Here is an 88,329-nt window from a genome sequence, read left to right on the forward strand (position 1 = left end):
TGATGTTACAGGTGGTCGTGTATTGATTGACGGGCATGATGTGCGTGATCTGTCCCTAGCTACTCTGCGTTCTAAAATAAGTATCGTTTTGCAGGATACATTTATCTTCTCCGGGACAATTTTAGAGAACATTCGCTTTGGTCGACCAGACGCTACTGACGAAGAGGTCAGAGAAGCGGCAAAAGCAGTAGGAGCTGATCAATTTATTTATCGTCTTCCTAATGGTTACGAAACAGAGGTTGAGGAACGAGGAAATGTCCTTTCTATGGGAGAGAGACAATTGCTTTCCTTTGCTAGAGCGCTTTTAGCGGATCCGCAAATTTTGATTCTAGATGAAGCAACAGCAAGTATTGATACCGAATCAGAGTTAAAGATTCAAGCTGCACTAAAGAAGCTATTAGCAGGACGTACAGCTATTATTATTGCTCACAGACTTTCAACAATTCGTGATGCGGAAAACATTATTGTGCTAGAGCATGGGAATATTCTAGAACAGGGAAGTCATGATGAGTTGATGAAGCATCGCGGAGAATACTACGGCTTGGTAAAAGCACAATTTAAAGTATTACAGGATGAATCATAGATTAGAGGATCATAGGTTAGAGGAACAAATATATAGAAAATAAAGAAGAGATCCAAGAATAATTGGGAGGGAAGCTACGGCTTCTCTCTTTAAGTTTTATTGCCTGTATGAAGTTAAGCAATAAATCCTGTATATAAACAAATTCTTTGTAGCAATTTGATGAAATATGGTGAAAATCGTAGGGAATGTTTCTGTTTCCTAACGTTTTTCATAGGCAAATGGAACGGGCTATGATAACATAGGTAACGTATACGATGTGCGGTAGCGCACGCAGATAAGATCAAAAATCTTACGTAAATTTATTGCTTGAAGGGTTGGGGATAGCGAATGTCTATTGACTCTATTTTAGATAAAGCGTTAAAAGGTGAACGGATTTCGGTAGAGGAAGCTGTTCGTTTGTATGAGAGTAATGAGATTGAAAAAATGGGACATGTAGCCGATCAAATTATGAAAAAGTGGCACCCAGATCCTGTCACTACGTTTGTTATAGGTCGTAATGTGAACTATACAAACTTTTGTGATACGTACTGCAAGTTCTGTGCTTTTTACCGTCCACCAGGACATGAGGAAGGCTATGTATTACCTGATGAGGTTATTTATCAAAAAATCCAAGAAACTCTAGACGTAGGGGGAACTGAGATTTTAATGCAGGGTGGTACAAACCCTGATTTACCTCTGTCTTATTATACGGATTTATTACGAGGGATTAAAAAACGCTTTAATATTCATATGCACTCTTTTTCACCAGCTGAGATCTGGAAGATTGTCGAGGTATCAGGTCTATCTCTAGAGCAGGTATTGACTGAGCTGAAGGAGGCAGGGCTAGATTCCATTCCGGGTGGTGGAGCTGAGATATTGGATGACAGAATTCGCAAGAAAATCAGTCGTCTGAAAGGCTCCTGGAAGGATTGGATGGAATGTATGACTACAGCAAACAAAGTGGGTCTTCACACCACAGCTACCATGGTTATAGGCTTTGGTGAAACTCTAGAAGAGCGTGCCATGCATATGCTTAGAGTGCGTGAGGCACAGGATGAGACGAATGGCTTCTTAGCGTTTATTTCTTGGACGTATCAGCCTGACTTCACGAATTTAGGTGGAGAAAAAACCTCTCCTGAGGAGTATCTAAAGAACGTAGCCATCTCTAGAATCTTCCTAGACAATATTCCTAATTTCCAATCGTCTTGGGTAACAATGGGAGGAGAAATTGGTAAGCAATCCTTATCTTATGGCTGTAATGACTTTGGTTCAACAATGATTGAAGAGAATGTCGTTTCGGCTGCCGGGACAACACATAAAGTTAACACAAACCAAATCTTAGACTTGATTCGTGGGGCGGGTAAAACACCAGCCCAGCGAAACACAAAATACGAAATCCTACGTGTTTTCAATGAGGGAGACACGATTGAGAAGGATTTTGTCATGCAGAATTAGACTAATCTCATTCTACTAACGTAGCCATTGCTACGGCTTAAACGTCTATCTTGCTTTTTCTAATTTAGAACAAGCAAGGTTGGCGTTTTTTGGTTAGCGCACCTTTTGTGTTCTAAAGCAGAATCCTACCAGCTACTCTTTTCTTGAGTGTTTTTCCATGTATACTCCACCATTCCAAACCATAAACTAATATAAATCTCTTTAGAATGGTGAGGTACATGCAATGATAAAAATGGTTCCTTTAACAACTATAAAGTGGGAGCATTTTACTCCTTACTTACTTCTACAGCTTACAGGGCTGGAGGATCGTTACATAGGCTTTGAAGTGAAAGATAACTATAAATGTATTCATATCCAGGGCTATTCCCTAGATCAAAAGCTAGATCCACCTTTATCCCATACACAGGTTGATGAACAGATTAAGAATGCCTTTTGTCAGGCTATCTCAGAGTTTTACGTTGAAGAATTAGAAGAAGAATACATTAAAATGATGATTAAAAAGGTCTTCGGTTTTGTCCAGCCTGAGCAGATTGAACGTATTTATCATTTTTGCTTCGATATGCTGTTTCTTCATGAGGATTCTGTTTTTCGGGATGAGGCTAAAATCTCAGAAAGAAAAAGACAAATCTTTGATTGTGCATATGATTACATTCAGGAAGAAAAAGAGTTCCATTTAGATGGATTTATCCGTTTTAGGCTGTCAGAGTATCGTTATGAGCTTGAGGAGCTTATTGAATTTGCTGTTGATGAATATATTGTAGATCAGGAATACCAACGCTTTATTCAGCTTCTACAGCAATATGTAGCTCAGCAAATCCCTCAAATTCCAATCTTACATGTTCATCATAGACAGGGAAGGCGCTTTGTATTGTTTAATCAGGATGGAGAACAGTTAACGGAACAACAAATTGAGCAATATTTGAATAAGTTTGCTATTGAATCAGTGACTCATGAGGATATCATTGTAAGCACGTTGATTGCTATGGCTCCTAAAATCATAATCCTGCATACTACTGATCCAAATGTAACGATTATACGAACGCTACAAACCATTTTTCAAACACGATTAGAGCTTTGTTTAAACTGTCAGAAGTGTAAGCAATGGCAGGAAAGGAAGCTTGTTCAACAATAAAAAAGTCCAAAAGCCTTGCATTAACCCATCGATGATATAAGAGAGCTCGTTGAAGAGATGAAAGTAGAAACGGAATAAAAACAAGCCTCTTAAACTGACTAGACTAATATCTAGTCAGTTTTTTCTATTTGGATTTGAACGGATAAGCAAATTTTTTTAGAAAAGGGGTTGCATAATTTAGATTAGGTGTTTATACTGTGTATATAGATATAAACACATACACACATATACACTAAAAAGTTGAGGAGAGATTATCATGAATGAAATTTTAAATTTATTATGGGCTTATGTACTTGTCTTTATTTTATCAGCAGTTCCGATGTTTGAGGTTTTGGCTGTAGTCCCGCTTGCTATTCTAGGAGGTTTAGCTCCGGTTCCTGTTCTTGTCTTATCGATATTAGGTAACTTAATTGCCGTTCTTCTAATTATCCTATTTGCGAATAAAATTAGAAGCTGGAGAAGAAAACGTAAAGCTGAGAATGCAAGAGGATTAGAAGGAGAACTAGAAGAGGAAGGGAAACGTTCTGCTAGAGCGAGAAAGTTATTCAACAAGTATGGTTTACCGGGGCTTTCTTTAATCGGTGGTCCTTTTGTTACAAGTCACTTAGCTGCCTTCCTAGCTATATCCTTTGGAGGAACAAAAAAAGCAACGACTGTTTGGATGACAATTAGTATCGTTCTTTGGGCTATTGTTATGGCTATCGTAGCTATCTTTGCAGCAGATTTACTTGCTGACAGATTAGAAGGCTTAGGCTTCCTAAGAAGGATGTTTGATAATGAGTAACAAGATGCCAGAAGTTAGAGAAGAACACACTCACCTACCGAAAAAAAAAGAAAAAGAACGCCCTAGTGGAATTAGAAGCTGGGGCATTCTCCTAGGGGCTTTCGTCTTATCACAAATTATCTTTTTCTTTGTAGACGGGACCTCATGGGAACCAAATATGAATGATTCTGGTAACATCTTAGGCAGAATTTTAGAATCGCAGCTTTTTACTGAATGGATCACGATCTATAGCTTTCCATTTTTTAATCTAGCCACGACTGTATTTGCGATTGTTATCCTGTCAACGGCTGTAAAAGAATTCCTTTTTAAATAAACGAATCAGTGATAGACTATGCCTTATGCTGTACGAATTGGAATGGAGTACTGACGCTGTACTATTAAAAACCCCACTTTTCAAGTGGGGTATACAGCATTTTAACTAGGAAACTGGATTTATTCATAAATCTATTATATTTTTTAGTAAAAGAATATTCGTTGTTCTAAGGAGGCTTCTTATGGAGTGGAAATCGGCGTGGTCCCTATCAAAAAGTGAATTGAAGCATAATAAGGTTCCATTATTTTTTACGTTTTTATTTGTTGCACTAATGTCATGGCTTGCTGGTAAAGAGATCCAACAGTTTGCTTTATATTCATTAGGAAAATACAATTTTTATAATCATTACTTAGTTGATATGTTATTTGTTGTCTACAGCTTTGCGTTTGGCACGATATTTATGTCTTCTCCGTATCTAAGCCTAAGTGCGATGAAAAATGATCAATTAGGAAAAAGAATAGCTATGTATCGTACTTTGCCTATTTCTATAGAGTCTATTGTTTTAAGTAGAATGTTGATCATGCTTTGTATTCTCTTGTTTATGACGATCTTCTTTTTTAGCTTTATTTTCTTTTCGCTAACCGATTCTTTTTTTCAGACTCTGCCTAAGAGCTTATATTTTGCTTTTGTTCTTTTTTGGCTGGGAGTTGCCTTGTTTTTTAACGGGGTAAATCCGATTGCGGAGTTTGGAGTTAATACAAAATTCCTATATCTCTACTCCTTTTTGTTGCTTATCCTGCTAATCGCGGTAAAGATATTGGTAACATGGCTAACGGAAAAAGGGTTTGTTGAGTGGTCTATCTACTTGTTGCTAAAGTATGAGTGGGCTGCTGCACTGATCTCTTTATTCATTGGGTTGCTTTCTACCTTTGCGTGGTACGCTTTGCTCAAAAAACGTCTGCTTAAGCGCGACTATGTGTAGGGGGGATCATTGATGAAATTGCCGATTCGCGTTTCAGAGGAAAGCAGGGAGCCGATCTATCATCAAATTGAGTCACAGATTAAAGCACTAATTATGGGAGGACAGCTTCCTTCTGGTACACCATTACCCTCTATCCGAGCGTTAGCGAATGATCTATCCTGTAGTGTTATCACAACAAGACGAGCCTACCAGAATCTAGAAAGCCAGAAATTCATTAAGACCCTTCAAGGCAAAGGGACGTTCGTTAGTGAGGTAGACGCTCAGCATAAGGAAGAGGAAATCGAGAAAATCCTGTATGAAGCCCTCCATAAGTCCATTGAGCAAGGAATACAAATGGGGATAGATATTAACAGAATGCGCGTGCTATTTGAAAATATTTTAGAAGATATCCATTCGGAGCATAAGGAGTGATAAACCATGACATCTTCCGCATTAACGCTTGTAGGGTTGAGCAAAGAATATAAGTCTTTCACACTAGGCCCTGTTGATTTTGAAGTTCAACGTGGGACGGTTGTCTCCTTAATAGGAACCAACGGATCAGGAAAAAGCACTTTATTTCATACGATTATGGGTATTGTTCAGCCTGAAAAAGGAACGGTTCAGGTATTTGGCGAGGACTATAAAAAAAATGAAGTAGCATGGAAGCAAAAAGTGGGCTATGTCGGTGAGCAATACGGAACATTAGCGTACCTTACTGTTAAGGAAATAGCTGCTTTTGTATCACGCTGGTACCCTTCGTGGGACCAACATAAATACTTAGGACTTCTGAAACGCTATCAGATTGATGAAAATAAGAAATTTAATAAGAGTTCTAAAGGAACAAGAAGAAAAATCGAATTTATTCTTGCTATGTCACATTCACCTGAGCTATTGCTTCTTGATGAGCCTTCTGAGGGTGTAGATATCGTTTCACAGAGAAAGATGAAAGAGGACCTTTTAGAGTACATGAATAACGAAAATCACACGATTGTGATTGCCACTCATATTCTTGATGAAGTAAGGCAAATAAGTGATTACATTTGTGTACTAGATCAAGGTAAAATCGTTACAGCCTTTGAAAAGGATGAGATCTATGAGAAGTGGGCAAGACTATGGGTATCTGATTTGACGGACACTGTAAGAAATCACCAGCATACTTTGGACGTGACACATCCTCCTTTACAGCTTGTAACAGACAATGTGGAGTCCACTGAGGCTCTGTTAGAGCAAGAAGGAATTCAAGTGACACACAGGCAATCCTTGAGCCTAGATGAAGTTATAACGTTTATTTTGGAAGCAGCTAGTCACTCTAAAGAATAGTAGAATTTAATAATTTATTGAAGGTAATTGATTTGGTTAAAAGTGTAGGATTCCGTTAACGTAATCGATGAAAAATAAAGTTTAACTTGACGTGTGGCTGAATCATTCTTATAATACGTAGTAACATAATTTCACAATTGTTTGCGATGAAAAGGACATGAACGACTTTCTTCCTTCTTCCAGAGAATAGGGTCTAAGGCTGTGAGCCCTTAAGAATAGAAAAGAGTTTACCACCTTGAGCTGTTATGGGGAACAGATGCGTTTGCATGTCAGTATCTATAACCGGTGCTGAGCCGTTATCTAATGAAGCATAGGACAGGAGTGTTTTCCTTTTAGTTAACGCTTTTGTCATATGGAAGTAGGGTGGAACCACGATGAGTATAACTCGTCCCTAGGATAGGGACGGGTTTTTTTTGATGCCCAAAAATCTGATCAATGAAACAATGATGTAATTTGTAGTACACAGGGAATGTTGAGCAGTACCACAAAAAAAATGAACAACAAGTATAGGAGTGTGAACGAAAATGTCAATGATTAACGTACAGCTACCAGATGGAGCAAAACGTGAAATTGAACAAGGGTCAGATGTAGCAGCAGTAGCATTTTCCATCAGTCCAGGTCTAAAGAAAAAAGCAGTAGCAGGTAAAATTAACGGTAAGCTAGTGGATCTTTCTGCTGCCGTGCAGGATGGAGATATCGTTGAAATTGTTACTCAGGATTCTGCTGAGGCTTTGGAGGTTATGCGTCATAGTACAGCGCACTTAATGGCACAAGCTGTTAAGAGAATATACGGAGATGTGAAGCTTGGTGTAGGACCAGTGATTGAATCAGGCTTTTATTATGATATGGATCTTGCTGAATCTATTACAGCTGAGGATCTTCCCAAGATTGAGAAGGAAATGAACAAAATTATTAATGAGAACATTCCTGTTGAACGTATTGTGGTCAGCAGAGAGGAAGCTCTTAAAATGTATGAGGATATCGGCGATGAGTTTAAGCTCGAGCTTATTCAGGAGCTCCCTGAAGGAGAGGAAATTACGATCTACAAGCAAGGTGAATTCTTTGACCTTTGCCGAGGTCCACATGTTCCTTCAACAGGAAAAATCAAAGCGATTAAGCTGTTAAGCGTAGCTGGAGCTTACTGGCGTGGGGATAGCGATAATAAAATGCTTCAGCGTGTTTACGGTACAGCTTTTGCTAAGCAAAATGAACTTGATGAGTATCTTCATTTCATTGAGGAAGCGAAAAAGCGTGACCATCGTAAATTGGGTAAGGAGCTAGAGCTGTTTATGTTTTCGGACGAAGCACCAGGCATGCCATTTTATTTACCTAATGGACAAATCATTCGTACAGAGCTAGAAAACTTTTCGCGTAGCTTACAAAGACAAGCAGGGTATGATGAGGTTCGTACTCCATTTATGATGAATCAGCGTTTATGGGAGCAATCAGGGCATTGGGATCACTATCATGAAAATATGTATTTTTCAGAGGTTGATAATACCAAGTTTGCTATGAAGCCAATGAACTGTCCGGGTCATATGCTTATCTTTAAAAATGCGTTGCATTCTTATCGTGATCTGCCTATTCGTATGGCTGAGTTCGGTCAGGTACACCGTCATGAGCTAAGTGGAGCATTAAACGGCATGCTGCGCGTCCGTACTTTCTGTCAGGATGATGCCCATATTTTTGTTACTCCAGCCCAAATTGAAAGTGAAATCAAAGAAGTTTTTTCTCTTATCGATACGATTTATCGTACCTTTGGTTTTGAGTATTCCGTTGAATTATCAACTCGTCCAGAGGATTCAATGGGTGACGATCAGCTATGGGAGCAAGCAGAAGGAGCACTGCGTAATGTGCTAACTGAGTTAGAGATTGATTATCATTTGAATGAAGGAGACGGAGCATTTTATGGTCCAAAAATTGATTTCCACATCAAGGACGCCTTAAAAAGAAGCCATCAATGTGCAACGATCCAATTAGATTTCCAAATGCCTGAGAAATTTGACTTAACCTACATTGATGAGCATAATCAAAAGGTACGCCCAGTGGTTATTCATCGTGCTGTGTTTGGTTCAATAGATCGTTTCTTTGGTATATTAGTGGAACATTTTGCGGGTGCTTTCCCTACATGGTTAGCTCCTGTTCAAGCAAAGGTTCTTCCTATCGCTGAGGTACATGCTGAGTATGCTAACAAGGTGGCAGATGAGCTGAGAATCAAAGGGATTCGTGTAGAGGTAGACGCTAGAAATGAGAAGATTGGCTATAAAATACGTGAAGCTCAAATGCAAAAGGTTCCTTACATGCTCGTCATAGGGGACAAGGAAATTGAAAATAATGCTTTAGCTGTTCGCAAACGCGGTGAAGGAGACATCGGTGCCAAGCCTGTAGCAGAGGTTATTGATCTGCTAGTAGAGGAAATTACTGAAAAGAAATAAGGTTGAAATCAGTAAAGAAGCTATTTGAAAGTTGACAGATAGGCTTAGCACATGATATATTATGAAATGGATTAAATAGGATAGGACATAAGCAGAAGCGACCCGCTTCTCACCTGATTGACGTATTGTTGACAGGTTGCTACTTGTGAGAAGTATTTATGCGGGCGTTTTGCGTCCGCTTTTTTATTTTGCTACGTGTACCATCCTTAGTCTTAAGATTTTGGCCAAAATCTTGTTGGAGGTGTCAACATATTAGCAAGGAACTTTTAGTCAATGAAGGCATTCGTGCGAAGGAAGTTCGTGTCATTGGAGTCGATGGAGAGCAGTTAGGAATTTTGCCGATCCGTCAAGCGTTACAATTAGCTTTTGATGCTAACTTAGATCTTGTCAATGTAGCTCCTACAGCTAAACCACCAGTATGTCGAATTATGGACTACGGAAAGTTTAAGTTTGAGCAGCAAAAGAAAGATAAAGAAGCACGTAAAAAGCAGAAAATCATTAGTCTTAAAGAAGTTCGGTTTAGCCCTACGATTGAGGACCATGATTATCAAACAAAGATGCGTAATGTCGTCAAGTTTCTCAAAAATGGTGATAAAGTAAAATGCTCCATTCGATTTAAAGGACGCCAAATTACTCACTCTGAGATTGGTAGACAGGTATTAGATCGCTTAGCAAAAGATATTGCCGAAGTAGGAGAGATTGAATCCAAGCCTAAGATGGAAGGCCGTAGTATGTTAATGATTCTTTCTCCTAAAACGACAGATAAATAAGAACGGAGGAAATCGTTATGCCAAAAATGAAAACACATAAAGGTGCAGCAAAACGCTTTAAAAAGACCGGAAGTGGCAAACTTAAGCGTGCTCGTGCTTTTACAAGCCATATGTTCTCTAACAAAACTCAAAAGCAAAAGCGTAAGCTTCGTAAAGCTGCTATAGTGAGCAGTGGAGATTTCAAACGTATTAAAGAAATGTTAACTTACAAGTAATAGGAGGGACTTTTTATGCCAAGAGTTAAGGGTGGTATTGTTTCACGCCGTCGTCGTAAAAAAGTATTAAAGCTAGCTAAAGGTTATTTCGGTTCCAAACACCGTTTATTTAAATCAGCTAATGCTCAGGTTTTAAAATCATTACTATATGCTTACCGTGACCGTCGTCAAAGAAAGCGTGATTTCCGTAAGCTATGGATTACACGTATCAATGCGGCAGCTCGTATTCACGGGTTATCTTACAGCAAATTCATGCACGGATTAAAGACTGCTGGTGTGGACATTAACCGTAAAATGCTAGCAGACCTTGCTGTAAACGACAAAGATACATTTGCTCAATTAGTATCAAAAGCAAAAGGTCAATAATTTCGATCTCATGTAGATGAGCATCTACATGGAACATAAAAATGCTTCTCATTCTGTACTTCGGGTGATATCCGAAAGGAGACAGAATGAGAAGCTTTTTTGCATATAACTAATTTCTCTAAGATAAAAATTTTATTTATTTCCTTTGAGAAGCTCCTTCACAGGACCACTCCATTCAATTGAAGCGTAAGGGTAGTGCTTAAATAGGAGGTTTTCAATTTCTTCAAAGTCCGCCGTTCTGAGACCGTGTAGGTCATTCCTAGATTTGGTCCAAAGCTTAATATGAACAACACGAAACGCTTCATCTGCTGTTCCAAGATACTTTTCTCCTTCAAAAAGCACCCCTTTTTGCGTAACCAAGAGATTTTTTCTTACCTGCTTAAAATCGTCTAAAAGATATAATTCCTTTTTATCATGAGCAAGCTCAAGCTTCCGCTTAGGATGGAACAAGTATTTAAAAATCATGTATGTTAATACGATGATAGAGAAAAAGATCAATATTCTTATAAAAACAGCCATATGCTACCCCCTATTGTCTCCAAAAAAATTTAAAAAAGATGAAATCGCCCCATATGTCATGAACAATGCTTAGAGCAACTTAGGTTAAGAACCCGTTGCACCATATTTTCGGTCTATGTACAACGATTACGTATATATATTGTACGTAACAAGTAATCATTTGGTTTCGGTATAGTTGATTCCTTCTAAAAAAACACCTAAGCTCTATCGCAACCCAGCGAGCATGTTCATCCTTACATCTATATAGTATAATAGCATAGTGTTACATAATAAAGTGTACATTTAGGAGGGATTATAGATGTCTGGTCAAGATACTACCTTACAAATGTTTAAGGAGCTAACGGAATGTCCCGGTGTTCCTGGAAATGAACATGCTGTAAAAAAGGTGATGGAAAAGTGGATTGAGCCACATGCTACAGAGCTTCAGCAGGATCACCTTGGCAGCTTAATTGCTAAAAAGACAGGTCAGGCTGACGGGCCTAAAATCATGGTTGCCGGTCACCTAGATGAAATAGGCTTCATGATTACTCAAATCACAGAAAGTGGATTCCTTAAGTTTCAAACATTAGGCGGCTGGTGGGAGCAGGTTATGCTAGCCCAGCGTGTTTTAGTATTAACTAGAAAAGGTGAGGTTGAAGGGGTTATTGGCTCGAAGCCACCACATATTCTACCTCCAGAAGCACGTAAAAAATCAGTAAATGTGAAGGAAATGTTTATTGACATTGGAGCAGCAAGTCGTGAGGAAGCGGAAGAGTTTGGTGTTCGTCCTGGAGATACGGTAGTTCCTATTTGTCCTTTTACAGTCATGAAGAATCCTAAGCTATTGATGGCTAAAGCATGGGATAATCGAATTGGCTGCGCCATCGCTATTGATGTGATGAAGCGCTTAAAGGAGGAGGATCATCCGAATACGTTCTATGGTGTAGGAACCGTTCAAGAGGAGGTTGGACTACGCGGAGCACAAACGGCTGGTCATTTTGTTCAACCAGATATCTCCTTTGCTGTTGATGTGGGGATTGCTGGAGATACACCAGGGATTAAGCCAGAGGAAGCAAACTCGAAGATCGGAAAAGGGCCTCAAATTATTCTATATGATGCATCGATGATTGCTCATAAAAACCTTACGGATTTTGTTGTCAAGGTAGCAGAGGAAAATCAGATTCCGTATCAATTTGATTTCATTAATGGCGGAGGTACGGATGCTGGGCGTATTCAGCTTACGGGGAATGGTGTGCCTTCCTTAGCGATCACAATTGCTACTCGCTATATCCATAGCCATGCAGGAATTTTACACCGTGATGATTATGATAACGCCGTGAATCTACTTGTTGCTGTAATTAAGAAGCTAGATGCAGAAACTGTGGAGAAAATTAAATTAGGGTAGAGCGTGCTAGTTAAGATTCACTGCTTATTGTATAAGTAAAGAGCGAAGTGGAATACGAAGAGAAGTGTATAAGAATAGACGGCAAGGAAGATTAATAGAAGTAAAAAGGGGTGTTTCAAGGTCTAAAAAGACTTTTGAGACACCACCACTTCTACATACATAACGAAAGCAAATAGACAAAAGGGGCTAGTTACTGAAGCCCCGCTTTAATATGAGAAATGACTAGTTCCTTTTCCTCATTTGAGCTTTTATCCCACATCAGCTCAAATAATACGCCTAAACCAGGTAGCATTTTTTCCTCTCCACTTTCAATAGCATCTAAAATTGTTGCCCGAATATGCTCCTCATCACTTCCATTAAGGTTTTCAACTATCGCATGACGCAGGTTAAGATTCATCTGTTCTTTATCTCCTTTTCTTGAAAAGTTATATCGTTTGCTAGCTGCGTTATTAGTATGAGCAATTTTTTGGTATAGTATGAATGAGAGAAGTGAAAGGGAGCAAACACTCCTTAAGCGAAATAAAAAGAGAATTGAAATAGATAAATGAAATGATTGAAATTATGATTGAAGGAGCACGTTCATGTATATTGAATCCAGCCAGAATCCCCGCTTTAAGGAGTGGAAAAAGCTTTTAACTAAAAAGGGGAGAACCAAGCAACGGAGCTTTCTAGTAGAAGGGTTTCATCTTGCAGAGGAAGCATTTATGTCTAAGTGGGATATTGATGCTGTCTTGCTGATGCAGGATACTGTAGTTACACCTTCATTGGAACAGTACTTAGCCCCATATAAGTCAATAACGTTCGAACTAAGTAGTAAGCTGTTTTTAGAGCTAAGCGAGACAGAAGCACCTCAGGGAATCATAGTGATTGTAAAGCAACGAGAGTTAAAGATTGATGAGAAGAGTGCTTTATTTGAAGCAGGACAAACCATCCTAGTTGTTGATCAGGTTCAAGATCCAGGAAATATGGGTACTATCATTAGGACAGCTGATGCTGCTGGTGTGGATGCCATTGTTATAAGTAAGGGAAGCGCAGATATCTATTCCGGAAAAACGCTGCGTTCTACACAGGGCTCCATTTTTCACCTACCTATTATTCAGGAGGAGCTAGAGGAGGTCTTACCAGATCTAGAGAAGGAAGGCTGGACCATATTAGCTTCTGCTTTAACGGACAGTGTAGATGTTCAGCAGCTTGCCCTACAAAACAAGCCAAAAATAGCTTTGATTGTAGGAAATGAAGGTCAAGGTGTGTCTGAATACGCCTTAGCTCAAGCTCATCAGCGTGTGAAGATCCCTATTTGGGGTCAGGCTGAGTCCTTGAACGTTGGAGTAGCAACAGGGATTCTACTTTACTCCATCAGGTCACAATTTCATTTTATGTAGAAAGAGAGTCATAATAAAGATGTGGAAAAGACCCTATGTAAGAAGCTATGCCTTAATCGGAGCTTGTTTAGCTCTAACCATTTCCTTCACTGCCTACACACTTCGTGAGAATCATTCTGCTATGGAACAATCAGAAGTAGTGCAGGATATGGAGCTACAACATCAAAGCCTAGAACGTGTTGCTGAAATCGAACCTCTAGAGCTAAACGTTGGTATTATACGTTCACCTATTCAAAATGAAGCAGAAATGGCAGAGCAACCCTTGCGTCAATTAGAAACACTATTGGCTGAAGCTACATCTCTTGAGGTTGAAGCGATAACCTTTGATCACTATCATTCTTTACTTGAGGCCTTAGAATATGGGCAAATCCAATTAGCCTTCCTAGGACCAGCTAGCTATGTGGCGGCTCATGAGCGTTCTTCCGCTCAGGCTATTGCTGCAATGATGGTAGATGAACAAGCTTATCATTATTCATATATTATCAGTCTAAACGAACAGCCATGGGATACCCTAGAGGAGTTTATGGATGGAGCACAGCAGCGCAGCTTTGCTTTTAGTGGACCTTTCTCAACCAGTGGAACACTGGTCCCGAGGCTTGCCCTAAGTCAGTTTGAGGCTGGTAGAGTAAGTACAGCACATACAGCACAGACAGAAAATCAACCATTAGCCCTTATAGATTTAGGTTCCAACGAAGCTACAGCTATAGCGATAAAAAACAAAGAAGTAGACGCTGGAGCATTAAACAGTCTGTTCTTTGAGCTGTTTGTGGAACAGGGCTTGCTGGATGAGGATAGAGTGAAGATCATATGGAGCTCAGACCCTCTTTATTTTAGTCCATGGGTGGTATCTTACCAAATTGGTGAGGAATTAAAGGGACAGCTTCGCTCAGCTTTAGTTGGAATTGAAGAACATGAGATTCTAAACTACTTTGGAGCAACTGGATTTTCTTCCGTAACGGACAGGAACTATGATTTAATTAGAAGGGCAGTAGAGGAAACAGGGGAATTTAGTGATGAATGATAAATGACGTTTGCAAACCCTGTTATTTTTTCATATAATAAGACATAGATTTGACAATTCTATAAGCAAATAGCTAAGAATGAGAAGAGTAGGTAGATCGTAGCCTTTCAGGGAGGAGCTGTCGTGACTGTAAGCAGCTCTAAGGAAAACCCTATTGAATTCCCTCAGGAGCTGTCCTGTGAGCCTAAATAGCATGCACTTGGTGTTTTGTTGTTTAGAGGTAGCAGGTACCGGGAAAGAAATCCCGTTATTTGAATGAAGTGGAACGATGATAACCTCCTTTATGGAGCTTCCTGTCGTTTAACAAGGGTGGTAACGCGAGCCTTCGTCCCTTTTATGGGAGAGGTTTTTTTTGTGTCTAAAATCCGTGGAGAGCTTGAAGGGTGAGATGCAATAGGGAAGGCTACTGACCATTCATGCAGAATTCCAAAATATGAATGAGTAAGCAATGAAGCATAAAGAAGGAGTGTAAAAGGAATGAAGGATAAGCTATTGGCTTTGAAAGAGGAAGCTATTCAAAAGGCAACGAAGGCTCAGGATATGAGAGCTGTACAAGATGTGAAGGTCGAGTACTTAGGGAAAAAAGGACCCATCACTGAGGTATTAAGAGGTATGGGCCAATTGTCAGCAGAGGAACGACCATTGATGGGGCAGCTAGTTAATGAGGTGCGTAATGAGATCGAGGAAGCATTAACCTCCAAAGTGAATGAGCTTGAAGCTAAGCTATTAGAGGACAAGTTAGCAACTGAAACGATTGATGTGACTCTTCCAGGTCGTCCTGTAAAGGCAGGAAGTACACATCCGCTAACACAAGTGGTCGAACAGATTGAAGATATCTTTTTGGGTATGGGCTTTAAAATTGCTGAAGGTCCAGAGGTAGAGACAGATTACTTTAACTTTGAGCTTTTGAACCTACCGAAGAACCACCCGGCAAGGGATATGCAGGATTCCTTTTACATCACGGAGGATATTTTGTTGAGAACTCAAACATCTCCCGTTCAAGCAAGAGCCATGCAGGAGATGAAAGGTGAAGTGCCTGTTAAGATTATTTGTCCGGGGAAGGTATTCCGCCGTGATGATGACGATGCGACACACTCCCATCAATTTATGCAAATTGAAGGACTTTATATCGATAGAGACATCAGTATGAGCGATCTAAAGGGTACGCTTTTGACCTTTGCTAAAGAAATGTTCAGTGATGACCAAAACATTCGCTTACGCCCAAGCTTCTTCCCATTTACCGAGCCAAGCGTTGAAGTGGATATCTCCTGTATCCTTTGTAGTGGAAAAGGATGTAGAGTATGTAAGCATACGGGCTGGATTGAGATTTTAGGTGCTGGAATGGTTCATCCAAACGTGCTTGAAATGTCTGGATATGATTCTAAAACATACACTGGATTTGCTTTTGGGATGGGTGTGGAACGAATTGCTATGCTGAAATATGGAATTGATGATATCCGTCATTTCTATACGAACGATGCTCGTTTCCTTAAGCAGTTTCAAAGAATGTAGCGCCAAGTCAAATCTAAAACGTATCCGAAAGGGGTTAACATATGTTAGTGTCATATAAATGGTTAAGTAAATACGTAGATGTAAGTGGCGTAACGCCAGAGGAATTAGCAGAGAAAATCACAAGAGCTGGTATTGAAGTCGATATGATTCATTATCGTAATAAAGGAATCCAGCATGTTGTTGTTGGCTATGTGAAGGAAAGGGTAAAGCATCCAGATGCAGATAAGCTGAGTGTATGTCAGGTGGATGTTGGAGAGGAAGAGCCGGTTCAAATCGTTTGTGGAGCTGCTAATGTGGATCAAGGGCAAAAGGTAGCTGTAGCTAAGGTTGGAGCCGTTTTGCCAGGAGATTTCAAAATCAAAAAGGCAAAGCTACGTGGTCAAAAGTCGGAGGGCATGATCTGCTCGGCTCAGGAGCTAGGGATTGAGGAGCGTTTAATTGCTCCTGAATTTAAAAGTGGGATTATGGTACTACCAGAAGATTTAGAGGTAGGGAGCTCTGTTTTAGAGCAGCTAGACCTTGATGATGTAGTGCTTGAGCTAGACGTTTTAGCTAATCGTTCGGATTGTCTTAGTATGCTTGGAGTAGCGTATGAGGTGGCTGCTATTCTTGGTCAGGAGGTTACTCTACCTTCAGAGGATGTTGTTGAATTAGAAGGCCGGGCTATTTCAGAGGAAGTAAAAGTATCCATCCAAGTGCCCGAGCTTTGTCCTCATTATGTGGCTAGGAAGGTGACAGGTGTTAGCATCGGTCCTTCCCCTTTATGGCTACAAAATCGTTTAATAAGCTCGGGGATTCGTCCTATTAATAACGTGGTCGATGTAACGAACTATGTCATGCTAGAGTATGGTCAGCCTCTTCATGCCTTTGATGCACAGCATGTTAAGGATGGGCACATTGTGATTCGAGAAGCAGTAGCTAATGAAAAAGTAGTGACATTAGATGATCAAGAGAGAGGGCTTACAGAGGGCATGCTTCTTATCACTGATCCAGAGAAAGTCATTGCCGTAGCTGGTGTAATGGGCGCAGCAAACTCTGAAGTAACTGAGCAAACAAAGGATGTCATTCTAGAGTCTGCGTATTTCTCAGGTCTTTCTGTTAGGGTAACGTCTAAGGCGTTAGGGCTACGTTCAGAGGCAAGTGCTCGTTTTGAAAAAGGAGTAGACCCTGAAAGAGTGTATCAGGCAATTCACCGAGCAGCAGCTCTTTTGCAGGAGGTAGCTGGTGCTCAAATATTGCTTGGAATCGCTGAGGAGCGTACAGAGCAGCTAGAGAATTTTAATCGTGTACAGATTCCTGTTCATGTGGCAAAATTAAACAAAGTGTTAGGTACGGTGCTAAACACTGGAGAAGTCACGAATATTTTAGATCGACTGGGCTTTGAGTATGAAAACAAAGGGCATGAGATTAAAGTTGAAATACCAACTAGACGACCAGATTTACGTATCCAAGAGGATATGATGGAGGAAGTAGCAAGACTTTACGGCTACGATCGAATACCAATTACTCTTCCAGCAGGTCGAACAACGCCTGGCTCAAGATCAGTGAGACAGCAACTAAGACACAACATTAAAAGATTTTTACAAGGAACAGGCTTGAACCAAGTGACCACATATTCTTTAACTAGTGCTACACAAGCCTCCTGGGGTAAGGAGATGCTTGAACGTGAGGAGCTTCAGCCGATTGCTTTAAGTATGCCGATGAGTGAGGAAAGAAGTCATTTACGCACGTCCTTAATTCCAAGCTTAATTGATGTTGCCCTATATAATAAAAATCGTACAGAAGCGAATACGCATATTTTTGAAATCGGTCATGTCTTTTTATCAGAAGAAAAGGAGCTAACTCAGCTACCTACAGAAGAAGAGAAAATGGCTGGTTTATTGACTGGGATATGGCAGCTTCATCCGTGGCAGCAGGTTAAAACACCTTTAGACTTTTTTGTCGCCAAGGGGATCATTGAGGGATTATTTGAAAAGCTAGATTTACCGCACATTCAATTTGAAGCAGCAAAAATCGCGGGACTTCACCCTGGAAGAAGTGCAAAGTTAATGCATGACGGAACTTATATTGGCTATGTAGGTCAGCTTCATCCTAAAAAGCAGCTAGATTTAGACCTTGAGGAAACGTATGTGTTTGAAATAAGCTTAGAGCTTTTATTACAGAAGCAGCCAGAACAAATTGCCTATCAAGCACTACCTAAATATCCAAGTATGCAAAGAGATATAGCTGTTGTAGTTGATCAAGATATCCCTGCAGGGAAAATGATGCAGACGATAGAAGAGGCTGGAGTACCGTTGCTTAAAGCCGTTCGTTTGTTTGATGTGTATGAGGGAGAGAAAGTACTAGAAGGTAAGAAGAGCATCGCCTTTTCACTACAGTACTTTGATCCAGCTAAAACGTTAACGGATGAAGAGGTTAAGCAGGTACATGATAAGGTTGTAGCACAGCTAGAAGTAGCCTGGGGGGCAGCCCTACGTAAGTAATAAAAAGCACCAAGGGGGCTTTTTGATGAGGGAAGAGCACAAAAATACGGTTAATGTTACGATTCTTGGCCAACAATATAAAATAAAAGGTTATGAAAGTCCGTTTCATATTCAGCAGATTGCCCATCAGGTTGATCAAAAAATGAAGGGCATAGCTGAGCTGAATCCAACTCTAGATACAGCTAAAACAGCTGTTCTATCAGCGGTCAATATTGCTGATGAATATGCTAAGCTGCTAGAGGAGAACAACCAGTTGCTAGAGGAAAGCAAGCATGTTCAGCTGGATAACCAGAAGCTTCAGACGGAGCATGAGAAGCTTCTGGAAGAAAACAATCAGCTCCAGACGGAAAAAAATTCGCTGCAAAAGAGAAGTGATGGCTTGCAGGCTGAACTCAAGCAATCCCAAGAGCAGCTTGATAAAGAGCGACAAGGATTTCGTCAATTGCTTGATGAATATGAGCTATTGAAGGCTCAATACACGGAGTTAGAGCAAAAGCACCAAAGTCTTCAGGATTCTTCCACTCAGCTTCCGCAAGAGCTACAAAGGCAGAGGGAAGTGAATGAGCAATTGGAGGAAGCATGTAAGGAGCTCCAGCAAGGGAAACAGCAGCTTCAACAGGAGTATGTAGAGCTAGAGCAAGAGTATGTTGAATCCCAGCGTATGTATGAAGAGATTAAGAAGGAGCATAGCGAGCTGAGAATAGAGTATGAGGATTTTCTAAAGCTTTTAGATGACCAAACAAAGGAGTAGCTATGAGTACATTTGATATTGTCATCTTATGCTTATTGGTAGCAGGCTTTATTATGGGCTATAAAAGAGGATTAATTAAACAGGCTATTCACATGGTCGGGTTTATAGTAGCTATTATTGTGGCTTTCCTCTTTAATGGAACGGTGGCGGAGATGCTACAAGGAGTGATTCCTTACCCGTTTTCTGAGCCTGAGGGAGCAGCAAGCCTATTGCTAATTCTAGACTTAGAGCGGATGTTTTATAAAGCTCTTGCTTTTGCCCTCCTTTTTTTTGGTACGAAGCTAGTGTTAAGTCTTATAGGTCACTTATTAACGGCAGTTGCCTCTTTACCTGGACTTAATTTGATCAACCGCTGGTTAGGTGGAACACTCGGAGTGCTGCAAATATTTGTGTTGATGTTTATTGTGGTCCATGTTTTGTTTTTTATCCCATGGGAAACTGGTCATCAATGGCTGGCTAGTTCATCCATTGCGCAGTGGATGACAGACCAAACCTCCATTGTTCCTGATCAAATTATGGATATTTGGAATGAGGCAGAATAAGAATACAGGCATGAACAATGGTATTATAAGGATGTAGGATAGAGATTCAAATAAAATTAAATAGTAAACGGAATGAAGCTGTCCCAGAGTAAATTTTCCTCTCAGGGACAGTTTTCTCTGTTTACCTATTTTTAATCCTGTAACGGAAATATAGACTTCTTGAGAATAATATCTAGTTGGTTTGATCTCTATCGGATATGGGATCCACTTAGAACGAAATCTTAAGCAAAGCAGTGGATTCGTCCATATTTGAAACGCATCATGTCAGTAGCCTTTACCTTATCACCTACTTGGACATATATATGAAGTACTTGAGGGTGAAGGGAGGATACAAAATGTCATATTATCATAGTTGTAGACGTAATGTTGGTCGTGGTGTGCAATTTAGAACACATGATGGCCGAGTTCATCGTGGAGTCATTACAAGAGTTACACCTAGTCATTTATACTATAGGCCATACGGTGCAGGGATAACTGGCTTAAACTCTGAGGAGGTAAAGGCTGAGTCCGCTATTGCCCAAGATTCAGCTCATGAGGGTCAAGAAGTTCAATGGGGCTGGGGTTGGGGCTTTGGTGCGGGCTTTGGAACAGGTATAGCATTCGGAGCCATTGCATCGTTAGCCTTTCTACCATTCTTCTTCTGGTAGAGTAAACAAGTTTAGAAACGAAAAGAAGCAAATGGGTAAATGTTAAATCTTGAACGTTCTTACATGTAAGTTTTTTGCATGTGTAGATATGGATATGCATGTAGTGAAGCAGCAGCTTTAATAATGCATATCCATATGACTCGTATGCGAATAAAAGAAAGGCCTATGACATAGAGCGGATTAGAAATTTCTCTAAATAATAGACGCCTTGATACATAAGTGTTGCAATGATGGCAATAACCAGCAGGCTCATCAGAACTAAGGTGAAGTTAAAAACCTGAAAGCCATAGATGATTAGATATCCTAAGCCCTGCTTAGCTACTAAGAATTCACCAACAATGACCCCTACCCAGGCTAAGCCCACATTGACTTTTAAGGTGGAGACGATGGTTGGAAAGGAGGCCGGGAGAATAACGGAGCGATAGACATTTGCTTTTTTTCCTCCAAAGGTTTGAATAACCTTACTATAATTAGGGTCTACCTCTTTAAAGCGAGTGTACACCACTATGGTCGTAATAATAACGGTAATCGCTAAAGCCATAGCCATTATGGAAATAAAGCCAGGACCAAGTCCCACAATAAATAATGGTCCAAGGGCTACTTTAGGCATACTATTTAAGACTACCAAATAAGGATCAAGTACTTTACTTAGGAATTTTGACCACCATAATAACGTTGCCAGCAGAGTTCCAATAATCGTTCCAAGTAAAAAACCCACAACCGTCTCCAAAAATGTTGTCCAAACATGTGGGGCTAAGCTCCCATCCATCAGATTACGCAGAAGTAGATCAAAAACCTTACTTGGTTGGCTGAAGATTAGGGGATTGATCCATTTTAAAAGTGAAGACACCTCCCACAGTGTGAAAAAGAAGACTAAGATGGATAGCTGAGTGGTGATGATATAAAAACGTTGCTTTCTTTGGCTCCGAATATACTGTTGATGTAAAGACTTCCATTCATCCTTCATCAGCGTCCAGCTCCTTCCAAATGCGCTGAAAAATATCACGAAAGCCTACGTTTTCTCTAGCTAAAAATGGTTTTTCAGCACGAATCTCCTCAGGTACAACGATTTCTTCTTTAATACGTCCAGGATTTTTTTCCAAAATATATATACGATCAGACATCGCTATGCTCTCAGCGATATCATGAGTAACAAGTACGGCTGTTTTTTGATGGCTTTTTAACGTTTTCCATACCAGATCCTCAAGCTGTAGCTTTGTTTGATAATCAAGAGCTGAAAAAGGCTCATCAAGCAGGAGGATGTCAGGGTTAGTAACCAGAGTTCGAACAAGTGAAGCTCGTTGTCTCATGCCTCCTGAAAGCTGTGAAGGATAATGGTGCTTAAAAGCAGAAAGCCCCATCTCATGAAGCAGATAATTGGCGTAATTTCTTGTTTCTTGGTCTAGACGCTTCATGACCTTTAACCCGGTCAATACATTTTTTAGAATAGATTTCCATTCAAATAAGTAATCACTTTGAAGCATATAGCCAATGTCTGCTGAAGGTTTTGTTTTCTCTACTCCATGGATCTTTATCGTCCCTTTTGTTGGTTGAAGAAGACCTGAAATGGAGGAGAGGATCGTGCTTTTACCGCAGCCACTTGGACCAACCAGGCTAATAAACTCTCCCGGCTCCACCGTCAAAGAAATATTTTCAATGGCTACGTTTGCTTCCTTTTGCGTGACAAATACATGTGAAACATGCTGAAGCTCGATGCTAGCTTGAGTGGACAAAAGCAATCCCTCCTTATTATAGATTCTGCTCTAGGTAAAGGTGGATAGAGATACAGTATTCTATGGCTGGATGAGATAGAAGGTGCGAAAAGAATCAAAAAAAACCGAGACAACAGTCCCGGCTAAAATGAACACGATGCTTATTGATTGATTGCCTGTTCGGCAAATCTTGTTTCCACCAATGTATCATACTCTACAATCTGCTCAAGCTCCCCAGCCTGATCAATGATTTCCTGCAATAAGAGCCAAGACTCCTCCTGAAGAATAGGAGTTGGAGCGTAGGATTCTTGCTCAGCATAACGATTGATAACGGATATGACGATATCTAGATCTGTATCCTCAAAGAAAGGTAAGATTGCTTCAGCAATCTCTTCTGTAGGCGTTGCATAGACGTACTGCTGAGCCTTATATATTGCATTGGTAAAGCGTTGAATAGTATCAGCATTATCGTTAATATAGCTCTGTTTGGACATGAACACCGTATAAGGGATTTGCCCACTCTCAGCACCGAAGGACGCAACAATATGCCCAATACCTTCTTTTTCAAAGAGGGTAGCTTGAGGCTCAAAAAGCTGCACATACTCTCCCGTACCAGAGGCAAACGCATTAGGAATATTACTAAAGTCAATATTTTGAATGAGCTCCAAATCTGCTTGTGGATCAATACCGTGCTGTTTCAGAACGTATTCACCTACCATCTGAGGCATACCACCTACACGTTGACCTAGAAATACGGAATCATTCAGTTGATCCCAAGAGAAGGAATCATGCTCTTCTCTGGCTACCAAAAAAGTCCCATCCGTTTGAGTCAATTGTGCGAAGTTGATAATTGGATCATCTGTTCCTTGCTGATACACATAAATACTTGTTTCGCTTCCGACAAGAGCTATGTCTGCTCCATCGGATATAAGAGTCGTCATCGTCTTGTCACCACCCCAGGCTGTAGTGATCTCAACCTCCAACCCTTGCTCCTCAAAAAAGCCCTTCGTTACCGCTACATAAAGCGGAGCGTAAAAAATAGATCTCGTTACCTCAGCCACTCGTACCTGCTCTAGCCCGTTAGTCGAGGAGGAACAAGCGGCTAAGCTGACCATTGTGAGTACTAGGACTACACAAAGAATAATGCGAAGCCATCCCATTGTTGTCTGACACACTCCTTTATTTATAGATAGGGGTAGTGTCATTCTATTCACTATGTTCCTTTTGTGTGTTTGCCTATTTTTTTCAGTTTAAAGGAATCTCCATTCTAAATTCTTTCCATAGGTCTGAAACACTTAATTCTCTAGTGACAATGTGTAGCTGATTAAGTACCTCCTGTCTTAAATAAGGGAACTCAAGAACGAAAGCTCCTGGATGCTCTTCATCTAATGAGTGAGTATAGGTGATATCTCTGAAGTGGGTTTTAAAGCCGCGTTGATCCTCAAACCAAAGCTCATGACTTTGTTCATATGGAGCCTGACCGAGTGCCTGACCAAAGACGAGTGTTCTGTCTTCAAAGTGCTTAATATCATTAATTTGAAGCTCTCCGACATCTCCTTGGCTTATTATTAATGGGAAGGTGTCAGGAAATGGTGCTGAGTTGAATTGAATAGCTTGCCGGTTTAATACTTGGGGCTGTAACGTTACGAATGAATGGTTAGCTGATAAAGGATTTATCCATGTAGTAAATTCCTCAGTAATCATATTTTCGGTAACAATTAGTCTCGTTCCTCTCACTTGCCGAATCATATCTATACCATGTTCGTCCTGTACCCTAAAAAATAGCTCATTTTCTTCGAGGTACTGGTGTGTCATCCCATCACTGGGGTATGAAAGAGAGTAGTGTATAGCTGTTGAGCTTGGATAAACGTTTACTCCTGTTACCGATAAAGTTGCATCACCTATTGTTTCTTCCATTTCTAATGAGTGAGAGGTAGTTGATTGGTCTGCGATTACACGGGACACAGGAAAATGAAAACTCCAATCTCCCTGGAGCTGTCCAATCTCTTGAATAGAGAGGGACAGTGTAAACTCGTCTGGAAGATCTGTGGGTAACCTCATACTTGAGAAGCCTATATAATGCTGTTTTTGAGGTGATCTATAGATCGTATTGTTAATGGTAAAGGCGGCTGTTTCTTCTCCGTTAATAGAAAGCTTCATCTCTTTAATACCGATAAAATCATCTTCACTAATTTCTATATATTGATCTAATATAGAAGCTTGGTAGAAGCTTCTTCCCTCGTACATCTGATTGAAATGCTTTAATTTGTCGGGATGGCTTGTTCCATATTCACCATTATCCGTGATAGAATAACCAATCGCTATCCTTGAGCCATCATATAAGACTTCATCCACTGTAATTTCTAAGCCTTGGTCATTTACCGATTGTTTGATCTCGTCTGTAAAACCTTGGCTGGATGCTTGTCTTAAACCTTCATCTCCTGATTTCTGAAAAATCGTGGATAAGAAAGGTAGGTTCTGCAAGGATTGAGCAACCGCTGGGGAAAAGAAGGCTGAAACCGTTAATCCAACGAAACAAAGAATAAAAGCACAAGCTGTTAGAGCAACATGTCTTCTAAGTTTCCTATTTACTGGTAGTTGCTGAAGAGTTTGATCAATTCGCTGATATATAATTTCGGGGGTATCGGAATTTACTCTCTTCAATTGTCGCTTTAACTGGCTATCCATCTCAGAATGGTTCATTTGAGGCACACCTCGCATTCGATTTATTCATGACCTTTATTAGCTGTGTTCTTGCTCGAAACAACCTTGATTTAACAGTGCCAATGGGGATGTCGAGCATCTCAGCAATCTCCTTAATAGAACAATCCTCCTGATAGTAGAGCGTGACTATAATACGTAAATCTTCATCCAACTGTTCAAGAATTTCTTGTAGCTCTAGCTGTTCATAGTTATCTATATGAGGCTTGTCTTTGAGAGTCTGGACAGGGATGATTTTCTTTTTCTGCTTTAACGACCTATGACATTCGTTGATTTCTATCCGTACAAGCCACGTATAAAAATATTCAGGCTGCCTTAAGCTTTTCAGGTTTTGATAGGCCATTAGAATAGTTTCCTGAATCACATCCGCACAATCTGCATCTGATTTTAAGTAGGACTTGGCAATTCGATATAGGGTTTGTTCATAATGCTTGATCAGCCAACAGAATGCTTCTTTATTTCCTTTTTGCGCTTGTTTTACCTTGCTTACAATTTCTTGTCTCATATTCTCCTCCTTTCATTTACTGCTTCATTAATTAGATAAAAAGACGAGGTGATAGGTTCACGGAAACTATTTTATATTTTGTGCACGCTGTAGTAGAACTACATAAATAGCCATAGCTCTTGAACATAGAGCTATGGCTAAGCAGTAAATCATGTAGTTGTTCTTAAAGTCAAAAAATCAGGAGGATAAACCCTGCAACCAGCAAAATTAGAATAGCTATTACAATAAAAACAACAAGTAGTCTTTTTAGCATGAAAAACCTCCGAATAACAAATATGACTAGTCTAAGTGTACCTTGATCCCACAAAAAAATGAAGGGACAGGGATGATTTAATTGAAAAAAGACCTCTTTTGTTGAAAAGAATTGCTGAAAATATCCTTTTCCAAGAGGGCAGATCTATAAAATACAGTCTAACGAACGGAGGTGTTGCTTATCCGCACTAGCCTATAGTTTTGGTCCAGCCGACAGCTCTAAACCTGTAGAAAGGTTAAATCGCTTAAAGTTCTGGACAAACAACTGAGCTAGCTCAGTTGCCTTTTGATCATATACTTCCTTATCGATCCATGTATTCCTAGGCTGTAGAAGCTCGGCAGGAACACTAGGGCAGGAGGTAGGAACAAACAAACCAAAAACAGGCTCTTGCTCATAGCTGACTTCTTTGAGCTCTCCTTGAATAGCTGCAGTAACCATAGCACGTGTATATGTTAAATTCATCCGCTGTCCTACACCGTATCCACCACCAGTCCAGCCTGTATTCACTAAGTATACGTCTGTATCATGCTGCTCCATCTTTTCGCCTAGCATTTCTGCATATACATCTGGAGCTAAAGGTAGGAAAGGAGCTCCAAAGCACGTTGAAAACGTTGCTTCTGGCTCAGTCACTCCGCGTTCAGTCCCAGCAAGCTTGCTGGTGTAGCCAGACAGAAAATGGTACATCGCTTGCTCCTTAGTTAGCTTTGAGATAGGAGGCAGAACACCGAAAGCATCCGCTGTTAAAAAGATAATGACGTTAGGATGACCGGCAACACTAGGTAACTGAGCACCAGGAATATAATCGATTGGATAGGCAGCTCTTGTATTCTCCGTATATTTGCTACTAGAGTAATCAATTTCTCCAGTAACCGCATGATAATCCACATTTTCTAGGACCGTACCAAAGCGGATAGCATTCCAGATCTGAGGCTCTTTTTCCGGAGACAAATGGATACATTTAGCGTAGCAGCCTCCTTCAATATTAAAGACACCGTCCTCTGACCAGCCGTGTTCATCATCTCCGATTAATCTTCTGAATGGGTCAGCAGATAAGGTTGTTTTCCCCGTACCTGATAGTCCAAAGAATAGCGCTACGTCCCCGGCGTCTCCAACATTAGCAGAGCAATGCATCGGAAACACGTTCTTTTTTGGTAGGACATAATTCATCACGCTGAAAATGGACTTTTTCATTTCTCCCGCGTATTCCGTCCCTCCGATTAGGACGATCCTCTTTTCAAAGCTAACGAGTACAAACGCTTCAGAATGAGTACCATCTACTACAGGATCTGCTTTAAAGCCCGGTGCAGAAACAATGGTAAAAAGGCCCTCTGTCTCGATAGGATCATCGGTCGATCGACGTACAAAAAGCTGGTGAGCAAACAGGTTATGCCAAGCCCTCTCGTTAATGACTCTAATCGGGATACGATATCGTTTATCTGTACCAGCATAACCGTTAAAGACGTACCTTTCTTTATCCTTTAAGTATTCAATGACTTTAAAATAGAGCTTTTCAAAAACGGCTTCAGAAATAGGCTGATTAACATTGCCCCAGTCTACGTCCTGCTCACTTAAGCGGTCTCTCACAATAAATTTGTCCTTAGGAGAGCGACCCGTATACGTTCCGGTTAATGTTCTCAAAGCTCCAGTTGGAGTCAAATGTCCCTCCTGTCGGCTAATGCTATGTTCCACTAATTGGGCTACAGATAAATCGCATAAGGCCTGTTCTTCTAAAAGCTGCATTAAAGCATTAGGTATACTAAGTACGCTCACTTCAAACAATCCTTTCTGTCAATGAATTAATAATGAATGATAGAACAACATATTCATAAATCATATTCCATATTTTATGCATCTTATATGAACTAAGATACAAAATAGTATAACACAATTAACTTAATGTTGTATACTATTAAAAATAATGAAGGAAAACTATTTAAGCTCATGCTTAAAGTACGTTCGCAGCACAAAAAGCAAGTCAGTGTATGACTTTTATTTTGTCTTAGATGAGGGTAATTATGTTACCATAAAAGTATTCATTCATTTTACGATCAAAATTAAAAGCGATAAAAGAGGTGGCTGTATATGTCTACATTACAAACGAAGCATACCATTGAAAAATCAATCGACGCCCTGTATCAGGATGAAAGCTTTTTACCAGAGTTAAAGAATGATCGAAGAAAGCAGATTTTTGAATCCGGCAAGGAAATTTTGATTACAACGGATAAAATTATTAAAAGCTACATACGTGTCTCACGAGATAATGGAAGTGTCGTACGTATACCGGCCTTCAGGATTCAGCACAATAATATATCTGGCTTCTATAAAGGTGGAATTCGTTTTAGTGAATCCGTAAATGAGGAAGAGGTTGAAAATTTAGCTATCCTGATGACTTTAAAAAACGCTTTGCATAAGCTGCCTTACGGTGGAGCAAAGGGCGGAGTAGTTATTGATCCGAAAACATTTACAGATCGAGAGCTTTATTTCGTCTCTAAAAAATACGTGCAACGCTTTGCCCCTGATATTGGACCAGAGCACGACATTCCCGCTCCAGATGTAGGAACAAATGAAAAGATCATGGACTGGATGGTAGGTGAATATAAAACGATTCATCCAGGTGAAAATTATCTAGGATCTTTTACAGGCAAAAGCATTGAGAATGGTGGAGCATGTGGAAGGCGTGAGGCAACAGGGAAAGGGACGTTTTTTAGCTACTTTTGGCTGGTGAATGAGTGGGCTAGGGAGATGGCGAAGAAGGAAGATCAACTAAAAGAGTCTACTCATTATAATCAATACAAAGTGATCAAGAGCCTGTATGAGAAAAGTGATCAGGGTGAGCCTATCAAGGTTGCCGTTCAGGGCTTTGGTAATGTAGGCAGCGTTGCTGCATTAGAGACTGTAAAAGCAGAGCAGTTAAAGCATAAGGTAGTCGCTATTAGTGATCATCGAGTAACGTTATACCATGAAGAAGGCTTAGATATTTTCAAATTAGAGAAGTATGCGAAGGAAAACGGGGTTATGCCTTGTAATCAAGAAGAGCTGAAGGAAGCAGGAGTTGAGGCTACGATTGAGGGACGCTCTGCCGTATTAACCCTAGAAGTGGATGTTCTAATCCTAGCAGCCATAGAAAATCAGATTACAAAGGATAATATGGAACGAATACAAGCATCTATTATTGTAGAAGGAGCCAACGCACCAGTAACACAAGAGGCAGACTTATTTCTACATGGTCAGGATAAGGTCGTTATCCCAGATATCCTAGCGAATGCTGGTGGGGTTATTGTGTCCTATCTGGAATGGAAGCAGGATCGAGTAACTCAGCTTTATACAGAGGAACAGGTTCTAAATGAAATGAATGAATATATGCTGTCTACGTTTGAGGAAGTGTTCAATAAGTATTTTGTTCGTGGCTATGAAACGATCCGTAGTACGTGCTATATCAATGCGGTCAAACGTTTATTTTCTCTCCTGTATCGCCATGGAAAGCTATATTAATTATTACAGATTTAAGGGAGTGGATAGAAAAATGAGCAGAGCCGTGCTATGATGACCATAAGGCTATTGCTGTTGAGCTTCGTAATTCGCATGAAGCCAAGCCTTTTATAAAGCTGTTTAATCAATGAGAGGAGTGATAAATATGTTAATTGTGACAAAGGTTTCATTTAATGGTACAGATAGCGGACTAAAAGCGGGTGAAAGTCAGTAGGTCACAGTGATTACTCCTTTTGAATTGATGAACAGACAAAGGGATTCTCTGTGATCAAATCGTTGTATTTGAAGGGAGAATTCAATTTGAATTTAATACATTTAGGCCTGAACAATGAATTTCAGGACTTGGCTACGCCATTTATAGAGCAAGGCTTTTCTCTAGGGAGAGTGGCACTTGAGCATAAGCATATATACCGGATTTACACAGAACATGGTGAACTACTTGCAGAAATTGCAGGTAAGCTACGTTTCGAAGCACAGGGTATTGAAGATTTCCCTGCTGTAGGAGACTGGGTTGCGATTAAGCCTAGGGCAGAGGAAGGTAAAGCGACGATTCATGCCGTGCTTCCTAGAAAATCTAAATTCTCTAGAAATAACGCAGGAATGACGACGGAAGAACAAATTGTGGCTACAAATGTGGACTATGTTTTTCTTGTTACAGCCTTAAATAATGATTTTAACATTCGAAGATTAGAGCGCTATTTAATTATGGCGTGGGAAAGTGGAGCGACGCCAGTTATTATTCTTTCTAAGGCTGACCTTTGCTCAGATGTACAGGATAAGCTAGCTGCTGTGGAATCGATCGCTATTGGGGTTCCTGTGCATATCCTAAGCTCTGTAACTAAAGAAGGCATTGAGGATATTGCTCAATATGTGAAGCCAGGGATTACGGCAGCCTTATTAGGTTCATCAGGAGTGGGTAAATCCACACTGATAAACCAGCTTTATGGAGAGGATATTCAGAAGGTCAATGATATCCGCCAAGGAGATGATCGCGGGAAGCATACAACCACGCATCGTGAGTTGATTATCCTTCCATCTGGTGGAATCATTATTGATACTCATGGAATGAGGGAGCTTCAGCTATGGGAAGGTGGACAGGGCTTTACTGAGAGCTTTAAAGATATTGAGGATTTGGCTCGGGAATGCCGTTTTACAGACTGTACACATAAAAATGAGCCTCATTGTGCTGTCAAGCTGGCCATTGAAGAGGGAAGATTGGATGCTGAGCGCTTTACTAGCTATCTGAAGACTCAAAGGGAACTGCAATATCTTGAGCGTAAGGAGAAATTGAAGGCTAGAGCCGATCATAAAAAAGCCATGAAGAAAAAGTAGAAATGGACTATGGCTCAATAAGAAAAAAGAAGAAAAGTTTACAGCCTGCTTAAAGCAACTGTTCCTTTTCTTCTTTTTTTTGATATTATGATTTATCGGTCTCTTGTTTAGCCAATGTTGCCAGTTCAACCTCTTTATAGTACTTACCTTTTTCTACATATGTTTCTCTTATTCGTTTAAGCTCAGAGAAATCATGGTCATTAAGCTCCCTGACTACTTTGGCTGGTGAACCGACAACAAGGGTGCGAGGAGGTATCTTTTTCCCTGGTGGAACTAAAGCTCCTGCCCCAACCATAGCCTCTTCACCAATTTCTACTCCATCCAGAATAATAGCTCCCATACCGATTAGAGCTCCTTGCTTAATATGACAGCTGTGTAAAACAACGTTATGTCCCACTGTAACATCATCCTCAATAATCAAGGGTATATTAGGGCTTTGATGGAGAGTTGAGTTGTCTTGAATGCTTACCCTTTTGCCGATAACAGTAGGTGAAACGTCACCGCGTATTACTGTGTTGTACCAAATACTTGTATCCTCACCGATTTCAACATCTCCTGTAATGACAACACCGTTAGAAACGTAGGCGTTAGGTGAGATTACAGGCTCTTTTCCTTTGTAAGGTAAAATCATGAATAAGCACCTCAATTACAATTATGATATAACAATTTTATCACTGTAAGTGGAGAATGAATAGGAGTGACTTATCCGTTAACGATCGTCCCACCATTGATGTGCAAGACCTGACCAGACATGTAGGATGAATCGTCTGATGCTAGATAGACATAAGCTGGGGCGAGCTCAAAGGGTTGTCCAGGACGCTTCATAGGAGTGTCTTGACCAAACTGAGCCACCTTACTTGCTTCAAAGGTAGCAGGGATTAAAGGTGTCCATATCGGACCAGGTGCTATTCCATTCACTCTAATGCCCTGACCAGCAATCTGCTCAGATAACGAGCGGGTAAAGGAGACGATAGCTCCCTTTGTGGAGGAGTAGTCGACAAGCTGATCATGCCCTTTGTATGCAGTAACAGACGTTGTATTCACAATGCTACTTCCTTTTGATAAATAAGGTAGGGCAGCTTTGGTTAGATAAAAGTAGGAATAAAGGTTTGTCCTAAACGTAAGCTCTAGCTGATCAGCAGAGATGTTCCGAATATCTTTTTGGGGCACCTGCATGGCCGCGTTGTTGATCAAGATATCAAGCTTACCAAACGTTTGGACAACCTGTTCCACCACCTGTTGGCAAAATGCCTCTGAACCGATGTCTCCGGCTATGAGGTGGCATTGTCCACCTTTTTCCTCAACTATTTTCTTAGTCTCCTGAGCATCCTGCTCTTCATTCAGATAGAGGATAGCTAGCTTAGCCCCTTCCTTGGCGAAGGCAACAGATACCGCCCGACCGATACCGCTGTCACCTCCTGTAATAAGAACAACTCGATCCTTAAGTTTTCCGCTTCCTTTGTAGGAGGGGTTGTCATAAAGGGGTCTCGGGTTCATTTGAGCTTCAATTCCAGGCTGTACCTCCTGTTGCTGTGCAGGTACCTGCTTTGGTATTTGATTAAATATATCGTTTTGTCCCATGCTTATTACACCCTTTCATTATTGTTTGTTTAGACGTACCCTTTTCTTTAATCATTTATCCTTAAAATCTATAGAAATGTGCAAATAGATATTAGTGCTTTAGCATGCTACAATAAACGTAGAATAATTGGCTGGAGAAGTAAGCAAAACGGGAGGGGCAGATATGTCAAATCAGATCACTGATCAGAGGAACAACCATCGAATACGAGCACAGGTTCCGCAAAAGCCGATTCAACTCATGAAGGCGGTATATAAACAAACCCTTCCTGCTATACATAAACAGCTTAGCTATTGGAAAAGGAAAGCAGAGAACATCTCAGACCAAGAGCTAAGAGAACAGGCATTATCTAGTATAAAGAGCAAACAATTTCACTGTCAGGGTGGTGGCGTTTATGCCTTGCTAGCACCTAAGGAGTTACGTACATATGTCTATCAGTTTATTGTGGCGTATCAAACAATTAGTGATTACTTAGATAATTTGTGTGATCGAAGTATATCTCAGGATGCTACGAACTTTAGAAGATTACATCAAGCTATGATTGATGCTCTTACAAAGCCCTCTGATATGGATGAGCTGGATTATTATGAGTATCAGGAGCACAAAGCTGATAATGGCTATTTAAAGGAATTGGTTCAAACGTGTCAGGCTGCCTTAGAGCGACTCCCATCCGTTCAGCATTATCATAGTCATATGATGGTGTTAGCACAGCTCTATTGTGACTTGCAGGTGTATAAGCATATTACCCCGGAGAAAAGGGAGGAAGCTCTGAGAGACTGGTGGGAGAATTACAAGGATGTATACTCACAGTTAGAGTGGTATGAATTTGCAGCTGCTACAGGCTCTACACTGGGTCTTTTTTATTACGCAGCTTTAGCAGCAAATCGTTTACATTCTGATGATTTAGACCAACAAGCTTTTCAATCATACTTTCCTTATGTACAAGGGCTGCATATCTTGCTTGATTATTTTATAGATCAGGAAGAGGATCGCCAGGGAGGGGATCTGAACTTTTGTTTTTACTATAAGGATGAGCGAGAAAAACAGCAAAGGCTACTTTGGATGTATCAGCAATCTAAGCATGCGGTAGATCGTTTACCTTTTTCCTCCTTTCATCAGATGGTCGTAGATGGCTTAATTAGTATCTATTTAGCTGACCCTAAGGTAAGGAAGCAGCAGGAAGTAAGAAAAGTAGCTAAGTCATTTATAAAGCAAGGGTCGTGGATCATGAGGTTCTTCCACTGGAACGGCTGGCTTATTCATCGTAAAATAAAGAAGGTTTAATGGTGAATTTGATAAAAGCGGACAAAGCTTAAGGCATTAGTGTTGCTATAATTGTGTTAGTTACTCTGTAGGAACTGGAAGAGGAGGTGTTCTGAGAAAAGATGGACTATAGAGTAAATGTGCAGGAAGCTATCAACTATATAGAGAAAGACTTAGAGGTTCATGCAGACTTAGCGTTGATAGCCCAACAGGCAGCTCTTTCATTACCACATCTGTATCGTCTTTTCTATTCTTTAACAGGACACTCCATTAAGGATTACATTCGCAAGAGAAGAATCAGTATAGCGTCTGAAGATTTAAGAAACACAGCTATGCCAATCATTGATATAGCCTTAAAAGCGGGATTTGAGACTCAAGCTTCTTTTTCAAAGGCATTTAAAAAATGGGTAGGATTATCTCCTGACATGTACCGGGCATCTCAGCAGCATTTTTGTTTTAATCGTATTCAGCTTGTGGAAACGGTAGAGGAATCAAATTCACTGATCAAAGATTTAAATGTGAAGGTACTTCGTCTAAAACCAATGCTCGTCCTTGTGTATAGGCATGTTCAACTATGTAAGGATGGCTTGGAGAGAAATGCTTTGCAGAGAGCGAAGCTTTTGGTCAAAGATTTACTCCTAAATACAGATAAATTACGATTTCTGGGTAGAAATATTGAGCTCGCCTCTTCCTCCCACATTGGCTATGAGATTCTTATTCCAGTTCAGGGAGAGGGAAGATGGGAAACTAAACAGCTTAAGCTTGAGCTTCTATCAGGTGGACTTTATGCCATGGCTGTGAGCTCAGCTAAAAAGGATCAGGAAGTTCTCTCAGCTTGGAATACACTGGTATCGGAATGGCTGCCAAAAAGTAGCTTTATTATGAAAAATCCAGAGTATCTAGAAGAGTATATTGTAAATAAGGAAAAATTAATCCGAATGAAGCTGTACCTTCCGATTGAACGTAAATGCAAAGCAAACATGATTAAAATTCAGAACGTATCTCCTTTTTGCGTAGCGTATAGCCGTGTGCAAGGAGTAGATTCATCAGAGCAGGCGGATCAACAGCTTTGTGAATGGCTGGAGCATATTGATTTTGATTGGAGAGTAGAGGGACAACTTTATTTTTCTTATGCTTTGAATCCAAATGATGAGGGACACTGGAGCGAGTATGGTGTGTCAATTAAACCTGAGCTGGAGTTTCTACGACATACATATATTCAAAGAAAAATAATTGGAGATGGAGATTACGCCTGTATGCGAACCAAAGCATTAGGATCATTAAAAGGAGTTCTAGAGCTCATGCAAGGTTGGATTAAGACTAATCCAGAGTATAGGGCTGATGATTCTAGGCAATGGTTTGCTAAGTATATCCTTTCAGGTCAAAGTGCAGGTGAGGAAGAGATAGAGGTAATTTGCTATCTCCCTGTTATAGTAAAAGGTAACAATTAACAAAGAAAATGAGTAGTAGTAATAGCCTTAGAGAGGAGTAACTTGACATGGGTGAACCAATGAAGAAGAACGTAGATAAAGCCAACAGACCTGAGGGATACAAGCCTCAGAGTATTCCTGGAGCATTAAAGCTCCTTCAAAATAAAATAGAGAAAAGGGGAACAGAAGCCGTGATGAGTGCAGAGGTTGTGACAGTTGAATCCTTTAAGCTACTTGTCCTTAAGGCGAACGGGAGCATGGAAGGATCTGGTCTTGGGAAAGATATCCGTAGAGCGTGGCAGGAATTAAAAAACAAGCTTGTTAATGACTCATTAGCTATTGATGCAGAGGTAGGCTATGTGCTTTACGATCAAGGTCATATGCAGCAGCCGGATGGCTCCTTAGACGCTTGGGTAGGAGTTAAAGTAGATTCGTTTGACAATGCTCCAGCTGGAGTTGAGCAAATGGTCTTACCTACTAGAAAATATGCAAAAACAAGCTGTCAATGTAAAGGTAGAGAGAAGATGGGAGAGCGGTATCAGTTTTTAGGAAAATGGATAGAGCAGGAAGGTCATCAGGTTGATTATAACCTTGGTGCTTTTACTCTGGAGCCAAATTACCTCAATAGTATTAATACGTTTGAGATACCTGCAGATGAGGTACACGAGTATGATTTTGATATTTTGTATCCAATCATTTCTTTGTAATGTGTTTGTTCGGATTAAAGCTATGTTACTATTAAGCTATATGGCGGCATGATAAAAAGTGAACAGGAGTGCCTATAGTTTGGTTAACGAAATGAGTTATTATCATACTCAAGTCCGTTAGGGGACGGAGCCAAAGTCAGTGCTCTGATGATACACCTACTGGTGGAAGGTGGATGAAAAAATCTGTCTTACAGTGGCTGATACAAAATGAATTAAAATCAGTCGAGGTCCGGATATGCAGATGAAATAAGCTGTATTGAAGTTGGAATCAGAAGTAATCGCACACCCTAGAGGAATAGCGGTGAATGGAGTCCCTACATCAGCAAAGCCTGAGACATGCCTTGAATAAGAGGCTAGAAGAAAATACGGAACCCTTCTAACTAGATCAAATATGATCTAGGAGGAAAGGGCTTGAGTAAAAAAGCAGAAAATAATGGATTTATGTGTGAACATTGTGGTGCGGTCATTTTACCCTTAACAAATGGGAGTTATCGTAACCACTGTCCAGAGTGCTTATATTCTAAACATATGGATGAAGATCCTGGTGATAGACAAAGCACCTGTAAAGGTTTAATGAAACCGATTGATCTGATTATTCATTCGAAAAAAGGGTACCAGATTATTCATCAGTGCCTTCAATGTGGTGCTATTCGCCGAAATAAAATTGCCCAAGATACAGTTCAAAGTGATAATGTTTACTTGTTAATGAATTAATCTATCTTTGATCTCATGTCGCCATATTAAGGAATCAGAACTTTTAGGGGAAGAGGAATTAAGGCAAAACTGAAGAATTATTTTATAGCATTCTGAAAAGTTTATTATCAATTTAGTTACTATCTTGACGCACAATCTGTAGAAGCCGCCAACCAGCTAAGTGCTGGAAGACGGCTATTTCTTTTGAATAACGAGTAAAAAAGGAGGACTATTCTGCTGATTAATAAATTGATATTGCAGGACATCGAATTCCTTTTGATCCCATGTACCAAGGCGTGCTAGAAGCTGATCCTTCTCTTGCTTCCCAGATTCATGTCCAGAATAAATGACCAGTGTAATAAGTCCATTAGGTTTGAGATACTGGCACAGGCTTTGAATAGCTTGGAGAGTTGTCTGAGGTACTGTCACAATTGATTTATCGCTTCCTGGTCGGTAGCCTAGATTGAACATAGCTGCTGCTAGAGGCTTTTTCGCATGTTGTAGCTCTTCGGCTACGGTTTCATGACCTTTTAACATAAGCTCAACAGGTGTTGCAATCTTCTCTCTCATTAACCGCTCCCTCGTATGATCAAGAGCTTCCTGCTGCACATCATATGCTAGAATCTGTCCAGCCTCTCCTACTAGCTTAGCCAAAAACAGAGTATCAAGTCCGTTCCCCATTGTAGCATCAACAACTAAATCTCCTTTATTTACTCGCTGTGCTAAAAGATCTCTTGTAAAGGGTAGAATTCCTTGTAGCTTCATTTTTGCCTCACTTTTTTAGGTTCTTGTCTAATGCTTTCATTCCATAGCTTTCCTTGCCACGTATTCTGTTCACGTAACTGACGATCTATGGAATTAAGCACGTCCCATTTCTTGCTGCTCCACATAGGTCCAATTAATAGATCCGCTGGAGCATCACCTGTAACTCGCTGAATAATCAGTTCAGGTGGCATCATTTCTAACGTTCGAACAACTAAATCAACATACTCATCCTTTTCTAAAAAGGATAGCAGCCCCTGCTCATATTGCTTAACCATAGGTGTTTTTCGCATAAGATGAAGAAGGTGAATTTTTAGACCTTGAACGTCTAGCTTGGAGACTTCTTTAGCTGTTTCTAGCATCATCTCATGTGTTTCACCTGGCAGGCCGTAAATAATATGGCTACAAACATTAATATTATGCTTGCGAAGCTTGGCTACACCGTCAACATAGCACTGATAATCGTGGGCACGATTAATAAGATTACCCGTTGAGTCATGTACAGTTTGAAGCCCCAATTCTACCCAGAGGTACGTTCTTTCGTTTAATTCAGCTAGATACTCAATGACTTCATCAGGAAGGCAATCTGGTCTAGTAGCAATGGCAAGTCCGATGTTGCCTTCTTGCTCTAATATAACCTCGTATAACTCTCGCAGCTCCTCTACAGGGGCATACGTATTCGTATAGGCCTGGAAGTATCCCATATATTCAGCCAGTGGCCACTTTTTATGCATGCGTTCCTTAATCTCATTAAATTGAGTAGTAAGATCATCACGCCGACTTCCAGCAAAATCTCCTGAGCCTCTGGCACTGCAAAACGTACAGCCGCCTGCTGCAATACTTCCATCGCGATTAGGGCAGGTAAAGCCGGCGTCTAGAGGGACTTTAAATACTTTCTTGCCAAATTTCGAGCGTAGATGATAATTCCACGTATGGTATCTTTTATCTCCCCACAAGAGAGGAGGGGTGTTATGGGTATCCCCTTCATTGTGTTTTCTGTTAGAATTTATAGGAAATGATGTGTTAATTAAAGCATGAGTATTTGTAGGAACTGAATCTATTTGCACTATAGTTCCTCCTTTCACGAAAAGAAGACGTTCTATCCTATACTATCAGAATTATACTTGCTCAATCAATGTAATCATGCTTAGATGTATAGTAAGAATAGTTGGAATTGCACTAGAATATTTCTACTTTTGAAAACATCAAGGAGTGAAAGAGATGAATTTTGTTACGTTTAAGGCTACAGCACAAAGTGATAACGTTCGCTGGGGAGTGGAAAAAGGAGAGGAGATCTTAGAAATTTTTGATCCTATAAGTGAGTATCCAGATTTACTATCCTTTATCAGGGCAGGAAAGCCAGCATTAGAGCTTCTTAATGAGAAAGTTAAAAATGGATCTATTACTACTCGTTATGAGAAGTCTGAGGTTAAAGTACTAGCACCGTATGCTCCTCCTAAAAATATCTTTTGTATTGGAAAGAATTATGCGGATCATGTGCTAGAGATGGCCAAGGATCAGGCGGTAGCACTACCGAAATTTCCTGTTATTTTTACTAAGCCTTATACGGCCATTATTGGTCAGGGGGAGGAGATTCAATCCTATCCTGAGCTGACTCAGCAGCTTGATTATGAAGGCGAGCTTGTAGTGATTATTGGCAAGGAAGGTAAGAATATTTCTGCTGCAGAGGCGTTTGATTATGTTTTTGGCTATTCTATATTAAATGATGTGACAGCTAGAGATTTACAGCAGCAGCATGTTCAATTCTTTAAAGGAAAATCATTAGATAGCTTTGCTCCGTTTGGACCTAGAATTGTTCATCGGTCAGCTATAGAAAACCCTCACCAATTACAAATTAAAACACTTGTAAATGGTGAGGTACGTCAAAATGGAACGACTTCAGACATGATTTTCTCAATACCAGCACTTATCGAGGTTATTTCTCGGGGAATGACGCTAGAGCCTGGTGATTTGATCGCCACAGGTACTCCAAGTGGTGTTGGAAACGGTTTTAATCCTCCAAAGTTCATTAAGGCTGGGGATACTGTTTCAATTGAAGTTAGTGACATCGGAACTCTAGAAAATCCAGTTGTCTAATTAAAAGATTTTTCCTAAAGGATTATTAGGATTTTAAAAAAGGTAGTTAGCTTTATAAGATGGTAATCATTATACCTAAGCGAGCTTTATACCAAGCTGCTTTATTTTCTCAAGCCAAGCAGCCCTTTTTTGCTCTGTTGATTGCTTTACAGGTGTAATTTCTGTAATGCGTACGGGAGTAATGCCACAGAATTGAAGAATATTTTGTTTCATGACTCGATATCCTGCTCTATGGTATATGATGCGATTATACCAGCTTGGAGTATCTGATGTGACAATAATATGGGCGGACTTCCCTTTTAATAGCTTATCCCAAAGTGGAGAGTTCTCTCGATACTTAAAAGCAAAGCCAGGTAGAAACACACGATCTATAAATCCTTTTAATATTGCAGGCATAGCTCCCCACCAGGTTGGATAAATAAAGACAAGGTGGTCAGCCCACCGGATAGATTCTTGGGCGTTCAGTAACACGTCTTCAAGCTCAGTTCTCTGACGATAGCCATACTTTAGAATAGGATCAAACTCAAGGCTACTTAAATCGATTGTCCGGACCTCTGCTGATTTAGAAGCCGCACCCTGCTCGTACGCTTCTGATAAAGCAGAGCAAAAGCTTTGGGGATCAGGATGACCATTAATAATGAGAATGCTTTTTTTCATGAAAATGACTCCTTTATAAATAGATTTTTTTGATGAATATAATAGCAAAGAACTATGTTCATCATAGCCGGCAGAAGCAAGTAATACTATGATAAAAGCCGCAATGATTGTGTTAATATGCGCAGAGGAGTGTTAGTATCTTGAATAGCTTAGGAGTTTCTATTTCGATGCTTCATCCGATAATGAAGGTGATCGGCTACAAGGGTTTTAATGTGCAGCAATTCTGTGAGTATGCCCAATTTAATGCAGAACTGCTAAAGGATGTGGAAGCACGGATATCTGAAGAGGAGCTAGAGAGAATAACAAGAAAAGCAGCGGAATATACAGGGGATGATTACTTTGGTCTACATCAAGGGCAGATGTTAGACATTGTAGATATGGGGACACTGGGGTTAGTCATGATGCATTCAGAGAAGGTTGAAGATGCGTTAAAAGCCTATCAGAGGTACAATGTGATCCTCTGTAGTGGTTTTCAGTTGGATTATAGAATAGAGGGAGAGGATTTCGTTCTTCGCTTATATCTTAAGGATTCAACCAAAAAAGTATCGCGACATTGTATGGAGGATATGGCAAGTTCTTTATTTCATGTCATGATTAAAATGACGAGCGAACACATCCAGCTCCATGACATCAAATTTACTCATCCAGCACCAGATAGTCTTACTCCTTATTTACATGTACTAGGGAGAGAACCTAAATTCGATCAACATGAAAACTCTCTACGCTTTAGTAAAGCAGTGTTAGAGTATCCTATCTTGTACTCAGACGTTAGATTGCAGAGCATTTTTGAAAAAATAGCTGAAGACGCTAAACAGAAAATTGTTCAACAGCCGTCCTTTGGAGAAGAGGTTTGTCAGTGGCTGATGGATGTTTTGCCCCATACTCTTCCTACCCTGCAACAGACGGCAGAGGCTTTTAATATGAGCGTGCGTTCCCTGCAAGCGAAGCTAAAACAGGAGGATACCTCATATAACCAATTATCTGCTCAGATTCGAAAAGAATTAGCTATGTCCTTTCTACAGACGAATTCCTATTCAATAGGGGAAATTGCTTATCTTCTGCATTTTTCAGAGCCAAGTGCCTTTCAGGTAGCGTTTAAGAAATGGACTGGAGTTACTCCAGGTCAATTTAGAGGACAGACCGTTTTATCGTAAGTAAGCGAAATCTGAAATGTTGATTAGATAAATAATTGATTGAAGAGAATAGTAGGCTATATGAGAAGGTTAGAGAGCGTAGGGATAGCTCTCTAATTTGTATTTAATGGAGAAGTGACTTCTAACCCGGCATGGCGTCCAGCCACAAATCCTGTGGAAAGGGCACAAGTGATATTGTAACCCCCTGTGTATCCGTGTATATCTAGGATTTCACCACAGAAATAAAGTCCTTGCTTCTTTTTGGAGGCCATCGTGTTTGGCTGAATTTCCTTAACACTTACACCACCACCGGTAACAAAAGCCTCCTCGATCGAGCGAGTCCCATGGACTCGAATCGGAAATGCTTTAAGGAGCTGTACAAATTGCTGGAATGCTTTCTTAGGTAGCTCATGGAAAGTACGATCCTCTGCTAATTTTGCCTTCTCAAAGAGAATAGGCAGGAGTCTTTCTGGAATCCTTTGTCCTAAGATATTTTTGATCATCTTATGAGGCTGTTGCTTTAATAACTCTAGAAGCTCTTGTTCAATGTCAGCAGCAGCTAAAGAGGGGAAGATATCAACGGTTAAGAGAACATCATTTACGTCTCCTTGCTTTTGTACCTTATAGACGAATTGGCTACAGCGCAGAGCAATGGGTCCGGATAGTCCAAAGTGTGTGAATAGTAAATCCCCATCATGAGTGATGACTTTTTTCCCTTTGTGATTGATAACAGTTAGTGTAACCTCTCTTAGAGCTAGCCCTTGAAGAGACCGGTCCTGAATAAAAGGCTCTTCAGAAATAAGAGGAACCTCAGTTGGAAACAGCTCTGTAACGTGATGACCAGCTTTTTCAGCCCATGCATACCCATCTCCCGTTGAACCTGTGTGAGGAACAGACTTCCCTCCAACGGCTAGGATTACACTTTTAGCGAGTAATTGCTCCCCTGATTCTAGAAGTACCCCTTCAACACGATCTTCTTTATAAAGAACATCCTTAACAGATGTATTTACTTTGATCTCAGCATTCCCTTCGTTAACTTTCCGAATAAGAGCATCTACCACGCTTTTCGCTTTATTATTAACGGGAAACATACGTCCGCGGTCCTCTTCCTTTAGGGCAATACCAAGCTGTTCGAAAAAAGAAATAATATCTTCATTATTAAAAGTAGCAAATGGACTATACATAAAACGTCCATTACCAGGAATGTTTTTAATCATTTCTTCTATGGGAATACGGTTCGTGACGTTACAACGACCACCTCCAGAAATCGCTAGCTTGCGGCCTAGCTTGTTTCCTTTATCTAATAACAGAACATTTGCACCTAGCATTCCTGCTGAGGCAGCTGCCATTAATCCAGAAGGGCCACCACCGACTACAATTACATCATAGACTTTCATCCATTCAATCCTTTCTTTACTTAGAATCCTTCTTCATCCAGAAATCATAGCTTTGGCTTTAAAAGATATCTTTATTAACTCTATTTTATCTTTTCGAGCTTCAATATTTATCATACAAAAAAATAATAAGAAATGAAATCAATCACACACTTTCAGGGAAAGCGTTTCATAAAATATTTGCTATATAGAGCAAAATGGACTACAATAGGTTGTGAAAAACATTGCACTAAACATACAAAAACATATGGATTCGTATAAGTCTTCGTTGGGTTTGTTTTAAATCACTCACAATCGGGTATGATGTAATAGCCCAGCAACTTATATCGATTCATCCTGTAAAAGTAGGAGGGGTTATAGTGGCTAAATACACGATTGTTGACAAAGACACTTGTATCGCATGTGGAGCATGTGGAGCAGCAGCTCCTGACATCTTTGATTATGATGATGAGGGCTTAGCTGAAAACATTATTGATGAAAACTCAGGAACTGTTGAAATTCCAGACGTATTACTTGATGATCTAGAGGATGCTAAAGATGGCTGTCCAACAGATTCAATCAAGGTTGCTGAAGAATCTTTTGACGGTGACGCACTTAAATTTGAGTAATGAAACGAAAACTCCCAATAGATATTGGGAGTTTTTTGCGAAGAAAGGATAGTGCTATGACGGCCAAAAATGAGCCTATACATACAGTTGTGAGAGGAACGATGATTCTTACTCTTGCCGTTCTTGCTTCAAAAATACTAGGGTTTATTTATGTAGTTCCTTTAGAGCATCTCATTGGTTTAGAGGGGTTAACTCTACTAAATCACGGGTATACGCCATACACCGTACTCTTAAGTTTAACTACATTAGGGATTCCCCTGGCCGTTTCTAAATATGTAGCCACTCATAACCAGTTAGGTGAATATAGAAAAGGTAAAAGGCTCTTAAAGAGATCCTTTTATTTGTTATTGGGGTTAGGTGTGGTCATGTATCTCTTAGTGTTTTGGGGCTCACCTTTATTTGCTAAGTGGCTACAATCTCCAGAGTCTACCTGGATCATACGGGCTTCAGCATCAGCCCTGCTTGTGGTACCTGCGATGGCCGTCTTAAGGGGTTATTTTCAGGGCTGGCAGTCAATGGGGCCAACTGGTGTATCTCAGGTCATTGAACAGCTTGTAAGAGTCGTATTTATGGTCTTAATGGCGTATCTCTTTGTTCAAGCTAATTATACGATCGTGAATACAGTGGCTTTGGCCTCTTTGGGGACGCTCTTAGGAGCCATTGCAGCATTAGTAACACTGTTAATCTATTGGTATAAAAGGAGAGAGGGCATCCATAAAAAGGTCCTAGCTTCACCTTCCATTGAAGATCAGCCATTGCTCGTAGAATATCGTGACTTGATTCGCTATGCTCTTCCTATTTCGTTTGTGTCCTTAGCCATTCCTTTGATGGCCTTTATTGATTTAGTCATGTACAAGCCGATTTTATACGACCTAGGATACTCTAGAGAAGTAGTTGTTAATTGGTTTGGAATCTTGAGTAGTACAGCTCAGAAGCTCATTATGGTTCCTGTATCCATTGCAACAGCATTTTCCTTATCTATCCTGCCTTCACTTGCAAAGCAATATGTGCAAGGGGATAAGGAGTATATTACGAAGCAAACAGAGCAAAGTATGCTGCTTCTATGCTACATTTTACTTCCAGCAAGTGTAGGGATTTATGTCTTAGCTGAGCCTATTTATACGACCCTCTACAGTGATGCACTAGGAGTGACTATGCTTGAGGCTTACACCCCTACGATCATTGCATTAGGGTTGTATACTTTAACAGCTTCTATTTTACAGGCTATAGGGAAGATGAAATGGAGTATGAGTTGGCTTATTGTTGCCCTCTTGCTTAAAGGGCTAGGGATGCTTCTTTTACTACCTTACAATGCTGAGGTTGGGGCAATTCATGCCACGACGATAGCCTTTACAATTGGATTACTAGGAAATTTATGGGGTATTCTGCGAACGTATACGCTATCATACAAAAGGGTGCTAACTGGTTTAGGAGCAATATCCCTAGCAGCCTTAATCATGGGACTAGCTGTATATGCAGGCAATCAATTTAGCGATCGATTTTTACCAGACCATTTATTTTTGAAAATGCTTGAACTAATCGTTCTTGTATTGCTAGGCGTGGCTGTGTATTTTGGTCTAACGTATCGAATTCCATGGGTTAAGACCCTGCAGATCGGCAGGCGTAAAAAGTTAAAGCAGTAAAGGTCTTGAGTAGCATAAGCTCACTTCAAGACCTTTATTTTTTGGCTATTTCCGAATAAACATCCTGAAGAGTTTCGAAGTTCCTCTTTTTAAACTCCTCTAAATAAGCGATCCATAGCTTTGCTGTAGCTACAGCATCCTCAAATGCATGATGTCTGTGGGTGATAGGAACTCCAAAGGCTTCACAGCAAAAATCTAAAGTCGGAGGGGTTTTCCACGTTTGGAATAGCTTCATAAGTAAAGATGTATCTACAATCCGCTGCTGAAAGGGAAGCTGGTAAAGCTTCTGTGTAGCTTGCTGCAGAAATGCTCTTTCATGTTGGGCATGATGGGCAACCAGCATAGATTGCTCACAAAAGGAGAAGAATTTTGGCAATATGTCATCAATAGCAGGGGCAGCTTGAAGCTCCGCAGGAGAAAGTCCTGTCAAGTCTAGAATTTCTGCTGAAGGCAACTCCTCAGTAAACACACAGCTATAAAATGACTCTGCTGATAATGTAGTTCCCTCCACCTTGATGGCTCCTATAGAAAGAATCTGATCTCCCTGATCAGGAAAAAAACCAGATGTTTCAAAATCAAAGACGACTACTTTTAATTCCTGTAAGGGAAGCTGAAAGTAATCCTTGCTCAGTTCTTTTTTGAGCTGTCTAACATAGGATAAGTGCTCTGCTCTCATTTGGTCAGGGACTGAGGTAAGAAACATAGGTAACTTAGTTGACCATTGTTTCATCATTTGTACGACCTGATTGATCTTCATCTTATGCTTCTCCTTTTGCTAGAATCTTAGATGTTTCTTTGGTAAGGCTGTAGGCACTTTTTACCACTTTTTTTAGACATTTTCTTTGATTAGAGGAAAGCTGATCTATCGGTATATAATGACTGCTGTCGTAATCCATAGGATAATGGGCAAGCTGCCACTCAGCTCTCCATTTTAGCCATTCTATATACGTCTCGTAGAAAGGGGATAAGACTGTCGCATAGAGTTCAGAAAGCTCCATGAGTTCCTCTAAGCGTTCCTTTGTCGAGGTAACATGAATAATATGCTCCTTCATAGCTAGCAGACGCACGGAATGAACAAAAGGGAAAAGAATCGCATGCTTTATATTTAAAGAACGATAATGTGGTCCATGTGTTTCTGTATAAAATTGACCTAAGGGACTGATGTATTTTTTAATCCGTCTTGTATTCTGAATTAGTCTTTCAAAAAGGGGTGCATCATTCTGTATCCTTTCAAGAATCATTTCTTTTAAAGGCATTATAGGGTTTTCAGATGATTTGTCAGCAGTTAAGCTTTGAATAGGGTAGCTATCAAAAAAAATAAGCAAATGTCGTAGGGATGCCCAATCTCGTTCTTCCAGCCATGTTTCGAGCTGCTTTTTCCAATCCTCTTGGGACAAGCACCATGTTGGATGATTGGCCATAATTTTACCATCACATATATCATAGCCAACCTCGTCCATCGCGTTCGAAATTTCTGCTCCAAGAGCTAGAAAATACTCTTGATGAATCTTACCTTCTCCTTCAAAAAATAAACCATGATCCTGATCACTAACGACACCCTGTTCCTGTCTTCCGGCACTGCCCATCTGAAAAAAGGTAAAAGGAGCAGGGGGGGGACCCGACTCCTTCTCCACAGTTTGTATAGCTATGCTCAAGGCTTTGCCTATTAGTTCATTATGAAAGGATTGTAGTGTATCATGATTAAGACTTACTGAGCTTAATAGCTCCTCACGCTTACTTCTTAAAGCAGTATAGCTTTGAGAATCTACTTTGGGTATGAAATCTCTCATTTCTACACCCTCCTTATTATCCGGTTCAATAGGTCACCTGAGCTCAAGAATTCGTATGCTTCAGAAAAATCATTTAGGTTGAAGGAGTTGTTGTTGAAGACTGTGCTTCCATTTGCTCAGGGTATCCATATGTCCCGTGTTCACTGAAGTCAAGTCCTGCAATCTCTTCCTCCTCCGTAACACGAAGCCCTTTCATAGCTCCCTTCATGATTGAAAGAATAATGAAAGATACTAAGAAAGCATAACCACCTGCTGTCACAACACCTAATGCTTGAACACCAAGCTGAGTCAAACCTCCACCATAAAATAGTCCAGCTAATCCTCCATTTAATGCGGCAAGCTCAGGTGTAGCGAAAAAGCCAGTTGATAATGTACCCCAAATTCCAGCAATACCATGAACAGAAATGGCAAAGATCGGATCGTCAATATTTAGCTTATCTAGCAGCTTCATGCTATAGAATACAAGAACTCCACCAACGAGACCAATGACAAGTGCTGCCCAAGGGGCTACAAAGGCACAGGATGCAGTAATAGCAACAAGACCTGCTAAAGCGCCGTTTAGTATAGTGGGAACATCTGATTTACCTAAAGCGATCCACGATATGATTAATGCAGCTACAGCTCCTGCAGCAGCAGCTAAATTCGTGTTTAATGCAACGAAGCCGAAGAAGCCATCATCTACAGCTGTCGTACTACCAGCATTAAAGCCGAACCAGCCAACCCAAAGGACAAGCACACCTAGTGTGGTGTATACCTGGTTATGACCTAGTAAGGCATTAGGTGAACCATCCTTGTTGTATTTCCCTAAGCGAGGCTTCAAAATTAAAGTGGCAGCTAAAGCAGCCATAGCACCAGTTAAATGAACAACTGTTGAACCAGCAAAATCCTGCTTCTCAAGATTAGCTAACCATCCATCTCCCCAAATCCAGTGAGCTACAATAGGATAAACTAACGCTGAAAATAATAAAGCGAAGACAACATAAGCTGAAAGTTTGGCGCGTTCAGCAAAACCACCAAAAGCAATGGTCAATGAGATAGTAGCAAAGGCCGTTTGGAAGAGGAAAAAGACTGGCGTTGAAAGCCCGACTCCTTCAATCTCATAGCCACTATAAAAAAAGTCAGACAAACCAATAAACAAATTTCCTGAGCCGAAAATAAAGCCATAGCCTATCGCCCAGAAAACGATTGACGCAATACCAAAGGTAAAGATCGTTTTACCTGCGATATGTCCTGCGTTTTTCATTCGAGTTGACCCTGCTTCTAAAAGGATAAACCCTCCTTGCATAAGAATAACCAGTATGGCAGCTAGGACAACCCATAAGCTGTTCATTAAAAATAATAAGTCCATGAATAACTCTCTCCCTTCAATACCTGTCAATTTATTTAACAAGAGGATAGATTAAGTTAATCATAGACAATGTTAGTAAATCTATTCGTTTGTCAGGAAAGCTTACATAGAAATTGATAGAATATTCCCTCAACACTTATTGTATCTAAGTAAAACGTTATTTTCTCATGTTGAAATGAGCATTTAGCTGACCTCGTATCATTTGGTCACGCACTTCTTTTTCTTCCTTTTCTTGAATTTTTCTTATTTCATACGTTTGTAGTCCATCTTCCATATGATTAGCGATATTCATTAGCTTTTCAATGTCAGTAAAGGAATACTTTCTTGTGCCTCCCTTTGAACGATCAGGAAAGATAAGCTTCCTTTCTTCATAATACCGTATCCGCCTTTCTGATAAACCTGTTAGCTCACTGACAATTCCAATCGTGATAACCTTCTTTTCCTTGTATGTGGACATAAACCTATCCCTCCAACGTTGTTGTAATGTTGTATATGGTTGTAGTGATAAACTGAATTTTTCAGTGATTCAAACATTCTTATCTCATAAATATAACATGCTCGGTAAATAATCTCCTGTTTGATTGTAAGATAATCTGACATATAGATTTGCAAAGATCACGCGAAATGAAATTTCTTTATTTGAATTACATGAAAACCATGTCAAATGCTCATACTTGAAAAGATCAATCTTTTTAGTCCGAAAGTGAAAGTAAAAAAGGAATATTACAATTCTACGATTGAAGGAGGATGGAGAATGGGACAGATCGAAATACGTCCAGAATTAGTTACTTCAAGTGGTGAAGCAGCAAGTATCATGCTGGACCAGCAATATGTTGGCTCACTAACCTTACTATATAGGGAAGAGGATCGCTTATGGGGGAGTATTCAATTGGATGAACAGATGCTCCATGCGGATGAAAAGGAAGAAATTGATCTATTTCTTCATCAGTACATGGAGAGTATGATTGACGCATTAGGAGCTCCAGAGTGTTTCGTTTCCGTAACCTATTCCCACTATGACCACATCATATCTACGGAGGATTCAGACTCTCTAGATAGACTAATTGAAGCTGATATTGATGATGGTTCTCTCGAACATGATACGGAAGAGGATTCAGAAATTCAGCTTTCTATCGTAGGAGAAAGCAGGAGTCAAGTCGAGTATCAGCTTTTAGATCAAAGACAGCAGCTGCTTGCTGAAGCTCTAATCCATATTGATAGAGGCGATGTTATTGGGGATGTTTTTTGGCAAACTGAGCCTTCTGAGGATGACCTGGATGAGGTAGCTCATATTTTAGTTGCTGATTTTGACTCTGATTTTATTGATACGTTTACCTTCACTATGTTTTATGAGGATGAAGAGCTTGCTGTATTTGAGCTTAGTCATGAAGACTTATTTGATTTTGAAGATGAGGAAGAAGAGGATGAGGGGTTCTTAAGTGGAGAGAGTAGTTTTGTGGATGAAGATGAACTTTATATGGATGTTCATGAGGAGGAAAGGATCCCGCTCCAAGTTGAATGTGTGAGGGATGATGGAGATAGTTTGACGTTTGAGCTATATGAGCAGGATGGAATGAAAATAGGTCAAGCTACAATCGATTTAGGTGGGGAAGAGCCAACAGCTGTTGTTGATTTTATAGAGCCACGTAATCGTCGCTTTCGAGAGCAGGTCGCTTATCATATGATTGAAGAATTGGATAAAGAGACGGATTATCATACGTTTGCCATTACGATGCAGTATCAGGATGAAGTGGTTGACGAATATCACTTTCATCTAGAGGATCAATATAGGTAATAGTCGGATTTATCTAGGTTATGTAAAAGTAAAGGGGATTGGATCATTTATGGTTCAGTCTTTTTTTCATCTGCTGAAATAGGTATAATGCAAGAAGTACAGAAAAATGTAAGAAAAGCTTCTATCGAAGCCCTCTCGAAGAGGTTGTCTAGTCCATCATTAGAGGAAGCTTTTACATGCAGCCAGAATTTATCAAACTTGAAGAAATCATTGTATCAAATTTTATAAATTCTTAGACTGTAAGAAAGAATAGTTATTTAAGTTTAGCAAAATGTAAAGGGAGAGATTGATGCTATTACCAGAGTCGTTTGCAGCTAAAATGCAAGAGCTGCTTCAAGAAGAGTACGCAGACTTTTTGGCTTCGTACAGCAAGCCTAGATACTATGGGTTAAGGGTTAATACATTGAAATGGAGCGTGACGGAAGCACTTGATAAGCTACCTTTAAAGCTTTCACCTGTAGATTGGGTAAACGAAGGCTTTTATTATAACGAGGAGGACAGACCTGCCAAGCATCCTTTTTATCAAGCAGGCTTGTACTATATTCAAGAGCCTAGTGCTATGGCTCCAGGAGCAGTTATACCAGTAAAACCTGGAGATAGGGTGTTAGATATGTGTGCTGCTCCAGGAGGAAAGTCAACTCAGGTCGCTGCTAAGCTAGGCGGTTCAGGACTGTTAGTCAGCAATGACATTAATGCTGAGAGAGTGAAGGCATTAATGAAAAATATAGATCTTTCTGGAATTAGAAACGGACTGATAACGAATACAACGCCTGAAAAACTAGCACAGACGTTTCCACAGTTTTTTGATTGTGTATTAATTGACGCTCCTTGCTCAGGAGAAGGGATGTTTCGTAAAAATCCGGAAATGATAAAAGACTGGGAAAAAGGCACGATAGAACAGTATGCCTTAATGCAGAGGGATATTTTAGATGAAGCGGCATTAATGGTACGACCAGGAGGGGTGATCCTATACTCCACATGTACGTTCGCACCAGAGGAAAATGAGCAGCAAATCACATCCTTTTTGAGAAAATACCCTCAGTTTGAGTTAGAGCCGATTGTGGATATACCCGGGTTTGATAGAGGAAAAAGGGAATGGACAGGCTCGATAGGTCAGGATTATCCTTTGGAGCACACAGTGAGACTATGGCCACATCGGATTGAAGGAGAAGGGCATTACTTGGCTTTAATGAGAAGAAACGAGAGTTATGTAGCTAAAGAAGGATTACCTTCAAATGAAGCGGATGAAAAAGCAGGGAAATCAAAGCTTGAAAAAACGGGGAATTTTACTTTAACCAAAGAGGAGAAAAGGCTGGTAGCTGAGTTTGAGGAGCAGGCTTTAACCAGACGATTTTTGGATATTCAAGATGGAGATATGATTTCAATCAAGGGACACATTTACATTAAACCTAAAGGGCTACCTTTACTACATCGCTTAAAGGTCATTAAATCTGGCTGGTACCTTGGTGAAGTGAAGAAAAATCGCTTTGAGCCGAGTCAACCGTTAGCTTTGGGGCTAGAAGAAACGGACGTTAAACGTGCTGTACATTTCTCTGCTGATGATGAGGATCTTTATCGGTATTTAAAAGGGGAGACTATCTTCAGACAGGGAGAGAAGGGCTGGACATTAGTTACCGTTGCAGGATTTCCTTTAGGCTGGGCTAAGCAGGTACAGGATATTCTTAAGAATGCCTACCCACCAGGCTGGCGCTGGTTAACGTAATGGATACAGGGAGAGTGGAAGACGGTGAGAATTGACAAGCTATTAGCGAATATGGGGTATGGGAGCAGGAAAGAAATTAAAGACATCGTCAGGGCTGGACAAGTTACGGTGAACGGAGTGGTGATTAAGGATGTTAAGCAGCATGTTCAGGTCGAGACGGACCGTGTGGAATATGCTGGGGAGCTTATTGAATATAAAGAGCATGTATACTTTATGCTACATAAGCCACAGGGAGTTATATCCGCCACTGAGGATACACGTGAGAGGACAGTCATTGATCTATTACAGGGGAGAGATAAAGCATTTTCTGTGTTCCCGGTTGGGAGGCTTGATAAAGATACGGAGGGGCTACTGTTACTAACTAATGATGGTCAGCTAGCTCATCAACTGCTTTCCCCCAAAAAACATATACCTAAGCTCTATTTTGCGCATATAGAAGGGACCGTAACGGAGGAGGATAAGCTTGCTTTTGCGGATGGTGTTACACTTGATGATGGATATAAAACGATGCCAGCAGAGCTTAACATTCTTCGATCAGATAGTCGCTCAGAAATCGAACTGACGATTATGGAAGGAAAGTTTCATCAGGTTAAAAGAATGTTCTTAGCTCGTGGCAAAAAAGTAACGTATCTAAAGAGAATGGCCATGGGTACGCTTCATTTGGATGGAGAACTTCTTCTAGGGCATTACAGGGAGTTGACTAATGAAGAACTTGAACTGTTGAAGAAGGGATAAGCTTAGCTCTAGACTCAAGACTAATTATTAGGTGTTTGGCTGCAAATTAGACCAATGTCTAGGACAAAGATGGGTTAAATGTCATACATGTATAGGGAAGAAAGATAAAGGAGGAATACATGTGAAGAGAAATTCGAGCAGACTAGAGCAGAGTACTCCAAGCCCTACACCTGCACCTATGGCGCCCATTAGTCAAGGAGTACCGCAGCAGCAGTTCTTCCCTCAAGCTCAAGCTCAAGCCCCTGTTGCAGGAGCGCCATTCCCTCAGGGAGCTCCAACTACTGTAGCTCCAGTACGTCGAGTGGTGCATCCAGCAAGGGTAGTAGAAAGACATTCTGTGATCCGTTATCCTATTGAGAACATTTATCCTACACACGTAAGAAATGTACGTCATCATGTATGCGAATATTTCTGCGAATACCCGGTGTCTGAAAGCACAGAGGATTGTCAACACACAGTGGATCATTGCTGCCCACCACCACCTTACGGAAGAAGATAGACAATGAGATAAAATGATATCGCAAATCAAAAGCAACCGAGCTAGAATCGTAAGCTCTGTTGCTTCTGTTTTATAAGAATAAGCTTGTCTCTACAAAACTGATAATCTATGATCTAGTATATATTTGTTAAAGATCTGCTTAGGTGCTAACATCATTAAACTTAGAAGGAGATAGGATTTCAGACTAATTTGAGGGAAATAACAAAAAATAAAATAAGCAACATATTAATTAGAAATCGTACATAATATGAATTTGTAAGTAGAATGCTCAAAGAAAGGAGGAGTAAAAGTTTATGAAAAAAGGATTAGTAGCTTCAGCTCTTATTTTTATCCTAAGTATATCCTTTATGAATCCGTTAAATGATGGAGGGGGAACGTGTTACTGTGAACATGTTCCTGTACCATTCAGTATTACCCCATAAAGTATGCTGTAATGTAGTTATGAATGAACTGGTAGAGTAGATTTGCTGTAAAGCCTAATTATCTAGATCTGCTGCATTATATTGAATTAAATTCTAACGGACATAGTCTACCTTTAGAGTAAATGTTCATAGGTTTTGAATCGGTATGCACTCTAGTGCATGTATATCCTTCAGAAATGATGAAAGGCTCTTCTAAGGTAAAGGTATGTCCGTTAGAGAGTATGGTTAGCTTTAATTATAATGCTAAAACTTTAATACGTTTCGATTAGCTTGAATCACTAGTTGATAGTATTGACTAGCGCTTTTGTATTTATGGTTAGCATAGTAAATATCTGCAAGCATTTGGGCGTAATCGGCTACATAAATCCACAGTTTTTTATCAACAAAGTAAGGAATAACCTCATCCTTTAGAATGGACTCTTTTATTGGATCCTCTTGTTCTTCAATGCGGAAGCGTAACACCTTGAAGTGCAAGATATAGGTCGTAAGATCATGAACAAAAGCCATATGCTCCCCTTTTTCAACCCATTCTAGCATTTGTTTAAAATCATTTAAGTTATAATATTCCTTCGCCAAAGAAAAGCTAGTTTGGCAATATTTTTCCTCTTTTAGACCTATTTCATCTTCATTGGAGTGAAAGTATTTTAAGCACTCATGAAAGTAGTGAATGGCTTTACTGCTATTCATTTTTTGATGTAAGTAGCCTAAGTTATGGTAATTCATATAAATTAACTCAGTATACTTTAACGATTTGGCCACCTTTAAAGCACTGAGGAAATGCTTCTCTGCTACGTTATAATTCCTTAGTCTTAAATTATTAATTCCGATTAAAACCTCGCATTCCAAGCAACGATTAATTTGAAAGTTCTGTTGAAAAAGCTCTAGAGCCTGACTAGCAAAATTGATTGAAAAGGTGATATCATGCAACTGAATGTGGGCTAATGCAAGCATATAGTATAGCTCTGCTTCAATAAGTCTTAACTTCTCTGCAATTTCCTCTGCCTTTTTAAGAAAAGTGAGGGACTCAGAATACTCTCCCTTACTATAAGTCAGTATTCCTTGTAAAAAATAAAATAGATACAGGAGCTCCTTACTTACACTTTTTTCGTATTGGCTGAACTCTTTTACTTTTTCCTCAGCTTCTTCGTATTCCGCTCTCATGAGGCAAAAACGAATATAATAGAGCTTGTACCTTAGTAGAACAGTAGGATCTTGGACATGTTCCATTTTCTCTTGAATCTTAGGGTAGATATTTTTGGCCTCATTTCGCTCTTTATTTACCATTAAGCCATACCATTCCTCAAGCAGCTGAGTGATCTGCTCTAGCTCTTCTTTTGAATCTACGTCTTCAATGTTTATTCCTAATCGATGACAGAGATGAGTAATGATGTCTTGACTTGGAGCTTCATGTCCATTTTCAATTTTACTCAAATGTGAAATAGAACAGATGCCTTTGGCTAACTGCTCTTGTGTCATTCCTTTTGATTTACGGAAAAAAAATATTCTTTGGCCTATCATGGAAAACCCTCCATGTGAAAAAGATTAGCTATACGATTTTATGCTTTAGCTTAAGGAGGACAGATCCGTTCCGTATATTTCTTATATTATACAATTTTATACATTCAGTGAGAAGTGGCTATGCAAACTTTTTCCAATTATTATATTCGTAGTAGTAGACAAGAGTAAAGTTGTGTAAATTTTGTTTTTAGATAATTTGCACAACGTTGTCCTAAATCTAGTCAAATACCTCCAAAAAAAGCATTCCTTTTTCCCAATATTACTTTTTGAATATTTCTGATAAAATAAAAATTGAAAATATTTTACGTATTTTCACAAAAAACAAAAGGAGGAAGTTAAATGAATCGCTTTATCAAGTTATTTTTTGTACTAGCGTTGATGCTCAGTGTCGTAGTTCCGTCCGCTTTTGCAGAGGTAGAAAGCAAACAAGAGTATTTAGTGCAATTTAAGGATTCACTTGATGTAGGGCTTCTAAGTTCAGTCGGTGTTCAGCAGGATGACATTCTTCACCAATTCCAGGTTTTACCGGTCATGCATCTTACTCTAACAGATAGGCAGGTTGAAGAACTTAAGAAGGACCCTCAAATTGAAGCGATTGAGGAAAATCATAAGGCTGAGGCTTACCAAACTGTTCCTTGGGGAATCACACGTGTACAATCAACTACTGCTCAATCGAATGGCTACACAGGCAGTGGGGTTCGAGTAGCTGTTCTTGATACAGGGATTCAAGCAAATCATCCAGATTTAAATGTTGTTGGTGGATATTCTGTATTTACAGACTCAGCGAACAATAATCCATTTGTTGATTCAAATGGACACGGTACTCATGTAGCAGGTACAGTAGCTGCTCTAAATAATACGATTGGTGTACTTGGTGCAGCTCCAAACGCTAACCTTTACGCTGTAAAAGTGCTGAATAACTCTGGTGGAGGCTCTTATGCTGGAATAGCACAAGGGATTGAATGGTCTATACTTAACAACATGAAAATTATTAATATGAGTCTGGGTGGACCAAGCCCATCAACCATTCTTGAAAACTGGTGTAATACAGCTTACAATCGCGGTATTTTGGTTGTAGCGGCTGCTGGTAATAGTGGAAACTCTGCTGGAACAGGAAATAATGTTGGCTATCCGGCTGCATATAGCTCAGTAATTGCGGTTGCAGCAACGGACAGCAGTAATAATCGTGCTTCTTTCTCTAGTACTGGTCCTGCTGTAGAGATATCTGCTCCTGGAGTAAGTGTTTATAGCACGTATGGCTCAAGCGGGTATGCTACTCTTAACGGGACATCTATGGCATCACCACATGTAGCGGGTGTAGCCGCTCAGGTATGGCAAGCCAAGCCGCATTTATCTAATGTTCAGCTTAGACAGCTTTTAAATGTTTCTGCTCAGCCTTTAGGCTCTACTAACCATTTCGGAAGCGGACTTGTTAGAGCACAAACAGCAATCGATTGGTAAGTTCAAATTATTATATAGATGAATTTTTAATAGATGTATATAGTGCATAAGTACATCTGCAAGTTTTCGTCAACCATCGCCCTGACGTAAACATAGATCTCATATCAATAGCAAAGAAAAAAGCTGACTGTAGAGATAAAATCTTATCTCTCGTCAGCTTTTTTATTATAGTATTAGCCTGAAATTAAAAATTCGAAGAATACCATTGTTTTTTCTAATCTGTTACACTCTGATTTTGCTAGAGCAAGCTTGAACGAACTGCGTAAAAATTCGTTCTGATGAAGCATGCTCTTTAGGCATACACTCTGGGTGCCATTGTACACCCAAAACAAATTGATGAGCATCGCTTTCTATCGCCTCGATAACTCCGTCACGTGAATAAGCAGTTGCTTTAAAATGTGGAGCAGGGTCTTTAACAGCCTGGTGATGAAAGCTGTTTGTCTTGAGCTGTGTTGTCTGTAGTAAATCAGCAAGCTTACTTTCAGGTAACACGTCAACGGTGTGACTGACATGCGAGGTCGGAGCCTTCTGCTGATGTTGGATAAGCTCTCCATTATATTGACCTTGAAGATCCTGGTACATAGTTCCGCCAGCAGCTATATTCAGAATTTGAATTCCTCTACAAATCGCTAAAATAGGAAGGTCAAGTCTAAGCATTTCTTGGGCTAAAACAATCTCTAGAGTATCCCTTTCTGGAAGAATAGAGCCTAGCTGTGGATGAGGTTCCTCTTGAAAAAGGGTTGGATCTATATCTCCTCCTCCTGAAAGCAGCAAACCGTCTAATAAGGTTGTATATTCCTTTAACTGCTGTACATCATTTGTATAGGGAACAATAACAGGAAGTCCACCTACACGTTCTATCCAATCTGAGTAATGTCTGGTGATAAAAATTCGATTAGGTTGTTCAAATGAAGCTGTTAAACCAATTAAGGGCTTTCTCATGTATTAACCTCAATCCTTTCTTTTTTTAGATCACATTTAAATTCTGAATAGTATGTGAAATGTATATCCTATCTTTTTATTATACAATATGAATAAGGTACAGATGGAATGAGTCTGATTTTTATCACAGAGAGAAAATAAATAATGGATAGGATAAATTGGATAGGAGGACATCAAGTGAACAAGAGTATTAAGCTTATTGCCTTAGATGTAGACGGAACGCTTTTAAATGATGAGCATCAGGTTATGCCAAAAACAGCAGAGATGATTCAGAAAGCTCAGCAAAGTGGAGTAAGAGTGGTATTGGCAACAGGTAGAGGACCTAGATCCTGTACACATCTTGTGGAGGCGCTAGCTTTAAAAGGACCAATTATCGCGCATAATGGAGCTGTTATTTATGACCCTCATACACTCGAGGTTTCCCTTGAAATTGGTTACAGTGCTTTGGAGCTATTACCCATTATTCAATATTGCCGAGCCAAAAAAATTCAGTTTGATTTAAGTACGGCATTTGATATGTACATTGAAGGTAAAACAAAGGAGGCTGAGGACCTTTACGTATTATTTAATGTTCATCCTGAGATTGTTTCAGATAGCTCTCAGCTTAAGGATCAAATTGTGAAATGTACTTTATTTGGGACGCCTCAGCAGCTGGATCAAGCTCTAAGCGATTTACAAAAGCTTTTTCCAGAGTGGAGCATTTTACGTAGTGGGGATATATTCATTGATATCATTCATCCTAAAGCAACCAAGGGCTTTGGTCTAATTCAGGTGATGCAGGAGCTTGACATACAAGAAGAAGAGGTTATGGCTTTTGGTAACTATTTTAATGATATAGAGATGCTTAAGGCTGCAGGAATAGGAGTAGCTATGGAGAATTCTCCTGATGAGGTGAAAAGTATTGCCGATTACGTGACGGGAACGAACAATGAGGAAGGTATAGCTGAGTTTTTGCAAAAATATATGTAAGAAAAGCTTCTATCGAAGCCCTCTCGAAGAGGTTGTCTAGTCCATCATTAGAGGAAGCTTTTGCATGCAGCCAGAATTTATAAAACTTGAAGAAATCATTGTATCAAATTTTATAAATTCTTAGACTGTAAAAAAGACCTAACTAGAGAGTGAACTAGAGGTAGAACTTTTTTAAATAAACTTAATCATTAAGTTACATTGGATGGATGAGAGAGATGACTGAGCGAGTAAAAGGTGCTTTTCACAGAAACGATGACATTAATGTAAGAAGAAAAGATAGGAAAGTGCGCTTTAATATGAGCGCTTATTTTTTATTTTCCTTTATAGGATTTGGCGCGTTTTTTCCTTTATTAAGTTTGCATTTAGAAGAATCAGGATTAAGTGGCTCACAGATCGGTACGATTGTCTCAATAGGTCCTGTGGTAGCCATCATTGCTCAACCCATGTGGGGAATGATTAGTGACCGTTTTCAAAATCCTCGATTGATTTTAACCATATGTGCTCTGTTGACTGGAGGAATTGGATTAGGTTTTCTTTTAGCTGACATTGCACAGGTCGGAATGTTTTTCTTTTTTGCTTGTCTAGCCGCATTTCTGTCTGTATTCCATAGTGCTATGGTTCCCTTATCAGATAGTATTGTTTTGAACTATGTGAAGAAAAAAGGGGGAGATTATGGCTTTATTCGACTTTGGGGAGCAGTCGGCTACGCGTTAGCAGTGTGGCTAGCAGGGTTATTAATTGAAGCTACGTTTACCGCAATTATTTTCTATATTTTTGCTGCTGCTTTGTTTGTGAGTGCTTTATTTGTACGTAAAATGCCGACAGAAGCAGATGTACCAAGAGCTGATATTAGAAATGGACTAAAGGAGCTCTTCCGTATTCCTCCTTATGTTATGTTTTTAGCTAGTACGTTCTTGGTATTTGGTACAATCAACGCTAACAACTTTTATTTTGGGCTATATTATACGGCAATCGGTGGAACAGTAGCTGGAGTTGGTCTTGTTTTTCTCGTAGCTGCTGGTAGTGAGGCTCCTTTTATGCTTTTTGCAAGAAAGGTAATGAACCGTTTAGGCATCTATCAGGTCCTGATGATCTGTGGTTTGCTTTCTTCCCTGAGGTGGATTCTTTTTTATTTTGAGCCTAATCCAGGACTTATTTTAGCCTTATCTATTATTCAAGGTCTAGCTATCGGTTTTTATATTCCTGCTGCGGTTCAATTGGTAAGAGAACTGAGTCCCGATGACGTAAAAGTAACGGGGATGACAATCTACGCTTCATTTGGTAACGGCTTAGGAACGATGGCTTGTACATTTGTGGGTGGGTACGTCATTGATGCCTTCTCCATTACCACAATGTACGGCTTTTTTGGTATAGCCTCCTTAATTGGTGTTGGCCTAGCTGGTATCAGTATGCTTTTATTCAGAAGGAGAAGTAATGAAACGCTAACGATAGCTGGGCGTAGTAAATAGTAGATTAGTATGAATAATGATATCAGGCCAAAAAAAGTGGAGGGATAAAAGCACATGGGTACACCTGTTTTAAACGTTCATATTGAGAAGGCAGGATATGAGGAGGATAAATCGACAGTAGAAAATATTCATTTCTCCGTCAATGCCGGAGAAATGGTTGGTTTGATTGGTCCTAATGGAGCAGGAAAAAGTACAACAATTAAGGCGTTATTAGGCATGCTTAAGCAGTTCAAGGGGCAGGTCATTTTTGGGGAGCGGGAGGAAGTTCAAAGAATAAAGAAAGAGGAATCCAGCGCCCATGGAAGAGGACAGTACGCCTATATTCCAGAGCACCCTGTATTCTACGAAGAACTCACACTTTGGGAGCATTTAGAAATGGTAGCTAGGCTCAATCAGTTTGAAGGACAGGCTTTTATTGAACGTGCCACATGGCTAGTCGATGAATTTAAACTGACCAAGGCCATGTATGAAAAACCAGATAGCTTCTCCAAAGGGATGCAGCAAAAGCTCATGATTTGTATAGCTCTGCTTATTCAACCAAAGTTGTACATAGTAGATGAACCGTTTATTGGGCTTGACCCCATAGCTATGAGAAGGCTGTTACAGTTATTTGAGGAGGAAAAAAAACGAGGGGCGGGAATTTTATTGTGTACACATGTGCTTGATACGGCAGAAAAAATTTGTGATCGCTTTTTGTTATTACAGGAAGGGAGCCTTCTTGCTCAAGGAAGTCTCAGGGATATTAGGTCTCATGCTCATTTGCAGGAGGGCTCACTGATGGATTGCTTCTATGAGTTAATTGAAGGTGGGGATAGGAGATGAGCCCATGGACGATCGTTTATCAGCGTTGGAAAAGACATTTAAAGCACCAGATAAAGCTTTTTTCCTCCATAGTAGACGGGGTAGTAGCCTTATATATCTTTATACCGGCTCTGTTAATTTTGGGATATCATCTTATTGAATTGTGGCAGGGGAGTGCTACTTGGCCTACATATTTATCTTTCTCGGGAATCATTATTCTTCTTTATATATGGTCTCTAACAGGGAGATTCAGTTTTTTTGTTGAAGGGGCAGATCGTATCATTCTTCGTCAGCATGAAGGGTTAATGAAGGGCTTGCAGCGCTACGCTGTTAGTTTCTCTGCTGTTCACTCGCTACTAAGCTGTATTCTATTATTTATTGTACTAGCTCCGGTATTGCTTCAATACTTCAAGCTTTCCGCTCTAGGAATGCTCCTTTTGTTTGGTCTTTCATTAGCGGTAAAGCTCCTTCACCACTCATTAAAATCATACTTTATATTGCCTTTTCGGACTTGGAGAAAGTGGAGCTTAGCACTGGTTATTTTACTTTTAGACTTCTCTCTTTTTTTAGGTGCGGGGTTACTTACAAGGAGCGTGGCTACTGAACACACCGCTTCATGGGTAACTTCCTCCTTCAATTTTCCAATACCGTATACACCAGTTCTTGTTATTTTAATTATGGGTTATATGATTACAGCTACTCTTCTTATGCTTAGGAGAACTTCAATTCCTTGGGCTTTTACGTTTGATTGCCTACAGGAGGAGGAGCAGAAATATCGGGCCATAGGGTTTCTCATTAAGCAGTCACAGAATATTGGGGGACCAGATCTAAGTAGAAATAAACCCTGGAAGAAATCGAGTCTACTTTATTTTCTACTGCCGAGCAGAAAGGTAGAGAAGTGGCAGCGTCAAGGTTCTAAGGGCGCAGTTACAGGGCTTTTTTATCGCTTTTTTCTTAGGCACAGGATGAGGGTTATGGCTTTACTTAGAGTTCAAGGAGTTTTTATAGCAGCGATTTTTTTTACTCCTGGTTTGTTTAAATGGGGTATGTGGTTTTTGGGGATTTGTGTGATTTCAATCTATTTACGAGGGACTTGGAATGAATGGGTAGAGCATGAGTTTAAGCAGCTGTTCGTTTGGAAGGAGAGCATGACTAAAAAGGAAGCTGTTCACTCTATTTTTATTCCGGCTCTAGTTGTTTCAATGATCCTTAGTTTTTCACTAGGGAGTGTGCTTCAGTCTGTTGTGCTAGGTTTAGTGGCTATTTGTATTGGCGGTTTATTGACATACGGCTTGCTTCTCTCTTTTCAGTTGCAGCTTCGTCCACTTAAAGAAGGATAGGGAATCTACTGATTAGCTGTTTCATTAGTTTGAAAATTAAAGGTATTGACATTAGCACAAAACCATATCATATTTAGTATAACAACGTTGTTATAAAATGAATGGATAGCTGCATTACAGAAATATAATAGAAAAAGATGTGGGTAGTAAGTGGGTAGTAAAAGGGAGATAAGAAATCGTTCTGTCATTCATGGGAGGTTCACTTATAACAGAAAATAAATGAACATACAAAGGTGGAGAACTAATGACGGGATTAGAAAAAAAAGTGAGTCTATTACGGAGCCTACTAGATGAAAGCAAGCTTGATGGACTAGTATTAACACTGCAAAAAAATGTCTCTTGGCTTACCTCAGGGAGAAGCTTTGTGAATCAGGCAAGTGAACAGGCTATTACTCCTTTTATCATTACCAGAGATACGTGTGTTATGATCGTAAACAATATTGAAAGAGATAGAATGCTAGAGGAAGAGATAGATGGGGATATAGAAAAAGTAGAGACCTACCCTTGGTACGAACCTGAAAAAAGACAGCAGATTATAGAGAAGTATACCAAGCAGGGTAAAGTTGAAACAGACATTTCACTTGAGGAAGTGCTGTTCAAGCTGCGTACTATTTTAGTGGAGGAGGATATCAAGCAAATTCAAGAGCTAGGAAAAGAGGCAGCTGAGGCGATAGAGAGAACGACTTTTGAGCTACAGCAGGGGGAGACGGAATATGAAATAGCAGGCAGACTGGCAGCAAATTGTTTGCGTCATGGGATTGAACCAATTGTAACGTTAGTAGCAGCAGATCATAGGACATTTACAAGACGCCATCCCTTACCAACAAACCAAAAGCTGGAAAAGTATGCTATGATTGTTTTGTGTGGACGTAGAAGAGGTCAAATCATTTCTGTATCACGTCTCGTTCATTTCGGGGAGCCTTCACAGGAGCTCTATTATCGCCAACAGGCTGTAGGTCACATTGATGCACAGCTAATAGCCCATACGAAACCAGGTGTCACTTTTGCAGAGCTGTTTGATGTGTTGAAGAGTGCCTATAAAAGGGTAGGGTATGAAAGCGAATGGAATGACCATCATCAGGGTGGTTTAAGCGGGTACAACACTAGAGAAATGCTTCTTTTGCCAGATAGTAGATATAAAGTTACCAGTAATCAGATTTATGCTTGGAATCCTAGTATTGCTGGAGTTAAATCAGAGGATACCATATTAGTGCTGGAAAATAGTCAGGAATTATTAACACATACCGGAAAATTTACATACCAAGAGTTTGATGCTAATGGACAAAAAGTATTACGTCCCTCTATATTAATTCGCTCTTGATTAGGTATGATTTAAGTAGATATACTGAAATTTGATTTGAGTGCTAACACTCTTGAAAACGCTTAAAATGGAAAAATACTAATATAATAAATTAATTATTTTTCTTATAAGATCAATCAAGAGAAAGAATAAAAAGGGAGCAGAGGTGGTAATGTCATGGAAATGAAAGGAATCATGGGTGGCCTTAATCGTGCCTGTGAATGGATTGTCCGAATTTCACTGCTCAACGTATTATGGGTAGGATTCACATTGCTTGGGTTAGTTGTATTCGGCATTTTTCCTGCAACAGTTGCTATGTTTACAATTACACGCAAATGGATTCAGGGAGATACGGAGCTGCCGATAGTCAAACACTTTTGGACCTATTATCGCCAAGAATTTTTAAAATCAAATTTGTTAGGGCTTATTCTTATCTTGCTAGGAGTCATTTTGGCAATAGACCTGTTCTTTTTTCGCTCACTAGAAGGCATGATGGGTACGATCATATTTTACATCATGGTTGCTGTGGCATTCAATTATTTAGTCATGCTTTTTTATATCATTCCGGTCTATGTTCATTATGATTTAAAACTTTTACAATATATTAAAAACGCCTTGATTATCGGGATGTCTAATCCATTGCATACGTTTGCGATGGTCTTAGCTATCGTTTTCATCTATTATTTACTTCAGGTTGTACCCGCAGCCTTTTTGTTTTTAAGTGCAGCCCCGCTGAGTCTCATTGTCATGCATTCAACAAATGGTATATTTACTAAGATCGCGGAACGGAAACAAATTCAAGAAAGTAATGAAATTGAATTAAAACATAATGAAATCTAAAAAAATAAATTTGCATAAAATAAGACGCCTTATCCATCCCATTTTTGCGGTGATGTAGGCGTCTTTTAAGCTATTTGTTCATCTTGTTTAAGGAAAACTACGAAGTGGATTTAGCTTGAGAATGGTGCAGCCACTTATGATCCGGATCCTCATATGGATGTAATGTTCTACCGGAATCACCAGCCATAAACCATAAATAGTACAGCTGATATCCACCAGCAGCATTAACGGGATGGTAGCCTATGTCAATGGCGAAGCTGTCCCCATGTTTAATAATGTGCGCATCATCTATACTTGAATCTTTTGTATAGTGTAGCTGTACACCAAATCCTTGTTCTGGATTCAGCTGATAATGATAGATTTCTTCAAAATGTGGTTCTATAGGGGCATGCTCCCCGTCATGTTTATGTGGAGGAAATCCTGACCAATGGCCTGGATGGTGAAAGGTTTCTCCTAGAACAATTCGTTGAACTCTTCCTTCCGCCTGATCAGCAAGAATATCATGTACTTCCCTCTGCCATGTTTGCTGCCCGCGTTGATGGACGACGATTTCATCTGGACCGACAACAAATGGTTCAAATTTTTCATCGGCTAATACCTTGCATACGGCAATCTCTACATCAGTGTCAGCTATAATTTCATATTCTGATTGGCATGGGACATATACGGTCGTAGCTTTTCCATCAAAAACCGTTTTTCTTCCACCAAGTTGATTCCATTTCATGCCTTCACAGGTAATAGTAGCTGTACCAGATAAAATAACGAGAGCGCTTTCATATTTACCGGTTTTATGGCGGATGGACTCACCTGCAGAACAAGATATTTTTGCCAAGGCTAAGTAGTTTAGCAATTGATCCTCTTCAGAAATAACTTCTTGGTACCCTTCTACAGTCGCTGCTTTATAGAAGCGTTTCATAGATTTAGACCTCCTCAAGGTTTAGACATATTTAACAACGTTGTTAAACAGATCATATATCATCTGAAAAAGTTATTCAACAATCAATTTTATTTCACAAAACTTAGAATTAATATCTTGACAAATTGTTTAAATTCAAAATTAATTTACACGAAAGTGGGTCACTAACGCTCTATTAAGCGCTTTCTTAATTATTTTTCTATTCATAAAACAGAAGAATATAAATATTTAAATTAGTGTTGAAAGGAAAAAAGATAAATGATAAGATAAATTAACAACGTTGTTATATCTAATCATGTAAGCCCTTTCATCTGAAAGAGAAGGAGGAGATTCAAGGTTACTTAATTTTAAGCTGGAATTAATGACTCATTTGAATGTCAAATTCTTTAAAAGGGGGATAACAAAGTGGTAAAAGGTATGAAATTTAAAGGATTGATTTTGTTAGTTGTTTTGTTAATCGTATCCTTAGCAGCTTGCTCAACAGACTCTTCACAACCGAGCGATACGAATACGGATCAAGAACCTACCTCCAGTGATAATACAGGACAGGAAGAGGCTACAACTCAAGAAGATATTGAATTTAGAATGTTATGGTGGGGAAATCAGGACCGTCATGACCGTACATTAGAATTAATTGAATTATATGAAAGTCAAAATCCACATGTAAGCATTGTTCCTGAGTTTCTTGGCTTCGGTGAATATGCTGACCGCTTAAATACTCAAATGGCCGGTGGAAATGCACCAGATCTATTTCAGGTCGTTGACCGCTGGTTACCACAGTACGCAGAAAACGGACAAATAATGGATCTTCTGCCGTTCATAGAATCAGGAGCGTTTAGTACTGATCAGGTTGACTCTAGTGCCTTAGATCCAGGTTTTTACCAAGGAGAGCTAGTCGGGATCAATACGGGGAGTAACGCGTTTGCCCTAGCATACAATCCTGATCTGTTCGAAGAAGCTGGTGTTCCAGTGTTAGAGCCAGGATATACGTGGGAAGACTTTTATGCGACTGCCCGTGAATTGTCACAAAAGCTTGGCACATATGGAACATATACAGACGTCAACCATCAACGCCAGTTTGGTCACTACCTATTGCAAAATGATCAGTGGTTATACAATGATGATGGAACAGCTCTAGGCTGGGACGACGATCAACTATTTATTGATTTCTTTAGTAATATTCTGGAACTACAATCAGAAGGTGTACTTCCTCCAGCAGATATTGTCGAGAGTGCAAGTACAATCGAGAACTATCTACTGGTAAATAATCAGGCTCCAATGCAGATCATCCATAGCAATCAGATTGTTGCTGTAGCTAATGCAGCAAATCGTGACTTTGAACTTACGATACTTCCTTCTCATAGCAATGGGAACTCTGGAGCTTATGTTAGAGCTTCCTTACTTTGGTCTGTTAATCCAAATACAGAGCATGCAGATGAAATCATAAAGTTTATTGACTGGATGACACATGACCTGGAAGCAAACGACATTTTAATGGCCGATCGAGGTGTTCCAATTTCTTCTGCTGTCCGCGAGCATTTATACGACAAGCTGGAAAAAACGGTTCAGCAGCAATTTGATTATATTGATTTGCTTTCCCAATATACGGGAGAGTCTCCACCACCACCACCAGCTGCAGGTACTGAACTAGATCAAATTTATGAAAGAAATGTATATCAAATGCTGTATGGTCAGGCAACACCGGAGGAACAGGTTGAAAAGTATAAGCGAGATGTATTACAGGTTATTGAATAGAAAGTTATACAGATAACAAGATAAGCTATAACAAAAAGGTCACAGCCTTTAGGAGAAGCCATCTGAAAAATAGAGAATAGATGGCTTCTCAGTGCTAAGGAGGTTCAGTATGGAAAGTCTTCCTATCCAGGACAACAAACCAAATAAAAAGAAGATTGTTGAAACTTCATTGAAACAAAGAACATTCAAGAATAACCTTATTGCATATGGCTTTATTTCTCCATGGCTCATTGGTTTTTTGGGTATTGTCGTTGGGCCTATGCTATATTCATTATACCTGTCTTTTACCGATTATAATTTGTTAAGTCCTCCGAGTTGGATAGGATTGGACAATTATGTACGGATGTTTACGCAGGATGATCGCTTCTGGACATCATTACAGGTCACTCTCTTGTTTGTGGCCATTGCCGTACCTCTCCGACTGATTTTCGCCTTGGCTGTCGCCATGTTAATGAATATGGGCTTCAGAGGATCTGGTATCTATAGCTTGATTTATTATGTGCCTTCCATAATCGGAGGGAGCGTAGCTGTAGCTGTAATCTGGAGACAAATTTTTGGTAGAGAGGGAGCAGTAAATCAGATTCTGGCTTGGTTCGGAGTGGAGGGGCACACTTGGTTTGCTCATCCGGACTATGCGCTGTATATTTTAATTCTTCTTATTGTTTGGCAGTTTGGTTCACCAATGGTAATCTTCTTAGCTGGTTTAAGACAGATCCCACAGGAGCTTTATGAAGCAGCTGCAGTAGACGGAGCAAATCCAGCTCAACGATTTTTCAAAATTACTTTACCTATGCTTACGCCGGTTATCTTTTTCAATCTAATATTTGCTGTTATTAATGGCTTCCTTACATTTACTCAGGCCTTCCTAATAACGGCAGGAGGACCGATCGATAAAACCTTATTATATGCGTTACTCCTTTATCAGAACGCATTCTCCTACTTCCGTATGGGCTACGCTTCAGCTTTGGCATGGTTCCTACTGATTGTTATTGGAATAGTCACAGCTATTATCTTCTTAACAAGCAAGAAGTGGGTCTATTATGAATCCGAAGGAGGTAAATCATAATGCTCCAAAAAAGATCAAAAACAGCTGCTATAATCTACCATACATTTATTATAGCTTTGGGCTTTCTTATGATTTATCCGATTCTTTGGATGTTTGCTAGCTCACTAAAGCCGGAAGCGGAAATCTTTCAGAATGCAGCGTCCTTAATTCCTTCAGAATTAAGGTGGGAAAACTATGCTGCAGGATGGTCTGGATTTGGTCGATATGGATTCGATCTGTTCTTTAAAAATTCAATGATTGTCACAAGCTTTGTTGTAGTGGGTAATCTATTTTCTGCTAGTTTGGTAGCTTTTGCTTTTGCTCGCTTAAAGTTCAAATTTCAAAAGCTATGGTTTGCCTGCCTACTTGGTACGGTAATGTTACCGGTACAGGTGGTTATCATTCCGCAATATGTTTTGTACCATAATTTAGGCTGGATAAATACTTTTCTGCCGTTAATTGTACCAGCTTTCCTTGGAGGATCAGCGTTTTTTATCTTCCTAATGGTTCAGTTTATTCGGGGGATACCAAGAGAATTGGACGAAGCTGCGGTTATTGATGGATGTACCCCATTCGGTATATTTTGGAGAATTATTTTACCACTATGTAAACCAGCGATTATTACCGTTATTATTTTCTCCTTTATGTGGACTTGGGATGACTTTTTTACCCCATTGATCTTCATTCAGGATACGAGTAAGTACACGGTGGCATTAGGATTAAGGGCGTTTATGGATCCTGATACAATCGTTTCTTGGGGACCAGTTATTGCGATGTCTGCACTGTCATTACTGCCGCAATTTATTTTGTTCTTGTTCTGTCAGAAGTATATCGTAAAAGGAATCGCTACTACAGGAATAAAGTAATGAAAGTAGGAATGAGGAAGGGGCATTAAGCAATGAAAAAAAGATATGTAATATGTGGAGTTAGTAATCGTGCGATCAAAATGTTTGTAGGGGCAATGCTAGATCAATTTTCAGAAATGACGGAGGTTGTTGGACTGCTAGATATTGACCCTAGAAGATTTTCAGTGTGTAAGTCTATTCATCCTGAGCTTGATTCTGTTCCGTGTTATAGCCAGGATCAGTTTGAGCAAATGATATCTGAAACAAATCCAGATACAGTCATTGTAACTGGGCGGGATGATACGCATGTTGACTATATTCTAAAAGCATTGGTTAATGACCTAGATGTGATTGTTGAGAAACCAATGGTTACAAAGGCAGAGGACTGTCAAAAAATAATAGCAGCAGAGGAAAAAAGTAAGGGCAAGGTCACCGTAACATTTAATTATCGCTATGCACCTGTGCATATGAAAATTAAAGAGCTTATTCTCGCAGGGAAAATTGGAAGAGTGACCTCAATTGACTTGAACTGGTATATTGATACGTACCATGGTGCAAGCTATTTCAAACGCTGGAACAGAATAAGGGAGTATTCTGGAGGTCTTTCAGTACATAAGAGCTCACATCATTTTGATCTGGTCAACTGGTGGATTGATCAGAAGCCTGTTGAAGCTTTCGCTTTCGGAGCCTTAAACTATTATGGTCCAGAAGGAGAGCTAAATCCACGCAAAGAGGATGGACGTTATTGTGGGACATGTGATGTTCGCCAAAGCTGTGACTACTATACCAGATGGAATTCCCGTAGCCAAAGTGCTGTAGTAAAGGACGATCATATTGGAGCCATAGGCTTAAAAAATGGTCATGAACATTATACAGATTACAGGCCGGACCAATGTATTTTTGATTCAGAAATTAATATTGAAGACACATACACATCGACAGTAAGATATAATAAAGGTGCTTTATTAAGCTACTCAATCAACTTTTCAACACCTTATGAAGGCTACCGTCTGGCGATAAATGGGACAAAGGGTAGAATTGAAACGACAGAATATCATATACCCGCACGTATTCCTTTTCCAGTACCACAACAAACGATAGATTATTTCCCTCTGTTCGGTTCAAAAGAGACGATCCATGTTGTACACAAAGAAGGTGGTCATGGTGGTGCTGATCCGATCATGCTAGAAGATATTTTTCTTGGAGTTGATCCAAGCCGAAATTATAAAATCCTGTCCGGAGCAGAGGAAAGTGCTTATGCGATTGGAACGGGTGAAGCGATTTGGCGTTCGGTGAAAGAGCGTACTCCGATCTTACTAGATAAAATCCTGTTTCCGAATTCAGAGGTCCACCGATAGTCGTATTTAAACTAGCTTCATTTGTCAAAAAAGTTTTTAAAAAAGGTCCTTTACAGCTCACAGTAGTGAATGTAAAGGACCTTTCAATTTTGTTCTCTAAGAATCAATTGTTCATGATTTATTCAATGGCTCTACATGTTTCTCTAATGCAAATTTCAGGTTCAAGCCGTTGAACAATAGGTTTTTCATCAGGATGATCGATATATCTAAATAACATTTCTACCGCTGTCTTGGCGATTAAATTAGACGGTACACCGACTGCTGTAACGGGGATTTCCAGCTCACCCATCTGAGGAATATGATCATACCCAATCAAGGAGATATCCTCAGGGATCCTAAGCCCGGCTTCTTTCGTGGCACGGATTATTCCCTGTGTCAGTTCATAAGAGCCACTTACTATAGCTGTAGGTCTGTATCCTGAATCAAGGAGCTTATTCATCGCTTGATAACCATGATCGGCATATAAACCCTCCGTATTAACAAACATTTCAGAACGTGGGTTTAAGCCTAAGCGGATTAATGCCTCAGTAAAACCAAAATATTTCTCGAATTGGCCATCATTGTCATTACGTAAATGCCCGATATAAGCCAGCTCTCGATGACCAAGAGATTTTAGATATTCAACCGCTTTGTAAATCGCATCACCTCTACGTAAATCAATAGAGGGGTAAAGGCTGTCCGATGTTGCAATGAGAGTAATTGGAATCTGAGTATTACTGTGATTGTGAATTTCATGGCTAGATTCAAAAACAAGAATCCCATCCACTTGAAATTGCTTAAACATATTAATCGCAACTTCTGCTTTACTAATTGAAAGGATCATGGAATAGGTGGATTTTTCAATTTCTTCATTTAACATCGTCACGATAGTAGATAAGGCTACACGATTGATCGTAGGCCAAACAACTCCAATCGTCTTGCTTTTATTAGAAACCAGCTTTTTCGCTGCAATATTTGGTTGATAGCTTAACTCCCGGGCTATTTTTAATATTTTTTCCTTTGTGGTAGGCTGTACCAATGGACTGTCATTTAACGCTTTTGAAACAGTAGAGTAGCTCACGCCAGCAAGGCGGGCAATATCCTTTATCGTTACACTCATTATCTAAACCCTCCAGAAACCAGCTATAATTTCTATACTATATTTTATGTTGTGTAGTTGAATTTGTTAAATTATAGTCAAAACAACACCACTTCGATTGGATCGTGAGATTGCTGAGGTAAACACAATCAGAACCATGCCGAAGAGGTGCCTTTATTTATGATAGAGTAAATAGAACAAATATATGAAAAACTTACGTTGCTATTTGATATTATATCATATAAAATAAAAATAACAACGTTGTTATTGAATGATCATTGAAAGCGCTTCCTTTAAGCGATTAAGGCATGAACAAGCAAATTAAATCGAACAAAATTATACTACTGAGTAACGTAAGTAAAAGTGGAGAATTAGGAGGGAATAGAAATGAATCATGGAAAAGGCGAATCCGTACAAACGATAACACCACTAATGTGGGCTGAAAAAGCAGGGCAATCATTAATGAATACATATGAGCCACATATGCTGCCCCCGCAAGAAAGCTGGCATTATCATCAAGGTGTGTTTCTTTACGGGTTGTATCGTTTATGGGAACATGGTGGCAAGGATGAATACTTTCAATATCTGAAGAAGTATGTGGACTATCTTGTTGATGAGAACGGAAATTTTTACTTTCGTAGAGATGAGCTGGACGCCATCCAAGCTGGACTTTTACTTTTTCCTCTTTACAAAAATACATGGGATCAACGCTATCTAGTCGCTACCAAAAAGCTACGCAACTTATTAAATACAATTAATAAGACATCTGAAGGGGGATTTTGGCACAAGGATAAATATCCATATCAGATGTGGCTAGATGGACTCTATATGGCTGGTCCTTTTGCTGTAAAATACGGACAGCTGTTTAACGAACCTGAGCTTGTTGAATTAGTCATGCTACAGGAAGCTCTAATGCGTAAAAATACGAAGGATGAAGCAACTGGACTTTACTATCATGCGTGGGACGAAAGAGGCGAAACTCCTTGGTCTAATCCTGATAATCATTGTTCACCTGAATTTTGGGGAAGATCTGTCGGGTGGTACGGGATGGCTCTCGTTGATATTCTTGAAGACTTACCTGTCTCCCATCCAAAGCGCAATGAATTAATTACGGTGGTCCAAGAACTGGTTGAAAGCTTAGTAGGATACCAAGATGGACAGTCAGGACTATGGTATCAAATAGTAGATAAAGGGGATCGTTCAGATAATTGGTTAGAAACTTCTGCATCTAGCCTTTTCCTATATACGATAGCGAAGGGAATTAACCTTGGAATTGTCGATAAATCCTATGCTGAGTATGTCGAAAAAGGATTTGAGGGAACCATTCGGGATAAAGTAGATTTGAGTGCGGAAGGACAGCTTTCCTTAAATGATATATGTATTGGTACATCTGCTGGAGAGTATGCCTACTACGTGGAGCGCGAGAAGAGTTCTAACGATCTGCATGGTGTAGGAGCTTTTATCATGGCCTGTGTAGAAATTGAAAAAATGAAATATTTAATTTAAATAATATAGATTCATGAGAGGGAGGAACTAAAGTGGAGATAAGATACGCAACAAACCCAACTGATTCTAAGCAGTATACAACTGACAAATTAAGAAAGGAATTTTTGATTGAAGATTTGTTTGTAAATGGAGAGCTGAATTTGGTGTACAGTCATCATGATCGAATGGTGATTGGTGGAGCAGTACCTGTATCAGAGCCATTAAAATTGGAAGCGGGGGATGCTCTGAAAACTGAGTATTTTCTTGAACGACGTGAAGTTGGAATTATTAACATCGGTGCTAGAGGAACTGTTAAAGTCGGTGGAGAGGAGCATTCACTGGAGAAACAGGATTGCTTGTATATTGGACTTGGTCATGAAGAGGTAACCTTCCATAGTAGTGATTCTTCCGAACCTGCTCGTTTCTATCTGATTTCAAGTTTGGCTCACAAAGAGTATCCTACTCAAAAGCTAGCCATTGAAAACGCTACACCTGTTGAGATGGGGTCAGCAGAGGAATGTAATGAACGTACTATTTATCAATACATTCATGAGGGAGGTATTAAAAGCTGTCAGTTGATGATGGGGATGACGCTTTTAAAGCCGGGGAGCATTTGGAATACAATGCCTGCTCATATTCATGATCGGAGAGCAGAGGTTTATCTATACTTTGATATGAGCTCAAATGGTCGAGTATTTCATTTTATGGGTGAACCGAGTGAGACACGTCACCTTGTTGTAAGCAATGAACAGGTCGTTATCTCACCAAATTGGTCGATTCACTCTGGAGCAGGTACGAGTCATTATACCTTCATTTGGGCTATGGCTGGAGAAAACTATACGTTTAAGGATATGGAATTTGTTAAAATGGAAGATTTACGTTAGGAGATAGAACAAACGGTTAAGAGGTACGTAATTAAGCTCATGATGGAGCTGTAGAAAGGAAAGCTTGTAAGCATTGACCGAGAGGTATTTTGCTTACAGGCTTTTTTTGGAATAAGAGACGCTCCCAAACCACATAAAAGTGGAAATGGAAGCGTCTTTTTCTTTTATATGCTAAATGCTATGAAATGTTTATGAGCAGCTTATTTTGGATTTTCCTCCAACCATTCTATGATATCAGTCAATGTTCGAACAGGTACAATGTTTAAGGTTTTTGATCCTTCCCGAGCATCCTCATATTGACTTGCTGGTACAAAAAAGACATCCGCCCCTGCTCTTTCAACCGTATAGGCTTTCTGTTTAATCCCACCGATTCGACCAATTGTTCCATCCATTTGAATCGTCCCAGTACCAGCTACCTTATTCCCATTCATAATGCTATTAGGAGAGAGCTGATTAAATAATGTTAGGGCAAGCATTGACCCATGTGATGGTCCACCCTTGTGAAGTAGGTAGGTATAATAAAGAACCTCGTTTGGGATATCATAAACAATATCATCGATAATGGAGACGCCAAGAACAGCTGTATCTTGATCCTCAGGTAGATATTGAGTTGTGGTAACAAAGACGATTTCCTCAGCACTCCGTACAATGGTTAGTTGAACGTCCATACCAGGTGTGGTAATGGCCATGAGTTCCTGAAATTCTTCTACAGAGGATACCCCATACCCATTAAGATTGATAATTTTATCTCCAACTTGTAAAAGATTAGCAGCAGGAGACCCTGGGACAAGTGCAGTAATCAGCGCTCCATTAGACGTAAAGCCATTGCCAAGTCCCGCTTGTTGAAAAGCGATCGTACTAGCTACTCGATTTGCGTTAACTTTCATGTCTAAAACTCGCTCTAGCTGCTCAGTGAGAGTTTGATCTGTCCTTCTCCTTGGTTCAATATCATAGTACGGAAAGATTTGGGCGTAAAGCCAATCAATCGGTGTAGCTGGCCGGCTAAAAACGAGAACTCCCATAATTTCCCCTTGCGGATTTGTATCAACGACCTGTGCGTATCTATTCATATCCATGGTCAGGCCTGGAAAGGTAACCGTATAGGCTGTTGGATAAAGAAGGATAACTCCTAGAGCAAGGACCACAATAGCTCTCATCCATCCTTTCCAGGGAATCCTATGATAAATAGTAAAATCAACAATGAGTGTATCTAGGACAACCAAAACACAGGTGATCGTTAGGATAACACCAATTCCTACCAAATCTCCGGTTTTAAAGCAAATATAGTATATAGAAATAAAGGAACAGACAAGGACTCCAATTTTAATAAGAATATGAATGGCTGATAGTATCGTTCGTTTTTCTCTAAACTTTCTACGTCTCCAAATGGTATATAGCCCAGTGATAGAAGCTAGCCACCATATGAGGGGAATCATAACAGTTACATAAAGGAGAATGTCTAGTAAATCAATCCAATAGATGTTATTGCCAATGCGTAATGGGTCAAATAACCATAATAGCTGAGCAAATAGGATGAACAGAAAATAAAAAGCTATTCCCAGAAGCTGAAGTCTCTTGTACATTTTCATAGAAACCCTCCTCCCCACTTGCTATTCTCTAGATGTATAAGAGAAGCTTTCTGTATATTAAAAAAAGTAACCTTACTGTTATATTACCCTTTTAGCAGAAGAATTTGTTTATTTTTTTTGAAATGATAGGTTCCAACTGGTGGAAAAATTCATGACCTAGATTTCTCATACAAACTAGTTAATCATATACGAGGGAACTCCTGCTCTGTTACAATTATATTGACGATGTATGTTATAGGAGGTGTTCACATGAACCGGTCTTTGACTGTTAAGGAGAGCCACCCTAAGCAAATTCTTACTCCAGCAAGTGGTTTTTTGAAGGGATATACTCATACTTTGAATCCTTATGTAGGCTGTAGCTTTGGATGTTCCTATTGCTATGTTCGTAGAATGCCAGTGGGGCTTTTCCGAAAAGAGGAATGGGGTAAGTGGGTCGATATCAAAAAAGGGGCGACGGAAGTCTTGGAAAAGGATTTAGTCAGGGCGAGGAAAAAAGGGGACATCACTATTTTCATGTCTTCGAGTACTGATCCGTATCAGCCTATTGAATCAAATACAGAGCTGACTAGGTCATTGCTAACGGTTATGACGGTACAACCTCCAGATTTCCTGTTTCTCCAAACAAGAGGTCCATTAATAGTGAGAGATATAGATTTGTTACTAAAATTAAAAAAGAATCTCTTAGTTAGTGTAACGATTGAAACGGACAGAGAGGATATTAGAAAGGTATTTACTCCAACAGCCCCTCCGGTTCAGGCCAGGTTCAAGGCTCTTCAAAAGCTAAAAGAGGCAGGGCTCCCTGTTCAGATAGCTGTCTCGCCTGTTTTGCCAAGCACAGCTTCGTTTGCCCAAAAGGTAAGAGAGGTCGCGTCTAGAGTGGTAATTGATGATTACTTTATGGGAGATGGACAAAATGGAAAGCGTACTAAACAGCTTGGAATGGAGCAATACTACAAGGAAGTAGCTGAAGAGTCTTGGTTTTCTCCAACAGCGTATGTGCAAGTGCTGAACCAGTTTAAGACACGATTTACTGATCATGAGCTTTTTGTTAGTCAAGAGGGGTTTATGCCTCCCAATTCATATGGGGATTAGTTGTTAGTTGACTGTAGAGCTGAGTCTCTAGTTAGCTATAGACGGGTACAAGGTAAAATATTGATCAATGGTGTTAGAAATAGCTTGAGCAATTTGCTGCTGATAGGCAGGCTGTTGAAGTAAAGCACGCTCTTGCGGATGACTTATATAGCCAACCTCTGCTATTAAAGCTGGAGAATCAACGGATTGTAATAAAAAGAATGTTGAGCTTGGTACAATTGAATGCTTTGTTTGGGCGAGTTTATTTAAATTGTCTTGAAGTAATGCGGCGATTAAATAACTATTCCCTCTGCGTTGGTAAATGACCATTGGTCCACGTGCTTTTTTGGAAGATGAGTAATTGACATGGATACTAATCAATAGTTTTGGATTTAGTCCCTCAGCAATTAGTTTACGCTGAGTTAGATCCCGCTGGTGTCTGCTTCTTATAGCTGAAAAATGATAATCATCGCTAAGAGCATAGTCATGGGTACGAGTAATACCGACCAGATAATGCTTCTTTTTTAGCTCCTTATAAAGTTCCAGTCCAATGGTTAAATTAATATCTTTCTCCAGGATTGTTTTGTGGAACGTTCCCCCATCAATTCCACCATGACCAATATCAATAACTACGTCGTAAGGCATAAAACGATATAGAGATTGTTCAGAGATCGGTGTAGTTGGTGTAGAGTTAGCCTTAGTAGAAGGGTTTAGGGTTGATACAGTCAGTGTAATAAGTGTGGTGAAAATGATGAGAATTTTTCTTGTCAAGGTCATGCTTGTTCCTCCTCCGATAAAGCCATACTATAATGATTACATTAGCGTTAGTACACATAGAGTTAGTACACATAGCATTAGCATTTTCTAACAGAGTGGATTTTATCCATGATAAAACACCGTGCAAAGCAAATAGCACGGTGCCAATGTCAAGCAAACTTAATCGGACAATATTATTACTTCAGTTTGTGTTTTGCAGATTCGTATTGTAATCAATCAGCCAAACATAAATTAGCTATTTTCAGTAGGTCCTTCCCAAACAAGCATTCCACCATCATAGTTAGCTAAGCTCTCAAAGCCTTGCTCTTGTAGATAGCGACATACGTTTTGGCTACGATTTCCACTTCGACATACTATAATATATTCCTTAGTTTTATCTAGTTCGTCCTCATAACGCTCCACAAACTCGCTAGTTGGAAGAAGCTGTATGCCAGGGATATGTCCTTCTTCATACTCCGCAAGCTCTCTTACGTCTAACAAAACTACGTTTTCATCCTTAGCTTTATAGGCTTTTAAAACCTCTTCATAGCTAAGCTGCTTCACACCGTCTTTTTCAAATGCCATTATCCATTCCTCCCATTTCTTTTAAATGCTCAAATTCTAAGCCGTATCTAATCTAAAATGAATAGTTTAAAGTTTCATCTTAATTAGATCAACTATTCCCCAAATTGAAGACATCACTGGATAAGTAACGCTCCCCTGTATCTGGAGCAATGCACACGACCGTCTTTCCTTTCCCTAAACGCTTAGCAACCTGCAGGGCGGCAAAGCATGCTGCACCTGCTGAAGGACCAACCAATATTCCTTCATTTCTAGCTAGTCGACGAGTTACATCATACGCATCTTCATCAGTACAACGGAAGATCTCCTTATACACCTGTTGGTTGAGGATGCTTGGAATAAAACCAGGGCTTGTTCCTACAAGCTTATGACGACCTGGTTTTCCGCCAGATAATACAGGTGACCCATCTGGTTCCACCACATACACTTCTAGCTCTTTATAGTGTTGTTTAAGTGCTTCTCCAGTGCCTGTTATTGTTCCACCTGTTCCTGCTGTGGCCACAAAAGCATCCAGCTGATCTACACCAATAGATTTCATTTGTTCAATGATTTCTATAGCGGTAGTCCTCCTGTGCATATCGGGGTTCGCTTGATTTTCGAACTGCTGAGGCATAAAGCTATTGGGGATTTCAGCCACAAGCTCCTCTGCCTTTTGAATGGCTCCAGGCATTTTCAAATCTCCCGGTGTAAGAACAACTTCAGCACCGTAAGCCTTCAACAAATTAATTCTTTCCTGAGTCATCGTATCAGGCATAACTAAAATCGCCTTGTAGCCTCGGGCAGCAGCATTCATGGCTAGCCCAATTCCCGTGTTTCCAGAAGTAGGCTCAATGATGACGGAATTCTTTTGTAATAACCCTTGTTTCTCCGCCTCTAAAATCATATTATAGGCAGCACGATCCTTAACACTGCCACTTGGATTGAACATTTCTAGCTTCATATAAAGTGTGGCATCCTGCTCACCAGTTAAGGTTCTGATCTTTACCATAGGGGTGTCACCAATTAGTGCGGCGACGTTATCGACAACATTCATTCTCTCCATCGACTCCTCATTTTAGCCGTAATCATATAGGAATTATATCATAGGCACTATAGGGAGAACACAATTTGAACAGGATTCAAATTGAAACGAAACCTTGACTCATGTACACTAGGATTACAGCTAAGTAGTAGGAGGAAAGAATAACATGAGACTGCGTAAAAAACCGTGGGCTGACGCTGAAATAGAAGCTTCTCCACATATAGTTGTGCCTAACCCGACTGAGCTAAAGGGAAAATGGCATCAGTTTTTCAAAAATAATAATCCGATACATATTGAGCTTGGTACAGGAAAGGGGCAATTTATCACAGGGATGGCACAGGCTCATCCGCATATCAATTACATTGGTATGGAGCTACAGACTAGTGTTATAGCGATGGCATTGAAAAAAGCTAAGGAAGTTAAAGCTCCAAATTTATGCTTGCTTAATCAAAACGCCTTACAGCTACCAGATTTCTTTGAGCCAGAAGAGCTTGAAAGAATCTATGTAAATTTCTCAGATCCATGGCCTAAAACAAGACATGCCAAACGACGTTTAACACATCAGGTTTTCCTAGATATTTACCTAGAGCTGCTTGGAGAGGGTAATGAAATTCATATGAAGACAGATAATGAAGGGCTCTTTGAATTTTCCCTAAACAGCTTTTCAGATTTCGGCTGTCGCTTGAAAAACATCACACTAAACCTTCATGAGAGTGATATGGAAGGAAATATCATGACGGAGTATGAGGAGAAATTTTCTAGTCAAGGGATGAAGATTTACCGTTGTGAGGCTGTCTTACCAGCACAAAAATAAGCTTAAAGGGGAGAGGTTCTCGTGGAACAGCTACAAATCGGAAGGATCAAGCTGACCTGGTTACGGGGTGGAGTGAATCATTTAGATGGAGGGGCCATGTTTGGAGTTGTTCCCAAGCCTCTATGGAGTAAAAAATATCCTTGCAATGAAAAAAATCAAATTGAGCTTCGCACAGATCCCATTCTTGTGCAAAGTGAAGGGAAGAATCTACTGATCGACTCTGGAATGGGTCAGGGGAAGCTGACAGAGAAACAGCTTAAAAATTTTGGTGTATTGGAAGAATCAAAAATAGAAAGCTGTTTGCAAGAGCTTGGTTTAACATGTCAAGATATTGATTACGTCCTTATGACCCACCTTCATTTTGACCATGCCAGTGGATTAACAAAGGAAGTGGAGCAAGGAAAGTTTGAAGCAGTATTCCCACGTGCTAAGCATATTGTGTCAAGGATAGAATGGGAGGAAATGCAGCAGCCTAATATTCGCTCTAGAAATACGTATTGGAAGCAGAATTGGGAAGCGATTAAGGATTTAGTTGAGCCCTTTGAGCAGCAGATTCAGATTACATCTGAGGTCACAATGTATCATACAGGAGGTCACAGTGCAGGTCACTCAATCGTACGATATGAAAGCGCTGGTGATCAGGGAATTCACTTCGGGGATTTGATGCCCACTCATGCTCATCAAAATCCGCTCTGGGTATTAGCTTATGATGATTATCCAATGGACTCTATTTTTGCTAAGGAGAAATGGGTAAAAGAGGCCTTGGATGGTGAGTGGTGGGTGACCTTTTATCACGATGCCTATTATAGGGCTATCAAATGGAATGCAGAGAATGAGCAGCTAGAGCAAGTGAAAAGGATAAGGCCAGAATAGAAGGGTGTAGGACTCCATGAATCATGAAATGATGCTTTTTCAAGCGAGACAGGATTTTATAGATATGCATAAGGAGCTGTTAGAGGGACGACAGCTTACTCTTGAAAAATATGATTTGATTGCCTCCGATTTAAAAAGGATGGATGACCTTAACTTTGAAATGATCTTGCAGTTTGTTGAGGAACAGGACGGATTTAACATCAAAAAGATGTGGAAGGATATCTCAGGCTATGTCGAGCAAATGAAAGAAAATGGGGATTGGCAGGCGCAGAAAGAGACAATAATTACTTGGCAAAATAACCAGCTAGTTATCATACGCTAGGTAGTAATCTGTGGCGTGATTTTTGTAATAGACTTCACCTTAAGGATCTAAGTCATTGACGAATCTACTAGATCTTGCGGCGCTACGAAATCGTCAAATGGTCTCCATCTATTTCTTAATAGATTCTTTCTCTGCATGCTCAGTAGACGGGCTACTCCCTTGGGAGGATGACTGTTGCTTGGAGCGTCGGGAAAGAATTTTTTTACTGAGCCAAAAAAACCAGCCGAACCTAAAGCCAGCTACGATGAAAGCACAGAAAAATAAAACGAATCCTAGACTCATTCCTAGTACAATCAAAACAGATGACCAAAACCCATTCACGCCCCTCTCCCCTTTCCTTATTACGTATTAAAAGTATAGACAGAAGAATAGAAAGTTAAAACACAGCAATCCTTTTGGGTGGCACAGCAGAAGAGCTTTAACGCGTATTCTTGAGCCCCCTTACGCTTCTCTATTACAATGAAGGCAATGTAAGGAATGAAGTAGAAAAAGGAGGCGTTCATATGGAGGATTTTTTCCCCATCAAAAAGGTAGATTATATCGAGTTGTTTGTTGGTAATGCAAAGCAGGCGATGCATTTTTACTGTAAAGGCTTTGGCTTTAAACCGGTTGCTTATTCTGGACTTGAAACCAAAAATCGTGAAACGACGTCATATGTTTTAAAGCAAAAAGGAATTCGTTTAATCGTAACTTCTTCTCTTTCTGATACCCATCCGATTGCCGATTTCGTTAAGCTTCATGGAGATGGAGTAAAGGATATTGCTCTAGAGGTAGATGATGTTGAAAGCGCATACAATGAAGCTGTAGTAAGAGGAGCCATTGCGCTACAGCCACCGGAGGAAATACAGGATGAGTATGGAGTTTGGAAAAAAGCAATCGTAGGAACATACGGCGATACGATTCATTCCCTTATTGAACGTAAGGACTACACTGGTCCCTTTGCTCCCGGCTACACAGCTTATCATGCTGCATTCCAAACGGAGGAAACGGGTCTATTAGGTATTGATCATATTGTTGGTAATGTGGAGTTAAACAAGATGGAAGAATGGGTTTCCTATTATGAGAAGGCATTCGGTTTTACGCAAATGATTCATTTTGATGATGATGATATCAGTACAGAGTATTCTGCTCTAATGTCCAAGGTTATGCAGGGAGGAGATGGACGCATTAAATTTCCGATCAACGAGCCTGCTGAAGGAAAACGAAAATCACAAATTCAGGAATATCTCGATTTTTACAAAACACCTGGTGTGCAGCATATTGCTTTAACCACTTCAAATATTATTCACACGGTATCTACTCTTCGTGACAAGGGAGTTGAGTTTCTCAATGTTCCTGCCTCCTATTATGAGGATTTGAGGCAAAGGGTTGGAGATATCGAGGAAGAGATTAAGGATTTAGAGAATCTAGATATTCTGGTTGACAGGGATGAAGAGGGATACTTATTGCAGATATTTACCAAGCCAGTCGTGGACCGTCCTACACTATTTTTTGAAATAATTCAGCGAAAGGGTAGCAGGGGCTTTGGAGCAGGGAACTTTAAAGCTTTATTTGAAGCGATTGAACGGGAACAGGCTTTACGAGGGAATTTGTAAGAGTAGAAGCAGCTTTATCGCTTCGGTAGTACCTCGTGTCTATAGGCATTGTAGAATCTGCGAAAAGAATCCTTGAGGTTCTAGGGAAGTTGCCAAAAGTTTGAATTGGAGGGAAAGCATGAAGTGGCTGACGTATCGACATCCTTCCACAGGTGAGCAGAGAGCAGGGTATTTGTGGCAGAGCTATATCATAGACTTTGAAAAGTCCCTGCAATTTATTGTGACCTTGCAAAAGCAGAGATCCGAACAGAAAAATATACCATTTGAACAAAAGCTAATAGAAAAGTCTTCCACTATTCAGAAGTTTCCAATCACCCTGCTTGGCTACTTGGAGCATCAAGAGACGTATAAGCCGTGTTTAAAAGCTTTGGAAACAGAGTTTATGAACTGGGAGGAAGAGGAATGGAAGCGACAAATAGAAGCCGAGTCTCCTTGGGTTATTGCATTTGACGCAGCCCTTTTGTCTGCTCCACTCCCTAGACCTCCTAGCTTTCGAGACTTCTATGCCTTTGAGGCGCATGTGCGGAACGCTAGAAAGCAAAGAGGCTTAGATATGGTTCAGGAATGGTATCACTTTCCTAGCTTTTACTTTAGCAATCATCAATCAATCCTTGGACCAAATGAGGAGGTCGCTTTCCCTTCCTCTTCAGTGAAATGGGATTACGAGCTAGAGGTGGGCATTGTAATTGGTAAGCAGGGCAGGAACATATCACGTGAAAAGGCCATTGAGCATGTCTTTGGCTTAACGATTGTAAATGATTGGAGTGCAAGAGATTTGCAGGCAGAGGAAGTGAAAATCGGCTTAGGACCAGCTAAAGGAAAGGATTTTGCCACCACCATGGGACCCTTTGTTTCGACGGTGGATGAATGGCAGGATCGCAGACAGGGTGAGCATGTGCAGCTTAAAATGGAGGCATATGTAAACGGAGAAAGAACGTCTACTGGTGACCTGAATCAGCTCTACTTTTCCATACCTGAACTTATCGCTCGGGCATCACAGGATTGTACCTTGTACCCGGGGGATATATTGGGAACAGGGACTGTAGGTACTGGCTCATTATTAGAGCAGGGCAAAGACTGGTTGAAGGCTGGTGATCAGGTTACCCTGAAGGTAGAAAGAATCGGTTTTCTAGAGAGTAGAATAAAAGCGTAAAGGAGGCATGTCATGCCTTTTTATCATAAGCTGGGCCAAATCCCAAATAAGAGGCATACTCAATTTCGAAGGGCAAGTGGAGAGCTATACTATGAAGAAGTGATGGGAACTAGAGGGTTTTCTGGTGTGCAGAGTATTCTATATCATTTACATCCTCCTACGAAGGTCAAGGAGGTTAAAGCAAAGGGAACGATCAGCTATGACATGGAAGCGCAGCCTCTTTTACAGCATAGACATTTTCGTACAAAAGGGGCTGAGTGGAAAGGGGACCCGATTACCGGAAGGCAGTATTTTTTGGCGAATGAGGATGTTCAGATTGGACTTTGTACTCCAAAGGAAAATATGAATTACTTTTATAAGAATGGACTTAAGGATGAATTGATTTTTGTTCATGAGGGATCTGGAGTTTTAGAAAGTGTCTTCGGCAGTCTTGCTTTTAAGCCTGGAGATTATATTGTGATTCCTATCGGTACAACATACAAAATGGTACTTGAAGGTGAAGGACATCGCTTTCTTGTAGTTGAATCAAATAGCCGAGTTGAGCCTCCCAAAAGGTATCGTAATGAATATGGACAATTGCTAGAACACTCCCCGTATTGTGAAAGAGATATCCACATTCCTACGTGGGTAGAGCCAAGGGAGGAAAAGGGTGAGTTTGAGGTAAGAATTAATTTGGATAATCAGGTTACTTCCTATCTGTTTGAGCATCACCCATTTGACGTTGTAGGCTGGGATGGCTACCTATATCCTTGGACTTTAAGCATTCATGACTTTGAGCCCATTACGGGGAGAATCCATCAGCCGCCACCTGTCCATCAAACGTTTTCAGGGAACAATTTTGTAGTCTGCTCCTTTGTTCCTAGACTATTTGACTATCACCCTGAGGCTATTCCTGCTCCTTATGCTCATAGTAATGTAAATAGCGACGAGGTTCTCTATTATGTGGAGGGGAATTTCATGAGTCGTAAGGGGATTGATCAAGGCTCGTTTACGCTACATCCTTCAGGAATACCACATGGCCCACATCCAGGAACCATTGAAGCTTCAATAGGTAAAAAAGCTACAGAGGAGTTGGCCGTGATGATTGATACGTTCAGGCCACTACACGCCACATCCTTAGCCCTTACCTTTGAAGACCCTAAGTACATGTCTAGCTGGAATGATTAGAAGAACAAATTAGGGCTATTAACATGAAGAAATAAAATACAGATCATGGCTTGCTTCAGTTTTTTAAGCAATGAGCTTTTTAGATTTGAGCTCCCATGATCTGTAGTTTAGATTCGGTAATTTGTTGAATTTTTTCCGTGAACGCTTATGTAGCTGTTATCTTTGGTTCATTATGACTGTAACTCAAGAATTGTCCCCGTATCTGCATCCACTTTAAAATCAATGTAATGAGGGTTTCCATCCTTTAACGTGGTAAGTCCACCCTGATAGATATTATACGTTAAACCGTTAAACTCCTCGGCTATAGGTTCAATCTGAATCCAGCTTCCCATAATACTCATTTTATCCTTATACTTCTTTTTGATTTGAGCCAGTGCTTTTTCGGGTTTTACAAATTTAGTTTCAGAGCTCTTAATCACTACATAACTAACAGCTAAACCAGCTGCCACACCTAGCAAAAATCTACCTAATTTCATAAAAGAACCTCCTTGCTCTAATAGTATAGACAAAAGCTGTAGCATTTCATAAAATTATGATAAACTATGAGTTTGAATGATTGAAAGTAAGCCATTAATCACAGAATGACAGTGGAATTCATTATACGTATATCAAATAGTATATCCTAATCATTAGCATGAGTCATTATTAGCGATAGAAAATCACTTTAAGGAGGTTTTTTTGTGTTCACTCAAGTCCTTCCAGATTTACTTTGGAACAATAAGACTTACACACAAGAACAGGTCCGAAACTGGAAGGTTCCTATGGTTGAAATCTTTGAAACGGTTGAAGGGGAAGGGATGAAGGCCGGCTTTCCGACCGTATTTGTTCGAGTGTTTCACTGTAATTTACGCTGTACCTGGTGTGATACACCTTATAGCTATGCTCCTGCCGAGCCAGAATATGAAGCAAGTATTGCAGAGCTGGTAGCCGACGTGCAGAAGTATCCGAGTCAATCCATTTGCTTTACTGGAGGAGAGCCCCTTATTCATCGGGAAAAATCAGCAGGTATTATTCACTCTCTTAGCTATTTGGATCACATCGAAGACATTCATATTGAAACAAATGGGGCTATTCCGATAGAAACGTTTGCCAAAAGTCGTGCTGCTGATGCTAAGTGGAAGCAAAAGGTTAGATTTGTCATGGACTACAAGCTTCCTGATAGTGGGGAAATGGATAAGATGGTATACGAGAATTTTAAATGGCTGCAAAAGCAGGATGAAATTAAGTTTGTGATCGGGACGGATCAGGACTTTGAGGTGGCTCTTGAGGTGCTAGACAAATACCATGAAGAGGGACAGGTATTAATGAGTCCAGTATGGGAAACGATGCCTCCACATAAATTAGTGGAAAAGGTGCTAGAACGAAAGCTCAGCCATGTCAAGGTTAGCTTGCAAATGCATAAAATCATATGGGACCCTAACCAAAGAGGAGTTTAACAGGGTAGCTTGTTAAACATGAAAAAGAGATATTAGAAAAATAATCTTGAAAGACAAGGAGTTTAGATGGATGGAGAAAGCTGTCATTGTTTTGAGCGGAGGACTAGATAGTACGACATGTATGGGAATAGCCAAGGAGCAAGGGTATGAGCTGTACCCAATTACATTTCACTATGGTCAAAGACATAATAGAGAAGTAGAGCAAGCGAAGAAAGTAGCAGAGTATTATAAAGTGAAGGATCATCGTATTGTTAATCTGTCCTTTTTGAAGGAAATTGGCGGGAGTGCGTTAACGGACGAGGAGCTAGATGTGCCAACGGAAGGTGAAGAGGGAGGTATTCCCATTACGTATGTCCCTGCTCGTAATCTTATCTTCTTATCCTTAGCCACTGCTTATGCAGAAGTAGTAGGAGCAAAAGCAATCTATATAGGTGTTAGTGCTGTTGATTATAGCGGATATCCAGACTGTCGTCCTGAATTTATATCTAGCATGACAGAGACGATTAATCTAGCCACTAAAGCAGGACAAACTGGAACTGATCTACAGATTGAAACACCGATCATCCACTTGTCAAAAGCAGATACGATTCGCCGAGGTATGGAGCTTGATGTTCCCTACCAGTTAACAACTTCTTGCTACAATGGAGAAGAGGTTGCTTGTGGCGTCTGTGATAGCTGTCGCTTACGTTTGAAAGGCTTTGAAGAGGCTGGCTACTCAGATCCGATTGCCTATCAAAGCTAACGATCAGAAAAAAATGGTTGGCCAACCAACAATCTCATATTGAGTTCTTTTTGGAACCTCTCTATACTAGTACTAGTCTTTTTCATAGTGAAGAAGACTTTTTCTTTTGCCTACTGCATACAGAACTTTAGAAAAGAATAGGGAGGGATTTGATGCAGTTTAATCGCACATGGAAAATCAGTATGGCTTTACTTTTAATCATCAGCTCTATACTGGCTTTTCCAGTTCAAGATATTGAAGCTACCGGGCAGCAATTGAAGCAAGGAGATCGCAATGGGTATGTGTGGGATCTTCAGCACCGCTTACAGCAGCTTGGATACTATAAATTTGCACTAGACGGATTATTTGGTTATCACACGAAAGAAGCTGTTATGCTTTTCCAAAGCAGCTATGGACTTGTATCAGATGGAGTGGTTGGAGAGCAGACTTGGAATACACTACGCCGTCATACGTATACTCAGGATGAAATTGAGATGCTTGCCAAGGTTGTTTATGGTGAAGCACGTGGGGAGCCATTTGAAGGAAAGGTGGCTGTTGCAGCTGTAGTATTAAATCGTATAGCTGCAGGAGGTTTTCCTGATACGGTGAAAGAAGTTATTTTTCAGCCAAGAGCGTTTACTGCTGTGGATGATGGACAGTATTATATGACTCCAGATCGGGATGCTTATCGTGCTGTATACAATGCTATTCAAGGCTGGGATCCTTCAGGAGGAGCACTTTATTATTTCAATCCCCAAACGGCTACATCTTCATGGATTTGGTCTAGAACACAGATGGGGCAGATCGGGAAGCATGTTTTTGCTTATTAGTTTTCGTTAATTTCCTGATTTTAAGGGAATGGTAATTTAAAACAAATAGAAAACAAAATGAAAGAACGATAGATAAAATTGATTCTTAAATGCTAAGTTGTTTTAAGTAGGTAGCTTCCTTTATATCAGGTAGGCTACCTCTTTTTTGACTGGACCAAATAATGGATCTATTTTTTATTTCTCTATCTAAGCATTTCTTTCGAGGCTCGAATTATGGTACAGTATAAAGGAGCTATAGATACATACAGTAAGGAAAGCAAAGGTAAGTAACGGAAGGAGCTGTATCAATCATGAATGAAAAAACATTTCAATTATTTAAAAAGCTGACAGAAACTCCAGGAGCACCAGGCTTTGAGCATCAGGTCCGTGCTTTAATGAGAGAGGAGCTCAGTAAGTATACGGATGAAATCGTACAGGATGGACTTGGTAGTATCTTCGGTGTGAAGCGTGGAGATGAAAAAGGTCCTACTGTTATGGTAGCCGGTCATATGGATGAAGTAGGCTTTATGGTTACTCAAATTACAGAGCAAGGCTTTATTCGCTTCCAGACCCTAGGCGGATGGTGGAGTCAGGTTTTATTGGCTCAGCGTGTTCAGATCATAACGGATAAGGGAGCTGTTGAAGGGGTAATCGGATCAATTCCTCCACATGTGTTAACAGACGAGCAACGCAATAAACCAACGGATATTAAAAATATGTTTATTGATATCGGGGCGGATGATAAAGAGGATGCTGAGAAGATTGGTATTCGTCCGGGACAGCAAATCGTTCCTGTATGTCCATTTACTCCACTTGCTAATCCGAAAAAAATCATGGCTAAAGCATGGGATAATCGCTACGGCTGTGGTCTTGCAATTGAATTGCTAGAAGAACTACAGAATGAATCCACTCCAAACGTATTATATTCAGGAGCCCACGTTCAAGAGGAGGTTGGATTGCGTGGAGCAGCTACCTCAGCGAACATGATTCAGCCCGATATCTTTTTTGCTTTAGACGCCGGTCCAGCTAATGATATTCTTGGTGTCTCTGATGGCTTCGGGAAGATCGGAAAAGGAGCCTTATTACGGATTTATGATCGTTCTATGATTACACATAAAGGTCTTAGAGAATTTGTGTTAGATACAGCTGAGACGGAAAATATCCCTTATCAGTTCTTTATTTCTCAAGGTGGTACAGATGCAGGAAGAGTGCATATAAGCGGAAATGGTGTACCTTCAGCTGTTATTGGTATCTGCTCAAGATACATCCATAGCCATGCCGCGATCGCTCATGTTGATGATTATGCAGCAGCGAAGCAGCTTTTAGTAAGTTTGGTTAAGAAGATGGATCACTCTACTGTAGAGACGATTAAGAAGGGCTAATAAAATTAGTGAAAACAAATTAGAGCAAGCTCATGAAAAGAGGCTATTCCAAAGTAGATTTCTACATTAGGGATAGCTTTTTTTGTACTATGCGTGCCCAGCAAGCCGTTAATTGCTAGTCGGTGGAAGTCCGATCTAAGTAAGAACCAAGTCGCTTAGTAGCTGACAGGCAACTGGTGGAGAAATCCTAAGGTTGAAGCCCTGTGACAAAGCAATTCCGTAAGGAATGCGAGCAACCTAGCAGGTTG

Annotated in this window: 87 protein-coding genes and 2 other annotated features (1 of these 89 running past the window's edge); of the genes, 60 read left to right on the plus strand and 27 right to left on the minus strand. The window is 40.1% G+C overall.

The genetic code is table 11. The features are described 5' to 3' along the window. The 12 genes from J2S11_RS06225 to rplT form a co-directional block, all read left to right on the plus strand. Positions 1-583: the 3' end of an ABC transporter ATP-binding protein gene (locus tag J2S11_RS06225; protein ID WP_307392394.1), read on the plus strand. It extends 1,253 nt beyond the left edge of the window; 583 of the gene's 1,836 nt are visible here — the last part of the coding sequence; the start codon falls outside the window, past its left edge; it ends in the stop codon at positions 581-583. A gap of 327 nt (positions 584-910) precedes the next feature. Further along, positions 911-2,017, plus strand: a complete 1,107-nt coding sequence (gene mqnC / locus J2S11_RS06230; protein WP_307392396.1) for a cyclic dehypoxanthinyl futalosine synthase — start codon at positions 911-913, stop codon at positions 2,015-2,017. Positions 2,018-2,240: 223 nt separating this feature from the next. Continuing rightward, complete coding sequence (locus J2S11_RS06235; RefSeq protein ID WP_307392398.1) at positions 2,241-3,149, plus strand: putative sporulation protein YtxC; 909 nt, start codon at positions 2,241-2,243, stop codon at positions 3,147-3,149. Positions 3,150-3,405: 256 nt separating this feature from the next. Next, on the plus strand, positions 3,406-3,933 hold the full coding sequence (locus tag J2S11_RS06240; RefSeq protein ID WP_307392400.1) for a small multi-drug export protein: 528 nt from the start codon (positions 3,406-3,408) through the stop codon (positions 3,931-3,933). Then, positions 3,926-4,246 carry a YfzA family protein gene (locus tag J2S11_RS06245; protein WP_307392403.1) on the plus strand — a complete coding sequence of 107 codons (321 nt, stop codon included), beginning with the start codon at positions 3,926-3,928 and terminating at the stop codon, positions 4,244-4,246. The genes J2S11_RS06240 and J2S11_RS06245 overlap by 8 nt, the downstream gene beginning before the upstream one ends. Positions 4,247-4,427: 181 nt before the next feature. Then, complete coding sequence (locus J2S11_RS06250) at positions 4,428-5,168, plus strand: hypothetical protein (RefSeq protein WP_307392405.1); 741 nt, start codon at positions 4,428-4,430, stop codon at positions 5,166-5,168. 12 nt (positions 5,169-5,180) lie between these two features. After that, on the plus strand, positions 5,181-5,579 hold the full coding sequence (locus tag J2S11_RS06255) for a GntR family transcriptional regulator (protein WP_307392408.1): 399 nt from the start codon (positions 5,181-5,183) through the stop codon (positions 5,577-5,579). 6 nt (positions 5,580-5,585) lie between these two features. Beyond that, positions 5,586-6,467 (plus strand): ABC transporter ATP-binding protein, encoded by an 882-nt coding sequence (locus tag J2S11_RS06260; RefSeq protein ID WP_307392410.1) that lies wholly within the window; start codon positions 5,586-5,588, stop codon positions 6,465-6,467. A gap of 524 nt (positions 6,468-6,991) precedes the next feature. Then, positions 6,992-8,902, plus strand: a complete 1,911-nt coding sequence (gene thrS, locus J2S11_RS06265; RefSeq protein ID WP_307392412.1) for a threonine--tRNA ligase — start codon at positions 6,992-6,994, stop codon at positions 8,900-8,902. Between the two features lie 83 nt (positions 8,903-8,985). Next, positions 8,986-9,095: a sequence feature (ribosomal protein L20 leader region), on the plus strand. Then, positions 9,061-9,672 (plus strand): translation initiation factor IF-3, encoded by a 612-nt coding sequence (gene infC / locus J2S11_RS06270; RefSeq protein WP_307392415.1) that lies wholly within the window; start codon positions 9,061-9,063, stop codon positions 9,670-9,672. (Overlaps the previous feature by 35 nt.) A 17-nt stretch (positions 9,673-9,689) precedes the next feature. Continuing rightward, positions 9,690-9,887, plus strand: a complete 198-nt coding sequence (gene rpmI / locus J2S11_RS06275) for a 50S ribosomal protein L35 (RefSeq protein WP_307392418.1) — start codon at positions 9,690-9,692, stop codon at positions 9,885-9,887. Between the two features lie 15 nt (positions 9,888-9,902). Further along, entirely contained in the window at positions 9,903-10,253 is a 351-nt protein-coding gene (gene rplT / locus J2S11_RS06280; protein WP_307392421.1) for a 50S ribosomal protein L20, read from the plus strand. Positions 10,254-10,385: 132 nt separating this feature from the next. On the opposite strand, the gene J2S11_RS06285 is transcribed toward rplT, so the two are convergent. After that, positions 10,386-10,772, minus strand: a complete 387-nt coding sequence (locus J2S11_RS06285) for a sigma-w pathway protein ysdB (protein WP_307392424.1) — start codon at positions 10,770-10,772, stop codon at positions 10,386-10,388. A gap of 298 nt (positions 10,773-11,070) precedes the next feature. On the opposite strand from J2S11_RS06285, the gene J2S11_RS06290 reads away from it, so the two are divergent. Further along, entirely contained in the window at positions 11,071-12,156 is a 1,086-nt protein-coding gene (locus J2S11_RS06290; protein ID WP_307392428.1) for a M42 family metallopeptidase, read from the plus strand. Between the two features lie 190 nt (positions 12,157-12,346). On the opposite strand, the gene sspI is transcribed toward J2S11_RS06290, so the two are convergent. After that, on the minus strand, positions 12,347-12,553 hold the full coding sequence (gene sspI, locus J2S11_RS06295; RefSeq protein ID WP_307392431.1) for a small acid-soluble spore protein SspI: 207 nt from the start codon (positions 12,551-12,553) through the stop codon (positions 12,347-12,349). Between the two features lie 184 nt (positions 12,554-12,737). Here sspI and J2S11_RS06300 point away from each other — a divergent pair, with 184 nt between their 5' ends. From J2S11_RS06300 to J2S11_RS06330, 7 genes are all read left to right on the plus strand, one after another. Beyond that, a complete protein-coding gene (locus J2S11_RS06300) occupies positions 12,738-13,538 on the plus strand; it encodes a TrmH family RNA methyltransferase (protein WP_307392432.1) in 801 nt (266 codons plus the stop codon). 19 nt (positions 13,539-13,557) lie between these two features. Then, a complete protein-coding gene (gene phnD / locus J2S11_RS06305; protein ID WP_307392435.1) occupies positions 13,558-14,559 on the plus strand; it encodes a phosphate/phosphite/phosphonate ABC transporter substrate-binding protein in 1,002 nt (333 codons plus the stop codon). A 66-nt stretch (positions 14,560-14,625) separates the two neighbouring features. Next, positions 14,626-14,895 (plus strand) — a binding site (T-box leader). Positions 14,896-15,036: 141 nt separating this feature from the next. Continuing rightward, entirely contained in the window at positions 15,037-16,071 is a 1,035-nt protein-coding gene (gene pheS, locus J2S11_RS06310; RefSeq protein WP_307392436.1) for a phenylalanine--tRNA ligase subunit alpha, read from the plus strand. 41 nt (positions 16,072-16,112) lie between these two features. Continuing rightward, positions 16,113-18,554, plus strand: a complete 2,442-nt coding sequence (gene pheT / locus J2S11_RS06315) for a phenylalanine--tRNA ligase subunit beta (protein WP_307392438.1) — start codon at positions 16,113-16,115, stop codon at positions 18,552-18,554. Positions 18,555-18,579: 25 nt separating this feature from the next. Further along, positions 18,580-19,305, plus strand: a complete 726-nt coding sequence (zapA, locus tag J2S11_RS06320; protein ID WP_307392440.1) for a cell division protein ZapA — start codon at positions 18,580-18,582, stop codon at positions 19,303-19,305. A 2-nt stretch (positions 19,306-19,307) separates the two neighbouring features. After that, a complete protein-coding gene (locus J2S11_RS06325) occupies positions 19,308-19,847 on the plus strand; it encodes a CvpA family protein (RefSeq protein WP_307392442.1) in 540 nt (179 codons plus the stop codon). Positions 19,848-20,182: 335 nt separating this feature from the next. Further along, on the plus strand, positions 20,183-20,494 hold the full coding sequence (locus J2S11_RS06330) for a hypothetical protein (protein WP_307392444.1): 312 nt from the start codon (positions 20,183-20,185) through the stop codon (positions 20,492-20,494). Positions 20,495-20,657: 163 nt separating this feature from the next. On the opposite strand, the gene J2S11_RS06335 is transcribed toward J2S11_RS06330, so the two are convergent. The 6 genes from J2S11_RS06335 to pckA all read right to left on the minus strand — a co-directional run bounded on the left by J2S11_RS06335 (position 20,658) and on the right by pckA (position 27,425). Continuing rightward, positions 20,658-21,461: an ABC transporter permease gene (locus tag J2S11_RS06335; protein WP_307392446.1), complete on the minus strand. Its 804-nt coding sequence runs from the start codon at positions 21,459-21,461 to the stop codon at positions 20,658-20,660. Continuing rightward, positions 21,451-22,227, minus strand: a complete 777-nt coding sequence (locus J2S11_RS06340) for an ABC transporter ATP-binding protein (RefSeq protein WP_307392449.1) — start codon at positions 22,225-22,227, stop codon at positions 21,451-21,453. The genes J2S11_RS06335 and J2S11_RS06340 overlap by 11 nt, the downstream gene beginning before the upstream one ends. Positions 22,228-22,367: 140 nt before the next feature. Beyond that, complete coding sequence (locus J2S11_RS06345; RefSeq protein ID WP_307392450.1) at positions 22,368-23,366, minus strand: ABC transporter substrate-binding protein; 999 nt, start codon at positions 23,364-23,366, stop codon at positions 22,368-22,370. Between the two features lie 85 nt (positions 23,367-23,451). After that, entirely contained in the window at positions 23,452-24,909 is a 1,458-nt protein-coding gene (locus J2S11_RS06350) for a DUF4179 domain-containing protein (RefSeq protein WP_307392452.1), read from the minus strand. Continuing rightward, positions 24,896-25,432, minus strand: coding sequence for an RNA polymerase sigma factor (locus tag J2S11_RS06355; RefSeq protein ID WP_307392454.1), 537 nt, complete (start codon positions 25,430-25,432; stop codon positions 24,896-24,898). Before J2S11_RS06355 ends, J2S11_RS06350 begins: the two co-directional genes overlap by 14 nt. Positions 25,433-25,877: 445 nt before the next feature. Continuing rightward, positions 25,878-27,425, minus strand: a complete 1,548-nt coding sequence (pckA, locus tag J2S11_RS06360) for a phosphoenolpyruvate carboxykinase (ATP) (protein ID WP_307392601.1) — start codon at positions 27,423-27,425, stop codon at positions 25,878-25,880. Positions 27,426-27,767: 342 nt separating this feature from the next. Between pckA and J2S11_RS06365 the strand changes: the two genes are divergently transcribed. Next, positions 27,768-29,177 (plus strand): Glu/Leu/Phe/Val family dehydrogenase, encoded by a 1,410-nt coding sequence (locus tag J2S11_RS06365; RefSeq protein WP_307392456.1) that lies wholly within the window; start codon positions 27,768-27,770, stop codon positions 29,175-29,177. A gap of 297 nt (positions 29,178-29,474) precedes the next feature. Further along, positions 29,475-30,506, plus strand: a complete 1,032-nt coding sequence (rsgA, locus tag J2S11_RS06370) for a ribosome small subunit-dependent GTPase A (RefSeq protein ID WP_370875466.1) — start codon at positions 29,475-29,477, stop codon at positions 30,504-30,506. Between the two features lie 85 nt (positions 30,507-30,591). On the opposite strand, the gene J2S11_RS06375 is transcribed toward rsgA, so the two are convergent. Then, complete coding sequence (locus tag J2S11_RS06375) at positions 30,592-31,137, minus strand: gamma carbonic anhydrase (RefSeq protein WP_307392459.1); 546 nt, start codon at positions 31,135-31,137, stop codon at positions 30,592-30,594. Positions 31,138-31,208: 71 nt separating this feature from the next. Beyond that, the gene (locus J2S11_RS06380) at positions 31,209-32,087 is read right to left on the minus strand and encodes an SDR family oxidoreductase (RefSeq protein WP_307392462.1); all 879 of its coding nucleotides are present in this window, start codon (positions 32,085-32,087) and stop codon (positions 31,209-31,211) included. A 163-nt stretch (positions 32,088-32,250) separates the two neighbouring features. On the opposite strand from J2S11_RS06380, the gene J2S11_RS06385 reads away from it, so the two are divergent. The 4 genes from J2S11_RS06385 (at position 32,251) to J2S11_RS06400 (ending at position 36,199) form a co-directional block, all read left to right on the plus strand. Next, complete coding sequence (locus J2S11_RS06385) at positions 32,251-33,369, plus strand: tetraprenyl-beta-curcumene synthase family protein (protein WP_307392465.1); 1,119 nt, start codon at positions 32,251-32,253, stop codon at positions 33,367-33,369. A 101-nt stretch (positions 33,370-33,470) separates the two neighbouring features. Next, positions 33,471-34,799, plus strand: a complete 1,329-nt coding sequence (locus J2S11_RS06390; RefSeq protein ID WP_307392467.1) for an AraC family transcriptional regulator — start codon at positions 33,471-33,473, stop codon at positions 34,797-34,799. 47 nt (positions 34,800-34,846) lie between these two features. Then, positions 34,847-35,485, plus strand: coding sequence for a GyrI-like domain-containing protein (locus tag J2S11_RS06395; RefSeq protein ID WP_307392469.1), 639 nt, complete (start codon positions 34,847-34,849; stop codon positions 35,483-35,485). 411 nt (positions 35,486-35,896) lie between these two features. Next, positions 35,897-36,199, plus strand: coding sequence for an RNHCP domain-containing protein (locus J2S11_RS06400; RefSeq protein ID WP_307392472.1), 303 nt, complete (start codon positions 35,897-35,899; stop codon positions 36,197-36,199). A gap of 174 nt (positions 36,200-36,373) precedes the next feature. Here the strand turns inward: J2S11_RS06400 and mnmM are convergent, their stop codons facing one another. Both mnmM and mnmL read right to left on the minus strand, forming a co-directional pair. Continuing rightward, the gene (mnmM, locus tag J2S11_RS06405) at positions 36,374-36,943 is read right to left on the minus strand and encodes a tRNA 5-(aminomethyl)-2-thiouridylate-methyltransferase MnmM (protein ID WP_307392474.1); all 570 of its coding nucleotides are present in this window, start codon (positions 36,941-36,943) and stop codon (positions 36,374-36,376) included. After that, positions 36,940-37,950, minus strand: a complete 1,011-nt coding sequence (gene mnmL, locus J2S11_RS06410) for a tRNA modification radical SAM protein MnmL/YtqA (protein ID WP_307392604.1) — start codon at positions 37,948-37,950, stop codon at positions 36,940-36,942. Before mnmL ends, mnmM begins: the two co-directional genes overlap by 4 nt. 211 nt (positions 37,951-38,161) lie before the next feature. Here mnmL and J2S11_RS06415 point away from each other — a divergent pair, with 211 nt between their 5' ends. Further along, on the plus strand, positions 38,162-39,037 hold the full coding sequence (locus J2S11_RS06415) for a fumarylacetoacetate hydrolase family protein (protein WP_307392477.1): 876 nt from the start codon (positions 38,162-38,164) through the stop codon (positions 39,035-39,037). A gap of 75 nt (positions 39,038-39,112) precedes the next feature. Here the strand turns inward: J2S11_RS06415 and J2S11_RS06420 are convergent, their stop codons facing one another. Further along, a complete protein-coding gene (locus J2S11_RS06420; protein WP_307392480.1) occupies positions 39,113-39,694 on the minus strand; it encodes an NAD(P)H-dependent oxidoreductase in 582 nt (193 codons plus the stop codon). A gap of 140 nt (positions 39,695-39,834) precedes the next feature. Between J2S11_RS06420 and J2S11_RS06425 the strand changes: the two genes are divergently transcribed. Continuing rightward, positions 39,835-40,848 carry an AraC family transcriptional regulator gene (locus J2S11_RS06425; RefSeq protein ID WP_307392483.1) on the plus strand — a complete coding sequence of 338 codons (1,014 nt, stop codon included), beginning with the start codon at positions 39,835-39,837 and terminating at the stop codon, positions 40,846-40,848. Between the two features lie 92 nt (positions 40,849-40,940). Here the strand turns inward: J2S11_RS06425 and J2S11_RS06430 are convergent, their stop codons facing one another. Continuing rightward, positions 40,941-42,224 (minus strand): BaiN/RdsA family NAD(P)/FAD-dependent oxidoreductase, encoded by a 1,284-nt coding sequence (locus J2S11_RS06430; protein ID WP_307392486.1) that lies wholly within the window; start codon positions 42,222-42,224, stop codon positions 40,941-40,943. Positions 42,225-42,580: 356 nt separating this feature from the next. On the opposite strand from J2S11_RS06430, the gene J2S11_RS06435 reads away from it, so the two are divergent. Both J2S11_RS06435 and J2S11_RS06440 read left to right on the plus strand, forming a co-directional pair. Continuing rightward, entirely contained in the window at positions 42,581-42,829 is a 249-nt protein-coding gene (locus J2S11_RS06435; RefSeq protein WP_307392489.1) for a ferredoxin, read from the plus strand. 56 nt (positions 42,830-42,885) lie between these two features. Then, positions 42,886-44,472 carry a putative polysaccharide biosynthesis protein gene (locus tag J2S11_RS06440; RefSeq protein ID WP_307392490.1) on the plus strand — a complete coding sequence of 529 codons (1,587 nt, stop codon included), beginning with the start codon at positions 42,886-42,888 and terminating at the stop codon, positions 44,470-44,472. 34 nt (positions 44,473-44,506) lie between these two features. On the opposite strand, the gene J2S11_RS06445 is transcribed toward J2S11_RS06440, so the two are convergent. From J2S11_RS06445 to J2S11_RS06460, 4 genes are all read right to left on the minus strand, one after another. Then, positions 44,507-45,229 carry an exonuclease domain-containing protein gene (locus tag J2S11_RS06445; protein WP_307392492.1) on the minus strand — a complete coding sequence of 241 codons (723 nt, stop codon included), beginning with the start codon at positions 45,227-45,229 and terminating at the stop codon, positions 44,507-44,509. A gap of 1 nt (position 45,230) precedes the next feature. Beyond that, complete coding sequence (locus tag J2S11_RS06450; RefSeq protein WP_307392494.1) at positions 45,231-46,262, minus strand: DUF294 nucleotidyltransferase-like domain-containing protein; 1,032 nt, start codon at positions 46,260-46,262, stop codon at positions 45,231-45,233. A gap of 73 nt (positions 46,263-46,335) precedes the next feature. Next, positions 46,336-47,610, minus strand: coding sequence for an ammonium transporter (locus J2S11_RS06455; RefSeq protein ID WP_307392499.1), 1,275 nt, complete (start codon positions 47,608-47,610; stop codon positions 46,336-46,338). Positions 47,611-47,767: 157 nt separating this feature from the next. Continuing rightward, positions 47,768-48,067, minus strand: coding sequence for a MerR family transcriptional regulator (locus tag J2S11_RS06460; protein ID WP_307392501.1), 300 nt, complete (start codon positions 48,065-48,067; stop codon positions 47,768-47,770). A 297-nt stretch (positions 48,068-48,364) separates the two neighbouring features. Here J2S11_RS06460 and J2S11_RS06465 point away from each other — a divergent pair, with 297 nt between their 5' ends. The 5 genes from J2S11_RS06465 (at position 48,365) to J2S11_RS06485 (ending at position 52,784) form a co-directional block, all read left to right on the plus strand. Further along, a complete protein-coding gene (locus J2S11_RS06465) occupies positions 48,365-49,405 on the plus strand; it encodes a hypothetical protein (protein ID WP_307392503.1) in 1,041 nt (346 codons plus the stop codon). A gap of 289 nt (positions 49,406-49,694) precedes the next feature. Next, the gene (locus tag J2S11_RS06470) at positions 49,695-51,128 is read left to right on the plus strand and encodes an RsmB/NOP family class I SAM-dependent RNA methyltransferase (protein WP_307392505.1); all 1,434 of its coding nucleotides are present in this window, start codon (positions 49,695-49,697) and stop codon (positions 51,126-51,128) included. A gap of 24 nt (positions 51,129-51,152) precedes the next feature. Next, entirely contained in the window at positions 51,153-51,863 is a 711-nt protein-coding gene (locus J2S11_RS06475) for a pseudouridine synthase (protein WP_307392507.1), read from the plus strand. Between the two features lie 121 nt (positions 51,864-51,984). Next, on the plus strand, positions 51,985-52,362 hold the full coding sequence (locus J2S11_RS06480; RefSeq protein ID WP_307392509.1) for a CotD family spore coat protein: 378 nt from the start codon (positions 51,985-51,987) through the stop codon (positions 52,360-52,362). A gap of 293 nt (positions 52,363-52,655) precedes the next feature. Continuing rightward, entirely contained in the window at positions 52,656-52,784 is a 129-nt protein-coding gene (locus tag J2S11_RS06485; protein ID WP_307392511.1) for a hypothetical protein, read from the plus strand. A gap of 243 nt (positions 52,785-53,027) precedes the next feature. On the opposite strand, the gene J2S11_RS06490 is transcribed toward J2S11_RS06485, so the two are convergent. Continuing rightward, positions 53,028-54,302 (minus strand): helix-turn-helix transcriptional regulator, encoded by a 1,275-nt coding sequence (locus J2S11_RS06490; protein WP_307392513.1) that lies wholly within the window; start codon positions 54,300-54,302, stop codon positions 53,028-53,030. 339 nt (positions 54,303-54,641) lie between these two features. Between J2S11_RS06490 and J2S11_RS06495 the strand changes: the two genes are divergently transcribed. Next, positions 54,642-55,763, plus strand: a complete 1,122-nt coding sequence (locus tag J2S11_RS06495; protein WP_307392515.1) for a S8 family peptidase — start codon at positions 54,642-54,644, stop codon at positions 55,761-55,763. Between the two features lie 222 nt (positions 55,764-55,985). On the opposite strand, the gene J2S11_RS06500 is transcribed toward J2S11_RS06495, so the two are convergent. Further along, positions 55,986-56,705 carry a gamma-glutamyl-gamma-aminobutyrate hydrolase family protein gene (locus tag J2S11_RS06500; protein WP_307392516.1) on the minus strand — a complete coding sequence of 240 codons (720 nt, stop codon included), beginning with the start codon at positions 56,703-56,705 and terminating at the stop codon, positions 55,986-55,988. Between the two features lie 177 nt (positions 56,706-56,882). Here J2S11_RS06500 and J2S11_RS06505 point away from each other — a divergent pair, with 177 nt between their 5' ends. The 6 genes from J2S11_RS06505 (at position 56,883) to J2S11_RS06530 (ending at position 63,424) form a co-directional block, all read left to right on the plus strand. Beyond that, positions 56,883-57,674, plus strand: coding sequence for a Cof-type HAD-IIB family hydrolase (locus tag J2S11_RS06505; protein WP_307392518.1), 792 nt, complete (start codon positions 56,883-56,885; stop codon positions 57,672-57,674). Positions 57,675-57,889: 215 nt separating this feature from the next. Beyond that, positions 57,890-59,143, plus strand: a complete 1,254-nt coding sequence (locus tag J2S11_RS06510; protein ID WP_307392520.1) for an MFS transporter — start codon at positions 57,890-57,892, stop codon at positions 59,141-59,143. Between the two features lie 54 nt (positions 59,144-59,197). Next, a complete protein-coding gene (locus J2S11_RS06515; RefSeq protein ID WP_307392522.1) occupies positions 59,198-59,965 on the plus strand; it encodes an ABC transporter ATP-binding protein in 768 nt (255 codons plus the stop codon). After that, positions 59,962-61,284, plus strand: a complete 1,323-nt coding sequence (locus J2S11_RS06520) for an ABC transporter permease (protein WP_307392524.1) — start codon at positions 59,962-59,964, stop codon at positions 61,282-61,284. The genes J2S11_RS06515 and J2S11_RS06520 overlap by 4 nt, the downstream gene beginning before the upstream one ends. A 244-nt stretch (positions 61,285-61,528) precedes the next feature. Continuing rightward, positions 61,529-62,605 carry a M24 family metallopeptidase gene (locus J2S11_RS06525; RefSeq protein ID WP_307392526.1) on the plus strand — a complete coding sequence of 359 codons (1,077 nt, stop codon included), beginning with the start codon at positions 61,529-61,531 and terminating at the stop codon, positions 62,603-62,605. 156 nt (positions 62,606-62,761) lie between these two features. Continuing rightward, complete coding sequence (locus J2S11_RS06530) at positions 62,762-63,424, plus strand: YesL family protein (protein WP_307392529.1); 663 nt, start codon at positions 62,762-62,764, stop codon at positions 63,422-63,424. A gap of 97 nt (positions 63,425-63,521) precedes the next feature. Here J2S11_RS06530 and iolB read toward each other — a convergent pair whose 3' ends face one another. Further along, on the minus strand, positions 63,522-64,340 hold the full coding sequence (gene iolB, locus J2S11_RS06535; protein WP_307392531.1) for a 5-deoxy-glucuronate isomerase: 819 nt from the start codon (positions 64,338-64,340) through the stop codon (positions 63,522-63,524). Positions 64,341-64,745: 405 nt separating this feature from the next. Here iolB and J2S11_RS06540 point away from each other — a divergent pair, with 405 nt between their 5' ends. The 4 genes from J2S11_RS06540 to J2S11_RS06555 all read left to right on the plus strand — a co-directional run bounded on the left by J2S11_RS06540 (position 64,746) and on the right by J2S11_RS06555 (position 69,343). Further along, positions 64,746-66,095 carry an ABC transporter substrate-binding protein gene (locus J2S11_RS06540; protein WP_307392533.1) on the plus strand — a complete coding sequence of 450 codons (1,350 nt, stop codon included), beginning with the start codon at positions 64,746-64,748 and terminating at the stop codon, positions 66,093-66,095. Between the two features lie 109 nt (positions 66,096-66,204). Next, positions 66,205-67,161: a carbohydrate ABC transporter permease gene (locus J2S11_RS06545; RefSeq protein ID WP_307392535.1), complete on the plus strand. Its 957-nt coding sequence runs from the start codon at positions 66,205-66,207 to the stop codon at positions 67,159-67,161. Beyond that, positions 67,161-68,006, plus strand: coding sequence for a carbohydrate ABC transporter permease (locus tag J2S11_RS06550; RefSeq protein ID WP_307392538.1), 846 nt, complete (start codon positions 67,161-67,163; stop codon positions 68,004-68,006). Before J2S11_RS06545 ends, J2S11_RS06550 begins: the two co-directional genes overlap by 1 nt. Before the next feature lie 32 nt (positions 68,007-68,038). Then, positions 68,039-69,343 carry a Gfo/Idh/MocA family protein gene (locus J2S11_RS06555; RefSeq protein ID WP_307392540.1) on the plus strand — a complete coding sequence of 435 codons (1,305 nt, stop codon included), beginning with the start codon at positions 68,039-68,041 and terminating at the stop codon, positions 69,341-69,343. A 118-nt stretch (positions 69,344-69,461) separates the two neighbouring features. Here J2S11_RS06555 and J2S11_RS06560 read toward each other — a convergent pair whose 3' ends face one another. Next, positions 69,462-70,442, minus strand: coding sequence for a LacI family DNA-binding transcriptional regulator (locus tag J2S11_RS06560; RefSeq protein WP_307392541.1), 981 nt, complete (start codon positions 70,440-70,442; stop codon positions 69,462-69,464). A gap of 366 nt (positions 70,443-70,808) precedes the next feature. On the opposite strand from J2S11_RS06560, the gene J2S11_RS06565 reads away from it, so the two are divergent. Beyond that, positions 70,809-71,927, plus strand: a complete 1,119-nt coding sequence (locus tag J2S11_RS06565) for a glycoside hydrolase family 88/105 protein (RefSeq protein ID WP_307392542.1) — start codon at positions 70,809-70,811, stop codon at positions 71,925-71,927. Positions 71,928-71,959: 32 nt separating this feature from the next. Continuing rightward, positions 71,960-72,790 (plus strand): 5-dehydro-4-deoxy-D-glucuronate isomerase, encoded by an 831-nt coding sequence (gene kduI, locus J2S11_RS06570; protein ID WP_307392543.1) that lies wholly within the window; start codon positions 71,960-71,962, stop codon positions 72,788-72,790. A gap of 200 nt (positions 72,791-72,990) precedes the next feature. Here kduI and J2S11_RS06575 read toward each other — a convergent pair whose 3' ends face one another. After that, complete coding sequence (locus J2S11_RS06575) at positions 72,991-74,379, minus strand: S16 family serine protease (RefSeq protein ID WP_307392545.1); 1,389 nt, start codon at positions 74,377-74,379, stop codon at positions 72,991-72,993. Between the two features lie 249 nt (positions 74,380-74,628). On the opposite strand from J2S11_RS06575, the gene J2S11_RS06580 reads away from it, so the two are divergent. Further along, positions 74,629-75,471 (plus strand): SPL family radical SAM protein, encoded by an 843-nt coding sequence (locus J2S11_RS06580; protein WP_307392547.1) that lies wholly within the window; start codon positions 74,629-74,631, stop codon positions 75,469-75,471. A gap of 27 nt (positions 75,472-75,498) precedes the next feature. On the opposite strand, the gene J2S11_RS06585 is transcribed toward J2S11_RS06580, so the two are convergent. The 3 genes from J2S11_RS06585 to cysK all read right to left on the minus strand — a co-directional run bounded on the left by J2S11_RS06585 (position 75,499) and on the right by cysK (position 77,821). Further along, positions 75,499-76,227 carry an N-acetylmuramoyl-L-alanine amidase family protein gene (locus tag J2S11_RS06585; protein ID WP_307392549.1) on the minus strand — a complete coding sequence of 243 codons (729 nt, stop codon included), beginning with the start codon at positions 76,225-76,227 and terminating at the stop codon, positions 75,499-75,501. A gap of 231 nt (positions 76,228-76,458) precedes the next feature. Further along, on the minus strand, positions 76,459-76,791 hold the full coding sequence (locus J2S11_RS06590) for a rhodanese-like domain-containing protein (protein ID WP_307392551.1): 333 nt from the start codon (positions 76,789-76,791) through the stop codon (positions 76,459-76,461). An 88-nt stretch (positions 76,792-76,879) separates the two neighbouring features. Beyond that, positions 76,880-77,821 carry a cysteine synthase A gene (gene cysK / locus J2S11_RS06595; RefSeq protein ID WP_307392606.1) on the minus strand — a complete coding sequence of 314 codons (942 nt, stop codon included), beginning with the start codon at positions 77,819-77,821 and terminating at the stop codon, positions 76,880-76,882. 154 nt (positions 77,822-77,975) lie between these two features. Between cysK and trmB the strand changes: the two genes are divergently transcribed. The 7 genes from trmB to J2S11_RS06630 all read left to right on the plus strand — a co-directional run bounded on the left by trmB (position 77,976) and on the right by J2S11_RS06630 (position 83,733). After that, the gene (gene trmB, locus J2S11_RS06600; protein WP_307392553.1) at positions 77,976-78,623 is read left to right on the plus strand and encodes a tRNA (guanosine(46)-N7)-methyltransferase TrmB; all 648 of its coding nucleotides are present in this window, start codon (positions 77,976-77,978) and stop codon (positions 78,621-78,623) included. 21 nt (positions 78,624-78,644) lie between these two features. Continuing rightward, positions 78,645-79,496, plus strand: coding sequence for a YtnP family quorum-quenching lactonase (locus J2S11_RS06605; protein ID WP_307392555.1), 852 nt, complete (start codon positions 78,645-78,647; stop codon positions 79,494-79,496). Between the two features lie 16 nt (positions 79,497-79,512). Next, complete coding sequence (locus J2S11_RS06610) at positions 79,513-79,818, plus strand: hypothetical protein (RefSeq protein ID WP_307392557.1); 306 nt, start codon at positions 79,513-79,515, stop codon at positions 79,816-79,818. 55 nt (positions 79,819-79,873) lie between these two features. Beyond that, a complete protein-coding gene (locus tag J2S11_RS06615; protein WP_307392558.1) occupies positions 79,874-80,170 on the plus strand; it encodes a hypothetical protein in 297 nt (98 codons plus the stop codon). Positions 80,171-80,321: 151 nt separating this feature from the next. Beyond that, positions 80,322-81,413, plus strand: coding sequence for a 4-hydroxyphenylpyruvate dioxygenase (hppD, locus tag J2S11_RS06620; protein WP_307392560.1), 1,092 nt, complete (start codon positions 80,322-80,324; stop codon positions 81,411-81,413). Between the two features lie 118 nt (positions 81,414-81,531). Beyond that, the gene (locus J2S11_RS06625; RefSeq protein WP_307392562.1) at positions 81,532-82,566 is read left to right on the plus strand and encodes a fumarylacetoacetate hydrolase family protein; all 1,035 of its coding nucleotides are present in this window, start codon (positions 81,532-81,534) and stop codon (positions 82,564-82,566) included. 12 nt (positions 82,567-82,578) lie between these two features. Next, positions 82,579-83,733, plus strand: coding sequence for a homogentisate 1,2-dioxygenase (locus J2S11_RS06630; protein WP_307392564.1), 1,155 nt, complete (start codon positions 82,579-82,581; stop codon positions 83,731-83,733). A 170-nt stretch (positions 83,734-83,903) separates the two neighbouring features. Here J2S11_RS06630 and J2S11_RS06635 read toward each other — a convergent pair whose 3' ends face one another. Continuing rightward, the gene (locus tag J2S11_RS06635; RefSeq protein WP_307392566.1) at positions 83,904-84,209 is read right to left on the minus strand and encodes a PepSY domain-containing protein; all 306 of its coding nucleotides are present in this window, start codon (positions 84,207-84,209) and stop codon (positions 83,904-83,906) included. A gap of 204 nt (positions 84,210-84,413) precedes the next feature. Here J2S11_RS06635 and J2S11_RS06640 point away from each other — a divergent pair, with 204 nt between their 5' ends. From J2S11_RS06640 to J2S11_RS06655, 4 genes are all read left to right on the plus strand, one after another. Beyond that, positions 84,414-85,169 (plus strand): 7-carboxy-7-deazaguanine synthase QueE, encoded by a 756-nt coding sequence (locus J2S11_RS06640; RefSeq protein ID WP_307392567.1) that lies wholly within the window; start codon positions 84,414-84,416, stop codon positions 85,167-85,169. A gap of 70 nt (positions 85,170-85,239) precedes the next feature. Next, positions 85,240-85,911: a 7-cyano-7-deazaguanine synthase QueC gene (queC, locus tag J2S11_RS06645; protein ID WP_307392569.1), complete on the plus strand. Its 672-nt coding sequence runs from the start codon at positions 85,240-85,242 to the stop codon at positions 85,909-85,911. A gap of 152 nt (positions 85,912-86,063) precedes the next feature. Further along, positions 86,064-86,720 carry a spore cortex-lytic enzyme gene (gene sleB / locus J2S11_RS06650; protein WP_307392571.1) on the plus strand — a complete coding sequence of 219 codons (657 nt, stop codon included), beginning with the start codon at positions 86,064-86,066 and terminating at the stop codon, positions 86,718-86,720. A 290-nt stretch (positions 86,721-87,010) separates the two neighbouring features. Beyond that, positions 87,011-88,081, plus strand: a complete 1,071-nt coding sequence (locus J2S11_RS06655) for a M42 family metallopeptidase (protein WP_307392573.1) — start codon at positions 87,011-87,013, stop codon at positions 88,079-88,081. Positions 88,082-88,329 lie beyond the last annotated feature (248 nt).

This window comes from Bacillus horti, from assembly GCF_030813115.1.
Lineage (GTDB): Bacteria > Bacillota > Bacilli > Caldalkalibacillales > JCM-10596 > Bacillus_CH > Bacillus_CH horti.

What these genes read in the sequence shown, in the direction of transcription:
- hppD (WP_307392560.1), top strand. Translation starts at nt 80,322, where the DNA reads ATGGAGGATTTTTTCCCCATCAAAAAGGTAGATTATATCGAGTTGTTT.
- J2S11_RS06565 (WP_307392542.1), top strand. Translation starts at nt 70,809, where the DNA reads ATGAATCATGGAAAAGGCGAATCCGTACAAACGATAACACCACTAATG.
- J2S11_RS06510 (WP_307392520.1), top strand. Translation starts at nt 57,890, where the DNA reads ATGACTGAGCGAGTAAAAGGTGCTTTTCACAGAAACGATGACATTAAT.
- J2S11_RS06525 (WP_307392526.1), top strand. Translation starts at nt 61,529, where the DNA reads ATGACGGGATTAGAAAAAAAAGTGAGTCTATTACGGAGCCTACTAGAT.
- J2S11_RS06585 (WP_307392549.1), bottom strand. Translation starts at nt 76,227, where the DNA reads ATGACCTTGACAAGAAAAATTCTCATCATTTTCACCACACTTATTACA.
- J2S11_RS06395 (WP_307392469.1), top strand. Translation starts at nt 34,847, where the DNA reads ATGGGTGAACCAATGAAGAAGAACGTAGATAAAGCCAACAGACCTGAG.
- J2S11_RS06245 (WP_307392403.1), top strand. Translation starts at nt 3,926, where the DNA reads ATGAGTAACAAGATGCCAGAAGTTAGAGAAGAACACACTCACCTACCG.
- J2S11_RS06580 (WP_307392547.1), top strand. Translation starts at nt 74,629, where the DNA reads ATGAACCGGTCTTTGACTGTTAAGGAGAGCCACCCTAAGCAAATTCTT.
- J2S11_RS06330 (WP_307392444.1), top strand. Translation starts at nt 20,183, where the DNA reads ATGTCATATTATCATAGTTGTAGACGTAATGTTGGTCGTGGTGTGCAA.
- J2S11_RS06455 (WP_307392499.1), bottom strand. Translation starts at nt 47,610, where the DNA reads ATGGACTTATTATTTTTAATGAACAGCTTATGGGTTGTCCTAGCTGCC.
- J2S11_RS06365 (WP_307392456.1), top strand. Translation starts at nt 27,768, where the DNA reads ATGTCTACATTACAAACGAAGCATACCATTGAAAAATCAATCGACGCC.
- J2S11_RS06575 (WP_307392545.1), bottom strand. Translation starts at nt 74,379, where the DNA reads ATGAAAATGTACAAGAGACTTCAGCTTCTGGGAATAGCTTTTTATTTT.
- J2S11_RS06495 (WP_307392515.1), top strand. Translation starts at nt 54,642, where the DNA reads ATGAATCGCTTTATCAAGTTATTTTTTGTACTAGCGTTGATGCTCAGT.
- queC (WP_307392569.1), top strand. Translation starts at nt 85,240, where the DNA reads ATGGAGAAAGCTGTCATTGTTTTGAGCGGAGGACTAGATAGTACGACA.
- J2S11_RS06560 (WP_307392541.1), bottom strand. Translation starts at nt 70,442, where the DNA reads ATGAGTGTAACGATAAAGGATATTGCCCGCCTTGCTGGCGTGAGCTAC.
- J2S11_RS06470 (WP_307392505.1), top strand. Translation starts at nt 49,695, where the DNA reads ATGCTATTACCAGAGTCGTTTGCAGCTAAAATGCAAGAGCTGCTTCAA.
- pheS (WP_307392436.1), top strand. Translation starts at nt 15,037, where the DNA reads ATGAAGGATAAGCTATTGGCTTTGAAAGAGGAAGCTATTCAAAAGGCA.
- J2S11_RS06555 (WP_307392540.1), top strand. Translation starts at nt 68,039, where the DNA reads ATGAAAAAAAGATATGTAATATGTGGAGTTAGTAATCGTGCGATCAAA.
- zapA (WP_307392440.1), top strand. Translation starts at nt 18,580, where the DNA reads ATGAGGGAAGAGCACAAAAATACGGTTAATGTTACGATTCTTGGCCAA.
- iolB (WP_307392531.1), bottom strand. Translation starts at nt 64,340, where the DNA reads ATGAAACGCTTCTATAAAGCAGCGACTGTAGAAGGGTACCAAGAAGTT.
- J2S11_RS06610 (WP_307392557.1), top strand. Translation starts at nt 79,513, where the DNA reads ATGAATCATGAAATGATGCTTTTTCAAGCGAGACAGGATTTTATAGAT.
- phnD (WP_307392435.1), top strand. Translation starts at nt 13,558, where the DNA reads ATGTGGAAAAGACCCTATGTAAGAAGCTATGCCTTAATCGGAGCTTGT.
- rplT (WP_307392421.1), top strand. Translation starts at nt 9,903, where the DNA reads ATGCCAAGAGTTAAGGGTGGTATTGTTTCACGCCGTCGTCGTAAAAAA.
- trmB (WP_307392553.1), top strand. Translation starts at nt 77,976, where the DNA reads ATGAGACTGCGTAAAAAACCGTGGGCTGACGCTGAAATAGAAGCTTCT.
- J2S11_RS06515 (WP_307392522.1), top strand. Translation starts at nt 59,198, where the DNA reads ATGGGTACACCTGTTTTAAACGTTCATATTGAGAAGGCAGGATATGAG.
- J2S11_RS06385 (WP_307392465.1), top strand. Translation starts at nt 32,251, where the DNA reads ATGTCAAATCAGATCACTGATCAGAGGAACAACCATCGAATACGAGCA.
- mnmM (WP_307392474.1), bottom strand. Translation starts at nt 36,943, where the DNA reads ATGAAGCTACAAGGAATTCTACCCTTTACAAGAGATCTTTTAGCACAG.
- J2S11_RS06335 (WP_307392446.1), bottom strand. Translation starts at nt 21,461, where the DNA reads ATGAAGGATGAATGGAAGTCTTTACATCAACAGTATATTCGGAGCCAA.
- J2S11_RS06500 (WP_307392516.1), bottom strand. Translation starts at nt 56,705, where the DNA reads ATGAGAAAGCCCTTAATTGGTTTAACAGCTTCATTTGAACAACCTAAT.
- J2S11_RS06445 (WP_307392492.1), bottom strand. Translation starts at nt 45,229, where the DNA reads ATGAAGATCAATCAGGTCGTACAAATGATGAAACAATGGTCAACTAAG.
- J2S11_RS06290 (WP_307392428.1), top strand. Translation starts at nt 11,071, where the DNA reads ATGTCTGGTCAAGATACTACCTTACAAATGTTTAAGGAGCTAACGGAA.
- J2S11_RS06285 (WP_307392424.1), bottom strand. Translation starts at nt 10,772, where the DNA reads ATGGCTGTTTTTATAAGAATATTGATCTTTTTCTCTATCATCGTATTA.
- J2S11_RS06460 (WP_307392501.1), bottom strand. Translation starts at nt 48,067, where the DNA reads ATGTCCACATACAAGGAAAAGAAGGTTATCACGATTGGAATTGTCAGT.
- J2S11_RS06625 (WP_307392562.1), top strand. Translation starts at nt 81,532, where the DNA reads ATGAAGTGGCTGACGTATCGACATCCTTCCACAGGTGAGCAGAGAGCA.
- J2S11_RS06235 (WP_307392398.1), top strand. Translation starts at nt 2,241, where the DNA reads ATGATAAAAATGGTTCCTTTAACAACTATAAAGTGGGAGCATTTTACT.
- J2S11_RS06350 (WP_307392452.1), bottom strand. Translation starts at nt 24,909, where the DNA reads ATGAACCATTCTGAGATGGATAGCCAGTTAAAGCGACAATTGAAGAGA.
- J2S11_RS06250 (WP_307392405.1), top strand. Translation starts at nt 4,428, where the DNA reads ATGGAGTGGAAATCGGCGTGGTCCCTATCAAAAAGTGAATTGAAGCAT.
- cysK (WP_307392606.1), bottom strand. Translation starts at nt 77,821, where the DNA reads ATGAATGTTGTCGATAACGTCGCCGCACTAATTGGTGACACCCCTATG.
- J2S11_RS06545 (WP_307392535.1), top strand. Translation starts at nt 66,205, where the DNA reads ATGGAAAGTCTTCCTATCCAGGACAACAAACCAAATAAAAAGAAGATT.
- J2S11_RS06355 (WP_307392454.1), bottom strand. Translation starts at nt 25,432, where the DNA reads ATGAGACAAGAAATTGTAAGCAAGGTAAAACAAGCGCAAAAAGGAAAT.
- J2S11_RS06520 (WP_307392524.1), top strand. Translation starts at nt 59,962, where the DNA reads ATGAGCCCATGGACGATCGTTTATCAGCGTTGGAAAAGACATTTAAAG.
- J2S11_RS06655 (WP_307392573.1), top strand. Translation starts at nt 87,011, where the DNA reads ATGAATGAAAAAACATTTCAATTATTTAAAAAGCTGACAGAAACTCCA.
- J2S11_RS06380 (WP_307392462.1), bottom strand. Translation starts at nt 32,087, where the DNA reads ATGGGACAAAACGATATATTTAATCAAATACCAAAGCAGGTACCTGCA.
- J2S11_RS06440 (WP_307392490.1), top strand. Translation starts at nt 42,886, where the DNA reads ATGACGGCCAAAAATGAGCCTATACATACAGTTGTGAGAGGAACGATG.
- J2S11_RS06430 (WP_307392486.1), bottom strand. Translation starts at nt 42,224, where the DNA reads ATGAAAGTCTATGATGTAATTGTAGTCGGTGGTGGCCCTTCTGGATTA.
- rpmI (WP_307392418.1), top strand. Translation starts at nt 9,690, where the DNA reads ATGCCAAAAATGAAAACACATAAAGGTGCAGCAAAACGCTTTAAAAAG.
- J2S11_RS06255 (WP_307392408.1), top strand. Translation starts at nt 5,181, where the DNA reads ATGAAATTGCCGATTCGCGTTTCAGAGGAAAGCAGGGAGCCGATCTAT.
- mqnC (WP_307392396.1), top strand. Translation starts at nt 911, where the DNA reads ATGTCTATTGACTCTATTTTAGATAAAGCGTTAAAAGGTGAACGGATT.
- J2S11_RS06485 (WP_307392511.1), top strand. Translation starts at nt 52,656, where the DNA reads ATGAAAAAAGGATTAGTAGCTTCAGCTCTTATTTTTATCCTAAGTATA.
- pckA (WP_307392601.1), bottom strand. Translation starts at nt 27,425, where the DNA reads ATGCAGCTTTTAGAAGAACAGGCCTTATGCGATTTATCTGTAGCCCAA.
- J2S11_RS06325 (WP_307392442.1), top strand. Translation starts at nt 19,308, where the DNA reads ATGAGTACATTTGATATTGTCATCTTATGCTTATTGGTAGCAGGCTTT.
- J2S11_RS06415 (WP_307392477.1), top strand. Translation starts at nt 38,162, where the DNA reads ATGAATTTTGTTACGTTTAAGGCTACAGCACAAAGTGATAACGTTCGC.
- infC (WP_307392415.1), top strand. Translation starts at nt 9,061, where the DNA reads ATGCGGGCGTTTTGCGTCCGCTTTTTTATTTTGCTACGTGTACCATCC.
- thrS (WP_307392412.1), top strand. Translation starts at nt 6,992, where the DNA reads ATGTCAATGATTAACGTACAGCTACCAGATGGAGCAAAACGTGAAATT.
- J2S11_RS06345 (WP_307392450.1), bottom strand. Translation starts at nt 23,366, where the DNA reads ATGGGATGGCTTCGCATTATTCTTTGTGTAGTCCTAGTACTCACAATG.
- J2S11_RS06490 (WP_307392513.1), bottom strand. Translation starts at nt 54,302, where the DNA reads ATGATAGGCCAAAGAATATTTTTTTTCCGTAAATCAAAAGGAATGACA.
- pheT (WP_307392438.1), top strand. Translation starts at nt 16,113, where the DNA reads ATGTTAGTGTCATATAAATGGTTAAGTAAATACGTAGATGTAAGTGGC.
- J2S11_RS06450 (WP_307392494.1), bottom strand. Translation starts at nt 46,262, where the DNA reads ATGAGAGATTTCATACCCAAAGTAGATTCTCAAAGCTATACTGCTTTA.
- sspI (WP_307392431.1), bottom strand. Translation starts at nt 12,553, where the DNA reads ATGAATCTTAACCTGCGTCATGCGATAGTTGAAAACCTTAATGGAAGT.
- J2S11_RS06420 (WP_307392480.1), bottom strand. Translation starts at nt 39,694, where the DNA reads ATGAAAAAAAGCATTCTCATTATTAATGGTCATCCTGATCCCCAAAGC.
- J2S11_RS06465 (WP_307392503.1), top strand. Translation starts at nt 48,365, where the DNA reads ATGGGACAGATCGAAATACGTCCAGAATTAGTTACTTCAAGTGGTGAA.
- J2S11_RS06590 (WP_307392551.1), bottom strand. Translation starts at nt 76,791, where the DNA reads ATGGCATTTGAAAAAGACGGTGTGAAGCAGCTTAGCTATGAAGAGGTT.
- J2S11_RS06300 (WP_307392432.1), top strand. Translation starts at nt 12,738, where the DNA reads ATGTATATTGAATCCAGCCAGAATCCCCGCTTTAAGGAGTGGAAAAAG.
- J2S11_RS06630 (WP_307392564.1), top strand. Translation starts at nt 82,579, where the DNA reads ATGCCTTTTTATCATAAGCTGGGCCAAATCCCAAATAAGAGGCATACT.
- J2S11_RS06635 (WP_307392566.1), bottom strand. Translation starts at nt 84,209, where the DNA reads ATGAAATTAGGTAGATTTTTGCTAGGTGTGGCAGCTGGTTTAGCTGTT.
- J2S11_RS06530 (WP_307392529.1), top strand. Translation starts at nt 62,762, where the DNA reads ATGGAAATGAAAGGAATCATGGGTGGCCTTAATCGTGCCTGTGAATGG.
- J2S11_RS06550 (WP_307392538.1), top strand. Translation starts at nt 67,161, where the DNA reads ATGCTCCAAAAAAGATCAAAAACAGCTGCTATAATCTACCATACATTT.
- J2S11_RS06240 (WP_307392400.1), top strand. Translation starts at nt 3,406, where the DNA reads ATGAATGAAATTTTAAATTTATTATGGGCTTATGTACTTGTCTTTATT.
- J2S11_RS06390 (WP_307392467.1), top strand. Translation starts at nt 33,471, where the DNA reads ATGGACTATAGAGTAAATGTGCAGGAAGCTATCAACTATATAGAGAAA.
- sleB (WP_307392571.1), top strand. Translation starts at nt 86,064, where the DNA reads ATGCAGTTTAATCGCACATGGAAAATCAGTATGGCTTTACTTTTAATC.
- J2S11_RS06375 (WP_307392459.1), bottom strand. Translation starts at nt 31,137, where the DNA reads ATGATTTTACCTTACAAAGGAAAAGAGCCTGTAATCTCACCTAACGCC.
- J2S11_RS06260 (WP_307392410.1), top strand. Translation starts at nt 5,586, where the DNA reads ATGACATCTTCCGCATTAACGCTTGTAGGGTTGAGCAAAGAATATAAG.